108 protein-coding genes and 3 riboswitches (2 of these 111 only partly in view) are annotated in these 113,691 nt (G+C 65.6%); of the genes, 43 read left to right on the top strand and 65 right to left on the bottom strand.

The annotated features are described in order from the left end of the window. Positions 1–315: the final stretch of an omega-aminotransferase AptA gene (aptA, locus tag AC1RR3_RS20605; protein ID WP_492824944.1), read on the top strand. The gene continues 1,032 nt to the left of window position 1, outside the view; the window shows 315 of its 1,347 coding nt (coding positions 1,033–1,347); the start codon falls outside the window, past its left edge; the stop codon is at positions 313–315. Positions 316–330: 15 nt separating this feature from the next. Here aptA and AC1RR3_RS20610 read toward each other — a convergent pair whose 3' ends face one another. The 13 genes from AC1RR3_RS20610 to hydA (AC1RR3_RS20670) form a co-directional block, all read right to left on the bottom strand. Further along, positions 331–1,314, bottom strand: a complete 984-nt coding sequence (locus AC1RR3_RS20610) for an ABC transporter ATP-binding protein (protein WP_492824945.1) — start codon at positions 1,312–1,314, stop codon at positions 331–333. Continuing rightward, positions 1,311–2,300 (bottom strand): ABC transporter ATP-binding protein, encoded by a 990-nt coding sequence (locus AC1RR3_RS20615; RefSeq protein ID WP_492824946.1) that lies wholly within the window; start codon positions 2,298–2,300, stop codon positions 1,311–1,313. Before AC1RR3_RS20615 ends, AC1RR3_RS20610 begins: the two co-directional genes overlap by 4 nt. A 19-nt stretch (positions 2,301–2,319) precedes the next feature. Then, entirely contained in the window at positions 2,320–3,243 is a 924-nt protein-coding gene (locus AC1RR3_RS20620) for an ABC transporter permease (protein WP_492824947.1), read from the bottom strand. Continuing rightward, positions 3,240–4,181 (bottom strand): ABC transporter permease, encoded by a 942-nt coding sequence (locus AC1RR3_RS20625; protein ID WP_492824948.1) that lies wholly within the window; start codon positions 4,179–4,181, stop codon positions 3,240–3,242. Before AC1RR3_RS20625 ends, AC1RR3_RS20620 begins: the two co-directional genes overlap by 4 nt. Before the next feature lie 17 nt (positions 4,182–4,198). Continuing rightward, a complete protein-coding gene (locus AC1RR3_RS20630; RefSeq protein ID WP_492824949.1) occupies positions 4,199–5,803 on the bottom strand; it encodes an ABC transporter substrate-binding protein in 1,605 nt (534 codons plus the stop codon). Between the two features lie 143 nt (positions 5,804–5,946). Next, on the bottom strand, positions 5,947–7,617 hold the full coding sequence (nikE, locus tag AC1RR3_RS20635; RefSeq protein ID WP_492824950.1) for a nickel ABC transporter ATP-binding protein NikE: 1,671 nt from the start codon (positions 7,615–7,617) through the stop codon (positions 5,947–5,949). Further along, positions 7,614–8,462 (bottom strand): ABC transporter permease, encoded by an 849-nt coding sequence (locus tag AC1RR3_RS20640; protein WP_492824951.1) that lies wholly within the window; start codon positions 8,460–8,462, stop codon positions 7,614–7,616. Before AC1RR3_RS20640 ends, nikE begins: the two co-directional genes overlap by 4 nt. After that, positions 8,459–9,493 (bottom strand): ABC transporter permease, encoded by a 1,035-nt coding sequence (locus AC1RR3_RS20645; RefSeq protein ID WP_492824952.1) that lies wholly within the window; start codon positions 9,491–9,493, stop codon positions 8,459–8,461. The genes AC1RR3_RS20640 and AC1RR3_RS20645 overlap by 4 nt, the downstream gene beginning before the upstream one ends. A 28-nt stretch (positions 9,494–9,521) precedes the next feature. Then, the gene (locus tag AC1RR3_RS20650) at positions 9,522–11,141 is read right to left on the bottom strand and encodes an ABC transporter substrate-binding protein (protein ID WP_492824953.1); all 1,620 of its coding nucleotides are present in this window, start codon (positions 11,139–11,141) and stop codon (positions 9,522–9,524) included. A 118-nt stretch (positions 11,142–11,259) separates the two neighbouring features. Next, positions 11,260–12,696 carry an NAD(P)-binding domain-containing protein gene (locus tag AC1RR3_RS20655; protein WP_492824954.1) on the bottom strand — a complete coding sequence of 479 codons (1,437 nt, stop codon included), beginning with the start codon at positions 12,694–12,696 and terminating at the stop codon, positions 11,260–11,262. Further along, positions 12,693–13,442 (bottom strand): SDR family oxidoreductase, encoded by a 750-nt coding sequence (locus AC1RR3_RS20660; protein WP_492824955.1) that lies wholly within the window; start codon positions 13,440–13,442, stop codon positions 12,693–12,695. The genes AC1RR3_RS20655 and AC1RR3_RS20660 overlap by 4 nt, the downstream gene beginning before the upstream one ends. 1 nt (position 13,443) lies before the next feature. Further along, the gene (locus tag AC1RR3_RS20665) at positions 13,444–14,418 is read right to left on the bottom strand and encodes an NAD-dependent epimerase/dehydratase family protein (RefSeq protein WP_492824956.1); all 975 of its coding nucleotides are present in this window, start codon (positions 14,416–14,418) and stop codon (positions 13,444–13,446) included. Between the two features lie 16 nt (positions 14,419–14,434). Next, positions 14,435–15,904, bottom strand: coding sequence for a dihydropyrimidinase (gene hydA, locus AC1RR3_RS20670; protein WP_492824957.1), 1,470 nt, complete (start codon positions 15,902–15,904; stop codon positions 14,435–14,437). Between the two features lie 56 nt (positions 15,905–15,960). On the opposite strand from hydA (AC1RR3_RS20670), the gene AC1RR3_RS20675 reads away from it, so the two are divergent. Then, on the top strand, positions 15,961–16,623 hold the full coding sequence (locus AC1RR3_RS20675) for an aspartate/glutamate racemase family protein (protein ID WP_492824958.1): 663 nt from the start codon (positions 15,961–15,963) through the stop codon (positions 16,621–16,623). Here AC1RR3_RS20675 and AC1RR3_RS20680 read toward each other — a convergent pair. The 13 genes from AC1RR3_RS20680 to AC1RR3_RS20740 form a co-directional block, all read right to left on the bottom strand. After that, complete coding sequence (locus AC1RR3_RS20680; protein WP_492824959.1) at positions 16,620–17,288, bottom strand: flavin reductase family protein; 669 nt, start codon at positions 17,286–17,288, stop codon at positions 16,620–16,622. The two genes, AC1RR3_RS20675 and AC1RR3_RS20680, sit on opposite strands and share 4 nt — an antisense overlap. A 5-nt stretch (positions 17,289–17,293) precedes the next feature. Continuing rightward, the gene (locus AC1RR3_RS20685) at positions 17,294–18,226 is read right to left on the bottom strand and encodes an N-carbamoyl-D-amino-acid hydrolase (protein WP_492824960.1); all 933 of its coding nucleotides are present in this window, start codon (positions 18,224–18,226) and stop codon (positions 17,294–17,296) included. A 103-nt stretch (positions 18,227–18,329) separates the two neighbouring features. Then, the gene (locus AC1RR3_RS20690; protein ID WP_492824961.1) at positions 18,330–20,003 is read right to left on the bottom strand and encodes a long-chain-fatty-acid--CoA ligase; all 1,674 of its coding nucleotides are present in this window, start codon (positions 20,001–20,003) and stop codon (positions 18,330–18,332) included. Continuing rightward, the gene (locus tag AC1RR3_RS20695) at positions 20,000–21,295 is read right to left on the bottom strand and encodes an aminotransferase class III-fold pyridoxal phosphate-dependent enzyme (protein ID WP_492824962.1); all 1,296 of its coding nucleotides are present in this window, start codon (positions 21,293–21,295) and stop codon (positions 20,000–20,002) included. The genes AC1RR3_RS20690 and AC1RR3_RS20695 overlap by 4 nt, the downstream gene beginning before the upstream one ends. Before the next feature lie 11 nt (positions 21,296–21,306). Further along, positions 21,307–22,887 (bottom strand): hydantoinase B/oxoprolinase family protein, encoded by a 1,581-nt coding sequence (locus AC1RR3_RS20700; RefSeq protein WP_492824963.1) that lies wholly within the window; start codon positions 22,885–22,887, stop codon positions 21,307–21,309. Further along, positions 22,884–24,893, bottom strand: coding sequence for a hydantoinase/oxoprolinase family protein (locus tag AC1RR3_RS20705; RefSeq protein ID WP_492824964.1), 2,010 nt, complete (start codon positions 24,891–24,893; stop codon positions 22,884–22,886). The genes AC1RR3_RS20700 and AC1RR3_RS20705 overlap by 4 nt, the downstream gene beginning before the upstream one ends. Before the next feature lie 424 nt (positions 24,894–25,317). Then, complete coding sequence (gene pdxR / locus AC1RR3_RS20710; RefSeq protein WP_492824965.1) at positions 25,318–26,865, bottom strand: MocR-like pyridoxine biosynthesis transcription factor PdxR; 1,548 nt, start codon at positions 26,863–26,865, stop codon at positions 25,318–25,320. A 49-nt stretch (positions 26,866–26,914) separates the two neighbouring features. Next, on the bottom strand, positions 26,915–27,445 hold the full coding sequence (locus AC1RR3_RS20715) for a flavin reductase (protein WP_492825153.1): 531 nt from the start codon (positions 27,443–27,445) through the stop codon (positions 26,915–26,917). 8 nt (positions 27,446–27,453) lie between these two features. Next, complete coding sequence (locus tag AC1RR3_RS20720; protein ID WP_492824966.1) at positions 27,454–28,707, bottom strand: Zn-dependent hydrolase; 1,254 nt, start codon at positions 28,705–28,707, stop codon at positions 27,454–27,456. A gap of 3 nt (positions 28,708–28,710) precedes the next feature. After that, entirely contained in the window at positions 28,711–29,592 is an 882-nt protein-coding gene (locus AC1RR3_RS20725) for an alpha/beta fold hydrolase (protein WP_492824967.1), read from the bottom strand. Between the two features lie 11 nt (positions 29,593–29,603). Next, positions 29,604–30,749 (bottom strand): pyridoxal phosphate-dependent aminotransferase, encoded by a 1,146-nt coding sequence (locus AC1RR3_RS20730; protein ID WP_492824968.1) that lies wholly within the window; start codon positions 30,747–30,749, stop codon positions 29,604–29,606. Positions 30,750–30,756: 7 nt separating this feature from the next. Then, the gene (locus tag AC1RR3_RS20735) at positions 30,757–31,536 is read right to left on the bottom strand and encodes an SDR family oxidoreductase (protein ID WP_008132390.1); all 780 of its coding nucleotides are present in this window, start codon (positions 31,534–31,536) and stop codon (positions 30,757–30,759) included. 67 nt (positions 31,537–31,603) lie between these two features. Further along, entirely contained in the window at positions 31,604–32,281 is a 678-nt protein-coding gene (locus tag AC1RR3_RS20740; protein WP_492824969.1) for a GntR family transcriptional regulator, read from the bottom strand. A gap of 263 nt (positions 32,282–32,544) precedes the next feature. Here AC1RR3_RS20740 and AC1RR3_RS20745 point away from each other — a divergent pair, with 263 nt between their 5' ends. Genes AC1RR3_RS20745 through AC1RR3_RS20770 form a run of 6 tightly spaced genes read left to right on the top strand, consistent with a single transcriptional unit; the run spans position 32,545 to position 38,103 of the window. After that, positions 32,545–33,399 carry an ABC transporter ATP-binding protein gene (locus AC1RR3_RS20745; protein ID WP_492824970.1) on the top strand — a complete coding sequence of 285 codons (855 nt, stop codon included), beginning with the start codon at positions 32,545–32,547 and terminating at the stop codon, positions 33,397–33,399. After that, complete coding sequence (locus tag AC1RR3_RS20750; protein ID WP_492824971.1) at positions 33,396–34,175, top strand: class II aldolase/adducin family protein; 780 nt, start codon at positions 33,396–33,398, stop codon at positions 34,173–34,175. Before AC1RR3_RS20745 ends, AC1RR3_RS20750 begins: the two co-directional genes overlap by 4 nt. A 23-nt stretch (positions 34,176–34,198) precedes the next feature. Then, a complete protein-coding gene (locus tag AC1RR3_RS20755) occupies positions 34,199–35,215 on the top strand; it encodes an ABC transporter substrate-binding protein (protein ID WP_492824972.1) in 1,017 nt (338 codons plus the stop codon). Then, a complete protein-coding gene (locus AC1RR3_RS20760) occupies positions 35,212–36,027 on the top strand; it encodes an ABC transporter permease (RefSeq protein ID WP_492824973.1) in 816 nt (271 codons plus the stop codon). Before AC1RR3_RS20755 ends, AC1RR3_RS20760 begins: the two co-directional genes overlap by 4 nt. Next, positions 36,024–36,782, top strand: a complete 759-nt coding sequence (locus AC1RR3_RS20765) for an ABC transporter permease (RefSeq protein ID WP_492824974.1) — start codon at positions 36,024–36,026, stop codon at positions 36,780–36,782. The genes AC1RR3_RS20760 and AC1RR3_RS20765 overlap by 4 nt, the downstream gene beginning before the upstream one ends. A gap of 16 nt (positions 36,783–36,798) precedes the next feature. Continuing rightward, complete coding sequence (locus AC1RR3_RS20770; RefSeq protein WP_492824975.1) at positions 36,799–38,103, top strand: LLM class flavin-dependent oxidoreductase; 1,305 nt, start codon at positions 36,799–36,801, stop codon at positions 38,101–38,103. Between the two features lie 203 nt (positions 38,104–38,306). On the opposite strand, the gene AC1RR3_RS20775 is transcribed toward AC1RR3_RS20770, so the two are convergent. The 11 genes from AC1RR3_RS20775 to dapA all read right to left on the bottom strand — a co-directional run bounded on the left by AC1RR3_RS20775 (position 38,307) and on the right by dapA (position 47,141). Beyond that, complete coding sequence (locus AC1RR3_RS20775) at positions 38,307–39,236, bottom strand: dihydrodipicolinate synthase family protein (RefSeq protein WP_492824976.1); 930 nt, start codon at positions 39,234–39,236, stop codon at positions 38,307–38,309. 15 nt (positions 39,237–39,251) lie between these two features. After that, a complete protein-coding gene (locus tag AC1RR3_RS20780; RefSeq protein WP_492824977.1) occupies positions 39,252–40,052 on the bottom strand; it encodes an amino acid ABC transporter ATP-binding protein in 801 nt (266 codons plus the stop codon). Beyond that, positions 40,049–40,780: an amino acid ABC transporter permease gene (locus tag AC1RR3_RS20785; protein ID WP_492824978.1), complete on the bottom strand. Its 732-nt coding sequence runs from the start codon at positions 40,778–40,780 to the stop codon at positions 40,049–40,051. Before AC1RR3_RS20785 ends, AC1RR3_RS20780 begins: the two co-directional genes overlap by 4 nt. Positions 40,781–40,797: 17 nt before the next feature. Next, the gene (locus AC1RR3_RS20790) at positions 40,798–41,634 is read right to left on the bottom strand and encodes an ABC transporter substrate-binding protein (protein WP_492824979.1); all 837 of its coding nucleotides are present in this window, start codon (positions 41,632–41,634) and stop codon (positions 40,798–40,800) included. Between the two features lie 120 nt (positions 41,635–41,754). After that, entirely contained in the window at positions 41,755–42,057 is a 303-nt protein-coding gene (locus AC1RR3_RS20795; RefSeq protein ID WP_492824981.1) for a hypothetical protein, read from the bottom strand. A gap of 7 nt (positions 42,058–42,064) precedes the next feature. Beyond that, positions 42,065–43,018 (bottom strand): dihydrodipicolinate synthase family protein, encoded by a 954-nt coding sequence (locus tag AC1RR3_RS20800; RefSeq protein WP_492824982.1) that lies wholly within the window; start codon positions 43,016–43,018, stop codon positions 42,065–42,067. Continuing rightward, on the bottom strand, positions 43,015–43,446 hold the full coding sequence (locus AC1RR3_RS20805; RefSeq protein ID WP_492824983.1) for a MaoC family dehydratase: 432 nt from the start codon (positions 43,444–43,446) through the stop codon (positions 43,015–43,017). The genes AC1RR3_RS20800 and AC1RR3_RS20805 overlap by 4 nt, the downstream gene beginning before the upstream one ends. 3 nt (positions 43,447–43,449) lie before the next feature. After that, positions 43,450–43,857: a MaoC/PaaZ C-terminal domain-containing protein gene (locus AC1RR3_RS20810; RefSeq protein ID WP_492824984.1), complete on the bottom strand. Its 408-nt coding sequence runs from the start codon at positions 43,855–43,857 to the stop codon at positions 43,450–43,452. 10 nt (positions 43,858–43,867) lie between these two features. Beyond that, complete coding sequence (locus tag AC1RR3_RS20815) at positions 43,868–45,031, bottom strand: acyl-CoA dehydrogenase family protein (RefSeq protein WP_492824985.1); 1,164 nt, start codon at positions 45,029–45,031, stop codon at positions 43,868–43,870. Then, a complete protein-coding gene (locus tag AC1RR3_RS20820; protein WP_492824986.1) occupies positions 45,028–46,218 on the bottom strand; it encodes a CaiB/BaiF CoA transferase family protein in 1,191 nt (396 codons plus the stop codon). The genes AC1RR3_RS20815 and AC1RR3_RS20820 overlap by 4 nt, the downstream gene beginning before the upstream one ends. A 14-nt stretch (positions 46,219–46,232) precedes the next feature. Then, on the bottom strand, positions 46,233–47,141 hold the full coding sequence (gene dapA / locus AC1RR3_RS20825) for a 4-hydroxy-tetrahydrodipicolinate synthase (RefSeq protein WP_492825154.1): 909 nt from the start codon (positions 47,139–47,141) through the stop codon (positions 46,233–46,235). Positions 47,142–47,324: 183 nt separating this feature from the next. Here dapA and AC1RR3_RS20830 point away from each other — a divergent pair, with 183 nt between their 5' ends. The 6 genes from AC1RR3_RS20830 (at position 47,325) to AC1RR3_RS20855 (ending at position 52,953) form a co-directional block, all read left to right on the top strand. Beyond that, positions 47,325–48,431, top strand: coding sequence for a LacI family DNA-binding transcriptional regulator (locus AC1RR3_RS20830; protein WP_492824987.1), 1,107 nt, complete (start codon positions 47,325–47,327; stop codon positions 48,429–48,431). A gap of 3 nt (positions 48,432–48,434) precedes the next feature. After that, complete coding sequence (locus tag AC1RR3_RS20835; RefSeq protein ID WP_492824988.1) at positions 48,435–48,803, top strand: tautomerase family protein; 369 nt, start codon at positions 48,435–48,437, stop codon at positions 48,801–48,803. 12 nt (positions 48,804–48,815) lie between these two features. Then, positions 48,816–49,958 carry an acyl-CoA dehydrogenase family protein gene (locus AC1RR3_RS20840; RefSeq protein WP_492824989.1) on the top strand — a complete coding sequence of 381 codons (1,143 nt, stop codon included), beginning with the start codon at positions 48,816–48,818 and terminating at the stop codon, positions 49,956–49,958. A 16-nt stretch (positions 49,959–49,974) separates the two neighbouring features. Beyond that, positions 49,975–51,558, top strand: coding sequence for an acyl CoA:acetate/3-ketoacid CoA transferase (locus AC1RR3_RS20845; protein ID WP_492824990.1), 1,584 nt, complete (start codon positions 49,975–49,977; stop codon positions 51,556–51,558). 9 nt (positions 51,559–51,567) lie between these two features. Continuing rightward, on the top strand, positions 51,568–52,050 hold the full coding sequence (locus AC1RR3_RS20850; RefSeq protein ID WP_492824991.1) for a MaoC family dehydratase: 483 nt from the start codon (positions 51,568–51,570) through the stop codon (positions 52,048–52,050). A gap of 66 nt (positions 52,051–52,116) precedes the next feature. Continuing rightward, complete coding sequence (locus AC1RR3_RS20855; protein ID WP_492824992.1) at positions 52,117–52,953, top strand: ABC transporter substrate-binding protein; 837 nt, start codon at positions 52,117–52,119, stop codon at positions 52,951–52,953. A 213-nt stretch (positions 52,954–53,166) separates the two neighbouring features. On the opposite strand, the gene hydA (AC1RR3_RS20860) is transcribed toward AC1RR3_RS20855, so the two are convergent. Genes hydA (AC1RR3_RS20860) through AC1RR3_RS20880 form a run of 5 tightly spaced genes read right to left on the bottom strand, consistent with a single transcriptional unit; the run spans position 53,167 to position 57,944 of the window. Next, entirely contained in the window at positions 53,167–54,627 is a 1,461-nt protein-coding gene (gene hydA, locus AC1RR3_RS20860) for a dihydropyrimidinase (RefSeq protein ID WP_492824993.1), read from the bottom strand. After that, the gene (locus AC1RR3_RS20865) at positions 54,588–55,319 is read right to left on the bottom strand and encodes a maleate cis-trans isomerase family protein (protein WP_492824994.1); all 732 of its coding nucleotides are present in this window, start codon (positions 55,317–55,319) and stop codon (positions 54,588–54,590) included. The genes hydA (AC1RR3_RS20860) and AC1RR3_RS20865 overlap by 40 nt, the downstream gene beginning before the upstream one ends. Positions 55,320–55,328: 9 nt before the next feature. Then, complete coding sequence (locus tag AC1RR3_RS20870; protein WP_492824995.1) at positions 55,329–56,105, bottom strand: ABC transporter ATP-binding protein; 777 nt, start codon at positions 56,103–56,105, stop codon at positions 55,329–55,331. Beyond that, positions 56,105–56,956, bottom strand: coding sequence for an ABC transporter permease (locus AC1RR3_RS20875; protein ID WP_492824996.1), 852 nt, complete (start codon positions 56,954–56,956; stop codon positions 56,105–56,107). Before AC1RR3_RS20875 ends, AC1RR3_RS20870 begins: the two co-directional genes overlap by 1 nt. Further along, positions 56,940–57,944 carry an ABC transporter substrate-binding protein gene (locus AC1RR3_RS20880; protein WP_492824997.1) on the bottom strand — a complete coding sequence of 335 codons (1,005 nt, stop codon included), beginning with the start codon at positions 57,942–57,944 and terminating at the stop codon, positions 56,940–56,942. Before AC1RR3_RS20880 ends, AC1RR3_RS20875 begins: the two co-directional genes overlap by 17 nt. 198 nt (positions 57,945–58,142) lie before the next feature. On the opposite strand from AC1RR3_RS20880, the gene AC1RR3_RS20885 reads away from it, so the two are divergent. Beyond that, positions 58,143–58,850, top strand: coding sequence for a GntR family transcriptional regulator (locus AC1RR3_RS20885; protein ID WP_492824998.1), 708 nt, complete (start codon positions 58,143–58,145; stop codon positions 58,848–58,850). Positions 58,851–58,852: 2 nt separating this feature from the next. Continuing rightward, a complete protein-coding gene (locus tag AC1RR3_RS20890) occupies positions 58,853–59,602 on the top strand; it encodes an aspartate/glutamate racemase family protein (RefSeq protein ID WP_492824999.1) in 750 nt (249 codons plus the stop codon). On the opposite strand, the gene AC1RR3_RS20895 is transcribed toward AC1RR3_RS20890, so the two are convergent. Beyond that, positions 59,603–60,982 carry an amidase gene (locus AC1RR3_RS20895; RefSeq protein ID WP_492825000.1) on the bottom strand — a complete coding sequence of 460 codons (1,380 nt, stop codon included), beginning with the start codon at positions 60,980–60,982 and terminating at the stop codon, positions 59,603–59,605. It abuts the gene before it with no gap. An 88-nt stretch (positions 60,983–61,070) separates the two neighbouring features. Between AC1RR3_RS20895 and AC1RR3_RS20900 the strand changes: the two genes are divergently transcribed. Genes AC1RR3_RS20900 through AC1RR3_RS20915 form a run of 4 tightly spaced genes read left to right on the top strand, consistent with a single transcriptional unit; the run spans position 61,071 to position 64,945 of the window. After that, entirely contained in the window at positions 61,071–62,165 is a 1,095-nt protein-coding gene (locus AC1RR3_RS20900) for an ABC transporter ATP-binding protein (RefSeq protein WP_492825001.1), read from the top strand. Between the two features lie 45 nt (positions 62,166–62,210). Next, positions 62,211–63,257 carry an ABC transporter substrate-binding protein gene (locus AC1RR3_RS20905; protein ID WP_008138281.1) on the top strand — a complete coding sequence of 349 codons (1,047 nt, stop codon included), beginning with the start codon at positions 62,211–62,213 and terminating at the stop codon, positions 63,255–63,257. Between the two features lie 9 nt (positions 63,258–63,266). Beyond that, a complete protein-coding gene (locus tag AC1RR3_RS20910) occupies positions 63,267–64,130 on the top strand; it encodes an ABC transporter permease (protein ID WP_492825002.1) in 864 nt (287 codons plus the stop codon). After that, the gene (locus AC1RR3_RS20915) at positions 64,130–64,945 is read left to right on the top strand and encodes an ABC transporter permease (RefSeq protein WP_492825003.1); all 816 of its coding nucleotides are present in this window, start codon (positions 64,130–64,132) and stop codon (positions 64,943–64,945) included. Before AC1RR3_RS20910 ends, AC1RR3_RS20915 begins: the two co-directional genes overlap by 1 nt. A 302-nt stretch (positions 64,946–65,247) precedes the next feature. Here the strand turns inward: AC1RR3_RS20915 and AC1RR3_RS20920 are convergent, their stop codons facing one another. Next, positions 65,248–65,583, bottom strand: coding sequence for a hydroxyisourate hydrolase (locus AC1RR3_RS20920; RefSeq protein ID WP_492825004.1), 336 nt, complete (start codon positions 65,581–65,583; stop codon positions 65,248–65,250). 26 nt (positions 65,584–65,609) lie between these two features. Between AC1RR3_RS20920 and AC1RR3_RS20925 the strand changes: the two genes are divergently transcribed. Together AC1RR3_RS20925 and AC1RR3_RS20930 are read left to right on the top strand one after the other, a co-directional pair. Next, on the top strand, positions 65,610–66,806 hold the full coding sequence (locus tag AC1RR3_RS20925; protein WP_492825006.1) for an MFS transporter: 1,197 nt from the start codon (positions 65,610–65,612) through the stop codon (positions 66,804–66,806). After that, positions 66,787–68,157, top strand: coding sequence for an amidase (locus AC1RR3_RS20930; protein WP_492825007.1), 1,371 nt, complete (start codon positions 66,787–66,789; stop codon positions 68,155–68,157). The genes AC1RR3_RS20925 and AC1RR3_RS20930 overlap by 20 nt, the downstream gene beginning before the upstream one ends. Positions 68,158–68,288: 131 nt before the next feature. Here the strand turns inward: AC1RR3_RS20930 and AC1RR3_RS20935 are convergent, their stop codons facing one another. Both AC1RR3_RS20935 and AC1RR3_RS20940 read right to left on the bottom strand, forming a co-directional pair. Then, complete coding sequence (locus AC1RR3_RS20935) at positions 68,289–69,719, bottom strand: PepSY domain-containing protein (protein WP_492825008.1); 1,431 nt, start codon at positions 69,717–69,719, stop codon at positions 68,289–68,291. Positions 69,720–69,731: 12 nt separating this feature from the next. Beyond that, positions 69,732–72,089, bottom strand: coding sequence for a TonB-dependent receptor (locus AC1RR3_RS20940; RefSeq protein WP_492825010.1), 2,358 nt, complete (start codon positions 72,087–72,089; stop codon positions 69,732–69,734). Positions 72,090–72,205: 116 nt separating this feature from the next. After that, a riboswitch (cobalamin riboswitch) is annotated at positions 72,206–72,407 on the bottom strand. A gap of 72 nt (positions 72,408–72,479) precedes the next feature. On the opposite strand from AC1RR3_RS20940, the gene AC1RR3_RS20945 reads away from it, so the two are divergent. Next, positions 72,480–73,052, top strand: coding sequence for a histidine phosphatase family protein (locus tag AC1RR3_RS20945; RefSeq protein ID WP_492825011.1), 573 nt, complete (start codon positions 72,480–72,482; stop codon positions 73,050–73,052). A gap of 6 nt (positions 73,053–73,058) precedes the next feature. On the opposite strand, the gene cobT is transcribed toward AC1RR3_RS20945, so the two are convergent. The 8 genes from cobT to cbiE form a co-directional block, all read right to left on the bottom strand. Then, positions 73,059–74,111: a nicotinate-nucleotide--dimethylbenzimidazole phosphoribosyltransferase gene (cobT, locus tag AC1RR3_RS20950; protein WP_492825013.1), complete on the bottom strand. Its 1,053-nt coding sequence runs from the start codon at positions 74,109–74,111 to the stop codon at positions 73,059–73,061. A gap of 10 nt (positions 74,112–74,121) precedes the next feature. Beyond that, complete coding sequence (gene cobF / locus AC1RR3_RS20955; RefSeq protein ID WP_492825155.1) at positions 74,122–74,871, bottom strand: precorrin-6A synthase (deacetylating); 750 nt, start codon at positions 74,869–74,871, stop codon at positions 74,122–74,124. A 41-nt stretch (positions 74,872–74,912) separates the two neighbouring features. Continuing rightward, complete coding sequence (locus AC1RR3_RS20960) at positions 74,913–75,590, bottom strand: energy-coupling factor ABC transporter permease (RefSeq protein WP_492825014.1); 678 nt, start codon at positions 75,588–75,590, stop codon at positions 74,913–74,915. 37 nt (positions 75,591–75,627) lie between these two features. Beyond that, a riboswitch (cobalamin riboswitch) is annotated at positions 75,628–75,848 on the bottom strand. Between the two features lie 45 nt (positions 75,849–75,893). Next, positions 75,894–76,625 (bottom strand): uroporphyrinogen-III C-methyltransferase, encoded by a 732-nt coding sequence (gene cobA / locus AC1RR3_RS20965; RefSeq protein ID WP_492825015.1) that lies wholly within the window; start codon positions 76,623–76,625, stop codon positions 75,894–75,896. Continuing rightward, positions 76,622–77,932 carry a cobyrinic acid a,c-diamide synthase CobB gene (locus AC1RR3_RS20970; protein ID WP_492825016.1) on the bottom strand — a complete coding sequence of 437 codons (1,311 nt, stop codon included), beginning with the start codon at positions 77,930–77,932 and terminating at the stop codon, positions 76,622–76,624. The genes cobA and AC1RR3_RS20970 overlap by 4 nt, the downstream gene beginning before the upstream one ends. Further along, the gene (gene cobM / locus AC1RR3_RS20975; RefSeq protein WP_492825017.1) at positions 77,932–78,714 is read right to left on the bottom strand and encodes a precorrin-4 C(11)-methyltransferase; all 783 of its coding nucleotides are present in this window, start codon (positions 78,712–78,714) and stop codon (positions 77,932–77,934) included. Before cobM ends, AC1RR3_RS20970 begins: the two co-directional genes overlap by 1 nt. Beyond that, positions 78,711–79,079, bottom strand: a complete 369-nt coding sequence (locus tag AC1RR3_RS20980) for a cobalamin biosynthesis protein (RefSeq protein WP_492825018.1) — start codon at positions 79,077–79,079, stop codon at positions 78,711–78,713. Before AC1RR3_RS20980 ends, cobM begins: the two co-directional genes overlap by 4 nt. Beyond that, positions 79,076–80,257 carry a precorrin-6y C5,15-methyltransferase (decarboxylating) subunit CbiE gene (gene cbiE / locus AC1RR3_RS20985; protein WP_492825156.1) on the bottom strand — a complete coding sequence of 394 codons (1,182 nt, stop codon included), beginning with the start codon at positions 80,255–80,257 and terminating at the stop codon, positions 79,076–79,078. Before cbiE ends, AC1RR3_RS20980 begins: the two co-directional genes overlap by 4 nt. Positions 80,258–80,267: 10 nt before the next feature. Between cbiE and AC1RR3_RS20990 the strand changes: the two genes are divergently transcribed. Then, positions 80,268–81,014 carry a cobalt-precorrin-6A reductase gene (locus AC1RR3_RS20990; RefSeq protein ID WP_492825019.1) on the top strand — a complete coding sequence of 249 codons (747 nt, stop codon included), beginning with the start codon at positions 80,268–80,270 and terminating at the stop codon, positions 81,012–81,014. Here AC1RR3_RS20990 and cobJ read toward each other — a convergent pair. The 7 genes from cobJ to AC1RR3_RS21025 are packed head-to-tail and all read right to left on the bottom strand — an operon-like array spanning position 80,990 to position 88,897. Further along, entirely contained in the window at positions 80,990–81,724 is a 735-nt protein-coding gene (gene cobJ / locus AC1RR3_RS20995; protein ID WP_492825021.1) for a precorrin-3B C(17)-methyltransferase, read from the bottom strand. The genes AC1RR3_RS20990 and cobJ overlap by 25 nt on opposite strands. After that, positions 81,721–82,452: a precorrin-2 C(20)-methyltransferase gene (locus AC1RR3_RS21000; protein WP_492825022.1), complete on the bottom strand. Its 732-nt coding sequence runs from the start codon at positions 82,450–82,452 to the stop codon at positions 81,721–81,723. The genes cobJ and AC1RR3_RS21000 overlap by 4 nt, the downstream gene beginning before the upstream one ends. A gap of 2 nt (positions 82,453–82,454) precedes the next feature. Continuing rightward, positions 82,455–83,084 carry a precorrin-8X methylmutase gene (locus AC1RR3_RS21005; protein ID WP_492825023.1) on the bottom strand — a complete coding sequence of 210 codons (630 nt, stop codon included), beginning with the start codon at positions 83,082–83,084 and terminating at the stop codon, positions 82,455–82,457. After that, on the bottom strand, positions 83,084–84,247 hold the full coding sequence (gene cobG, locus AC1RR3_RS21010) for a precorrin-3B synthase (protein ID WP_492825024.1): 1,164 nt from the start codon (positions 84,245–84,247) through the stop codon (positions 83,084–83,086). Before cobG ends, AC1RR3_RS21005 begins: the two co-directional genes overlap by 1 nt. After that, complete coding sequence (gene cobN / locus AC1RR3_RS21015) at positions 84,244–87,492, bottom strand: cobaltochelatase subunit CobN (protein WP_492825026.1); 3,249 nt, start codon at positions 87,490–87,492, stop codon at positions 84,244–84,246. Before cobN ends, cobG begins: the two co-directional genes overlap by 4 nt. Beyond that, positions 87,492–88,526: a cobalamin biosynthesis protein CobW gene (gene cobW, locus AC1RR3_RS21020; RefSeq protein ID WP_492825027.1), complete on the bottom strand. Its 1,035-nt coding sequence runs from the start codon at positions 88,524–88,526 to the stop codon at positions 87,492–87,494. The genes cobN and cobW overlap by 1 nt, the downstream gene beginning before the upstream one ends. Next, on the bottom strand, positions 88,523–88,897 hold the full coding sequence (locus tag AC1RR3_RS21025) for a DUF1636 family protein (RefSeq protein WP_492825028.1): 375 nt from the start codon (positions 88,895–88,897) through the stop codon (positions 88,523–88,525). Before AC1RR3_RS21025 ends, cobW begins: the two co-directional genes overlap by 4 nt. A gap of 96 nt (positions 88,898–88,993) precedes the next feature. Beyond that, positions 88,994–89,214: riboswitch (cobalamin riboswitch) on the bottom strand. A gap of 40 nt (positions 89,215–89,254) precedes the next feature. Here AC1RR3_RS21025 and cobO point away from each other — a divergent pair. Both cobO and AC1RR3_RS21035 read left to right on the top strand, forming a co-directional pair. Next, on the top strand, positions 89,255–89,890 hold the full coding sequence (gene cobO / locus AC1RR3_RS21030) for a cob(I)yrinic acid a,c-diamide adenosyltransferase (RefSeq protein ID WP_492825030.1): 636 nt from the start codon (positions 89,255–89,257) through the stop codon (positions 89,888–89,890). A 10-nt stretch (positions 89,891–89,900) separates the two neighbouring features. Next, positions 89,901–91,349, top strand: a complete 1,449-nt coding sequence (locus AC1RR3_RS21035; protein ID WP_492825031.1) for a cobyric acid synthase — start codon at positions 89,901–89,903, stop codon at positions 91,347–91,349. Here AC1RR3_RS21035 and cobD read toward each other — a convergent pair. Together cobD and cbiB are read right to left on the bottom strand one after the other, a co-directional pair. Further along, on the bottom strand, positions 91,338–92,303 hold the full coding sequence (gene cobD, locus AC1RR3_RS21040) for a threonine-phosphate decarboxylase CobD (RefSeq protein WP_492825032.1): 966 nt from the start codon (positions 92,301–92,303) through the stop codon (positions 91,338–91,340). The two genes, AC1RR3_RS21035 and cobD, sit on opposite strands and share 12 nt — an antisense overlap. 11 nt (positions 92,304–92,314) lie before the next feature. Beyond that, positions 92,315–93,256, bottom strand: coding sequence for an adenosylcobinamide-phosphate synthase CbiB (cbiB, locus tag AC1RR3_RS21045; RefSeq protein WP_492825033.1), 942 nt, complete (start codon positions 93,254–93,256; stop codon positions 92,315–92,317). Positions 93,257–93,379: 123 nt separating this feature from the next. Here cbiB and cobU point away from each other — a divergent pair, with 123 nt between their 5' ends. The 7 genes from cobU to AC1RR3_RS21080 all read left to right on the top strand — a co-directional run bounded on the left by cobU (position 93,380) and on the right by AC1RR3_RS21080 (position 100,891). Then, the gene (gene cobU / locus AC1RR3_RS21050) at positions 93,380–93,883 is read left to right on the top strand and encodes a bifunctional adenosylcobinamide kinase/adenosylcobinamide-phosphate guanylyltransferase (RefSeq protein WP_492825035.1); all 504 of its coding nucleotides are present in this window, start codon (positions 93,380–93,382) and stop codon (positions 93,881–93,883) included. Beyond that, complete coding sequence (gene cobS, locus AC1RR3_RS21055) at positions 93,880–94,662, top strand: adenosylcobinamide-GDP ribazoletransferase (RefSeq protein WP_492825036.1); 783 nt, start codon at positions 93,880–93,882, stop codon at positions 94,660–94,662. Before cobU ends, cobS begins: the two co-directional genes overlap by 4 nt. A 4-nt stretch (positions 94,663–94,666) precedes the next feature. After that, the gene (gene bluB, locus AC1RR3_RS21060) at positions 94,667–95,299 is read left to right on the top strand and encodes a 5,6-dimethylbenzimidazole synthase (RefSeq protein WP_492825038.1); all 633 of its coding nucleotides are present in this window, start codon (positions 94,667–94,669) and stop codon (positions 95,297–95,299) included. Between the two features lie 249 nt (positions 95,300–95,548). Next, positions 95,549–96,595, top strand: coding sequence for an ABC transporter substrate-binding protein (locus AC1RR3_RS21065; RefSeq protein WP_492825039.1), 1,047 nt, complete (start codon positions 95,549–95,551; stop codon positions 96,593–96,595). Beyond that, positions 96,592–99,285 (top strand): hybrid sensor histidine kinase/response regulator, encoded by a 2,694-nt coding sequence (locus AC1RR3_RS21070; RefSeq protein WP_492825040.1) that lies wholly within the window; start codon positions 96,592–96,594, stop codon positions 99,283–99,285. The genes AC1RR3_RS21065 and AC1RR3_RS21070 overlap by 4 nt, the downstream gene beginning before the upstream one ends. A 50-nt stretch (positions 99,286–99,335) precedes the next feature. Beyond that, positions 99,336–100,217, top strand: a complete 882-nt coding sequence (locus AC1RR3_RS21075; RefSeq protein ID WP_492825157.1) for an alpha/beta fold hydrolase — start codon at positions 99,336–99,338, stop codon at positions 100,215–100,217. Between the two features lie 347 nt (positions 100,218–100,564). Further along, positions 100,565–100,891, top strand: coding sequence for a hypothetical protein (locus AC1RR3_RS21080; protein ID WP_492825158.1), 327 nt, complete (start codon positions 100,565–100,567; stop codon positions 100,889–100,891). An 84-nt stretch (positions 100,892–100,975) separates the two neighbouring features. Here AC1RR3_RS21080 and AC1RR3_RS21085 read toward each other — a convergent pair whose 3' ends face one another. Continuing rightward, complete coding sequence (locus AC1RR3_RS21085) at positions 100,976–101,887, bottom strand: LysR family transcriptional regulator (RefSeq protein ID WP_492825041.1); 912 nt, start codon at positions 101,885–101,887, stop codon at positions 100,976–100,978. 129 nt (positions 101,888–102,016) lie between these two features. Between AC1RR3_RS21085 and AC1RR3_RS21090 the strand changes: the two genes are divergently transcribed. The 10 genes from AC1RR3_RS21090 (at position 102,017) to AC1RR3_RS21135 (ending at position 111,793) form a co-directional block, all read left to right on the top strand. Next, a complete protein-coding gene (locus tag AC1RR3_RS21090; protein WP_492825042.1) occupies positions 102,017–102,955 on the top strand; it encodes a ring-cleaving dioxygenase in 939 nt (312 codons plus the stop codon). Next, positions 102,952–103,578, top strand: coding sequence for an alpha/beta hydrolase (locus AC1RR3_RS21095; protein ID WP_492825043.1), 627 nt, complete (start codon positions 102,952–102,954; stop codon positions 103,576–103,578). Before AC1RR3_RS21090 ends, AC1RR3_RS21095 begins: the two co-directional genes overlap by 4 nt. 184 nt (positions 103,579–103,762) lie before the next feature. Continuing rightward, the gene (locus tag AC1RR3_RS21100) at positions 103,763–104,545 is read left to right on the top strand and encodes an IclR family transcriptional regulator (protein ID WP_492825044.1); all 783 of its coding nucleotides are present in this window, start codon (positions 103,763–103,765) and stop codon (positions 104,543–104,545) included. After that, positions 104,542–105,417, top strand: coding sequence for an ABC transporter permease (locus tag AC1RR3_RS21105; protein WP_492825046.1), 876 nt, complete (start codon positions 104,542–104,544; stop codon positions 105,415–105,417). Before AC1RR3_RS21100 ends, AC1RR3_RS21105 begins: the two co-directional genes overlap by 4 nt. An 8-nt stretch (positions 105,418–105,425) precedes the next feature. Further along, complete coding sequence (locus AC1RR3_RS21110) at positions 105,426–106,277, top strand: ABC transporter permease (RefSeq protein ID WP_492825047.1); 852 nt, start codon at positions 105,426–105,428, stop codon at positions 106,275–106,277. A 29-nt stretch (positions 106,278–106,306) separates the two neighbouring features. Then, positions 106,307–107,371: an extracellular solute-binding protein gene (locus AC1RR3_RS21115; RefSeq protein WP_008132920.1), complete on the top strand. Its 1,065-nt coding sequence runs from the start codon at positions 106,307–106,309 to the stop codon at positions 107,369–107,371. After that, a complete protein-coding gene (locus tag AC1RR3_RS21120; RefSeq protein WP_492825048.1) occupies positions 107,368–108,438 on the top strand; it encodes an ABC transporter ATP-binding protein in 1,071 nt (356 codons plus the stop codon). Before AC1RR3_RS21115 ends, AC1RR3_RS21120 begins: the two co-directional genes overlap by 4 nt. A 5-nt stretch (positions 108,439–108,443) precedes the next feature. Then, positions 108,444–109,130 (top strand): AroM family protein, encoded by a 687-nt coding sequence (locus tag AC1RR3_RS21125; protein WP_492825049.1) that lies wholly within the window; start codon positions 108,444–108,446, stop codon positions 109,128–109,130. Further along, a complete protein-coding gene (locus tag AC1RR3_RS21130; RefSeq protein ID WP_492825050.1) occupies positions 109,127–110,233 on the top strand; it encodes an S-methyl thiohydantoin desulfurase family protein in 1,107 nt (368 codons plus the stop codon). The genes AC1RR3_RS21125 and AC1RR3_RS21130 overlap by 4 nt, the downstream gene beginning before the upstream one ends. Before the next feature lie 6 nt (positions 110,234–110,239). After that, a complete protein-coding gene (locus AC1RR3_RS21135; protein WP_492825051.1) occupies positions 110,240–111,793 on the top strand; it encodes a hydantoinase/oxoprolinase N-terminal domain-containing protein in 1,554 nt (517 codons plus the stop codon). Positions 111,794–112,273: 480 nt separating this feature from the next. Here AC1RR3_RS21135 and AC1RR3_RS21140 read toward each other — a convergent pair whose 3' ends face one another. Continuing rightward, a protein-coding gene (locus AC1RR3_RS21140) for an ABC transporter substrate-binding protein (RefSeq protein WP_492825052.1) crosses the window boundary here: on the bottom strand, positions 112,274–113,691 show its 3' portion. Its footprint extends 79 nt past the window's final position; only the last 1,418 of its 1,497 coding nucleotides appear in the window; its start codon lies off the right edge, out of view — the gene reads right to left on this strand; the stop codon is at positions 112,274–112,276.

Raw genomic sequence — 113,691 nt, forward strand, 5'->3', positions numbered from 1 at the left:
TATCAGGATCTCGGCCTGTTCGAGCGGGCGCGCCGCCTGGCGCCGGTGCTGGAAAACCATGCGCATGGCTTGCGCGACCTCCCCCATGTCGTCGACATCCGCAACATCGGGCTGTTGGCCGCGATCGACCTGAAGCCGCGCGAGGGTGCGCCGGGCGCACGCGGCAGCGAATGCGCCAGCCGCTGCTATGAGGACGGCATCCTGATCCGCGGCAGCGGCGACACGCTGTTGATCTCGCCGCCTTTGATCATCACCGAGCAACAGATCGCGGAGATCTTCGCTGCGATCCGCCGCGCCGTGATTGCCATCAGCTAACGGTGGCGCAGGGCCTCACATCGCCGGCAGTGCATCCAAATGGCAGGCCACCCATTGCTCGCCTTCGGTCGAACGGAGCTGCGGCTCTTCGGTGCGGCAACGATCGAACGCGAACGGGCAACGGGTGTGGAAGCGGCATCCGCTCGGCGGATTGATCGGGCTCGGCACGTCGCCGCTGAGAATGATCGGGTTGCGCTGGGCGCCCGGCTCGGGCAGCGGCACCGCCGAGAGCAACGCCTTGGTGTAGGGATGCCTTGGCGCAGCAAAGATCTCGTGGCGCGGCGCCACCTCGACGATCTTGCCGAGATACATCACCGCGACGCGGTGGGTCATGTGCTCGACGATGGCGAGGTCATGGCTGATGAACAGCAGCGCCAGGCCGAATTTCTGCTGGAGGTCCTGGAGCAGATTGACGATCTGCGCCTTGACCGAAACGTCGAGCGCGGAGACTGCTTCGTCGCAGACGATCAGCTCCGGCTCGGCCGCCAGTGCCCGCGCAATGCCGATGCGCTGGCGCTGGCCGCCTGAAAACTCGTGCGGCCGGCGGTTCAGCGCCTCGCGCGGCAGCCTCACCGTATCCATCAGCGACGTGACGCGGACTTCGAGATCCTCCTTGGATTTGGCGAGACCGAAATTACGGATCGGCTCGGCGAGGATGTCGCGCACGCGCATGCGCGGATTGAGGCTGGAGAACGGGTCCTGGAACACGACCTGCACGCGCCGGCGCATCTGGCGCATCGTGCTCGGATGGGCGTCGTCGATACGCTGGCCGTCGAGGATCACCTGCCCCGACGTGATGTCGAACAGGCGCAGGATGGCGCGGCCGACTGTCGACTTGCCGCAGCCGGACTCGCCGACCAGCGACAAGGTCTCGCCGCGCGCGATCTCAAAGGACACGCCGTCGACCGCATAGACCCATTCGGACTTTCGCCCGAACAGACCCTTGTTGACCGGAAAATGCTTCTTGAGGTCGTTGACCTGGAGCAGCGGAGGACTCATGCCGCAACGGCTCCCTTGGCCGCGTAGTGACAGGCGGCAATGTGGCGCGGGCCCTTTTCCTCGAGCCCGGGCGCATATTGGCGGCAGACATCGGTCGCAAGCGCGCAGCGGCCGGCGAAGACGCAGCCGACGATCGGCTTGCGCAGATCGGGCACCTGACCGGGAATCTCGGCGAGCCGCCGCGCGGTGCCGGTCAGCGACGAGCCGAGCCTCGGCACAGCGCCGAGCAGGCCTTGCGTATAGGGGTGGCGCGGCGAGCGGAACAGCTCGGCGACCGGCGCCTCCTCGACCTTGCGGCCGGCATACATCACCATGACGCGCTCGGCGATCTCGGCGACGACGCCGAGATCGTGCGTGATCAGGATGATCGCAGCACCGACCCGGCTCTTGAGGTCGAGCATCAGCTTGAGAATTTGCGCCTGGATGGTGACGTCGAGCGCGGTGGTCGGCTCGTCCGCGATCAGAAGTTTTGGATTGCAGGCCAGCGCAACCGCGATCATCACGCGCTGGCGCATGCCGCCGGAGAGCTGGTGCGGATATTCGCGCACGCGCCGGCTTGGCTCGGGAATGCCGACCAGGGTCAGCATCTCGACCGCATGGGCCTCGGCGGCTTGCTGGTCCAGGCCCTGATGGATCATCAGCGTCTCGCGGATCTGGCGGCCGACCGTCAGGACCGGATTGAGACTGGTCATCGGCTCCTGGAAGATCATGGAGATGTCGTTGCCGCGGATAGCGCGCATCTCGCGGTCGGACAGTTTCAGGAGATCCTTGCCTGCGAAGCGGATGCTGCCTGCGATCCTGCCGGGCGGCTCGGGGATCAACCGCATCAGCGACATCGAGGTCACCGACTTGCCGCAGCCGGACTCGCCGACGATGGCGAGTGTCTCGCCTTCCTTGACATGGAAGGACACGCCGTCGACCGCGCGGTTGATGCCGCTGGGCGTGCGAAAGTGGGTCTGAAGATTCTCGACTTCAAGCAGCGCCATCGTGATCAGCCCCTCGACATCACAGGCTCTTGGCCATGCGCGGATCGAGCGCATCGCGAAGGCCATCGCCGAGCAGATTCACGGCAAGCACGGTGACGGACAGGAAGGCCGCCGGAAAGAATACGATGTAGGGCTTGACCTGCCACAGCGCGCGGCCTTCGGCCATGATGTTGCCCCAGGATGGAATGGTGGGCGGCGTACCGGCGCCGATAAAGGACAGGATCGCCTCCGTGATCATGGCGCTGGCGCAGATATAGGTGGCCTGGACCAGCATCGGCGCGAGCGTGTTGGGCAGGATGTGGCGGAAGATGATCATCGGCGTGCGGGTGCCGCAGGCCACCGCTGCATCCACATAGGGCTGCTCGCGCAGCGACAGCACCACGCTGCGCACGAGGCGGGATACACGCGGGATCTCGGCAATGGTGATCGCCAGGATGACGTTGCCAACGCTGCCGCGCGTAAGAGCCATCAGCGCGATCGCCAGCAGGATCGGCGGGATCGACATCAGACCGTCCATGAAGCGCATCAGAATGCCGTCGGCCCAGCGGATGAAGCCGGAGACGATGCCGATGGCAAGCCCCGCCGCCGACGCAAGCATGGCAACCGACAGGCCGACCGTGAGCGAGACCCTCGCGCCAAACAGCACACGCGAATAGATGTCGCGGCCGAGCACGTCGGTGCCGAACCAGTAAAGCTCCGACGGTGCGCGCGTGCGCTTGGCCGGCGCCAGCGCGGTCGGATCGACCGTTCCGAGATAAGGCGCGAAGATCGCGATCAGCACGAGCGTCAGCAGCAGCGCACCGCCGATGGCGACCGTCGGATGGCCGCGCAACAGGCCGATGAAGCCGCGCCGGATCTTGACCGGCCGAAGGATATCCGGCAGCTGCGGCGCGAGGACGAAGCCGGCCGGAAGCGATTGCGGGTTGACGGTGGTGTCGGTCAATAGCGGATCCTCGGGTCAACGAGCGTATAGGTGACGTCGATCATCAGATTGACGAGGACGTAGACGAAGCTGAACAGCAGCACGATGCCCTGGATGACAGGATAATCGCGGCGCAGGATCGCGTCGATCGTGAGCCGGCCGAGCCCGGGGATCGCGAACACACTTTCAGTCACGACCGCGCCGCCGATCAGCAGCGCGATGCCGATCCCGATCACGGTCACGATCGGCACCGCCGCGTTCTTAAGCGCGTGAATGAACAGGATGCCGCCCTGCCCCATGCCCTTTGCGCGCGCGGTGCGGATATAATCCTGCTGCAAGACCTCGAGCATGGTGGCGCGCGTGATCCGCGCGACCAGCGCGATGTAGACACAGCCGAGCGCGATCGCCGGCAGAATCAGGTTTTGCAGCCACGGCCAGACGCCTTCCGTGAGCGGCGTGTAGCCCTGCACGGGAAGCCATTCGAGCTCGAGCGCAAAGATGTAGGCGAGCATGTAGCCGACCACAAAGACGGGCAGCGAGAAGCCGAACACGGCGAACGCCATGATGGCGCGGTCGATCAGGCTGCCGGCCTTCCATGCCGCCACCACGCCGAGCGGCACAGCGATGACGATCGTGAGCAGCAGCGTGATCATCATCAGCGACAGCGTCGGCCCCAGACGCTGCCCGATCATCGTCGAGACCGGCAGGTTGGTGAAGATCGAGGTGCCGAGATCGCCGTGCAGGATACGCCAGACCCAGCTGCCAAACTGGATCAGGAAGGGCCGGTCGAGGCCGAGGCTCTGGCGGATGCGCTCCACATCCTCCGGGCTTGCCTGGTCGCCCGCGATCACCACGGCGGGATCACCCGGCGCGATGTAGAGCAGGCTGAACACGAACAACGCGACAATCGCCATCACGGGCAAGGTCGCGGCAACACGCCGGAGGATGTAAGAGAGCATCTGGCCTTATCGCACCATCAAGCGGATTTGGATACGCCCCAGAAGAAGGGCAACGGTCCCTTGACAACGCCGGAGACGTTCTTGCGCCAGGCGGTGTAGCTCAGGAAGAAGCCGGTCGGCGCGTAGACGACGTCGTCCATGGCCGCCTTGTTGAGGCGACCGATCGTGGCCTTCTCCTCATCGAGGTTCTTGGCCTCGAACCAGGACGTGACCTCCTTCTCGGTGGCGGGGCTGCTCGGCCAGCCGAACCAGGCCTTGTCGCCGTTGGCGCGAATGCCGGTGTAGGGCGCCGGATTGATGCAGTCCGCCCCCGCATGCCAGGTATGGAACATGTTCCAGCCGCCCTGTCCCGGCGGCGTCTTCGCGGCGCGGCGGGAGCCGACCGTGCCCCAATCGGTCGCGACGAAGTCGACGTTCATGCCGAGCTTCTTGAGGAGATCCGCGGTCACGTCGCCCATGGCCTTGGTAATCGGCTGATCCTGCGCGACGAGGCAGGTCACCGGCTGGCCGGAATAGCCGCTCTCGGCGAGCAGCTTCTTGGCCGCGTCGAGATCGCGCTTGCCCTTCAGGATCTCGCCACCCACTTCGGTGTAGAGCGGCGTATCCGGCGTAAAGAAGCCGGGCAGCGGCTTCCACAGCGAATTGTCGTCGCCGACGATCGCGCGCATGTAGTCTTCCTGATTGAGCGCCATCAGCACCGCGCGCCGCGCCCGCACGTCGTTGAAGGGCGCGAACAGGTGGTTCATGCGGAACGAGCCGATATTGCCGAGGGGATCGCCGATATCGACGCTGATATTCTTGTTCTTCTTCAGGACCGGGACCAGATCCGCGATCGGATTCTCCCACCAGTCGATCTCGCCATTTTGCAACGCGGCCGCCGCGGTTGCCGGATCCGGCATGATCACCCACTCGACGCGATCGACCAGGATCTGCTTGCCGCCGGCGAGCCAGGATGATTTCTCCTGCCGCGGCACATAGTCGGCAAACTTCTCGAACACCGCCTTGGCGCCCGGGACCCACTCGCCCTTGGCGAATTTCATCGGGCCGGAGCCGACATACTCGGCGATCTGCTTGAACGGATCGGTCTGCGCGACGCGCTCCGGCATGATGAAGGCGCAAGGCGAGTTGCCCTTCGCGAGCGCGTAGAGCAGCTTCGGATAGGGCTGCTTCAGCACCCATTTGAAGGTGCGGTCATCGACGGCGGTGAGCTCCTGCTGGATCGCCTTGAGCATCAGGCCCATCGGATCGCGCGCCGACCAGCGCGTCAGGCTCGCGACGACGTCCTTGCTCAGCACCGGCTCGCCGTCATGGAATTTAAGCCCTGATCGGAGCTTGAACGTCCAGATGGTGCCGTCGTCGCTGACCTGCTCGGACTCGACCATCTGTCGCTGCGGCTGGAGCGAGGCGTCGACGCCGTAGAGCGTATCCCAGACCAGCGCCGCGGCATTGCGCACCACATATTGGGTGCCCCAGATCGGATCAAAATTGGCAAGATTGGCTTGCGGCACGAAACGCAGGGTGCGGGCCGAGGCGCCTTGCGCGATCGCCGGGGCGGAAAGGCCGCCCGACAATGCCAGACCGCCCGCGCCAGCCAGTCCCTTCAATACGGTCCTGCGATCCATGAAGTCCTCCCAGTAATGCCGTGATAGCGGCCAATCGTTGGCCAAAGGCAGGTGAAACCGAAGCTCATTGGCTTGCAAATGGTATGCCAGTAAATGCAGCTTCGCCAGCAGGATCTCATCGCGTTTTTCGCCAACTCACGGCCTCAAAGAGCGGCCGCGAGCACCTCGCCGGTCTCGATATGGGGGATCGCCTCGACCAGCTTGCGCGTGTAGTCGGTCTTCGGATTATCGAACAGCGCCCGGCTCTCCCCCTGCTCCACGATGCCGCCGTTGCGCAGCACGATGGTGCGGTCGCACAGCATCCGCACCACGTTGAGATCGTGGCTGACGAACAGCAGCGCGATGTCATTCTCGCGCCTGAGGCGATCGAGCAGTTGCAGCACAACCGCCTGCACCGAGACGTCGAGTGCGGCCGTCGGCTCGTCCAGCACCAGAAGCCGCGGCCGGCAGGCGATGGCGCGGGCAATGCCGACGCGGGCTTTCTGGCCGCCAGAGAGCTGGTGCGGAAAGCGCGGCAACAGATCGAGCGGCAGCCCGACGCGTTCTGCGCACTCCTCCACGCGTTGCCGCAACGCCTCGCCTGCACGCATGCCATCGAGCCGCAGCAAGGGATGCGCGATACAATCGAAAGCGGTGAAGCGCGGGTTGAGGCTCTCGTTCGGGTCCTGGAAGACCATCTGAATGTCTTTGCGGAAACGCGAGCGATGGAAATCGCGCGACGCGACGTGGCCGATCGACTGCCCGTCAAACACGATGTCGCCTTCGCTCGGATCGATCAGGCGGCAGATCATCCGCGACGTCGTGCTCTTGCCGGAGCCGGATTCGCCGACCAAGCCGACGCTCTCGCCGCCGGCCATCGTCATCGAGAAGTCGGCGACCGCCGCAGAGCCCTGATCAAAACGCTTGGCGAGCTTCCGCACTTCCAGCAGCGGCGGCGTCCCGTGCGCGGGCTCCAGCCTCGGCTTGCTGATGACTGCCGCGTAGCCTTCCCGCTCCTCTTCCGTCACGAGATCCTCGATCCGGGAGGTTGCGGTGGGCGATGCTGCAACAAGGCGCTTGGTATAGGCGTGCTGCGGGGTGCTGAAGAGCGTCCGGGGGCTCGCCTCCTCGACGATGCGGCCGCGTTCCATCACCGCGATGCGGCGGCAATAGCGCGCCGCAAGGCCGAGATCGTGCGTGATCAGGATCGTCGCCATGCCGCGCGCGGCAGCGATATCCGCAAGCAGGTCCATCACCACCTTCTGCGTGGTGACGTCGAGCCCGGTGGTCGGCTCGTCGGCGATCAGGAGCGCGGGATTGCAGGAGATCGCGATCGCGATCATCACGCGCTGGCACATGCCGCCGGAGAGCTCGTGCGGATAGGCGTTCATCCGCGTCTCGGGGTCGCGGATCTGGACCGCGCGGAGCAGTTCCAGCGCCTCGGCGCGCGCGGCGTCCTTGGAGATGCGCTTGTGGGTGAGGATCGCGTCCGCGATCTGCAAGCCGATCGTGCGGATGGGGTTCAGGGCAGCCCGCGGATTTTGGAAGATCATCGACATCGCAGCGCCCTGGAGCTGACGGAGGTCGTCTCCCCCAAGCTTCGTCACGTCCTGCCCGCGAAACAGGATTTTTCCACCAGTGACGCGACCGGCCGTATCGAGCAGCCGCGTTGTCGCAAAGCCGGTAACCGATTTGCCCGAGCCGCTCTCGCCGACGAGGCCGAGCATCTCGCCGGCCTCGACCGTGAGCGTGACACCGCGGACGGCTTCGACCAGTCCACGCCGTGTCGAGAACGAGACGTGGAGGTCGTCGATCCTGAGCAGCGTCTCGCTCATGTGCGCATGCGGGGATCGAGAATGTCCCGCATCCCGTCACCGAGGAGGTTGAAGCACAGCACGGCCATCATCAGCGCAAGGCCCGGAAAGGCCACCAGCCACCACCGCCCGGTCGAGATGAAGCGCGCGCCCTCCGCGACCATGATGCCCCATTCCGGCGTCGGCGGCTTGACGCCGAGGCCGATGAAGGAAAGACCCGCCGCATTGAGAATGGCCCAGCCGAGATTGAGCGAGATCTGCACCGCCATCGCCGGCAGGATGTTCGGCAGCAGGAAGCGCAGCACCACCGAGAAATGGCTCTCGCCGCAAGCGCGCGCGGCCTCGACCCAGCCGACATTGCGCCGGACGTTGACCTCGGCCCGCGCGAAGCGGATGTAGAACGGAAGATTGATGATCGCGGTTGCGATCACGATGTTCTCGATGCGGTTGCCGAGCGCTGCAACCATCGCCATCGCCAGCACGAACAGCGGAAACGCCATCATCACGTCGACGAAGCGGCCGACCCCACGATCGAGCTTGCCACCGGCATAGCCGCAGAACGAGCCGACGACGGCCCCGATTACGAAGGAGATGCCGACCGCGGCGACCGCAATCGCAAGGTCGAGCCGCGCGGCGATGACGAGGCGGCTGAACACGTCGCGCCCGAGCTGGTCGGTACCGGCCAGATGCGCTGCGCTCGGCGGCAAAAGAGCCTCCGAGACATTGGAGACCACGGGATCGTAAGGCACGATCCAGGGGCCGAAGATCGCGACCAGGACGAACAGCAGAACGCCGGTCGCCGCAACCGCCGTGAGCGGGTTGCCGCGCAAAATCCAGACCGAATGGCGGAGGGTGGCGCTGGTCATTCGATCGACACCCTGGGATCGGCGATGCCGTAGCAGACATCGACGACGAGATTGACCAGCACGAACAGGCTGGCCATCAGCAGCACAAAACCCTGCACCGGCGCATAGTCGGAGGACAGCAGCGCATCGAGTGCGTAGGAGGCGACGCCCGGCCAGGAGAACACCTTCTCCACCAGCACATTGGCGCCCAGCATGGTCGAGAACACGATGCCTGCGATGGTGATGACGGGCAGGATCGCATTCCGTAGCGCATAAGTGACGACCACCTTGCGCCAGGACAATCCGACCGAGCGCGCGGTACGGACAAAATCGCTGCCGAGCGAGACCAGCATCGAGGCGCGCGTGATCCGCGCCAGCGGCGCGATCACGAACAGCGCCATGCTCACCGCCGGCAGGATCAACTGCTTGCAGGCGGCCCACCAGCCCTCAAAATCGCCGGCGAGCAGGAAATCGATCGACAGGAAGCCGGTGCGCTGCGGCGGCAGCGAGGTGAACACGTCGATCCGCCCCGTTGGATCAGGCGCAAGCCCGAGCAGATAGTAGAAGACATAGATCAGCAGCAGGCCGGAGACGAAGGTCGGCACGCAGACACCGAGTGCGCAGAACAGCCGCACGCCGTGATCGACCACCGATCCCGGCCGCAGCGCCGCCATCACGCCGAGCGGAACCGCCGCGATCAGCGCGATCAGGAGCGCCGTGAAGGTGAGTTCCAGTGAAGCCGGCAGCCGCTCGCGCAGATCCTTCAGCACCGGCTGTCCCGTCATCATGGAGCGGCCGAGATTGCCGTGGCCGATGTCGGACAGATAGAACACGAGCTGTTCCGGCACCGATTTGTTGAGCCCCATCTGCTTGCGGATCTGCTCGATCTCCTCCTTGCCGGCGTTGGGCCCCGAGGCGAAGAACACCGCGGGATCGCCGGGAAGGACGCGCATCAGGAGAAAGGTGAAGACCAGCACACCGAACAGCGCCGGCAGCGACGACAGCAGCCGCCTGCCCGCCCGCACCATCGTCGTGCCAAGACCTGTCTTCACCTTTCAAAGCTCCTTTCGTTTGCCGATATCACTTGCGGCTGACGTCGCGATAGTCGACCTGGCGGTGGAATTCGTAGGTGTAACCTTCGATCGACGAGGCCATGACCGCATCCTGGTTGGGCTGCCAGAGCGGGATCTGCGGCATCTCGTTGAAGTGGATGGCGTTGAGCTTGCGGCCATCCTCCTCATACTTGGTCTTATCCGGCTCGAAGCGGGCTTCCTGCGCGATCGCGGAGAGCTCGGAATTGTTGATCGAGCTGTAATTCCAGCGCTGATTGCCGGTGTAGAAGTTGCGGTAGAAATAGTCGGTCGATGGCAACCAGGCAACGATGCCTTCGGTGAAGAACGGCAGCTTCTTCTCGTTGATCTGCGTCGACATCTGCGCATCCGGCAGTTTCTGAATGTCGACCTTGATGCCGATCTTCGCAAGCGATTCCTTCACCAGCGCCGCCATCGGTTCCGCCGTCGAAGCCTGACCGACATTGAAGCTGAAGGTGGTGGAGAAGCCCTCGGGAAGGCCGGCGGCCTTCAGATACTCACGCGCCTTGTCGAGGTCCATCTTCACCGGCGCCTGGAACGGGTAGATGCCGTTCGCCGGTTTTCCGTCCGCCCAGGTCGCACCGAACAGCGGCGCGCCGCGACCGAACAAGGCGGCCTTGAACATGTCGTCATAAGGCAGTGCGAAGGCGATGGCGCGGCGAACGTTGACGTTGTCGAACGGCGGCATCTGGTTGTTCATCGAGACGAAGGTGATCGCGTTGTATTGCGGCGTCGAGATCACCTTGAGCTTGCCCTTGGCTTCGAGCGACTGCACGTCGCTGGCCTGGAGGTCGACGACGATGTCGGCATCGCCGCGCTCGACCAGGTTGGCGCGCGTTGCCGGCTCCGGGACCGACTGAATGATCACACGCTTGAAGAAGGCCGGCTTGTTGGCTGAGCTACGATTCCAGCTCTCGTCGCGCTTGAGCATGACTTGCTCGCCGGGCTTGAAGGTCTCGACCACATAGGCGCCGCTGCCGGCGGTGTGCTCCTTCAGCCATGCCGTGGCCCAGGGATCGTCCGCGGTCGCGTGCTCTTTCGCCACTTTCGAGTTGATGATCATGGGATAGACGGTCGCAAGATTCGGCAGCGCAAGCTTGTCGGGCTTCGGCAGGGTCACCTCGATCGTGAGGGGATCGATCACCTTGAACTGGTCGGCCGAGGTCAGGGAGCCCGTCAACAACTGTGCTTTGCCGAGGATCGGCGCGGTGACGCAGCGATCGAGCGACCACTTCACGTCTTCCGCAGTGACAGGCGAGCCGTCCTGGAATTTTGCATCCTTGCGCAGGCGGAAGGTGAGCTTCAAGCCGTCGGGGCTGACGTCGTAGGATTCGGCGAGCTCGCCCGTGATCGTGTCGAGATCGAACACCCATTTGCCGTTGAGCTGCTTGCGGCCGAACGCCACCAGCCGGTCATACGTGCTCATGCTCAGGGCGAAGGACTCGCGCGTCGAGCCGGGGATGTTGGGATCGAGCGTGTTGACGGATGCGCCAGTGACGTACCGCAGCGTTTCCGCCCTGGTTTGGGCCTGTAAAGGCGCAGTCGCGATGAGCAACAGCGCAGTGGTGGCCAGGACGCAGGACGCCGGCCTGAAAGACACAAAACGCATTGGTTTTTCCCTGAATTTCGACAAGAACGCCAGCAAGGCAGGTTAAGAAAGAAGCAAGTTGCGCGCCAGTCTCATGGGGCGCGCCCGGGGACGCTGCGTCGCGGCGGCGCATGGATGATCATCGAAATTCCCCTATTTTTCGCGCTGGCCGCGTGACCACGGCCTGCGGCACGTCATAGGCGCTGAGCGAGGCCCAGTGACGCGCGATATCGGCCCGAAACAGGCCGCGCGTCAGGCCATGAACCAGTTTCGGCACAGCGGTCGTCATCGCGTTGATCGACGATCCTGATGCACCAAAGCTCATGGTGGAGGCGATCGCGAACAGATGGATGTCTTGGATCCACGGCGTCTCGCCCGGCACGCGCTCGGTGAAGGCGTAATCGTCGGCGAGATAGGGGAAGCGACCGAGCCGGGCGTTGCGCTCGTCCTCCGGCGGCTGATAGCGGTCGGCCCAGGTTGCGATGTTGCCGGCGAACCGGCTGAGCTCGCCGCGTCCGGCAAAGTTCATGTCGATGCCGGTGCCGCAGATGACGAAATCCGCCGCGATGGCACCGCGCGGCGTCCGCAATTCGATTGCCTCGCCGGTGTGCCTGACAGATTCGATTGGCGCGCCTTCATGCAATGTGAAATTGGCATGACGCGCGCAGCGGTCGAAAGTCGGCTGCGGAAATCCCTCCCGCATTTCGAGGATGGTGCGCATGAAGCGCCAGCGCCAGGCATCGTCAAGATCGCTGAGATGGCGCAGGAAGCCGCGGAAGGTCAGCCAGCGATAGGGCTGGATCAACTGGATCTGTGCGCGACGGCAGAGCAGATGCACGTCGGCAGCACCTGCCTCCAGTGCGGTCGCCGCGTTGTCGAAGGCGGATGCGCCGGCGCCAATCACGGCGACGCGCTTGCCGTGCAAGCTTTCGAAGTCGATGTCCTCAGCGACGGTCGCGACCGAGCCCGCCGGCAGATCGCGCAGCGGCTCGGGGATCATCCAGTCGCCCATGCCCTCCTGCCCCGTCGCCAGCACGATCTTGCGCGCATAGAGGGTCTCGACGGTGTCAGCACGCTTCACGCGGGCAGCGAGGAGGCCCTCGGTGGCTTGCGCAATCTCCAGAAGCTCGCAGCCGTTGCGTACGGGCAAGCCGATCGTACGGCGCAGCCAGAGCAGGTATTCAGCCCAATGCTCCCGGAGGATCAGGTTCAACGTCTGCCAGCTTTCCTTGCCAAAGCGGGCTTCGTGCCAGGATTGATAGGTCAAGCTGGGGATGTCGAGGTCCGGACCGGTGTAGTCCTTCGGGCTGCGCAGCGTCGGCATGCGGGCATAGGTGAGCCACGGGCCCTCCTTGCCCTCCTCGGCCTTGTCGAGCAGCAGGATGTTGCTGACGCGGGAACGCAACAAACCGAAGCCGATGGCGATGCCGGATTGGCCCGCGCCGACGACGAGAACATCGAGCGCGGGCTTACCATCCGGCCCCGTCTTCGGTTCGAGCCATGCGGCGTGGGGGTGCGCAATCATGGCGAGATCGGCGCGGACGCCCGCTTCCAGCTCTGTCAGCGCATCACTCATGCGGCGAGCCAGCCTCCGTCGACCACCATCACGGTACCGGTCGTGAAAGAGGAAGCATCGCTGGCGAGATGCAGCGCGGTTTGCGCGATCTCCTCCGCCTGGCCGAGCCGCTTCATGGCATGACGGTTGCGAGAGGTTTCGCGCGCTTCTTCCGGATTGGCGTTGCGGCCGAAGCTACGGCGCAACATCGGCGTATCGATCGCGCCCGGCGCGATCGCATTGACGCGAATGCCGTCGGTGGCGAAATCCACCGCCATCGTGCGGGTGAGACTGACGATCGCACCTTTGGCCGCGATATAGGCGCTGCTGTTCCTGCCGCCGGCCATCGCAAGCTGCGAGGCCAGCGTGATGATCGAACCGCTGTTCTGCTGCTGCATCTGCGGGATGGCGGCCCGCGCCCACAGCCAGGTGCCGCCGACATTGGCGCGGAACACCGCGTCCCAGTCTTCGAGGCTCGTGGTCAGCACCGTGCCGCCGCAGGAGAAGCCGGCCGCGGTCATCAAGATGTCGAGGCGACCGTGGCGCGCGATGACATCGCCGACGACGGCTTCGGCGAAACCGGCATCGCCGACGTCGCCGACATGATTCGTTGCCTCGCCAACAAGGCTGAGCGTTTCCTGAAGCCCCGCAGCATCGCGATCGACCAGGGCAAGACGCGCGCCCTCCTCCGCAAACAGCTTTGCACTGGCGCGGCCGATGCCGGAGCCTGCGCCCGTGATGATGGCCGCGCGTCCCTGAAGCCGCATCTCAGATCCACTCCTTGTGCTGCTTCAGCCAGACGTTCATTGCGGCAGCGGACTCGGCGCAGCCGGACTGCGCGTGCCAACCGAACTCATCCGCCATCCGTGCCACTGACAGCGGCGCGCGATAGGGCCCATGCAGCTTGATGGCCGTCGCTTCTCCGGGCGCCGCGAGCCGGCACTCCAGCCCGGGATTTAACGCAGCAAAGGCCTCGCCCCATTGCAGCGCAGGCCACAACCCTCCGCGGGAGATGTTGTAGAGCCGATGGCGCGGCCGCTCCGCTTCGATCAGAATCGCGACGGCCTCAGCAGCGTCTGGCGCATAAATCCAGTCCCGCATGCCGGGTTCAGGCATGATCGCCGGCTCGCCGCGGGCGAACGCGGCCAGGATCTGGAACTGGAGGCTCGGCGTATCACGCACCGAGCTGGGTTTCTCCCACGGACCGAACAACGCGCTCAGGCGCACACTCAGGAAATCGCCTCCAAAGAGTTCGGCGTGGCGCGCCACCGATCGCTCCGAGGTGAATTTGCTGATGGCGTAGAACGAGATGGGATCGCAGGGCGTCTCCTCGTCCAGCACCTCGACCCGCCCGCCCGCGGCGCCATAGGCCGATGCGGACGACAGATTGACGACGCGGCGCACGCCATGACGGATCGCGGAGAGCAGGATCGGGATCTGGGCCATCACGTTGATTTCGAGAACACGCGCGGTCGACACTCTCTCCAGCTCATCGCCGGCGGTGACCGCGGCGCCAAGCACGATCGCATCAACGCCCCTGGCGATAAGGGCGTCGATGGTGTCTGCGTCGGTGATATCGCCCTGCACGGCTTCGAGCCGTGCACCGTAGCCCGCAAGAGATCGCCGCGCGGACGGCGGCAACTCTGCGCGGTCATACAGCGTCACGTCATGGCCGCGCGCGAGCAGCGCCTCCGCAACATTGAGGCCGACAAAGCCCGTGCCGCCGAAGATGACGATCTTCATCGCGCGCGATCCGCCGTCACAGCAATTTTGCCCCGAAATTCCGCTCGGGATCCATGTCGGCGACGAGCCGCCCGGTCGGCTTGGCGGCCTCGCCGCCGCTGCGCGCGAGGAACTTGCCGCTGCCGGCGCTTGCAAGGCACTTGTCGCCGTCGATGATCACCCGGCCGCGCGACAGCACCGACACCGGCCAGCCCTTCAGCTTGCGGCCCGCAAACGGCGTGTAGCCGGTGAGGTCATGCATCATCTCGTCGGCGATGGTGACCTCGCGATTGGGATCCCAGATCGCGATATCGGCGTCGGCGCCGACCGCGATCGAGCCCTTGCGCGGATGCAGATTGTAGATCTTTGCCGGCGCCGTCGCGGTCAGCTCGACGAATTTTTCCAGGCCGAGCCGGCCCTTCGAGACCATCGCGTCGAACAGCAGCGGCAGACGCAGCTCCAGGCCCGGCAGGCCGTTGGCGACCTGCTTGAAGTTCGGATTGGGGCCGGCGCGCAGCTTGCCGGTCTCGTCATACCGATACGGCGCGTGGTCCGACGAGATGGTCTGGAGATCGCCGAGCGACAGCGCCTGCCACAGCGCCTCCTGGTCGGCATGCGTGCGCGGCGGCGGGCTGCACATCCATTTCGCGCCTTCCGCGCCGGGCTTGTCGAGATCGTCAGCGGTGAGGAACAGATATTGCGGACAGGTCTCCGCGAACACCTTGAGCCCCTGCCCGCGCGAGTCGCGGATCACCTTGGCACCTTCGGCGGTGGAGACATGGAAGATCATGATCGGCTGGTCGATCAGCGCCGCCATACCAATGAGGCGGGTGAAGGCTTCAGCTTCCGAGACGCGGGCGTGGCTGACGGCGTGGTATTTCGGCATGGTGTAGCCGCGTGCGAGCAGCCGCTTCACCATCCAGGCGATGATGCCGTGGTTCTCGGCGTGGGCGCACAGCATCGCGCCGGACTGGCGGGCGGCAAGAAGGATATCGAGCAGCGGCTCGTCGTCGACCTTGAGCCGGTCATAGGTCATGAAGATCTTGATCGAGGCATGACCCTGCTTCACCAGCGCGGGAATATGCTCCTCGACCGTCTCCTTGGTCGCATCCGCAATGATCATATGGAAGGCATAGTCGATCACGGCGCCCTTCTTTGCCAGCGCGTGATAGTCCTCCACTACCTGCGGCAGATTCATGCCGACATGCTGGGCCGCAAACGGGATCACCGTGGTGGTGCCGCCGAACGCAGCGGAGACCGTCGCGCTCTCGAACGTGTCGGCATTCATGATGCCGGCAGCGGACAGCTGCTCGATATGGGCATGGCTGTCAACGCCGCCCGGAAGCACCAGCTTGCCGCGCGCATCGATCTCGCGCTTGGCCGCCGGAAGCCCCTTCCCTATGGCTGCGATGGTCTCGCCGGAAATGGCGACATCGGCCTCGAACACATCGGTGGTGGTGGCGACGCGTCCGCCGCGAATGATCAGGTCATAGGTGGGTTCAGTCATGAGGCACTCCGTGATATGCCCGAAGCAAGTAGTCGTAATTTCAAGGGAAGGCCAGCATGTCCCGGCCGCGTATTCTCGTCATCAATCCGAACTCCAACCCTGCGGTCACGCAAGGGCTGGAAGATGCCTTGAAGCCGCTCGGCTTCGAGGGCGGCCCGGAACTGGTTTGCCAGTCGCTGGCCGAGGGTCCGTTCGGCATCGAAAGCCAGGCCGACGTCGACGGCGTCGCAATGCCGCTGCGGCGGCTGGTGGAAAGTGACAACAGCTCGGCCGCCTTTGTCATCGCCTGTTACAGCGATCCCGGGCTCCAGGCCTGCCGCGAAGGCACCGACCGCCCCGTTTTCGGCATCGCCGAGTGCGGCGTGCTGACGGCGCTGGCCCGCGCCGAGACCTTCGGCGTCATCGCGATTGCCCAGCGCTCGATCCCGCGCCACATGCGCTATCTCAGGCAGATGGGATTGACCGAACGCCTCGCCGGCGAGCGGCCGCTGAACATGAGCGTTGCAGAGACCGCGTCCGGCGAAGGCACGCTCGCCAGGATGATCGACATCGGCCGCGCGCTGCGCGACGAGGACGGCGCCCGCGCCATCGTGATGGGCTGCGCCGGCATGGCGCGCCATCGCCGCCCGCTGGAAGACGCGCTTCGTATTCCCGTGATCGACCCGACACAGGCGGCCGTCACCATGGCGCTGGGTACGGTGCAGTTCTCGGCTCACTAGGCGTCCTTCAGCTCTTTGGCGTCCTGCCGCGCGAGCCATTGCGCATGGCTCTCGCGCACCAGCGCGAACGTATTCCGCTGCGTCGTGTAGAGATTGCCGAACATGCGGCCGATCGGCCGGTAGGCGTCGAGATCGACATACATGTTGGCTTCGTCGACCAGCCCCTCGCGGGCGTGAATCCTGAGCACCTCGCCGACCAGCAGCTCGCGGTCGGGCGAAAAGTTCAGCACGACATGGCGGCGGCATTCCAGCGCGAACGGCGCCGCGGCGAGGCGCGGCACCTTCACATCAACGGAGGGAAGCGTCGCCAGCCCGGTCGCAGCGACCTCGCTGTCGCCGGAGGGGAAATCGACCGCACAGTCGTTCATCGCGCCCGACAGCGCCTCATCCACCATGTGCACCACGAATTCGCCGTCGCGATGGATGTTGCGGGTGGTGTCCTTCGGGCTGTGATCCGGCTTGTGCTGGAGGCCGAGCACGATCAGCGCCGGGCTTTCCGAGAACACGTTGAAGAAGCTGAACGGCGCGGCATTGACCGCTCCGTTCTGGTCCAGCGTCGTCACCAGCGCGATCGGCCGCGGCACCACCACGCCGCAAAGCAGCTTGTAGCGATCGCGGGGATCGAGCTCGCGCAGCGGAATGCCTGATGTGCCCTTGTCCGCCATCGGCGTCACTTCTCCGGCGGCGGCACCGCGCCGGTCTGGCTGGTGATCAGGCCGTAATGCTCGATGCGGCGATGCCGGGCGAAATCGAAGATCGTGGTTTTGCCGAAAGTGGTGGCATCGAGGTCACAGGCGTGAACCAGAACCTCGTCGTCCTCCGTCTTCGCTTCGGCCACGATCTCGCCATTGGGATCGACGATCAGGCTGCCGCCGAACAGCGGGTGGCCATCCTCATTGCCGGCCTTGCCGACTGCCACGACCCAGGTCGCATTCTGGTAGGCGCCGGCCTGCACCGAGAGGCGATTGTGGAACAGGCGCTTCTCGACGCCCTCTTCACTTTTCTCCGCGTTGACCGACGGCGTGTTGTAGCCGATCAGCACCATCTCGACGCCCTGCAAGCCCATGACGCGATAGGTCTCGGGCCAGCGGCGGTCATTGCAGATGGCCATGCCGATGATGCCGCCCAGCTCGCGCCAGACCTTGAAGCCGAGATCGCCCGGCTCGAAATAGCGCTTCTCCAGATGCTGGTGCGAGCGCTTGGTGTCGTATTCGACATGGCCCGGCAAATGGACCTTGCGATATTTGCCGACGATCTTGCCGGACTTGTCGGTCAGGATTGCGGTGTTGAAGTGATGGCCGTCGGGCGTGAGCTCGGCATAGCCGAAATTCATCGCCATCTGGTGCTGCGCCGCGCGCTCGAACAGCGGCTTTGTCGCCGCGTTCGGCATCTCGCGCTCGAACCAGTTGTCGAACTCGGCCCGGTCCTCCGCGTACCAGCGCGGAAAAAACGTCGTCAACGCGAGTTCCGGATAGACGATCAGGTCGGCGCCCTTCGCCTTGGCTTCGTCCATCAGCGCGATCATGCGCTTGACCACGACCTCACGGCTGTCGGCTTTCTGGATCGGGCCCATCTGGGCGGCGGCGACATTGACGATACGCATCAGAAAATTCCTGATTGATTGGCGAGGCTGGAGATCGCAGCTTCAAGGGGGTGGCGCGCGCAGCATACCGCGGTCTGGCGCCAGTTTTCCAGACAAGCAGTTTTCATGCCGTCCGCCCCCATTCGGCGTCCTGCAAAAGCCGCCAGTTGATCTTGTTGCTCGCAGTGCGCGGCAAGGAATCGACGAAGACGACGGCCCGCGGCGCCTTGTAGCTCGCCATCGCACCGCGGGCCCAGCCGACGATGTCGTCCGCCGAGATCGTCGCGCGCGCGGCGTCATCGAGCACCACCAGAGCCTTGACGGTCTCGCCGCGATAGCCGTCCGGCGCCGAGATGATGCAGCACTCCCGGATGGCCCGGTTCTGGTACATCGCCGCCTCGACCTCGGCCGGCCACACCTTGAAGCCGCTGACATTGATCATCCGCTTCAGGCGATCGACCGCGAAGAAATAGCCTTGGGCATCGCGATAGCCGAGATCGCCCGTGCGCAAAAACCGTTTTCCCGAGAGTTCGATGAAGGATTCGGTATTGGCCTGCGGCCTGTTCCAATAGCCTTGCAGCACCTGTGGCCCGTGCACGACGATCTCGCCGACGACATTGTCGTCGAGCTCAACCAGGCTCTCGGGATCGACGATCCGCGCGTCGGTCTCCTGTACAGCGATGCCGAGACACTGCCGCTTCGGCGCCGCCATCGGATTGAGGTGCGTCGGCGACATCGTCTCGGTCATGCCGTAACCCTCGACGAAATCGAGGCCGAAACGGCCCTTCAACCGTTCGGCCACAGCGGTCGGCATCGCCGCACCGCCGCCGGTCAACACTTTGAGCTTCGCAAAGCACCGGTCGCGGAAGCGGGCGCTGGCGAGCACGTCGACGATCATGGTCGGCGCCGCGTTCCAGAATGTGACGCCATAGGTCTCGAACAGGTCCGGCAGCAGATCCTTGTCCCAGCGCGCCATCAGCAGCAGCGTCGCGCCCGTGACAACAGCAGCATTCATCGAGCCCTGCATGCCCGCAACGTGGAACAGCGGCATGAAGCCGGTCATCACGTCGCCGCCGTCGAGCCCATACCAGCGCGCCTGGAGCACCGCGGTGAACAGCGCGCTGCGATGCGTATGCATACAGGCCTTGGGCTTGCCTGTGGTGCCCGACGTATAGGGCAGGATCATGAGATCGTGCGGCTCTGCGGTCATCGCACCGGGGCGCAGGTCCTGCGCGATCGCGGACAGCCACGAATGCCAGCCCGGCGACGGCGGCACCTCCGACGGCGCTTCGGTCACACAGGACGGCAGCGTGTAGGGCGTGGCGTCCGGAACCTCGTCGCGATATTGGGCAACGATCGCATGCGCGATCGCCTCGCCCACCAGCGGCGCAAAGACGTCGTTCAGCTCGCTGCCGATGATCGCGATCTTGGCGCCGCTGTCTTCGGCGAGATACGCGATCTCCGCGGTCTTGTTCATGGGATTGACGGGCACGATCACGGCGTCTGCCCGCATGATCGCATAATAGGCGATGACATATTGCGGCGAGTTCTGCAGCGCGATCATGACGCGGTCGCCGTGCTTGACGCCGCAAGCGCCTTGCAGGAAGCCGGCCAGGGCGTCGACCCGCTCGCGCAGCTCGGCATAGCTCAGGCTCGCGCCGTAAAACACCGTCGCCGGATGCGAGGGTCGATCTTGCGCGGCCCGTGCCAGCGCGTCGTACAGCGTCCCCTCGGGCATCGCGAGATACCAGGGCTCATCCGCCGGCCAGGCCGGTGATCGATGTGGCGCTGCGCTCACCCGTGCTCCTCGTCTGCGATATCGAGGCCGTGATCGAGCGCATCGAGCAGCAGCATGGCTTCGCGCTCGGAGATCACCAGCGGCGGTGCCAGGAACAGCGAGACCTGCTCGCCACTGGTGCCGATCACGGCGCCCGCCTCCAACGCCCGCTCCGCGACGCGCGAGGCGATCGGCACCTCCGTCGTGTCGGCGTGCCAGGTTCGCCAATCCGGGCCGTGCAGCTCCACCGTCCAGTGCAGCCCCTGCCCGGCCACGCGCTGCACGCTCGGATGCTTTTGCGCGATCTCGAGCAGTCGGCGGATGAACAGCTTTTCGAGCTTTTGGACGTGCTCCAGAATCTTGTCGTCGCTGACGACCTTGAGGTACGCGCTGACCGCGGCCATGCTGATGGGATGGCCGCGCAGCGTGCCGTAATTCTGCCAGCTCGAACCTTTGAGCCGCTCGACGATGTCCTTCGACACCACCACCGCAGCAACCGCCGCCGCGCCGCCGCCAAGGGACTTTCCGAGCGTGACGATGTCGGGGCGGCTCGTCGCTCCCTGGAACGCGAACCAGCGCCCCGCCCGTCCTGCGCCCGTGACGACTTCGTCGGCGATCCAGTATGAGCCGGCTTGCCGCGCACAGCGCGCGACTTCGTCCTGATAGGCGCCGTCGTAATAGATGCCGCCCTGCGTGTAGTCGATGATCGTCGCCGCCGTATCCGAGAGCAGGCGCGTGGCGTCCGCCAGATATTCGCTGGGCGGCGTGTTGTTGGCCGGCGCGCCATAGATCGCGCCATCGGGCGCCGGCAGGATCCGCACCGGGGCCATCGGCGCCGGCAGCTTCGAGCCGCCTGCGTGCACCGCGAGGCCGCCGTGCCATTGCGGCTGCACCGTCATGCTGCGCGACAGGCCGGTGATTCCGTGATAGGCGCGCTCGCGCGTTGCCAATGCAGAGCGCTGCGTCAGCGCCTGGCACAGCGACAGCGCCATGTCGTTGGCCTCGCTGCCGCTGATACAGAAGCGCACCGCGCCGACCCAATCCTCTTCGCCTTTGAACGCCGTGGCCATCAGATCATCGGCAGCCTGCTCGCGGCCGACCCAGGTCCACCCCTCGTTCACGACGGGTGTATCGGCCGCGCGGCGGATCGCCTCTACCATCGCAGGATGGCGATGGCCGAGCCCGCCGCCGGTGTTGCTGCCGTCGATCAGGCGGCGACCATCCGAAAGATGAAAGTAAACGCCCTCGCCCCCGACGACGGCCATCGGCGCGGCCTCGCCCGCATTCAGTCCGGTTCGCAACAATCTGCTCATCGCGGGTCCCCTCACTCTGCAGCCACGGCGCCATAGCCGCCGCCGCCGCACATCTCGATCGTGACGAGATCGTCTTGCTGCAACACCAGGTTCGATTTGCCGTCGATGGCGACGTTCGCGCCCCGCCTCATCAGCGAGATGCGGCAGGCCTTGCCGGCTTCGCCGCCCTGCATCCCGAACGGCGCAATCACCATGCGCTCGATGCAGGTGGTCAGATGCATCGAAGGCGCGAGGATGCGATAGGTGCGAACGGAGCCGTCACCGCCGCGATGCGCGCCCGCGCCGCCGGAATTCCAGCGAATGGCCTGCTGCTCAAGGCGGATCGCATAGCTCGCCTCGATCACCTCGACCGGCGTGTTGGAGGTGTTGGACAGATGCACCCGCGTCGCCGACATGCCGGCGCGATTATGCCGCGCGCCTTCGCCGCCGCCGTGAACCTCGTACAACATCTTCCATGACCCGTTCGGCCGCGGTTCGGCGAAGAACAGAACGCCCGCCGTGGTCGCCCCGCCGGCCGACAGCCGTTCGGGGATCGTGTGCTGCATCGCGCGAAAAATCGCATCGACGATACGCATCGAGGTTTCATGGTTGCCGGCGGCAACGGAGGCCATCCAGCCCGGCTCCAGGATCGAGCCCGGGCGCGTAATGATGGTCAAGGGCCGCAGCGCACCGGCGTTCTGGTTCATGTCGCGCCCGCTCATGATGCGCGCCGCATAGGCGACCGCCGAGCGCGCCATGAACGGCGTCGTGTTACAGAAGTTCGAGACGCGGTCGCAGCTCCCCGAGAGATCGAAGGTCGCCTCGTCGCCGCGAATCGTGATCTTGACGTGGATGCGCGCCGGCGCGTTGTCGACACTGCCGTCGTCGAGATAGTCCTCGCCCTCGTAGACGCCATCAGGCAGCGCGCGAAGCGCCTCGCGCATCTCGATTTCGGAGAGGTCGTGCAGGCGCGACTGCGTCGCCGTGAACACCGCCTTGCCGTGCTCGCGGCAAAGCTCGACGATGCGCTTCTCGCCAGCCTTGGTCGCCGCGATCTGGGCGAGCAGATCGCCCTCGCAGGATTCGGGGTCGCGAACGTTCGCTTTGAGCAACTGCACGATCGGCGCAATAACGCCGGCCTTGGTTGCGATCAGCACCGGCGGAATCCGCATTGCCTCCTGGAAGGTGTCGATCGCCTTGGCAAAATAGCTGCCGGGCCAGGTGCCGCCAATGTCGGGCCAGTGCGCAAGACTCACCGCGAAGGCCACGATCTCGCCCTCGAAGAAGACGGGCCGCACGACCTTGACGTCATTGAGGTGATTGCCGCCGAGCGCGCCGACATTGTAGATCACGACGTCGCCGTCGCTCAGGCTGTCGCGCGGCATCACCTTGAGCAACTCGGGAATGGTGTAGGCCATCGCGCCGAGATGGATCGGGATGTCGCGGCCCTGCCCCACCAGGCCGCCATGGCCATCGGTGATCGCCGACGACAGATCACCGGCCTCCCGCAGCAGCGGCGAGCGCGCCGAGCGCGTCATCACCAGGCTCATTTCCTCGGCCGCGGCGGACAGCCCGTGCCTGATGACCTCGACGACAAACGGATCGAGCTTCATGCCGCCCTCCGCGTCAGGAACAGGTTGCCGGAGGCGTCAGGTTTCGCTTGCCAGCCGGGCGGCACCACCACCGTAGACCAGGCGTCTTCGATGATGGCCGGGCCGCTGACGATGTCGATCAGCGAGGCGCGGTCGATGATCGCGGTCTCGACCTCGTGGAGGCCGTCGAACGAGCAGATGCGCTTGCCGGTGGACACCGCCCTTACCGCCGTCGCCGGCCTGCTGACGACGGTCGTCGACGGACGGCGCGCCTGGACCCGTACGGATTCGATGACGCAGGGCTCGCTGGTCGCATAACCGAACAGCTCGTGATGCCGCGCCAGAAAGTCCGTCTTGAGCTTGGCCACATCCAGCGGCAAAACGAACGGCACCGGAATGGCATCGTTCTGCGCGGCGTAGCGCATCAGCGCGACGAGTTCGATCTGGATCTCGGCCTGCGCAACACCGTTGGCGATCAGCGGCGCCGAGGCATCGTCGATCAGTATCCGAATGCGCTCCGATACGCGCGGAAGGTCGATCCCTTCGAGCGCGGCGCGCAAGGTCTGCTGCTGAAGGAAGCTGAAATCGGCAGTGAGGCAGCCCAGCGCCGAGAACGCGCTCGAAGCACTGGGCACGACGACCTCTGCGATGCCATAGAGATCGGCAAGTCCGGCCGCATGCATTGGGCCGCCGCCGCCAAAGGCGAGCAGCGTGCAGTCGCGGCCGTCGATGCCGCGCTCGACCGTGACCCGGCGGAGAGCGCGGGCCATCGTCGCGTTGGCGACCTTGATGATGCCGAGCGCTGTCTCGGTCAGACTCAGGCCCAAGGCATGCGCGATCGGCGCGATGACGCGCTTGGCGCTTTCGATGTCGATGCCGATGCGGTCGCCAAGTTTCGTCCCGGGATTGAGATAGCCGAGTACCGCATTGGCGTCGGTGATGGTCGGCTCAAGGCCGCCGCGGCCGTAGCAGGCCGGGCCCGGCTCGGAGCCCGCACTCTCCGGGCCGACCGTCAGGCCGCCCGGGCCATTGCGTACGATCGAGCCGCCGCCCGCGCCGATCGAATGAACCGCGAGCATCGGCTGACGCAGCGGCTTGTCGCCGAGCATGCGGCCATCGGTCATCTCGGCCTGGCCGTCGACGATCAGGCAGACGTCGGTCGTGGTGCCGCCCATATCGAAGGTCAGCATGCGCGATGTGCCGAGCTGGCGCGCGATGCTGACGGAGGCCGAGACACCGGCGGCCGGCCCCGACATCGCCATCACCAGCGGTCGCCGCTTGACTGCCGAGATCGGAATCATCGCACCGGCGGAATGAAACACCTGCAGGCCGGGGCCGATCGGCAGCCGCTGCTCCAGCTCGCTGAGATATTCCACCGCGATCGGCATCGCCGCCGCGTTGAACACGGTCGCCGAAGTCCGCTCGTATTCGCGCGCTTCGGGGTTGACCTCGTGCGACAGCGAGACATGGGCGACGACATCCTTGAGCCGCTCGCCGAGCATTTTCTCGTGGACGGGATTGGCATAGGCGTGAAGCAGCGCGACCGCGACGCTCTGGACGCCGGTCCCTTTCAGCCACGCCACCAGACGCTCGATCTCGGCGTCATCAAGAGCCTTCAGCACCCCGCCCTCGTGATCGAGGCGCTCGGCCAGCCCAAAGCATCGCTCCGGCGGCACCAGCGGCGGCGATTTCGGGGGAATGTCGAGGCGGTAGAGATCGCGGCGGCGATAGCGCGCGATCTCCAGCACATCGGCAAATCCTTCGGTCGCAACCAGCGCCACCTTCGGCAGCCGGCCTTCGACGATCGCATTGGTCACGCGCGTGGTGCCGTGGACGAAGCGCTTCACCTCGCTCTTGCGCAGGCCCACCGCCTCGATCGCCTCCAGCATCGCCTGAACCGGCGCGTCGGGGCGCGACGGGACTTTTGCGATCCGCGCCTCCGCGGAGTCGCGCCTGATCGCGATGATGTCGGTGAAAGTGCCACCAATATCGGTGCCGACTTCCCAATGATGTTCGGAAGAGCTCATGTGCAGTCAGCTACGCGTGACGCCCGAACCGGACGCCGGGTCCTTGCCGTTCATCGCAACGTCCAATGCCAAACCGAGAGCGCTCATCATGCATCCCTTGTCATGCCACCACCTGCGAGCGTGCGACAGAGCGACTGGCTCGGGATAGGGCCAGAATTGTCGCAAATCACTAGACCAGCGCGCGACCGCCGGCGCACGCCGCGCCACGCGCTGCACGTTTTGGTGCAATGATGCCTCCGCAGAGTGCAGATGAACGTCGAATCTTCCAAGCGAGAAACGTGCAGCGCACCACGGATTTCTCCGCGTAAACCGTGATGCCCGCTGCACTGCAATCGGGGCGCTCGAGATCGTCTGTCTAATTTGCAGGCGATCTGGCGGCGCTGCGGGATAGCGGAATGCCTACGAGCTATGCATGGCGGTCGGCTCAGCTTCTCTTTATTGTACGAACAGTACGAGAGGATATTGCAGGCCCGGATGGCGCGTTGCGGCGACGGCTGCCGATGCAATCGGCGATTCTCGCGAGCAGCGGCGCGGCATCCTCGACGTGCAGGCGCCCGTAGCCAAACACCAGCCCTTGCCGCGTCGGGGCTTCCAGAAAATTCTGCGACAATTGCTGCACGTGGATACCGGCCTGCTTCAGGCTTGCGGCCGCCTCGCGATCGCTCATCCGTGCCTGCATCGCCTCCGTGAACAGCGCGACGAGATGCAGCCCGGTGACGGCGGAGGACACGGAGAGATCATCGGGCATCAGCGTCGTAATCGCATCGATCAGCGCCTTCCGCCGCTCCGCATAGAGCCGCCGCATCCCGCGCAGATGCCGCAGCAGGTGCCCCTCCCGCATGAATTCGGCGAGCGCGAGCTGTCCGATGCCGGAGGTGTGCACGTCGATGCGCGCGCGGCCCTTCGAAAATCCGTCGATGAAATGCCTGTTGGCGACCATGTAGCCGAGCCGCAGGTTCGGCATCATGATCTTCGAAAAAGTGCCGAAATAGATCACCCGGCCCTCGCGGTCGAGCGAACGCAGGGACGCGATCATGCTGTCCTGATGCCTGAACTCCGAATTGTAATCGTCCTCGATCACCCAGACGTCGTTCCTGTTGGCCCAGTCGAGCAGCTCGAGCCGCCGCTCAAGCCCCATGCTGACGCCGAGGGGATATTGGTGCGACGGCGTGACCACGATCAGCTTCGCGCGCGGTGCGCGACGGATTCCTTCGGAGACGACGAGGCCCTTGTCATCGACAGGAATCGGAACGAGCTTCGCGCCCGCAGCCGTCAATGCCCAGCGCGCCTCAATGAAGCCGGGCTCCTCGACCCAGACCTCATCGCCGGGATCGAGGATCATCCGGCTACAGAAATCCAGCGCGCCAGACGTGCCGGAGGTGACCACGACCTCCTCCGGCGCGCAGACCAACCCCCGCACCGAGCCGAGAAAATTCGCGATCTCGCTCCGCAAGCGCAGATGGCCTTCAGGCGGAAGATCGAGGCACTCCTGCTCGCGCGGATTCTGCCAGCTCTGGCGCAGCAGCCGCGACCATTCCTTGAAGGGAAATGTCGAGATATCGGGGGCGCCGGGTGCGAACACGGACGGCCAATTGGTCTCGTACTCCAGGCCAAGCAGCGATTGCCAGCGCCTCGACATCTGGGCGGGCGCGGCCGCGGGCGGCGTGGCGGACAGCGGCTCCGCATGCGGGGCCGTAACGGACGCCACCATCACGCTGCCACGCGGGGTCGATTCAAGATAGCCCTCGGCGTAGAGCAGATCCCACGCGGTCAGCACCACCGTGCGCGAGCAGCCCAACTCCCGCGCGATCTCGCGCGAGCCCAGGAACTGCGTGCCGGCCGGAAACGCGCCACGCAGAATGCTGCCCCTGATGTGGGCCGCGATCTGCAGATGCAGCGGCACGGCCGAGGTCCGGTCGATATGCATCCCCGCAAGGGAGACGCGCTGGTGCGGTTGACGGCTCTTGTCCATCACATGGAGACGGTTGTTGGAATGGCCGGCGATATCAGCCAGCGTCGCCTCAGGATGCGTCAGGAGCGGATTCGGGTCCAGTCTCCGCTGGATCGGCCACCCCGACCGTGTGATAGGCGCGGCCGAAATAGATCAGATTGTCGGTGCAGCCGGATCGTTGCACGGCCACGACCCGGCAGAACAGCACATCATGCGTGCCGACATTGACGATATCGGCAATCCGGCAGTCGAACGCGGCGGAGCAGTCGGTCAGCACCGGCGCACCGGTTTCGAGTGTCGACCACGCGGCCGCGGCAAACCGTTCCTCGGCGGGCACCTTGCCGCCGAACAGGCGAGACAGCGGCTCGTGCCGGGCCGAGAGTACATTGACGCAGACCACCTTGTTGTGCGTCACGCTGGCATAGGCCGACGATGCGCGGTTGATGCAGACCAGCAGCGTCGGCGGATCGTCGGTGACGCTGCAAATCGCAGACGCGCTAAATCCGGCGCGGCCCGCGCTGCCGTCTGTCGTGACGATGCTGACGGCCGCGCCGAGACAGGCCATCGCGTCGCGGTAGTCCTGAGAGGCGACGTCCGGCATCGACATCCTCACACCTCGATCGCGGGCGCAAAGGCGAGCCCGCGAAGTACCTGCGCGAGCACGGAGGCGCCGGCGGACACATGATCGGGCTCGGCCCATTCGTGCTCGACATGGCTCGCCCCGTCGCGGCACGGGATGAAGATCATCGCCGCGGGGCAGATTTTTGCGAGATGACGGGCATCGTGCCCGGCCGCGGAAAGGATCGCCATGGCCAAATGCCCCTGCTGGCGCGCGGCCTCCGCGATGCTGGCCCGCAGGGCAGGATCGAAGGCGTTCGACGGCGCATCGACGAGTGGCGTCACCGTGACCGTGCACGGCGGGGCGTGCTCACGGCAAAGGTCAATGATGCGCGCACCGGCCGCATCGAGCACCGCATTGTCAGGGTGACGCAGATCGATGCTGAAGCTGACGCGCGACGGCACCACCGACGGCGCGTTCGGCATGACCGCGACGCGTCCGATGGTGAACTTGATGTCGGCATCGATGGTGCCGATCTCGGCATGCAGCGCGGTCGCCATCCGGGCAAAGGCCGCGAGTGCGTCCCGCCTCTCCGACTGCGCCAGCGTGCCGGCGTGGCCCTCGGCGCCCTCGACCACGATCTGAAACGTCTTCTTGCCCTGGATGCCCGTGACGATTCCGATGGTGCAACCGGCCGCCTCCAGCAGCGGTCCCTGCTCGATGTGCAATTCGAGATAGGCCCCGGCCGCAAAGCCGAGCGGCCGGTGCGGCACATCGGGAAAAGCCTGATGGAGGCGATCGAGCGCCTCACCGACGCTGATGCCGTCGGCATCACGCGCGGCGCGGATCGCGTCCATGTCACGCTCGCCGGTAAAGGCCTCGGAGCCCATCATGCCCGGGGCGAAGCGCGAGCCCTCCTCGTTCATCCAGGCGACGACGATGAGGTCGCGCGTGGGCGCGTCCCCTTGCTGCGCGAGTGAGACAACCGCCTCTAACGCCGCCATCACGCCGGCCGCGCCATCGAATTTGCCGCCGGTCGGCTGACTATCGAGATGACTGCCAAGGAGAAACGGCGGCGCGGCACGGTCGCGGCCGGCCAGCGTCAGGAACAGGTTTCCCGCCGCATCCGTCGACGGCGTCAAGCCCGCTTCAAGCGCCCAGCCGATCACGCGTCGCCATGCGGCGATCTCACCGTCACTCAGCGCCTGGCGGTTGACCCCGCCGGCCGGTGTCGCGCCGATCTCGGCGAGCGCCATCAGCCGCGTCCAGAGCCGATCGGCGTTGATCAAAAGCAGGCTTGTCATCGACTATTTCGTGCGCATGATCTGGCCCGGCAGCGCGCGCGGATCGCGCGGCAGCCAGCGTCCGGCCTCGACCTGGGCGATGAACTCGGCGAGCAGCGCGTTGAACGCCGCCGGCTCTTCGAGATTGAGCGTGTGACCGGTCTTGGGGAAGACCGAGAGGCCGCAGGCCGGAATCGTCTTCTTCAGGAAGATGCCGGGCTGGAGACAGTGATCGTCCTCGTCGCCGACGACGACCAGCGTCGGCACCATCATCTTTTTCAAGCCGTCTTCGAGATCATAGAAGGACGGCCGCCGCGCCTGGACGCCGCGCATGGTGTTGGCGGCGCCGCGATCGGAATGGGTGGCGAGGCGATCGGCGAATTCCTGCCAGCCGCGCGGATCCTTGTTCTGGAACTGCACCCGGCTCGCGCCGAGCGCGTAGATCTTCGAAAACTCTTTCGCGCCCTGCTTCTCGAAATTGTCCGCGACTTCGAGCGAGACGCCGCGAAAATAGTCCTCGAACTCCTTCTCGCAGCCATAGCCGGCGCCCGCGACCGTGAGCGACAGCGCGCGCTCCGGCGTGCGCAGGCCGAAATGCACCGTGCAGAAGCCGCCCATGGAGAGGCCGACGATGTGCGCCTTCTCGATCTTCAGTGCGTCGAGGACGGCAACCGCATCGTCCGCGGCAATCGCCTGCGAATAGGCCTCCACACTGTCAGGCACGTCCGAGGGCGGATAGCCGCGCGCGGCGTAAGTGATGCAGCGGTGACGCCGGCTGAAATAGCGCAGCTGCGGCTCCCAGCTTGCGTGATTGCCGCCGAATTCATGGATGAAGAGGATCGGTGTGCCCTCACCCGTTTCTTCCACGTAGAGCTTCACGCCGTCCTTCGTCGTGATCATCGTCATCGGCATCGTCCCTAGAATTGCGGCGGCAGGTCGTTGAGCGTGCGCGCCTGCGCGACCATCTCCGGCAGCAGCGTGCAAAACTTCTCGGCCCAGGCCTGCGGCACGGAGGTGCTGATCTTGACGAAACGGTCGCCGAAGCGCTGGGTGTGGTAGGTGCCCTGGCGGATCATGATGCCCTGCCGGCGATAGCACTCGACCAGCGCCTCGGGGCGGATGCCCGCCGCGATGGTTTCCAGCACCAGGAAGTTGCCGTGCGAGGGCATGATCGGCAGCGCCAATCCTTCGATTCCAGCCGCCGCCTCCTGGATCATCGCCTTGTTGCTCCGGTCGGTGCTGCGGACCTTCTTCATCCATTCGGCCTTGACCGACAACCCCGCCTGCGCCGCGCGCTGGGCGATGACGCTCGCGCCGAGCACGCTCGTGGAGGTCTGCGCGAACTCTTCGAACAGATCTGGCGCGGCAACGAGAGCGCCAATGCGCAGGCCAGCGAGCCCAAGCCATTTCGAAAAGCTGGTCGAGACCACCGAACCCTGCGGGGCCACGTGAAGCGCCGGCGTGTGACCATCGGCGAAATCGCGATAGGTGCAGTCGTGCACCAGCAGCGCGCCGCAATCGCGCGCGATCGCGGCAAAGCTCTCGATCTCCTCGCGGGTGTAGCGGATGCCGAGCGGATTGTTGGGATCGACCAGATAGATGATCGCGGTGCGCTCGTCGACATTCGCCTTCAACGCCTCGGGCGTCAGGCGGTAGTTGCAGGCGGGATCGTAGATCGGAATCTCGATCACCTCGGCACCCTGCTGGCGCGCGAACAGGCACGGCCATTTCCAGGTCGGATCGGTCGTCACCAGCGTGGTGCCCGGCTTGCAGCGCGCACGGCAAATCATAGCCAGCGCATTGACGCCGCCCTCGGTCACCAGCGCTTCCGCGCCCGGCGTGCCGAGATCGGCGACGATCGCCGCGCGCAGCGCCTCGAAGCCGAGCGGCGGCGCATAGGCATTGAACTCGCCCGCCTCGATCGAGCGCAGCATCGCCTCGCGCACGGCGGGATGGCTCTCGACATGGTTGGTGTTCTGGCCGAGCCAGAAGAGCCCCGGCGTCGCCGAGAGCTCGTCGAAATAGCGGTTGCGGACCAGCGCCGCGGATTCAGGCCTCGACATCGACGCCTCAGATTACCGAGCCGCGCGCGGCGATGCCGCCGTCGATCGTCACCACGGTGCCGGTGATGTAGCCGGACCGCGGCGAGGACAGGAAGGCGACGAGATCGGCGACCTCTTCCGACGTCGCCGGCCGCTTGCCCGGATATTTGTCGTACAGTTCCTCCCAGCGGCTTTCGTCGCCGAGCATGTCGATCGACTTGCGCTTCATGATCTTGAGCATGCGGTCGGTCGCAACCGGCCCCGGATTGACCGCGACGACGCGCACGCCGTGATCGAGGCTGCGGCCGCCGAGCGCCTTGGTGAAGGACATCAGCGCTGCATTGCCCGTCGAGCCCGCGATGTAGCTCGCGTCCCAGTTCTCACCGGAATTGCCGATGATGTTGATGATGACGCCGTCCTTGCCCTTCATGCGCGGATAATAGAGGCGCGACAGCGTGATGTAGCCGAACACCTTGAGATCGAAGCCGCGCCGCCAGGCGGCGTCGTCGAGAATCTCCAGCGAACCGGCCGGGATGTCGCCGGCATTGTTGATGAGGATGTCGATGTCGCCGACCTCGGCCGCGAGCTTCTCCATCGCGGCCGTGCTCGACAGGTCGAGCGCGTGGATCGTGATCTTCACGCCATGGCGCGCTTCGAGCTGCTTCTTGGCCTCGAGCATGGCTTCGCCATTGCGGGCAGCCAGATGCAGATGGCACCCCTCCGCGGCGAAGAGCTCGGCCACCGCCAGTCCAATTCCTTTCGACGCGCCGGTGATCAAGGCGGTCTTGTTCGTCAGCTTCAGGTCCACAGGGGTCTCCAGGATGCAAGCTAGATATACAAGGTCTAGCAATTTGCATACCAAGCGACATCAGGGGTCATTCGAAGGCGGCGAGGAAGTCCAGCAGGTTGTCACCGAGCAGGTTGACGTGGTCCCGCATGGTGCTGTGGGCCCGCTCCGGATCGTGGGCCAGGATCGCCTGCATGATCGCCTCGTGCTCGCGGACGGTGTCGGCGATCCGGTTCGGCATGCGCGTCACCCGGCGGCGATAGGCGGCCACCTGGTTGCGCAGCTTGCGGGTCTGGTCGGCCAGGAAGGTGTTGCGCGAGGCCTCGTAGATCGCTTCGTGGAATTCCTGGTTGATGTCGTAGAAAACGTCGATGTCGCCGGTTTCGCCTGCTGCCACAAGCCGCTGGTGAATCTCGCCTATTTCAGCGCCCCAGGCCTGCGAGACGCGCCTTGCGGCAAGCCGCGCGCAGAGCCCTTCCAGCTCCGCCATGACCTGAAACATCTCGATCAGCGCCTGCGCCTTGATGCTGCGGACCGTCGCCCCTTGCCGGCCGCGCAGCTCGACCAGATTGTTGGCGGCCATCAGGCGGAACGCCTCCCGCACCGGCGTGCGCGAGACACCGAAGCGCTGGGCGATCTCCTGCTCGTCGAGCCGGCTGCCCGGCTCCAGATGGCCGGCCGCAATCGCCCCTTCGAGCTTCTGGCGCAGGCTCTCGGCCAGCGTGATGCCGGGGCTTGGCGCCAGGGACCCCTGCCCGTTTTTCACGCGCTTGCCTCCAACATGTGCACCAATATCCGCCATCATGTTTCTCCGATACCAATATAAGTATACATATTGGCCCTGATATCCCAGCGAAATGACCCGTTCTCTCTCGGAGGCGCGCGCGACTCCGACCTATTCGCCGTCAGTCTCGCAAGTCTTATGCCTGATTTGCCCGGAAATCGCACTGGCACACGAGTTGCTAAGAGATTTCGACGCGGTCCGCTTTCGTATGCGAATGGCCGCCGCCATTATACAAGGACATGCTGGTGCAGGCCGCCCGCCTCCCCGACCCCGGACCGACCATCGAGGCGCAGCCAAAGCCTGAGCCGCTGCTCGAGCTGCGCGCGATCAACAAGACTTTTGGCGCGGTGGCGGCGCTGTCAGGGCTTCAGGCGAGCGTCGCCCCCGGCGAGTTCGTCACCGTCGTAGGTCCCAGCGGCTGCGGCAAGAGCACCCTCTTCAACATCGTCGCCGGGCTGGAAGAGCCCGACGCCGGCGGCATCCTGCGCTTCGAGGGCAAGAGCTGCCATGCCGCCGACTTGCTCGGCCGCGTCTCCTTCATGCCGCAGCGCGATTTGCTGTTTCCCTGGCGCAATGTGGTCGACAACGCCATCCTCGCGCTCGAGGTCGAGGGCATGAAGCGCGAGCACGCGCGCGCCAAGGCGCTGAAGATGCTGCCCGAGTTCGGGCTCGCCGGCTTCGAGAAGCAATATCCCAATCAATTGTCCGGCGGCATGCGCCAGCGCGTCGCCCTGATGCGCACCTTCCTGTTCGAGCGCGGCCTGATGCTGCTGGACGAGCCGTTCGGCGCGCTCGACGCGCTGACGCGCGCGATGATGCAGCGCTGGCTGCTCGATGTCTGGCAGAAATACCGCCGCACCATTCTCTTCATCACCCACGACGTCGACGAGGCCATCTTCCTCGGCGATCGCGTGCTGGTGATGACCGCCCGTCCCGGCTCGGTGAAGCTCGAACAAATCGTCGATCTTCCCCGCCCGCGCCGGCCCGAGATCGTCACATCCCCCGAATTCATCCGCCTCAAGCGCACGCTGCTCGATGCGATCGAGGAGGAAAGCATGAAATCGTTCCAGTCCTCGATCGCGCAGGAGAAGTCGCAGTGAACGCGATATCAGCGAAAGAACCGCGCGGCATCGATCCGGCCGAGTGGGACGCCCGCGTCAAGCTCGCCGCCTGCTACCGGATGGTCGCAAAACTCGGCATGGACGATCTGATCTACAATCACATCTCGCTGCGCGTGCCCGGCCATGACGATCAGTTCCTGATCAATCCCTATGGGCTGCTGTTCGACGAGATCACGGCGTCGAGCCTCGTCAAGATCGACACCAGGGGTAACAAGCTCGACGACACGCCGCAGGCCGTCAACGTCGCCGCCTTCGTGATTCATGCCGCGATCCACACCTCGAACCACGATGCAGCCTGCGTGCTGCACACCCATTCCGACGCAAGCGTCGCGGTCTCAGGGCAGGAGAAGGGCTTGCTGCCGCTGAGCCAGTTCGCGATGCGCTTCTACGACCGCCAGGCCTTTCACGACTACGAAGGCGTCGCCATCGACCTCGACGAGCAGGTCCGCCTCGTGCGCGATCTCGGGCCGCACAAGGTGATGCTGATGCGCAACCATGGCATCCTCACCGTCGGCCGCACGCCGGGCGAGGCCTTCATGCTGCTCTATTATTTCGAGCGTGCCGCGCGAATCCAGCTCCAGATGCAGGCCGCCGCCGCGGCCGGCGCCAAGCTGGTGATGCCGCCGCACGAGGTCTGCGAGAAGGCCGCCCGCCAGTTCTGGGAATTGCAGGGCGACATCCTCGTGCCCGGCGAACGCGAATGGCCGGCGCTGATGCGCCAGCTCGACCGCACCGATCCATCCTATCGCAATTGATTTTCATCCTCTGGAGTATGACCATGTTGAGCCGTCGCCACGCCTTCTCCGTCCTCTCCGCCATTGCACTGGCGACTGGCTCGCTGGTCACGGCCGCGCCCGCCGCCGAATTGCAGAAGGCGAGCCTGCGTCTGAAATGGCTGCCGCAGGCGCAGTTTGCCGGCTTCTACGTCGCGGCCGCCAAGGGCTATTACAAGGCCGAGGGCATCGACCTCACCATCAATCCCGGCGGGCCCAATCTGCTGACCGAAAACCTGGTCGCAACCGGCGCCGACACGTTCGGCCTGTCCGGCGGCACCGACAGCGTGTTCGCGGCCCGCGACAAGGGCCTGCCGATCGTCTGCATCGGCGTGTCGCACCAGATCACCCCCTTCATCTTCGTCACCCGCAAGGACGGGCCGGTGAAGACGATCCAGGACTTCAAGGGCAAGACCGTCACCACCTGGTTCACCGGCGCCAATCATGTGCTGAACGGCATGCTGGCCAAGGAAGGCATCAAGCCGGATGAACTGAAGATCCAGCCGCAGCAGGTTTCGGTGACGCCGTTCGTCGACGGCAACGTCGACGTCATCACGGCGACCTATTACAACGAGTTCTACACCATCCAGTCGCGCATGCCGAAGGATAGCCTGAAGACCTTCGTCGCCGAGGATTACGGCATCACCTTCCCGCGCGACACGCTGATCGTGGCCGAGGCGACCGCCAAGGAGAAGCCGGAGCTGGTCAAGGCGTTCCTGCGGGCGTCGCTCAAGGGCTGGAAGGATGCGTTCTCCGATCCCAAGGGCGCCGTCGACACCGTGATGGCCGCGGCTCCGACGCTCGACCGCGCGCAGCAGGAATTCATGCTCACCGAGGTGAAGCGCCTGATGACGGCAGGCGCAGCGGCGAAGAACGGCATGTTCTGGATCGATGCTGATGCGGTGAAGACCGCTCACGACTTCTTCCTGAAATACGGCGTCATCTCCAAGCCGGTCGATCTCGCCGCGGCCTATGACGCGAGCTTCATCCAGAGCATCCCGGCGGCGGACCGGCTGCCGTGAGCAGCCCTGCGGCGACATCGCTTGACGACGGCCGCGCAACTGCGCAGTCGATCGCGATGCCGGATTCGCTGCGCAAGCTGATCCGGCTGCTGCTCGGCCTCGCCATCGCGGCAGTGATCTGGGAAGGCGCGGTGCTGCTGTTCGGCATCCGGCCTTATTACCTGCCACGCCTCAGCACCATCCTGCTGGCGATGGCGGCCACACCTCGCGCCTATGTCGACGGTTTCCTGCGGACCCTTGCCGAGACGCTGATCGGCTTCGCCTCCGGCGGCGCGTTCGGCGTGCTGATGGGTGTCGTGTTCTTCCGCGTCCGCGCGCTGCGCGAGATGATCTTTCCGATCTTCGTGGTGTCGCAGACCATTCCGGTCATCGCCTTCGGCGCGCTGGTGGTGCTGTGGTTCGGAAACACCCTGCTCGCCAAGGCGATCATCGCATTCTATCTGACCTTCTTTCCGGTGACGGTGAACACGCTGCTGGGTCTCGAAACAGTGGACCCCAGGCAGGTTGACCTGATGCGCAGCTTCGGCGCCTCCAACCGTCAGCTCCTGCTCCGCTTGCAGCTTCCGACCGCGCTGCCGCAGATCTTCGTGGCGCTGCGGCTCGCCGCATCGCTGAGCCTCGTCGGTGCCATCGTCGGCGAATGGTTCGGCGACACCACCGGGCTCGGCGTGCTGCTGCTCCAGGCCATGTTCACCGAGAACGTCGTTGCGATCTGGGCCGCCCTGCTCGCCGCCGCCCTGCTCGGCACCGGCTTCTATGCCGTGGTTGCCGCGGTCGAGCGGCGCCTCGTGTTCTGGAACGCCGAGCAATGAGCCGCGTGATCGCCTCTCCCTCGCTCGCCGTCCAGCGCGGCATTCTGGGCGCCGTCCTCCTGGTCGCGTGCTGGGAAGGTGCGGCGCGCGGACTGCATCTGCCCGCTTATGTTCTTCCCGCGGTCAGCGACATCCTCGTCGGCCTATGGTCGAAACGTGCAACGCTCATTGACGCCGCCGGCTACACCCTGCTCGAAGCGCTGGTCGGTTTCGGGCTCGGCTGCCTGATCGGCATCGGCCTTGCCGTCGCCATCGCGCTGGTGCCGGCATTGCGGAGCGCGATCCTGCCGCTGGCCACCGCAATCAATTCGGTGCCCGTGGTCGGCTATTCACCGCTGATCCTGCTGTGGTTCGGCATCGGCGTCAGCTCGAAGATCGTGATGGTGGCAATGGCGGTGAGCTTCACCGTCCTGCTGTCGATGCTGGCAGGGCTCGATCGTGTCGATCGCCGCGCCGTCGACCTCATGAAGAGTTTTGGCGCCAGCCGCTTCGGCGTGCTGTGGCGCCTGCGGCTGCCGACCGCCCTGCCGCTGCTGCTCGCCGGTATGCGCGTCTCCACGGTGCGCAGCGTCATCGTCGCGATCGTCACCGAAATGCTCGGCGCGCATGGCGGCCTCGGCTGGGTGATCTACCAGGCCGTGCTCCAGATCGACTTCGTCCAGGTCTGGGCGGCGATCTTCGTCGCCTCGGCGGCGAGCCTCGCTTTCTTCGGCGTGATCGGCTTCCTCGAGCGAAAGATCCTGTTCTGGACGTGACGCCATGAAACACGCCATGAAACGACAGATGCATCTCGGCCTGTTCATCCTGGGCACCGGCAGCCATGTTGCCGGCTGGCGCTATCCCGGCGCGGTCGACAGCTTCCAGGATTTTTCAGCGATCCAGCAGATCGGCCGCATCGCCGAGCGCGGCAAGTTCGACCTGATCTTCATGGGCGACAATCTCTATGCCGATGCCGCCGCCCATCCCTCCTACACGCTGCGGCTGGAGCCGCTGACCATGCTGGCTGCGCTTGCAACCTCGACCAGCCATATCGGCCTCGGCGCCACCGTCTCCACCACCTACAGCGATCCGTTCTCGGTCGCGCGCGTCTTTGCTTCGCTGGATCACATCTCCAAGGGTCGCGCGGCGTGGAATGCAGTGACGACGGCCAATCCGGCCACGGCGGCGAATTTCGGCACCACCCATCCCGACCACGCCCGCCGCTACGAGATGGCCGGCGAATTTCTCGATGTCGTCAAGGGCCTGTGGGACGGCTGGGCTGACGATGCCATCGTCGCCGACCGCACTGGCGGCCTCTACATCGATCCGGCAAAGCTCCGCCCGATCGACCATGACGGCGCGTTCTTCAAGGTGAAGGGCCCGCTCAACATCGGCCGCAGCCCGCAAGGCCGCCCCATCGTGCTGCAAGCCGGCGGCTCCGAGGCCGGGCAAGCACTCGCCGCGCGCACCGCCGACATCGTATTCTCGGTGGTGCAGGACATCGAGGAGGCCAAGGCTGGTTACACGTCGCTGAAGACGCGGCTGCCGTCGTTCGGCCGCAAGGCCGAGGACGTCACGGTGCTGCCGGGCGTGATGCCCGTGGTCGGCCGCACCGACAAGGAGGCGTTCGAGAAGCTCAACGTGCTCCAGAGCTTCGTCAGCGGCAGCAATGCACTCGCAATCCTGTCGGACCGCTTCGGCCGCGACATGTCGGCCTACGATCTCGACGGGCCGATCCCTGACATCGCACCGTCCGACAGCTATCACAGCTTTGCCAGCGTCATGCTCGCCAAGGGCCGGCGCGAGAACATGACGCTGCGCGATCTCTACAATCTCACCGCCGCCGCCCGCGGCCATTGGGTGCTGTGCGGCTCGGCCGAGCGCATCGCCGACACGCTCCAGCTCTGGTTCGAGGAGCACGCCGCCGACGGCTTCAATGTCATGCCGCCCTACTTCCACGAAGGCTTCGAGGACTTCGTCCAACTCGTCGTGCCCATTTTGCAAGAGCGCGGGCTGTTCCGGGCCGAGTACGAGGGCACGACATTGCGCGATCACCTCGGCCTCGCGCGACCGGCCAATCCGTTCTTTGCGGCCTAAATTAGAGCGGAATGAACCAAGCGGCCGCGGGCTCGGTGCACCTCTTCCGCCTGCGGGAGAGGTCGGCGCAACGCGCCGGGTGAGGGTTCTCTCCTCTTGGGGGTTCTCGATTGCGGAGATACCCTCTCCCCAGCCCTCCCCCGCAAGCGGGGAAGAGAACACACCTCCATCGTTGCAGCATTCGAACCCAATCTCATCGCGTTCTAGAGCGCGCCGGCGATCCGTAGCGCCTGATCGAGCGCCTGCAACTCGCCTCGCGTTGCCGGCGGCTGCGGCGGCCGCGCCGCGTCGCATGAGAGACGCCCGAGCAATTTCAGGCAGGCCTTGAGCCGCACCGTCGCCCGTCCTCCCGGTGCATCGCGGTAGATCGCGACCGCGAGCGGATAAAGTTTCTCGTGCGCCGCGCGCGCCCGCTCCCAATCGCCGGCTTCCGCCGCGCTCCACAGGCTGACCACGAGCTCCGGCACGACGCAGGCAAGGCTGACCTGGCTGCCGGCCGAGCCAACGAGATAGCTCGTCAACAGGTGCTCGTCGCCGGAGCCGAGCACGACGAACTCCGGCCGCAGCTTGTGGATCAGCCGCAGATTCTGCTCGTAAGTCGCAACTTCCCAGCTGCCCTCCTTGATCGCGACGAAGCGAGGGTCGGCGACAAGCCGTTCCAGCAGAGACGGGGAGTAGGCCATTGCGCCCGCACCAACGGGCGCGGCGTAGAGCATCAGCGGCACGGCCGTGGCATCGCGGATATGACGATGATGTGCGATGACGCAGTCGTCGGCGTGGCCGAGCGCCCAGCTGTTGGGAGGAAATACCAGGAGCCCGTCCGCACCGGCTTGCTCCAGCGCGGCCGCCTCGCGCGCAGCCTCCAGGCTCGACTCGTGATTGACCCCGGAGATGATCAGGCAGTTCTTCGGCGCGTGCTCACGCGACAGCTCCACCACGCGCCGCTTCTCGGCGAGCGAGAGCACAAAATTCTCGCCGGCATGGCCGTTGACCAGGAGCCCGTTGATGCCCGGCGTGGATGCGACCGAAGCGAGATGCGCCGCCAGCTGACGCTCATCGACCCCATAGTCAGGCGTCATCGGCACGATCGTGGCCGCATGGATGCCGCGCAGGCGATCGCTGAATGTCCGCATCTCCGCCGACATCAGCTAGTGGATGATCTGATCGAGGAACGTCCTGGCACGCTCGGACTTCGGGTTCTTGAAGAACTCCTCCGGCGCGGCTTGCTCGACTACCTTCCCCTCGTTCATGAACACGATGCGGTCGGCGACCTCGCGGGCAAAGCCCATTTCATGCGTCACGCACAGCATGGTCATGCCCTCTTCCGCGAGCTTCTTCATGGTCTCCAACACTTCCTTGACCATTTCGGGGTCGAGCGCCGAGGTCGGCTCGTCGAACAGCATGATCTTCGGCCGCATGCACAGCGCGCGGGCGATGGCGACGCGCTGCTGCTGGCCGCCCGAGAGCTGCCCGGGATATTTTTCGGCCTGGTCGGGAATCCGGACCTTGGTGAGGAAATGCATGGCAAGGTCCTTTGCCTCAGCCTGCGACATGCCGCTCACGGTCATTGGCGCCAGGATGCAGTTCTCCAGCACCGTCATGTGCGGAAACAGATTAAAGCTCTGGAACACCATGCCGGTATCGCGCCTGACGGCATCGATGTTCCTGCGCTGGTGGTCGAGCTCGACGCCGTTGACGTAGATCAGGCCCTCGTCGTGCTTCTCGATGTGATTGATACAACGGATGAGCGTCGACTTGCCCGAGCCGGAGGGACCGCAGACCACGATCTTCTCGCCCTTGGCAACCTTGAGGTCGACCTCGTTCAACGCGGTGAAGTCGCCATAGTGCTTGTAGACGGCCTCCATGCGAACCGCAGGCACCTCGCGCAATTGCGGCTGCGCCGTTGCGCCTTCGACACCACTGGCCGTATTCATCGACATCTCGCTCATGCGCGGGCCTCCACGCTGGCTTGCACAACCGGCGCGCTCGCCGGGACGCGCCTGGATTTTGCGGCGGTCGACCGACCGAAATGCTTCTCCAGCCGGCGTTGAACAGCGTCCCACACCGAGGTGAGGATCAAATAATACGCCGTGGCAGCCGCATAGACTTCAAGGATCTGGAAGTGCTCCTGCATCAGCATGTCGCTGCGGCGCATCAGCTCCTCGACCGAGATCACCGAGGCGAGCGAGGTCGCCTTCAGCAGCGAATTGATGGAATTGCCGAGCGGCGGGATCATCAGCCGGAACGCCTGCGGCAGGGTCACGCGGCGGAACGTGACCCAGGGCGACAGGCTGAGCGCCCAGGCGGCCTCGCGCTGCCCCGCCGACACCGCCATGAAGCCGCTGCGCACGATCTCGGCGAGATAGGCCGCCTCGTTGAGAATGAGCCCGACCAGCGCGCAGGTGATCACGGAGAACTTGATGCCCAGCTGCGGCAAGCCGCTGTAGATCACCACGAGCTGGATCAGCAGCGGCGTGCCGCGGAAGAACCAGATGTAGAAGCGCGAGAAGCCTGAAAGTAGCGGATTGGACGACATGCGCATCAACGCGATGCCCATGCCGAGGATCAATCCGCCGATGACCGCCGCCACCGTCAAGCCGATGGTGACGAGCACACCCTTCATCAGGAAGTAGTTGAAGAAGTAGTTGACGGCGGCCGTCGGACTGAAATGGCTCATCGGCTCGTCTCCGTGTTTCAGGCTGGACCGGGACCGGCGATCGCGAGCGGCTGATCAGCCGGCATGGCCGTCAGGCCGAACTTGTCGAACAGCGCCTGATAGAAGCCGTCGGCCCGCATGGCGTTGAGCGCCTTGACGACGGTATCGGCCACCGTCTTGTTGCGGAAGCCGAGCGTGGTTCGCGCCGTGCCGAGCCCGCTCAAAACTTCCTTCACGCGGCCGCGGCCGACGAGATCGCGCGCGACGCTGTCCACCAGCAGTGCATTGTCCACTTGCCCGGCGAGCAGCGCGCTGACGACATTGGTCGCGGTCGGGAACGTGCGCATCTCGATGGCCGGGCCGCCCTTCGCCACGTTGGTATCGCTGAGCTTCTTGAGCCAGTTCATCTGGTAGGTGCTGACCTCGACGGCGGATGTTTTTCCGATCAGATCATTTTCGGTAGCAATTTTTGTGCCGCTGTCGGGTGCAACCACGACCGAAATGGCCTGGATGGCGTAAGGCACCATGTACATCAGCTTCGAGCGTTCCTCGGTCCAGAACATGCCGGTGTCGATGCCGTCGATGCGGCTTGCGTTCATGGCCGGGATCATCGCCGGAAAATCCATCCGGACGAGTTCGACCGGAAGACACAACCGCTTGCCGAGCTCGGCCGCGAGTTCCACGTTGAGCCCCTGCAACTGACCGTCCTTGTCGACGAATTGCTGCGGCGGATTGGTCGGGTTGATCGAGAGCTGCAATTTCCCCGGCGCAATCAGATCGCTGTCGGCGATCGCGGGCGTGCAGGCCGCATGCGCGGATGCGGATGCGAAAACGAGCGCGGCAGCAGCACTCAAGCGAAGCAGTGTCGAGACCATGTATTACCTCCAGTAAGACGCCAATGATCGATGCAGTCCCTTGCCCGGCTTTCCCCTCAACGTTCTTGGATGCGGCCGGCCGGATCTTGCGACACGACAGGCAGCATCGTCTTCATCCCCTCAAGCCGGTCCCGACATCGGCTTGAGCTGGATCCGCATGAAATTCTTCACCAGGGATTCGAACGGGCCGAATCCCTTCACTCTCAAAAACTCAGGCGTCTCGAACGCCCAGCGTCCCGCGACCTCGTACATGGCCGCGTATTTCGGGCCCTCGCCAACCGAGACGAAGCGCTTTGCCGACAGCCAGCCTGGACAGGCGAGCAGATCGGGAAAATGCTTTTGCTCGTACCAGGTGTTGAACGCAGCCTCGTGCTCGGGGTCGATATCGACCCGCACGATGTGAATGAAGGCTTCGTCGGCCATGGGCTCCTCACGCCAGACGAATATCGCCGGCCGCGCGCGCCGCGCCGACGGTCGTTGCGATGGCGTCGCACAGCGCAGGAAGGACCGGCAGCAGCGGCGGCCGCGGATCGGCGTTGCGGATCACGCCGAGCGCCTTGAGCCCCACTTTCATGCGCGTATGCATGTCCATGATCGGCGCCGGCCCGTAGATCGACCGCACGATCGGATAGAGCCGTTCGTTGACAGCGCGCATCGCCTTGAGGTCGTCGGCAAGCGAAGCCTGCCAGAGTGCGGCGAACAGATGCGGCGCGAGGCTGACGAGGCCCGAGAGAATGCCGTCGCCGCCGACGGCGAGTTGCGGCAGGAACCAGTTGAAATTCGACGGCAGGATCGCGACGGAGGCATCGGCCTGCTTCACCGCCCGGCGGTTCTCATCATAGGCCAACATGGTATCGCTGCCTTCCTTGATGGCGATGACGCTATCGAGGGCTGCGATTTTCGCCAGGGTCTCCGGCGAATAGCCGACGCCGGACGCCAGCGGATATTGGAAGATCGACACGGGAATGCCGATGGCTGAGCTGACCGCCTGCACGAAGGCCAGCGGCGCGCGCGAGGTCGCCGATGCACCGCCGCCGAGCGGTGCGGGCGGAAACAACACGGCGCAATCGGCGCCGGCAGCTTCCGCGAGCTGCGCCTGGTGGATCGCTTCCGCCGTGGAATGCGCGATGATGCCTGAGAGCAGCGGCTTGCCGCCGATCTGCCTGCGCGTCCGTTCGATCACGGCCTGCCGTTCGTCATCCGAGAGCGATCCGCCCTCGCCGGCATGTCCGTTGACGAACACCGCCGCGATCCCGTCCGGGCACGCGCAATAATCGAGCACGCGGGCATAGCCGTCCCAATCGATCGAGCTGTCATCCTTGAAGGGCAGCACGGTCGCGACCGTGACGCCGCGCAGATCAGGTTTTGTCATCGTCTTGCTCATGACGGTTTCCGCCGTGGAAATTTCAGGCTCGCCCGTGCCTTCAGCACTTCGAGGCCGCCCTCGTTGCGGGCGCTGGCCTCCCAGATGATGGTGCGGGTCTCGTCGTGCTGTTCGGCGATCCAGACGTCGAAGGTCAGCGTGTCGCCGTAGAACACCGGGCCGGTGAACCAGAACCGGTCCTCCACGGAGACGCCGATGGTGCCGACCAGCTCGCTGGTGAGGATGCTGGTGCAGAGCCCCGCGACCATGATCCCCGGCGCAAGCCGGCGGCCGAAGCGCGTCGCGCCCGCATAGACCTCGTCGACATGGACAGGGCCGAAATCGCCGGTCGCGGCGATATAGAGCGCGCCGTCCGCTTCGGTGATGGTCTTGCTCAGGCTGACCTTGTCATTCACCTTCAGATCGTCGAAGGATTTCGGCTCGTACATGGCTCAGCCCTTCGCGAACGGAACCAGCGTCGCGGTACCGTCCACCACAGTCGTCCCTGAGGGGGACAGCGTGCAGGTGATCCGGCACACCGCGTCGTCGCCCGCCACCGAGACGATCTCGGCTCTGGCTTCGACGGACTCGCCGACGATGACAGGCGCAGCAAAGTTCAGCGCGATGCTGCCGATCCGCCGCGTTGGTCCACCAAGCTGGCTGAGGCACGTCGTGGCGAGCCCGCCGACCGCGAGCTCGAACGCGACCATGTTAGAGGCGCCCGCCTTCTTGGCGCGGACGGCATCGACATAGAGACCGCCGAGATTGCCGCTGATGCCGGTGAACATCGCCTGCTCGGCGACCGTCATGGTCTTGCGGAAAGCGAAGGCGGCGCCGGGCTTGAGAAGTGCGTGAGACATGGAGCGTTCCCTAGAGCTGCAGGCCGTTCTTGATGGTGCTGCGTGCAACCAGCATGCGGTGGATTTCGGAGGTGCCATCATAGATGCGGGTGACGCGGGCATCGCGGTACATGCGCTCCAGCGGCAGGTCCTTGCTGAAGCCCATGCCGCCGAACACCTGGATGGCGCGGTCGACGACGCGGCCCTGCATCTCGGAGGCCGCGACCTTGATCATCGAGACCTTGTCGCGCGCATCCCTGCCCTGGTCGATGTCCCAGGCAGCGTTCATCACCATCATCTTGACGCCGAAGATTTCGGTGGCGGAATCGGCAATGAGTTTCTGCACCATCTGGAAGTCGCCGATCAGCTGGCCGAACTGGCGCCGCTCGCCGGCATGCTTGCGCATCATCTCGAGCGCACGCTGCGCCATGCCGACGGCGCGCGCGCCGATATGGGCAAGGCGGATCTGGAGCACGCTCTGCATGATCAGCTTGAAGCCGCCGCCGACCTCGCCGAGCACGGCCGCCTTGGGAATGCGGCAGTCCTCGAAGCTCAGCTCGGCATGGCCGTAGCCACGATGCCCCATCATCGGCTGCGTGCGCGCGACCTTGAAGCCGGGCGCGCCGCGATCCACCAGGAACAGCGTGATGCCGCCGCGCGCTCGCTTGTCCTTGTCGGTCAGCGCCATCAGGATCACGTAGTCGGCGATGTCGCCGTCGCTGATGAAATGCTTGGTGCCGTTGAGCACCCATTGATCGCCATCGAGCTGCGCGGTCGTGCTGATCGAGGCGGCGTCGGAGCCGGCACCCGGCTCGGTGATCGCCATGGCGCAGATCTTGTCGCCCTTCACCGTCGGCTTGAGATAGCGCTCGACCTGATCGCCCTTGCAGGCCATCAGCATCGGATAGACCTGGCCGAACACCCGGCGGATCAGCGCGTCGGAGGTCTTGCCGAATTCTTCCTCGACGAGGCAATGCTCGATGCAGGACAGGCCGCCCCCGCCGACATCCGCCGGCATGTTCATCGCATAAAGGCCGAGCTTCTGCGCCTTGGCCTTGGTGACCGCCAGCTTGTCGGCCGGCACCGTGGCCGTCTGCTCCACGATATCTTCGAGCGGCTGCACTTCCGTCTCGACAAAGCGGCGGACGGTATCGACCAGGAGGCGCGTCTCCTCAGGGATTGAGAAATCGATCATCGCGCCACTCCCACCGCCTTGCCGGCGATCATCGCGTCGATGTCCGCGGCGCCGTAGCCGATCTCGCCGAGCACCTCGCGCGTCTGCGCGCCCAGCCGCTGCGGCACCAGCCGCACCTCCGGCGACTGGCCGTCATAGCGCGCGGGATGGGCGACCATCCGGATCGGTGCACCGCCTGTGCTCTCAGCGGACTTGAACACGCCGAGATGGTTGAGCTGGGGATCGGAGACGAGGTCGCCATAGTCCTGCACCGGTGCGTGCCAGATCTTCGCGGCTTCAAGCGAGGGCAACCAATCCGCCGTGGATTTCTGCTTCAGCCTGCTAGCCACGATCCGCGTGATCTCCTCGCGCTTCGAAAAACTGTCGGCCTCGCCGAACTGCTTCAACTCCTCGCTGTCGAGCGCGGCCGCCAGCGCCTTGGGCGCGGCCATGGAAATCGCCATATGGCCGTCGGCCGTGGCGTGAATGCCGTAGGGCCCGGGGCTGAACCACGCTGCGATTCCGGCGGGGCCGCGCGATGTCGGCGACGGCGCGCCGTTCAGCCATGCCGTCAGCGGCTCGACCTGGAGATCGAGGGCGGCCTGGTAGAGGTTGACCTCGACGAGCTGTCCCTTGCCGGTCTTGGTCCTAGCGAACAACGCGGCAAGGATGCTCATGGCATAGAGCGACGCCGCGTGCTGGTCGACGATGACGGCACCGACCGCCGTCGGCTCGCCGTCAGCGCGTCCCGTCCGCATCGCGAGACCCGACATCGCCTGGAGCAACAGGTCCTGACCGGGACGATCCTTGTAGGGCCCGTCCGATCCAAAACCGGTTGCGACCGCGTAGATCAGGCCGGGGTTGATCGCCTTGAGCACGTCGTAGCCGAGACCGAGCTTGGCCATGGTACCCGGCCGGAAATTTTCCATCACGACATCGGAGGTCGCGACCAGCTTCTTCACGGCGGCGATGCCATCGGGATGCTTGAGATCGACCGCGATACTGCGCTTGTTGCGCCCGGTCGCCAGATGATTGACGCTGTCGCCGGCGACGAAATGATTGGCGACCGCCCAGTTGCGCTGAAACGCCCCCTCGATCGGCTCGACCGCGATGACGTCGGCGCCGAGATCGGCGAGCGTCTGCGCGGCCAGCGGCCCTGCGAGATAGTGGTTGAAGCTGAGAATCTTGACGCCGTCGAGCAGGTTCATCGGTTCACACCCAATTAAGCAGCAGCACCCGGCGCACCGCGCCACGCCAGATCGAACGTCTTGACCAAAGCGCGTGCAGCCGCATCCTGCGCCGCCGGAAGCGGCAATCGCGGCGAACGGGGATGGCCGACCGCAAGGCCCATATGACCGAGCAGCGCCTTGCTGCCGGCGACATAGGCCTGGCCGCCGACGAACTCGATCACCGGTAGATATTTCAGATAAAGCTCGCGCGCCTGCTTGATGTCACCGTCATCGGCGACCAGGCTGAAGATCCGCGCCATCTGCGACGGCACCACATTGGAGGCAACCGCGACCCAGCCTTGCGCGCCTTCGACGAAGGATTCGAAGCCGAGGATGCCGCCGAACACGGTCATCCTGTCGCCGCAGAGGCGGATGATGTCGCGCACCCGCGTCACCTCCAGTGTCGACTCCTTGATATAAAGGCAGTTGTCGATCTCGGCGATGCGCGCCACCAGAGGCGGCTTGAGATCGACATTGGCCGTCGCCGGATTGTTGTAGACCATGATCGGCAGCGAGATCGCATCCGCCACCGTCTTGTAGTGATGGACGAGCTCGTCGTCGGTCGGCGTTGAGTAGAACGGCGGAATGATCATCACGCCGTCCGCGCCCAGTTTTTCAGCACGGCGGCTGAGACGGACGACCTCGCGCGTATCCTCCGCACCGGTGCCGATCAGCACGGGCACGCGCCCGGCCGCCTGCTTGATGACAACCTCCGCCACCAGCGCCTTCTCGTCATCGTCCAGCGACAGGAACTCGCCGGTCGAGCCGAGCGGGATCAGCCCGTGAATGCCCTCCGCGATCTGCCAATCCACGAAAGCGCGCAGGGCCGCGACGTCGACCTCGCCTGCCGCTGTGAACGGGGTAATCATGACGGTGTAGGTGCCGCGAAACATCTTCATCAGGGAACCGCCGGACAATCGGGTGAATTCAGGGACCGGCGGCCACCTGCGGAATATCCGCATATTTCTTGCAAACGATTGCGCAACTGGCTCTGCATTGGGCAACACCATCCATTTTTTGAGCTTGATACGCGTAGAATAAGCTCATAGCTTTCTGCAATCGTTTGCAGTCTATCGGCAGGTTTGATGAGCGTCACGCTCAAAGATGTGGCACAGGCGGCCCGCGTTTCGGTCAGCACTGCTTCCCGTGCGCTCACCGGGACAGGCCTGACCAGCGAGCGCACGCAGCAGCGCCTGACGCGCATCGCGCGCGAGCTCGGCTACCGGCCGAACCCGATCGCGCGCGGACTGAAGACGGGACAATCGCGGCTCGTGGCGCTCCTCGTCCACAACCTCACCAACGCCTCGTTCCAGGTCATGGCCGAAGTGGTGCAGGCGCGCCTGAAGGCGCTGAGTTATCAGATGCTTTTGTGCATCGGCGGCGACGATCCGGAGCAGGAGAGCGACACGCTCACCACGCTGGTCGATCATCGCATCGACGGGTTGATCGTGGTGCCCACTGGCAAGAACGGCCCGCAGCTCAAAGCCTTGGCAAACGACGTTCCGATCGTCTGCCTGGTGCGGCGCGATGACGCGACCGATCTCGAGACCGTGCTCGCCGACGATCCGCAAGGTGCCTATCTCGGCACGCGCCATCTGATCGAGCTTGGGCACAAGCGCATCGGCCTGATCGTCGGCCGCCAGGACACCACGTCCGGCCGCGAGCGCCTGTCCGGTTATGTCCGCGCGTTGCGCGAGGCAGACATCGCCAAGGACGACACATTGATTCATGCCGGCCATTTCGAACCCGAGACCGGCGCGACCGGCGCGCGCAAGCTGCTCGACCTCTCCCGCCCGCCCAGCGCCATCTTCGTCGCCAACCATGAGGCGACGCTCGGCGTGCTCCGTGTCACCGCGGAACGGAACATCGCCATCCCCGATGACCTCTCGTTGCTCTGTTACGAGGACATGCCGTGGTTCGAATGGCATCGCCCGGCCATCAGCATCGTTGACAACGGCGCGCGCGATCTGGCCAATCTCGCCGTCGACCGGCTGCTGCAGCGCATGGACGCCAGGGGGAATGGCAACGGCAATGACGGCGTTCGCGAATATCGCGTCGGCGCCCGGCTGATCAAGCGTGATTCCTGCCGCCAGATCGACGCCCCGACGCCGGCGCGATCCGGCAAGCCCAAATCATCCCCATCCAAATCGTCTGCGGCCAGATCGCCTGCAACGAAGCCCGCGAAAGTCTGATCGATGCCCTATGTCGAAGTGCTCGCCCCGCAAGTCCCGTCGCAGCGCAAGGCCGCGCTGGCGAGGTCCGTGACCGACGGCCTGATGTCGGCGTTCGGCGTCACCGCTGATACGGTCACCCTTTATTTCCTGCCCATTGCCGCGGACGACTACGCGCATGCCGGCACGTTCGGCGCCCAGGCCAACGGCCAGCGCATCCTGCTCAAGGTGCACGCATTCCGGCGTAGCGAGGCCGAGCGCCGCGCCGCCGCCATCGCCCTGACCCGCGGTGTGTGCAGCGCCTATGGCGTGCCGGGCGACGATGTCGCGGTCTATTTCTGCGACCGCGACCGCAGCGAAGTCTCCCACGATTCCAAGCTCGCCAGCGACTGACGGGAGCACGCCATGGACCGCTTTTACACAGAGGATCAGAAGGCTCTCCGCGACACCGCCCGCCGCTTCGCGGAAGCGGAGATCCTGCCGCGCGCCGCCGCGATCGACCGCGAGGACCGTTTCGACCGCACGCTCTACAAGGGCATGGCCGATCTCGGCCTGTTCGGCATCTGCCTGCGGGAAGGCGCCGGTGGCGCCGGGCTCGACGCGGTGGCAGCCTGCATCGCGATGGAAGAGCTGGCGCGCTGCTCCGGCGCGGTCGCCAATGCCTTCGCGATCCCTGTCGAAGCCGTGCTGTTCTTCGACCATCACGGCACCGACGCGCACAAAGCATTGATCCCGCAGATCCTCAGCGGCGACATCATTCCCGCCACCGCCGTCTCCGAGCCCGATCACGGCTCGGATGTCGCGGGCATCCGCACCAACGCCGTGCGCGAGGGCAATGGCTGGCGGCTCAACGGCACCAAGGCCTGGGTGACACTCGGCGGCGTCGCCGACCGCATCATGGTGTTCGCGCGCACCGGCGCGGAAGCGGGCCACCGTTCCATTTCATGCCTGCTGGTCGACGGCGCCCTGCCCGGCATCGCCCGCGGCAAGAACGAGGAGCTGCTCGGCATGCACGGCCTCGACGACTGCCAGATCACCTTCTCCGACGTGCAGCTGCCGGCCGACAGCGTGATGGGGCCGGAGAACCAGGCCTTCAAGATGGCCATGAGCAATTTCAACTTCAGCCGGCTGATGATGGCTTCGATGGCGCTGGGCATGGCGCAGGCCGCGTTCGAGGACGCCACCGCCTATGCAAAGGACCGCAAGCAGTTCGGCCAGGCCATCATCGGCTTCCAGGCGGTGCAGTTCATGCTCGCGGACATGTCGACCGACATTGCGGCTTCGCGCCTGCTGATCCATCACGCTGCGCGGCTTCACGATGCCGGCGAGCCGATCGCCAAGGAGGCGGCGCAGGCAAAGCTGTTCACCACCGACATGGCGATGAAGCACGTCTCCAACGCGCTCCAGATCCACGGAGGCAACGGCTATTCGCGCGAATACCGCATCGAGCGGCTGTTCCGCGACGTGCGCCTCGCCCAGATCTACGAAGGCACCAACCAGATCCAGCGGCTGATCATCGCCCGCCAGGTCGAGAAGGAGGCCGCGTGATGCGGGGCGCGCGCGCATGCTGAGCATCATCACCGCGGCAGAGGCCGCAGGCCTGATCCGCGACGCCGACACGCTGATCGTCGGCGGCAATGGCGGCACGGGTGCAGCCGAAGCCATTCTGGATGCGCTGGAGCAGCGCTTCCTCGGCGGCCAGGGTCCGCACAATCTGACGCTGATCAACATCACCGGCGTTGGCGCGGTGACCGAGAAGGGCCTCTGCCATCTCGCCCATGAAGGCCTGATCGCGCGCGTGATCGGCGGCAATTTCGGCCTTCAAGTGCCGTTCATGCGGCTCGTCCGCGACGAGCTGATCGACGCCTATAATTTCCCGCAGGGCGTGATGAGCCAGCTCTGCCGCGCCATGGCCGCAAAGCATCCGGGCGTGCTCACCCATGTCGGCCTCAACACCTACATGGATCCGCGCCAGGACGGCGGCCGCATGAACAAGCGCACCACCGCGCCGCTGGTCGATCTGCTCGAGCTGCACGGCCAGTCGTACCTGCTCTACCGCGTCCCCACCCCACCCGATGTCGCCATCATCCGCGGCACCTCCGCCGATGAAGACGGCTATATCAGCATGGAGCACGAGGGCACGACGCGCGAGGATCTCTCGATCGCGCAGGCCGTGCACAATGCCGGCGGCACCGTGATCTGCCAAGTCAAGCGCATCGTGAAGCGCGGCTCAATCCATCCGCAGATGGTGAAGATCCCCGGCTTCCTGATCGACCATATCGTGCTCGAGCCCGATCAGATGCAGACTTACGGCACGGTCTATGACCCCGCACGCTGCGGCGAGACGCGTGTGCCCGAGGCGATGATCACGCCCGATCCGCTCACCGAGCGGCGCGTGATTGCCCGCCGCGCCGCCTTCGAGCTGCGCCCGCGCGACGTCGTCAATCTCGGCGTCGGCATCTCCGCGATGATCCCCAATGTCGCGGCCGAGGAAGGTATCTCCGACCTGATCACGCTGACGGTCGAATCCGGCGTGGTCGGCGGCGTGCCCGGCCATGCCCGCGAATTCGGCACCGCCATCAATCCGCGCGTCATCCTCGACCAGGCCTATCAGTTCGATTTCTACGATGGCGGCGGCCTCTCCTGCGCCTTCCTGTCCTTCGCTGAGGTCGATGAAACCGGCAACGTCAATGTCACCCGCTTCGGCGAACGCCGCGACGGCTCCGGCGGCTTCATCGACATCACGCAGAACGCCAAGCGGCTGATCTTCAGCGGCACCATGACCGGCGGCAAGTTCGACATCGGCGTCGAGAACGGCCGCCTCGCGATCCGGCGCGATGGCGCTTTCCGCAAATTCGTGCCCCAGGTCGGCCAGATCAGCTTCAGTGCTTCACTCGCCGGACAGCGCGGCCAGCACGTCAGCTACATCACCGAGCGCGCCGTGTTCGAGCTGGAGAACGGCAGCGTGACGCTGACCGAGATCGCGCCGGGCGTTCGCCTGGAGGAGGACATCCTCGCGCATATGGGCTTCAAGCCGCGCATCAGCCCGCAGCTGAAGGACATGGACCCGCGCATCTTTCGCTCCGGCCCGATGGGGATCGCGCAGAGTTTTATGGCCATGCCCGCGCGGCCTCGCAAGGTCGCCTGAGGGATCAGCATGGACACGAGCCCCCCGATCAATCTCCGTTATGAAGACATCGCGCTCGACGCGGAGTTCGAGACCGCTGCGCACACCGTGACGGAGGCCGATATCGCGGTCTTCGCCGACGTCACGCGCGACCACCATCCGCTTCATATCGACGCCGGCTATGCGAGGTCCCGCGGCTTTCCCGCCGTGATCGGCCACGGCCTGCTCGGCCTGTCGCTGATGGAAGGGCTGAAGTCGGAGCTGAAATTGTATGAGGAGACCTCGGTCGCCTCGCTCGGCTGGGACGAGGTGAAGTTCAAAGGCCCCATCGTCGCCGGCGACACCTTGCGCGTGCGCTTCCGCTTCGTCGAGAAGCGGCCAACCAAGAATCCCGAGCGCGGCATCGTCGTCGAGACGCTCGATCTTCTCAACCAGCGCGACGAGGTGGTGACGGCCGCCCGTCACATCTCGCTGATCCTGACCCGGCAAGCCGACGCGACGGCGGCCACGTGACAACGAAGAAGACGTCGGACCGGAGAACGGCTCCTCTGCCACCCACGATTTGATTGGAGTATTCAGATGCGATTTCCCAAGACCTTCTCCGCCCTCGCTTTGCTGCTCGGCCTGACCCAGGCGGCCAACGCCCAGACTTGTACGCCAAAGGTGCCGGCATCGAGCCTGATCGAGGCGCCGAAATGGCAGATGTCGATCAACCCGACGCTGCCGCCGCAGCAATTCGTCGACGACAAGGGCGAACTGCAAGGCCTCAATGTCGAGCTCGCCCGCGAGATCGCCAAGCGCATCTGCCTCGAGCCGGTGTTCCTGCGCATGGACTTCCCGCCGATGATCCCGGCGCTGCGTTCGGGCCGCTTCGATGCCATCAACACCGGCCTGTTCTGGACCGAGGAGCGCTCCAAGATGCTCTACCTCGTGCCTTACGCGCAGCAGGCGATCAGCATCTACACCGACCCCGCCTCCAGCCTGAAGCTGGAGAAATTCGAGGATCTCGCCGGCCGCGTGGTGGGCGTGGAATCGGCGACCTATACCGAGCGCAAGGCGCGCGAGTTCAACACCGAGATGGTTGCCAAGGGCCTCAAGCCGATCGAACTGCGCACCTTCACCACGGTCACGGCGACCTCGGCGGCGCTGCGCGCCGGCCAGCTCGAAGCAGCCCTCAACATCAACGAGACCGCCAACGCGCTGGAGCAGAAGGGCATCGCAAAAATCTGGGTCCGCGACATCGCGGGCACCGACATCACCTTCGCCTTCCGCGACAAGCTGCTCGCGCAAGCCTTCGCCGACGCGCTGACGGCGACCCGCGCCGACGGCACCTATGACAAACTGTTCGACAAGTTCGGCATGACCAAGCTGAAGGCCACGACGTTCGCGATCCGTGGCGAAGGGCCGACGAACTGAGCAAGTGGATTGCTTCGCTTCAAGCCGGTCGCAACAGCGACAGTACCAGTCCCGTCATCCTGAGGCGCGAGTGATGGGGCGCAGCGCGCCCCATCGGGAGCCTCGAAGGATGCACGGCCAAGCCGGTGCAGCTCGGCCGTCGCCCTTCGAGGGCCGCTGAAGAAGCGGCCACCTCAGGGTGACGGTCGCAGGATTGTGCGCCCGGCGGCCCCGTTACACCAGGCTCGACTTGCCGCGGCTGAGCACCTCGCCCGCGCCCTTGTCGCCGACGATCTTGCCCTGCTCGTAGACGACGCGGCCGCGCGCGATAGTGGTGACGGGCCAGCCGGTGACATCAAAGCCCTCCCACGGCGTGTAGTCCGCGCCGTGATGCAGATCGGCCTGTTGAATCCTCTTCTTCAGCTTCGGGTCCCACAGCACGATGTCGGCGTCGAACCCGACGCCAATCGAGCCCTTGCGCGGATAGAGACCGTAGATGCGCGCATGGTTGGTCGCGGTCAGCTCGACGAATTTTTGCAAGCTGATGCGCCCCTTCGAGACGCCCTCGGAGAACAGGATCGGCAGCCGCGTCTCGACGCCGGGGATGCCGTTCGGCACCCAGCGGAACGAGGTGCGGGAATTCGGCGTCAACTTGCCCTTGGGGTCGTCGTAACGGAACGGGCAGTGGTCGGACGAGAAGGTCTGGAACACGCCTGTGGTGATGCCCTCCCAGATCGCCTGCTGGCTCTCGGCATCGCGCGGCGGCGGCGAGCAGACATACTTCGCGCCCGTGATGTCCATGTTCAGGCCCTTCATGTCGTCGGCCGTGAGCGTGATGTATTGCGGACAGGTTTCCGCGTGCACCGGCAATCCGCGCTGCTGGGCCCAGCGCACCTGCTCCATCGCCTCACGGCCTGAGACGTGCACGATCATGATGGGAACGCCGATCACCTCGGCATGGCTGATGGCGCGATGCGTCGCCTCGCGCTCGACCGCCTGCGGCCGCGAGGTGCCGTGATAATAGGGCGCGATATGGCCTTCGCGCTCCAGCTTGCTGGTGAGAAAGCGGATGGCGTCATAGCCCTCACAATGGACCATCACCAGCGCCTCCTCGCGGCGCGCGACGTCGAACACTTCGAGCAGCTGCTTGTCGCTGAGCACGAGGTCGTCATAGGTCATGAACACCTTGAACGAGGTGTAGCCGTCCTTGACGAGGGCCGGCAACTCCTGCCCGAGCACGATTGCGGTCGGGTCGGAGATGATGAGGTGAAACGCGGTGTCGATGTAGCACTCGCCTTCGGCAAGCTTGCGGTAGTTCTCGACGCAGGTGCGCAGCGATGTGCCCTTCTCCTGCAGCGCGAAGGGCAGCACCATGGTGTTGCCGCCGGCGGCTGCCGAACGCGTCGCCGAGGCAAAGTCGTCGGCCATCACCACGTCGGGGCCCGAGGCCTGCGAGATGTGGACGTGGCTGTCGATGCCGCCCGGCAGCGCCAGCAGGCCTGTCGCGTCGATCTCGCGGGCAGCACCCTCAATGCTGTCGGCGATGCTGACGATGCGGCCGCCGCGAATGCCGATATCGGCGCGGAACTCGTCGCTGGCCGTCACGATGGTGCCGCCGCGAATGGCGAGATCGAGCTGCGTCACAGGAGTCTCCGTCACTTGATGACTGGCATTGTCTGGAATATCCGGCCCCATTCCGCAAGAGCCGCAATGTCGCCGCCGGCAAGGCTCAGGGTCCGCCACAGCGTGACCGCGACCGAGTCCAGCACGGCGATATCCAATTCCCGCTCCAGCGAAGCGGCCAGCGCCGCTCCGTCGAGATTGGTGCAGAGAATGACAATCGCGTCGGCGCCTTCTGCCGCCACCGCGCGGATCATGTCCGCAATGGTCGCAGGCGTGACCTCGCCAAAGGAAAAGTTGTCGCGGAGGCCGAGATGCCGCTCGGCATGCGGGGCGACGCCCTCCTCGGCCCAGACATCGCCGATCCGTCCCTGCACGTCGTCCGTATAGGGCGAGACCAGGCCAACACGCTTGGCGCCGAGCGCGCGGGCGGCGTCGATGCAGGCGAGCGTGGACGTCGTCGCGGGCACGCCGGTGCGCGCCGTAATCGCCTCGCACAAGCTTCTATCGCGGTCGATGCCGAGCCAGCTTGCGGATGTGCCGTTCCAGGCAATGGCGTCGACCTTGGCATCGGCGAGCAGGTCCGCCGCCGGCAGCATCACCGAGGCATCGAACTGGCTCAGCGCCGCGGCATCCAGCGCGATCTCGGTGACGCGGAAGCGCGAGAAATGCGCGGTGACGCCGGGGGCGCCCGCCAGCATCGCGCTGGTGACGGGCTCCAGCACCGAATTGGAGGACGGCGTGATCATGCCGAGACGTTTGCGCATGGCTCTACCTTACGACGCCTGCGCAAGGCGCGTCGACTCCTCCCGGATCAGGGACAGGATGCGGCGCTTGGCGTCGTTGAATTCGGGGCTGGTGATGTCGCGCGGGCGCGGCAGGTCGAAATTGACGGCCTCGCGGATCCGGCCCGGCCGCTTCGTCATCACCACGATCTTGTTGCCGAGCACCAGCGCCTCGTCGACGCTGTGGGTGACGAACACGATGGTGCAGCGGCGCTTCTGCCAGATCGCGACCAGTTCCTCCTGCATTTCGAGCTTGGTCTGGGCGTCCAGCGCCGCGAACGGCTCGTCCATCAGGATGACGCTCGGGTTCATCAGCAGCGCCCGGGCAATGCCGACCCGCTGGTTCATGCCGCCGGACATTTCGGAGGGATGATGATGCTCGAAACCGCGCAAGCCGACGAGATCGATGAACTCCATGGCGCGGTGATGGCGTTCGGCCTTGCCGACACCCTTGAGCTTGAGGTGGAAGGCGATGTTGTCGATCGCCGTCAGCCACGGCATCAGGGTGGGCTGCTGGAATACGACGCCGCGGTCGGAGCCCGGCCGCTCCACCTGCTTGCCGCCGACCAGCGTGCGGCCGGACGTTGCCTGTTCGAAGCCGGCGATGATGTTCAGGAGGGTCGACTTGCCGCAGCCGGACGGGCCGAGCAGGCAGACGAAATCATTGGCCTCGATGTCGAGATCGATGTTGTCCAGCGTCAGGAGGTCGCGGCCGCGCCGCTTGTCGGAGAACACCTTGACGATGTTGCGAAGCTCAATGGCCGCCATCAGCCCGCCCTGCCCTGCACGGTGGTGGTTTGCTGCCAGCGCAGCGTGCGCGCCATGATCGCCTTGATGCCGAGGTCGGAGAGATAGCCGAGCAGCCCGATCGAGATCATCGCAGCGAGCACGATGTCGTAGCGCAGGAAGTAGTAGGAATCCCACAAGACGTAGCCGAGGCCGCTCTTGACCGCGACCATCTCGGCCGTGACCGTCAGCATCCAGGCCGATCCGACCGCGATGCGTAAGCCGGCGAAGATCGAGGGCAGCGCCGCCGGCAGCACGATGTCGGTCAGCATCTGCCGCTGGCTCGCGCCCATCATCGCACCGGCGCGCACCAGATTGTGGTCCACGGTCTTGACGCCATGGATGGTGTTCATCAGCACGGGAAAGAACGCGCCGAGAAATACCAGGAAGATCGCCGGCTTGTCGGCGATGCCGAACCAGATGATGGCGAGCGGAATCCACGACACCGGCGGGATCGGCCGCAGCATCTGCAGCGTCGGCTCCAGCGTCTTCTCGAACAGGCGCGACCAGCCGATGGCGACACCGGCGAGGATGCCGAGCAGGCTTGCCAGCGCAAAGCCGCCGAACACGCGAAGAGCACTGGCGAGCGCATCGCGCAGCCAGTGCCCGGAATAGGTCTGCGTGGTCTCGTCGAAGCCGAACACCCAGTCGCCGAGCGCATGCAGCACCGCGCTCGGCGCCGGCAGCAACGCCGGCGGCAGCACGCCGCTGCGGGCAAAAGCCTCCCAGCCCGCGATCAGCAGCGCCGGCACGACGACGCGCTCGAGCCCCTGAAACGCCCGCGTCAGCCGAAACGCCGGCCTTGCGGGCGGGGCGTCAGTAACCGAGGTCATTCTTGGGCTTTCCCGTGGCTTTCTCCAGGAACGAATAATCCATGTTCTTCTCCGCCTCTGCGGAGACGTCCTTCGAGATGTATTTGAGGTCGCGCATCATCGCGGCGATCGCCAGCGTCTGCGACCGATGGATCGCCGGATCGGGCGAGGCATTCTTCAAGGCTTCCGTCGCCACATTCTTGTCGAGGCCGGTGAGCTTGTTGATGACGTCGATCCACAGCGTCTTGTCGGCGATCAGCTTGTTGTCGAGCTCGACCACGGCGGTGACGACGCCCTGCACACCCGCACGCTGGCTGGCGATCACGTCGGAGCGGGTGACGATCAGGTTGGTCAGATTTCCGGCGGCCTGGTCATACGGCAGCACAAAGTGCTTGCCGGCCCCGGCAAGCCTGATCTGCGAGGCAAACGGCTCGACCGAGCAGATCATGTCGACCTCGCCGCGCTGCAAGGCTGCGAGATGATCGGACGGATTGGGAATGTTGATGAACTGGATGTCCTTGTTGGGATCGACGCCCTGCTTGAGGAGGGCGCCGCGCATGTGAATGTCCTGCGCATTGCCGCGGGAGGCCGCGACCTTCAGCATCTGACCGTCGCTCTTGCCCTTGGCGACGATCGCCTTGAACGCCGTCCAGTCATCAGGCGGCAGGTTCAGCTTCGCGGAGGAGAGACATTCCGAGCCGCCGTTGATCTGGCCGGATACGGCGACGACATCAAAGCCCTTGTCGAGCGCCGTGATGTAATGGAGGTAGGTCACCTGCGCGACGTCGATGCTCTTCGAGATCAGCGCGGTCAGCACGTCGTTGCCGGAGTTGAAGCCGGTGGCGTCGACCTCGACGCTTTTCGCCATGCCTGGGATCAGCGACATCGGCAGGCAGTGCGCGCATTTGGCGTAGCCGAGCTTGATCTTCGCGGTCTGCGCAATGGCGAGATCGCCTCCGCCGAACATCGCCGCCATCGCCACGAGGCCCCATCGCAAACTCGTCCGCATCGCTCACTCCGTTTCGAAGGCGCGTGATCTCGCGCGTTGCGCAGGATCATCCGCCGCCCTTCGCCGTAGCGCAATCCGGTTTTTGCACACTGCATACAATTTGCGCGCTATGCCATTGTTTTCAGCGAGATACGTCGGTATTTTGGGCACGCCAAGGAGCCGGAAACGGCTAAGATCAATTTGAGAAGTGAGGCACGCGTGCAGCCAAAATCGGAAGCGCCGAAGGGACGAAAGTCGCCCAAACTCAAGCGGATGGGCCTGCATGAGCGTGCGGCTGCGCGGATGCGGACGATGATCATTCGCGGCGAGCTGCCGCCGGGATCGCAGACCCAGGAGACAAAACTGTCGAAGGAGCTCGGCGTGTCGCGCACGCCGCTCCGCGAGGCCATGAAAGTGCTCGCAGCGGAAGGATTGATCGAGCTCCGCCCCAACCGCAGCCCGCGCATCGCGGGCCTCGCGGTCGACGGCATCTGCGAATTGTTCGAGGCGCTGGCAGGCATCGAGCGGCTTGCCGCCGAGCTCGCCGCGGTGCGCGCCACTGACCGCGATCTTGCCCGCCTGCGCACGCTTCAGACCCGCATGGAAGGTCACCACCGCAACGGCAAGCTCGACGATTACTTCGCCATCAACGGCGAGATCCACAACACCATCGTCCGCATGGCCCGCAACACGCCGCTGCGGGAGGCGCACGAGACGTTGATCTCCCGCGCCGAACGCGCACGTTATCTCGCGCTTGGTGCCGACCGGCGCTGGAGCAATTCCGTCGACGAGCACGCCGGCATCCTCGCCGCCCTCGAGGCGCGCGACAGTGAAGCGGCCGGCCGCCTGCTCGGCGCCCACGTCCGCCAGACCGGCACCGCCCTGCTCGAAACGCTCGCGCCCAAACCCAAGCTGACGGCGGCGTAACCATGAAGCTGCTGCTGCTCAACCCCAACACCAGCACCGCAGTCACCGACCTGATGACGGATGTCGGGCAGCGCGCGGCCTCCTCCGGCACCGAGATCATCCCCTGCACCGCGACCCGCGGCGTGCCCTATATCTCGACCCGCACCGAAGCGCAGATCGGCGGCGCCATCGCGCTGGAGATGCTGGCCGAGCAGCACCGCAAGGTCGACGCCGCGATCATTGCCGCCTTCGGTGACCCCGGCCTGTTCGCCGCGCGCGAGACGTTTGACATTCCCGTGGTCGGCATGGCGGAAGCGGCGATGCTGACGGCCTGCATGGCCGGGCGCCGCTTTGCCATCGTCACCTTCGCCCAGGCGCTGGGGCCCTGGTACGAGGAATGCGTCCGCGACCACGGGCTGCGGGAGCGCTGCGCCGGTGTCCGCATGCTCGACACGCCGTTCCAGGCCATCTCCGAAGTCGGCACCGAGAAGGAGGATGTACTGGTCGAACTCGCCCAGCGCGCGATCGTCGAAGACAATGCCGATGTGCTGATCTTTGCGGGCGCGCCGCTCTCGGGACTCGCCGAGCGCGTCGCCGACCGGATCCCCGTTCCTGTCGTGGATCAGGTGGTCGCTGCCGTGAAGCAGGCCGAGGCACTTGTCGCGCTACGTCTGCGCAAGGCGACGGCGGGCACATTCCGCCGGCCCGCCGCCAAACCCACCATTGGTCTTGCCGACGCGCTCGCCGCCCGGCTCGAGCATCGCGACAGCTGATCAGAGGGGCGGCCGGCGATGCGAAAAACCCAATTCGTTTTCGATGGTACGGCCGAAGGCAAACAGGCGGGATTCGCATCCCGGTGGGGCAATGATCTGGATGCCGAACGGCAGCTCGTTCTCCCCTCGCCGCGCCGGCAGGGTCAGGACCGGGAAACCGACCAGCGACACGATGAAGGTGACGGCGAGATAATCGATCGGCGTCTCCAGCGCCGTGCCATCAATGGCTGTGACGTCGCTGATCTCGTTCGGCCAGGGAAAGACGGATGCCGCTGGCGCAACCAGGAAATCAGCGCGGGTGAACAGCTCGCGAAAGCTGCGGTAGATCGCGGTGCGGCGGCGCTCGGCGTTGAGATAATCCTCCGCGGAAAGTTTCGCGCCCGCCTCGATGTTCCAGATCACCGTGGATGTGAGCTCGGCGCGGCGCGTCCTCAGCAGCTCGCCATAGCTGTTGGCGATATGCGCGGCGCGCAGCGTGCGGAAGGTCTCGATCGCACCGCTACAATCGGGCGAGGACGGCACGACATCGGCAACGCTCGCGAGCGTCTCGCAGGCAGTGGCAAAACGCGCACGCACCTCGCGCGCAACGGGCGCGACACCGAAATCGGGCGTCACTGCGATCCGCGGACGTCCCGCAACCGGCCGATCGTCATCGACGACGCCGGTCGAGAGCGGGTCCTGCGCATCGCCTCCAGCACAAACCGACAGCGCCAGTTCGAGATCGTCGACACCGCGCGCGAGGAAGCCGTGGGTGGCCAGCATGTCCCAGCCGAGCGGACGGCGCGGCGACGGGATGCGGCCAGGTGTCGGCCGGATCGAGGCGATGTCGCAGAAGCTTGCGGGCGTGCGCACGGAGCCGCCGAAATCGGTGCCATGCGCGAGCGGCACCATGCCGGCCGCGACCGCAACGGCAGAGCCACCGGACGATCCGCCGGAGGTCAGCGCGGGATCGAAGGGATTGCGCGTCGGCCCGCGCAACCGGTTGGTGCAGACCGCACCGAAGCCGAATTCCGGCGTGTTGGTCTTTCCCAAAATGATCGCGCCGGCGCGCCGCAGCCGCGCGACCACGAGATCATCCTCGGCCGGGACGTGATCGCGGAACAGAGCCGATCCGTACGTGGTCGTAAGTCCTGCAGTGTCGGTGAGGTCCTTGATCCCTACGGGCACGCCATGCAGCGGGCCGGTTGGTGCGGATGCGGCATCGCAGATGTCCGCGGCGCGGCGGGCGCCCTCCGCATCGACCGTGACGAAGGCCGCCAATTGCACGTCACTGTGCGCAATCCGCATCAGATGCGCCTCGACGGCCTCACGCGAGGACAGCTCGCCGCGGGCAATCGCGCGCGCAAGGGTTGTGGCGGAGAGATCGCAAATCGATGTCATCGCCCCACAATGCCAAACCTCGCATCGAAAGGCGAGCGGGGCGGGCACGAGACTTGCTTTCTCCTCTGGGGTAACGGGAGGCAACACCATGGCTGAAATGCAAGGCGGCCGATCGCTGGTCGTCGACGCCGTCACCCACCGCTATCCGAGCGGCGCGCTCGCGGTCGAGAACATCAATCTCGACATCAAGGGTGGCGAGATCATCGCGCTGCTTGGACCCTCCGGCTGCGGCAAGACCACCCTGCTGCGCATCATCGCCGGCTTCATCGCGCAGACGCAGGGGCGGATCATCATCGGCGACGACATCGTCGACGCGCTGCCGCCGAACAAGCGCGCGGTCGGCATCGTGTTCCAGAACTACGCGCTGTTTCCGCATCTCACCGTCAGCGACAATGTCGGCTATGGACTGGCCGCTCGCGGCGTCGACAAGGCGACGCGCCAGCGCGAGGCGCAGCGGCTGCTGGAGCTGGTGCAGCTGCCGACCATGAGCGAGCGGTTGCCGCGGCAGCTCTCCGGCGGCCAGCAGCAGCGTGTGGCGCTGGCCCGCGCGCTGGCAATCAAGCCGTCGATCCTGCTGCTCGACGAGCCCTTTGCTGCGCTGGACAAGAATCTGCGGCTCGACATGCAGATCGAGATCAAGCGGCTGCAGCGCGTCTCCGGCATCACCACGCTGATCGTGACGCATGACCAGGAAGAAGCACTCTCGATGGCCGACCGCGTCGCGGTGCTGAGCCACGGCAAGCTCGAGCAGTTCGGATCGCCGTCCGACATCTACGACCGGCCGCAGACGCTGTTCGTGAACACTTTTGTCGGCTCCAGCAACCGCATGCCCGGTGTGGTGGTTTCGGCGGACCGCACAGCCGCCAAGGTCCGCCTCGATGCCGGCGCGGAGATCATCGCACGGCCCGCAGGCGGTACCCTCAGCGAAGGCGGTCGCGTCACCGTCTGCATCCGGCCCGAGCATCTGCAATTCGTCGGCGACGAGACCGGCTTTGCCGGCGTCGTCGGCATGTCGCTGCCGCTGGGTGCTACCGTCGTGCACGAGGTCACGACCGCCGACGGCTTCGGCGTCAAGGTCTCCCAGGCGCGCATCGGTGAGACGCGCGCACTGGAGAGCGGCGCCGCCGTGCGCCTCGCCCCGCTCGCCCCATCGCTCGCCAACGCCTTTCCTGCAACGCTTTAGATCCAGTCCAGAACGCTTTAGATCCAGTTCAAAGGGAGTTCGACCATGATCATGAACCGCCGAAGCCTGATGACGACCGCACTCACACTCGGCGCCATGAAGGCGTTTCCCGGGCTGAGCTACGCCCAGGCCCGACCGCTGGTGTTCGCGACCTTCACCGGAAGCTGGGAGGAAGCGCACAAGGCCGTGTTGGTGCCGGCTTTCCGCAAAGCCAACGCGGATGCCGCGATGGTGCTCGACCCCATGCTCTCGGTCGACCAGATCGCGAAGGTCAATGCCGCAAAAGCCAATCCGCCGATCGACGTCATGCTGCACGATCCCGGTCCGGCCCTCGTCGCCATCGGCCAGGACCTGGTCGAACCCTATCCGGTCGAGAAGAGCGCCTATTACAAGGACCTGATCGCCGAAGCGCAGGAGCCGATGGGTCCCGCCCCGTTCTTCCAGGTCGTCGGCCTCACCTACAATCCGGAAGCCGTCAAGACGCCGCCGACCTCCTGGGCCGATCTGTGGAAGCCCGAGTTCAAGGGCCGCGTCGGCATCACCAATCTCAACTCGACGCTCGGCACCGGCTGGCTGGTCGAGATCGCCAAGATGCGCGGCGGCTCGGAAGCCAATGTGGATCCCGGCTTCAAGGCGATCGAGGAGCTGAAGCCCAATCTCGCGGCCGTCGCCGCCAATCCCGGCGCGCTCGCAACCCTGTTCCAGCAGGGCCAGATCGATATCTCGCCCGGCAATTTCAACGCCATCCAGATCCTGAAAGCACGCGGCGTGCCGGTCGAGTTCGTGGCCCCGAAGGAAGGCGCCATCGCCTTCAAGACCACGATCCACATCGTCAAGAACTCGCCGAACCGCGAGCTTGCCTTCAAGCTGATCGAGGCGTCGCTGACGCCGGAGGTACAGACCACGCTGATGAACCCGCCCTATCTGATCGTTCCCACCAATTCCAAGGTGACGATGGGCGGCGAGATCGCGCGCGTGCTCGCCAAGGACACCGCCGAGCTGAAGCAGAAATTCGTGTTCCAGGATTGGAAGAAGATCAACGAGCAGCGCTCGGCCTGGATCGAACGCTTCAACCGCGAGATCAAGATCTAGGACCTCGTCATGGGCACAGCACCGGCCTCACGGGACGTCACCTCCTACGGGATGGGATTGGCAGCGCCGCTGGCGCTGTTCTTCCTGGTCTTCTTCGTGGCGCCGCTGCTGCAACTGCTCTGGCTCTCGCTGCACAACGACACGGCCGCGCTCCATTGGGGGCTCGGCCAATATCTGCACTTCCTCACCGATCCCTTCAGCCTCAGCGTGCTCGGCTCGACGCTGCTGCTGGGCGCCGAGGTGACGGCCGTCTGCCTCGTGCTCGGCTTTCCCATCGCCTGGCTCTACCAGCGGGTCGGACCAAAGTTTCAGACCATCATCATTCTGATCGTGCTGCTCCCGCTGCTGACCAGCGTCGTGGTCCGTACCTTCGCCTGGATCGTCATCCTGGGCCGCCAGGGCATCATCAACGCGACGCTGCAATCCCTTGGGATCATCGATACGCCCCTCAAACTGCTCTACACCCAGTTCGGCGTGGTGATCGCACTGGCGCAGGTGCAGATGCCGCTCATGACGCTGCCGCTGATCACCGCGCTCGGCCGCATCGATCCCAATCTCGACGATGCCTCCTGCTCGCTCGGCGCCGGGAGCTGGCGGACCTTCTTCAGGGTCGTGCTGCCGCTGTCCCTGCCCGGCGTGATCGCCGGCTGCACGTTGACCTATGCCGCGGCGATCACCGCCTTCATCACCCAGTCGCTGATCGGCGGCGGGCAGATGCTGTTCATGCCGATGTATCTCTATCAGCAGGCCTCGACGCTGCAGAACTGGCCCTTTGCCTCGGCGATCTCGATCATCTTCCTGCTCGCCGTGCTCGCCGTCGTCTCCGTCTTCACGACGCTCGGCCGCCTGTCGCGCGGCTATGGAGGTGCATGATGAGCGGACGCAAGCGCACCCTGGAAGCGTTCAGCTTCGAATTCGTGATGACCGTGATCGCGATCATCGCGCTGATCATCATCATCGCGCCTTCGCTGGTGGTGCTGATCGTCTCCTTCACCAGCGGCTTCTCGCTCCGCTTCCCGCCGCCGGGCTATTCGCTGCGCTGGTACGCCGAGCTGTGGGACGCCTGGCAGCTGCACTTCGCGGCCAAGAACAGCCTCATCGTCGCGCTGTGGGCAACGGGCCTGTCCGTCGTGCTCGGCGTCGCCGCAGCGCTCGCAATCTCGCGCTCGCCGAAACTGTCGGCGCGGCTGCTCGATTCCCTCTTCATGTCGCCACTGGTGCTGCCGGCGCTGGCCTTTGGTTTGGCTGCGCTGATGCTGTTCTCGCTGGTCGGCCTGCCGGTGTCGCCGCTGACGCTGGTGATCGGCCATACCGTGGTCTGCGTGCCCTATGTCGTGCGCAACACGGTTGCCGCGCTCGCCCAGCTGGAACCGACCCTGCTCGAAAGCTCGGCGGTACTGGGCGCGAGCCGCATCTACACCTTCCGCCGCATCGTGCTGCCACTGATCCGGCCCGGCATCATTGCGGGTGCCTTCATCGCCTTCATGTCGTCCTTCGACAACGTGCCGGTCTCGCTGTTCCTGCGCGATGCCGCCACCGACATGCTGCCGATCCGGATGTGGCAGGATCTCGAGGGCAAGCTCGACGTGACGATCGCCGCACTGTCGGGCGTGCTGATCATCGCGACCGTCGCGCTGGTCGCGGTGATGGAGCGCGTCACCGGCCTGTCGCGGCGGCTGACGAACTAAGGCTGATGGGATGAGCCTCGCCTGGCTCCGCAATGAAGCTGCGTTCCCTCTCCCTTGCTGGGCAGGGCTATCGCATATGGCGTGCACGTTGCGGCGGCATCGGCAGTGGGCTCCCTCCCCCGCTCGCGGGGGAGGGTTGGGGTGAGGGTACCTCCGCATCGGGATTGTCGAGAATTGCGGAGAATATCCCTGTGTGGAGAGAGCCCTCACCCGCCGCGCTCTGCGAGCGCGTCGGCCTCTCCCGCAAGCGGGAGAGGCGAAGCAAGCCCGCGCCGTCCTCGTGAAATCCAGATGCGAATGTCCTAGGCACCACGAAACAGCGAAAAACCCCACCGCGTGAATTTCAACGGCAGATGAAAATGCTCGTTGACATCCTTGATGCGAAAGCGGAACGGGGTCACCGTGAGGAAGCCCAAGCTGTCGCCAAAGAATTCGCCGAGATGAAACAGGACTTCGTATTCGCCCGCCGTCACATCAGCGCCTTGCGTGATGGGATGATCGAGCACGCCATTGGCACCAAGTCGTCCGTCTGCGATACGCGAAGAGTCCGGATCGATCCGCCAGATCTCGACGCGCAGCCCCTGCGCCGGCCGGCCGCTCGCCACGTCGACCGCGTGAATGGAAATACCGCCTGCCACCATGTTCCTCCCGTGAGCGCGCCGCCATGTTAGACGCAAACACGGCCATTCGGCCAGCGCCCGCGCTGCTGCCCGCCCTGGCGGCGATGACCTCGCTTCAGGCCATCGTCGCCCTCGCGATGTTCGCGCCCGGTGTGGTGGCGCCACGTGCCCATATCGAGGTCTGGCAGCTCTCGATGTTCTCCTGTGCGATATTCGCGGTCGGCATCCCCGCCTCGTTCTGGGGCGGCGGCCTCATCGCCCGGCTCGGCTCGCTGCGGATCGCAACTCTTTGCGCAGCGGCCATCGTCGTCGGCATGGCGCTGGCCTCGCTCGGATCGACCGCCGCGCTGCTCGCAGCGGGCCTCTGCCTCGGTCTTGCCATGGGGCCGGAGACGCCCGCGAGCGCGGCCCTGCTGGCGCGGCTCGTGACTGCCGAGCGGCGCGCCTTCGTCTTCTCGATGCGCCAGACCGGCAACCAGATCGGCGCGGTCTGCGGCTCGCTGGCCCTGCCCGCCATCGCCATCTGGCTCGGGCCGGCCTGGTGCTATGCGGCGGTCGGCGCCTGCGCGCTGCTCGCGATCGTGCTGTTCGAACGGCTGCGGCCGGCCTATGCAATCAAGATCGTGCCACCGCCGAAGCTCGATCTGCGTGCGCGGCTGGCGCTGGTGACCGCGGACCGGCGGATCGCGATGCTGGCGCTGGCCTCGATGCCGTTCAGCGCGATGCAGGTGTCGCTCAACACCGTCTTCGTCACGCTCGGCACCCGCGAACTCGGATTGACCCACATCGAGGCCGGCATGGCGCTCGCCTGCGCACAAGCCGGCGGCCTCGTCGGCCGGCTCGGCTGGGGCTATCTCGTCATGCGCCTCGACGCTTCCCGCGCCGTGCTCGTCATCATCGGCCTCGGCATGGCGTTCTGCGCGGCGCTGCTCGGCCTCGATGGCGCATCGCTCGGTCGCACCGGGCAATTCGTCGTTGCCGCATTGTTCGGCTTGACGGCCTCGGGTTGGAACGGCGTCTTCGTCGCCGAGATCGCCCGCCTCGCCCCGCAGGACCGGATCGGCGAGACCACGGGCGCGGTGCTGACGGCGTCCTATTTGGGCCTGCTCGCCGCACCGGCGCTGGTGTCGATCCTCGATGGCGCAGCCAGTCTCGGCGCGGCGTTCTTTACCCTGGCGTGTCTTGCGCTCGCAGGCACAATTGCACTGGCGTGGGGAGGCCATGACAAAGCGAAAAAATAGCGCACGCGAGATTGCGGCCGACGTCACGGCCGGGCGAACGAGCGCCGTCGAGACGGCGAAGGCCGCCCTCGACCGCATAGACGCCGCCAGGTCCTTGAACGCAGTGGTGACGGTCGATCCCGCACGCACGCTCGCCGATGCCGCCGCGGTCGACGATCGCCTGCGCTCCGGTGAGACACTGCCGCTCGCCGGTGTTCCCGTCATCGTCAAGGACAACATCTGGGTCGGTGGCTGGCGCATCACGCAAGGCTCACGATTGTTCAGGGATTTTGTCGCACCGCGCGATGCGATCGCGATCGAACGGTTACGCGATGCCGGCGCGGCCGTCGTCGGCATGGGCGCCACGTCCGAGTTCGCCAGCAAGGGCGTCACCACGTCTCAGCTGTATGGGCCCACGCGGCATCCGCTCGATCCCGCGCTGACGCCCGGCGGCTCATCCGGCGGGCCGGCCGCCGCCGTTGCAGCCGGCCTCGTGCCGCTCGCGATCGGCACCGATGCCGGCGGCTCCAGCCGCCGGCCACCGGCCCATGTCGGCGTTTCCGGCTTCAAGCCATCTTACGGCGCGATCCCCTATGGGCCCGGCTTCGCCGAGCCGTTCTTCGGCCTCTCCGTCATTGCACCGATCGCGACCGATGTCGCCGATATCGCGCTGGCCTTCGAGACGATGGCGGGCATCGATCCGCGCGATCCGGATTCCGCCGGCATAGCGCAAGAGGCCCAAGACATCGCGGATTTGCGCATCGCGTTCTCGCCGCGTCTCGGGCTCGACGTCGCCGTCGATGATGTCGTCGCCGATGGCATCGCTTCTGCCGTTGCGCGTCTCGCCGCCACGGGCCTGCGCATCACGCACCGCGATCCGGTCTGGCCGGCCGGCGCAACGGAAGACGCCATCATGCCGCTTCAGCATGCGGGCCTCGCCGCGCTGTATGGTGATGCCTTTCGCAAGGATCCAGCCGTCTTCGATCCTGATATCGCCAAGCAGATCGAGCGAGGACTGTCCTGGTCCGGCACCGACGTCGCCGGCGCGCTGGTGGCGAGCGCCGCGATAGCCAATGCATTCGCGGCCTTCTTCAGCGATACCGACCTGCTGCTGGCGCCAACAGTCCCCTGCGTCGCATGGCCGTTCACCCAACTCGGACCCGACATGATCGGCGGCCGCCCCGCCAGCCCGCGCGGGCATGCGGTGTTCACGCCCTTCGTCAATCACGCCCGCCTGCCGGCGATTTCGATTCCGTGCGGGCGTGACGCGCATGGCCTTCCCTTCGGTCTCCAGATCATCGCCCGGCGCGGCCAGGACCGCACGCTGCTGCGCGCCGCTCGGCAGATCGAGGCGCAGTTGCAGGCCTGGTGACGATTTCGGAATAGTAGCAATATAGCCCTGTTTTGCCCGACCGGTCAAGTCATCTCAAAGTCCCGCGTAAGCCGTTGATTCCATTATCGCCGGCTACTGTGCATGGGGTTGTTTTCGCAGTTTTTGTTTGATCAGGCGTGCTGGCTGCCGAAAGACAGACGCAACCGCCGCCAGCCGATGACGATGCCGGTGATCGAGAACACCAGCCCGAGCGCGCAGAGGCCCACGATCAGGACATCGCGCCAACGCGGATGCGCAATCAGGATTGGGAAATCGAGCGTGTGCAGCGCGCCGTAGACCCAGCGATAGGCCCGCCGCGACGCGTCCAGCCTTTGCAGCACGCTGCCGTCGGCACTGTCGATGTCGAACCAGAGGTCGCCGCAACGGGAACGGTAAACAGGTGCACCCGGGACGATGGGTAACGCCGGATAGTCATCGTTACCCGCGAGGATGGACGGCGCGTCGCAACCGGCCGCGAGGCGCCTCACCAAGCTCTCGACCTCTTGCACGCTGAGCACGCCTGCTTCTCGGCCGTCCGGCCGAACCAGGACCTGCTTGTCGAGACCAATCCGCTCGCGCCGATAGACCGCGCCGTTGAAGCCAAGCCATTCGACGTCGCGAGCCGAGGACGATATCGGCTTCCGATCGAGCGCGGCGGCTGTCTTCCAGTCCGGCATGGCGTTCGTCACGCCGACCTCAGCGGCGGTCAACTGCCCGCGCGAGAACAGCCGGCCGTGGTCCATCGAAAGCCAGCCGCTGAAGATCCAGGTCAGCACGAAAGTTGTCGCGACGAGACCGATGACGTGATGCAGCGCGTGCCAGCCCCGATAAGGCGATGAGATTTGCCGCCCGCGAATCCTGAGCCGCACGACACCGAGCACCGCGCCCAGCACCGCCGCGATCAGGCCCAGCAGCGACAATGTCCAGACCACGCCGTCCCACAGCGCCCAATTGCTCCTGAGGACCGTCGGGTAGATCCAGTGCAAAACACTGCCGGCGAGATTCCAGCCGCGTTCGCCCCGCGTCGTATCCAGCACGACCTCGCCGGTCCGCGACGCGACGTAGACCTCCGTTCCCGCGTCGTCGCCAAGGGCCACGCGAAACAGCGGCCGGTGGCGATCAAAGCCGTTCGACACGCTCCATTGGTCGTAGTCCGCCTCTGCAACGACAGCCGCATGCGCAGCATCGAGCCCGCGACGGCGCGCATGCGCCTGCGCGATGGCGAGTGCGACCTCGGGCGACCGCACCGATGCATCCTGCCCGTCAGCGGCGCGAACCGCGCGCAGGCGCGAGGGCCCCGACACGATGTAGACCGGCCCGTCGCCCCGCTGAACCAGTCGCACGCGCGTGGCATCGGTGATGCCGCTTGCCGCCACCGCGTCAGCAACCGCTATGGCGTTCCCTGCATGATCCACCGGCCCAAGGCCGGCAAATCGCTCCGCTTCCGTCAGCGACGGAAACGGAACGAAGTGCATCACGATCCCGGTCGCGAACCACATCGCGAACAGCAGGCAGAACACGATCCCGAGCCAGCGATGCAAGAGGACGATCGCGCCCATCATGTGGTCAGCGCCCTACCATTTGAACGCGGCCGAGAGCTCATAGGTTCTGGGCGCGCCGAGCAGGATCTGGTCGGGATAGAACGGATCGCCCCAGATCGCGTAACGCTTGTCCGCGATGTTGCGCACGCGGAAGGTCAGCCGGGCCTGGTCGACCGCGTTGAACACCGTCTTGGGAATGTCGACGAAGGCATAGACGTCCGCGACGGTGTAGGCCTTCAGCGTTACCGTGTTGGCGTCGGTGTTGTAGCGATCACCGACATGGCGGCCGGTGATGCCGAGTTCCACCGGCCAGGGCGTGAAGAACCGGTAGGACGCGCCGGCATTGGCGACGACGCGCGGCACGTTCGGCGGTGTGTTGCCGGAGAAGGAGCCGCCGACAAAATCGAAGTCGGCGTAGCGCGCATCGACATAGGCGATGTTGCCCCACAGACGCAGCGGCTCGATCGGGCGCACCGAGGCGGCAAGCTCCACGCCCTTCGACTCCTGCCGACCGGCAATATTGAGCGCCTGCCCGCCGGCTGCGGCGTAGACGTTCTTGCGCAGGATGTCGTAGGCCGAGAACGACCACTCCGCCCGGTTGTCCCAGAACAGATGCTTGACGCCGGTCTCATAAGTGCGCGCCGTCGTCAGGTCGAGCGGCTGGGTCGGCAGGAGCAGGAAGATGTTGTTGGCGGAGATATCAGCCCCAGTCGCGTACTGGCTGAAGAACGTCAGGCCCGGTACGGCCTCCCAGGTGTAACCGATACGGCCCGTCACCGGCGCCCAGTCCTTCGTGAACGGAAAACCCGCGTTCACAAGGCCGGCGGAGTCGGTCGAATTGCGGTCGAGCCCGATATGCTCGACCCGCAAGCCGCCGATCAGCGCGAAGGTCCGCGTCAGCTTCAGCCGGTCCTCGAACGACAGCGCCTCGTTGTCGATCCGAGCGGTCTGCTGCTTGGTCGTCAGCAGGCCGTAAAAGCCACGGTTGGGATCAACGAGATCAACGGAATCGCTGGGGGGTTTAGCGGCGCCGGGCCGAACAAAATCGAGATAGCTCGACGAGAGCGTCGTAACCAGGCGATTGTCGAAGCCTGCGATGTTGGCATCCCAAGTGAGGTCGGTGATGTTGCCGACAAGGCGCTGGCTGTGCGCAACATAGAAGCGGCTGCGGTCCACCGTATTCGTCGCGGTGTTGAATGCCTCGACCTCGTTGTTGAACCACGAGCGTTCCGCTCCATAAGCATAGGCTTGGCTCTTCAACGTCAGGTCGGGCGCCAGCTTCAGCTCGAAGCCGCCACGCAGCCAGACTTCCTGCGCCACGTTGCGATTGTCGAGAACGTTGTAGTTGGTGTTGAAGGTGCGATCATCGATCGTGATCGGCCCGAGATTCGACGGGTTGAAGCTCGAGACGTAAGTGCCCGAGACGATCCCCGTCGTCGCGTGCGAGCCGCTATAGGCGACCGGCACCAGCGGCGCGCCCCAATAGGCTTTTGAACGATCCTCGCGGTACTCGATCGCACCCCAGACCTTGAGGCTGTCGGAGATGCGGTAGTTGAGCTGGCCGGAGACATCGAGCGTCTTGGTATTGGTGTCGTCGGCAAAGCCATTGAGCGAAGAGCGGCTGATGTCGAACCGGTAGTCGAGGCCCTGCACATTGGTGCTGCCGCCCGAGCCGTAATGCGCCCGGAACGAGTTCAAGGAATCCCAGGAAAAGTCCGCCTCGTTGCGAACAGGCCCCGTGTGCGGCTGCTTGGTGACGAAGTTGATCGCGCCACCGGCGGCGCCCTCGCCTGATATCAGCGAGGCCGGGCCTTTCAGGAATTCCACTGCCTCCAGATTGGCGGTGTCCATGATCCGCGAGGTCATGTTCTGCGGGCCGATCTTGATGCCGTTGTAGAGCGTGTTGATCTGGCTGTTGGTGAAGCCGCGCATCGAGAAAGCCGAAGGCTCGGCCGGGTTGTCGCCAGCGGTGACGCCAACCGCGCCCTGCGCCACGTCGGAGACAGTGCGGTAGCCTTGCTCGCGCATGGTTTCGGCCGAGATCACTTCCACGGTCGCCGGCGTTTCGCGCACGGTCAGGCCAAGGCGTGAGGCGCTTTCGGCCACGGCATTGCTATTGAGCGGCGTCTGTGCTGCCGCGGTCGGCACGACCGGCTTGGGCGTTGCGGATGCGGCCGCTGGCCTGCGCGCTGCTGCGCGGCGTACACTCTGCCCTTCCCGGCCAGCCGGCTTGGCCTGCTTGCGCGATTGGGCGGGTGACACCTCCACGGGCGGCAACTGTTCACGCGCCTGCTGCGCCAGCGCGGCTGGGAGATCAAGAGCGGCAAAGGATGTGAGCGCGGCGGATGCGAGCAGGAATGCGCGCGGTCGTGCAATATGAATAGGAAACACGGTCGTGGACCTCGGTATGACGTCAGTGGCACGTCACCGCGAACCAAGGTCTCATCTTCGGCCTATCAAGCCTCCGATGAAGCCGAATGTCTGTACTCCCCGACCGACATCTTCGCGTGTGACCACGGCTGACGGCAGGTCTCCTGGCTCGCGGGTCGTTACCTTGCATCGCCTTCCCGGGACCGAGATACCCAGTGGCTCGTGATGCAAGATTCGCCGCTTACAGTTGCGGGGGCAGCCACGGCATTGGGGACAATGTCCCCGCACCGCATTCCCTTTTCATCCCCTCGCGGGGAAACCGTCGCGAGCATCTAGGATTACGATCAAGACAGAGTCAATGTACAAGCTGCGGCGTTATTGCCACAGCAACCAACTTCCTTGGAGATGAGCATGGAAGGCGAGACCTTCCTCTGGCTGATCCGACATGCACCCGTCGACGGCATCGCCGGGACGATCCACGCGCCCGACGCGCCCGCGGATCTGACCGACCGCGCGCAACTGGAAGCGCTGCTGCGGCAATTGCCGCGGGATTGCGCGAGCTATGCCAGCCCGTCGCGTCGCACGGTCGAGACGGCCCGCGCGCTCGAGCTCGATCCGGTGTTGGTCACCGAGTTCGGTGAGCAGGATTTCGGTGGCTGGACCGGCCGCAGGCATGACGAGCTTGCCGCAACGGGTGGCGACGCCTACGCGCAATTCTGGAGCGAGCCGGCTCATACACGACCACCGGGCGGCGAAAGTTTTGAGGATCAGGTCGCGCGCGTCCGGCTGGGACTCTCGAAGATCGAAGCTGGGCCGGCAACACTGATCGTGCATTCCGGCACGATCCGCGCTGCGCTGTGCATTGCACTGGACCTTGCGCCGCAAGCGGCCCTGCGCTTCGTGATCGATCCGCTGTCGCTCACCAGGATCGACCGGCTCGCGACCGGCTGGCGCGTCGGATCGGTCAATCGGCGCGTCGTGTGAGCCGGATCAGGCCGGACGATCCGGCACATTGGCCTGCGCGAAGGTCGCCATGCCGTTGTGAAGGCTGCACGCGAGCCGCACCAGCGGCAGCGCGATGGCGGCGCCAGATCCCTCGCCGAGCCTGAGATCGAGGCTGATCAGCGGCTGCACGTTCAGCGCGCGCAGCACCAGCCGGTGCCCCTGCTCCGCCGATTGATGTGAGGGGAGCAGGAACGGCTGGCAGGATGGATTGAGCCGCACGGCTGCGAGCGCCGCGACCGACACGATGAAGCCGTCGATCAGCACGGGGATGCGGGCTTGCGCAGCCGCAATGATGGCGCCGCAAATGGCCGCAATTTCGAGGCCGCCGACGGCGCACAGGATCTTTTCCGCCGCAGCGCCCGCAACGCCATGTCGTGCAATCGCGGCATCGATTACGTGCACCTTGTGTGCGCGGCCGGCCGCATCGACGCCGGTGCCGCTGCCCGCGATCTCCTCGGCGCTGATGCCGAGCAGGCCCGCGGCAATCGCCGCCGACGTCGTGGTGTTGCCGATGCCCATCTCGCCGAAGATCAGAAGATCGGGCTGGCTAGCCTCAGCGCGCGAGACCGCGCGCTGGCCAGCTTCGAAAGCAAACGCCAGCTCCGCAGGCGTAAGCGCAGCCTCGACGCTGAAATCGCGGGTGCCATTGCGCGGCTTGTCGGTGATGATGCCCGGCATCGCCTCCTGTGCCAGCGTGCCGGCATCGACGACTTCGAGCCTGGAGCCGAGCTCACGCGCCAACACCGAGATCGCGGCACCGCCGGAGGCAAAATTCGCCATCATCGCGATGGTCACTCCTTGCGGATAGGCCGACACGCCTTGCGCGACGACGCCGTGGTCGCCGGCGAAGATGATGATCGGCACGCGTGTGGCGCGAGGCTGCTCGGCCGCTTGCAGGCCCGCAAGCCCGATCGCGAGCTGCTCCAGCCTGCCAAGTGCGCCGGTCGGCTTCGTCAGTTGCGCCTGCCGCGTGATCGCCGCGTCGCGATGGACCGCGGATATCTCAGGGCACTTTTTGTAGACCCATTCGGGGAGCATGCTGCCTCGCTTACGGCCTGCGCTTGAGAATGTAGCTGTCCATGATCCAGCCGTGCCGCTCGCGCGCCTCCTGCCGCAAAGCGACGATGCGTGGGCCAGCCTCGGCCAGCGCGCCGGATAGGATGATCTGATCGGGCATGCCGAGATAGGCGCCCCACCAGATATGAAGCCCGGCCGGATCGAGCGACTGGAACGCGGTGCCGCCATCGAGCATCACCACGACAGTATCGACACCCTGCGGCCAACCGCCTTCGCGCAAACGTCGCCCTGTCGTGACCAGGAACGACTCGCCGATGTCATTGAGCGGCAGCGCATGCACCGCGCACAGCGCCTGGATCGAAGTGATGCCGGGGATGACTTCGATATCAGGCAAGGGATTGAGCCGACGCGCAATGCGCAGCGAAGAGTCGTAGAGCGAGGGATCGCCCCAAATCAGCAGCGCAACCTTGCCTTCACCGTCGAGATGGCCGGCGATCGTCTGCGACCAGGTCGCAGCAACCGCATCGTGCCAATCGTCAACGCCCTTGCGGTAATCCGCCTCGGCTGTATCCCGCACGGGGAGATCGAATTCGGCGATGCGCGTCGTGTTGTTGTTGAGCACATCCGCGCAGATCGTCCGCCTGAGATCGGCGAGATCGGACTTTGCGATTCCCTTGCGCGGGATCAGGACGAGATCAGCCGCGTTGATGGCAGTGATCGCAGCGCGCGTGAGCTGCTCGGGATCGCCGCAACCGATGCCTATCAGGGAGAGCGTGAGCATCGCGCGTGCTGGGGCGGCCATGACGGCCGCCCCTTTGTCTCTTAAGCCGCGTTGTGCAGGCGCGGCGTGACGAGGCCCGGCGCGGTGACGCCGCGCAGCGACTTCGCCAGCGCCAGCACACCGAGATCGGCCAGCGGCTCGATCACGATGACCAGCGCATAGGAGGCCGCGAAGGTCGCGATGTTGACGAGGTTGGTCGCGCCGAAGCCGGAGCCATAGAGCGCCCAGAACGCGACCCAGGCGATGACGCCGGCCTGATACGTGGTCGACAGCGCCAGCGCCTGGCGATAGCTGAGATCGACATAGGCGGTGTTGCGGGCAATGATCCGCGTGGCGATCGCCTGGATCCCGAACAGCGGCACCAGCAGCGTGGTGACGTTCATGCCGAATTGCGGCAGATCGGGCGGCTCAAAGAAGATGCCCTGGAACAACAGTCCGAACGCGAGGCCGAAGGCCGCAGGCGCAGCGCCGAACAGCAGGAACAGGGTCGAGCCGAGGATGAAGTGCACCTCGGAGACGCCGACCGGGAAGTGCGGCAGGATCTCGAAGAAGACGAACACAAGGCCCGTGGTGGCGAGCGTCCGCGCCGCGAACGACGTGATGCCCTGCTCGCGCACGGTCTCGACCGCGAGCTTCAGCGCAACGCCGCCGACGGCGATGCCTGTTGCGTAACTCAACACGAGCTTGGCGCCCGAGACGACTCCGGGTTCGATATGCATGGCTCAGTTCCTTCCTGCCGTCACACCCGACGGCGTTGGCCTCAATACGTGCACGGCCGGTCTCCTGGCTCGCGGTTCACTGGGGATCTCCCGCCTTCCCGGACCTTGCGGCCCAGTGGCTGATGGGAGTCCCCTCACCGCTTACAGTCGCGGGGGCGGCTGGGGTTTTGGGCGCCGCAATTTGGTCCGCCCATCCCCATTCCCGATTATGCTCCGGCGCTTTGCACCACCTCGAGCACCATGCCCGTCCTGTGTGCCCCTTTCGCCAGCCGGGCGTCAAGGGCTGAAGGGCGATTGAAGCCGTCATGACGGGTATTCGCCCGCCAGCGCGCCGAACAAGATGACGGCGGCCGTCGAGGCCGCTCCGCCCCGCGCAAGCTGCTCGGCAAGCTCGGCAATGGTCGTGCGAACCAGCCGCTCGTCAGGGCGCCCGAGGGATTCGGCGAACAGCGCCGGGGTGGTTGGCGCGAGGCCGTGCGCGATCAATTTTGCGGCAAGCGCCGGAAAGGTGCGCCGGCCCATATAGACCACGGTCGTCGCCTCCGGATCGGCCAGCGCCGCCCAATTCAGGTTCTGCGGCAGCTCGCCGGTGACATCGGCCCCGGTCACGAACTGCACCCGGCGCGAGGTGTGGCGCCGGGTCAGGGGAATGCCGGCTTGCGCGGCGGCCACGCAGGCCGAGGTGACGCCGGGAATGATCTCATAGCCGATGCCGGCTTCACGCAACGTCTCGAGCTCCTCCTCGAGCCGGCCGAAAATGCCGGCATCGCCGGACTTCAGCCGGACGACACGCGCACCTGTCGCGGCATAGTCGACCAGCAGGCGGTTGACGTGGTGCTGCTTGGTCGAGGGCCGCCCGGCCCGCTTCCCCACCGCGACGAGATTGGCGCCCGGACGGGCAAGATCGAGGATCGCGCCGGAAGCGAGGTCGTCATAGAGCACCACATCGGCCTCACGCAGGCGCGCGGCGCCTTTGAGCGTGAGAAGCTCGGGGTCGCCGGGGCCGGCGGAGACGAAGGAGACAAAACCGCTCACCGGTCCTCCGCGATCAGATGGAAGAAGGTGCCGGTGGCCTGCCCCCGCCGCGAACCGGTCTCGGCGATGACCGCGCCCGTCGCGTCGTGCACGACTGCCAGCGGCGTATCGGGCTGGGCAAGAATGGTCGAATAGTGGAATTCATGGCCGCGCAAGCGTGCACCGACCTGATGCCCCGGCATCGGTGCAGTGAGCGCGGCGAGACGATAGCCCAGATGCATACGGCGCTTGGCAAAGCTCGTCTCCAGCCCGAGCAGGCCCGTCATCTCGTGGCTGATGCCGTCGGCATCGGTCAAAGCGGTTCCCAACACCATATACCCCCCGCATTCGCCATGCACCGGCCGTGTCTCGGCGAAGGCACGCAGGCCGCCGCGAAAGCGCGCATTGGCCGCGATCTTGCTTGCGTGCAGCTCAGGATAACCACCGGGCAGCCAGCACACGTCGGCGCCCGCATCGGGGGCTTCATCAGCGAGCGGCGAGAACGGCAGGATTTCGGCGCCCGCCGCGCGCCAGGCTTCCAGCATATGCGGATAGACAAAGGAGAATGCGGCATCGCGGGCAAGCGCGACGCGCTGGCCTGGCGGTGTCACGTTGAGGCCGTTCGCAGCGGGCTGCGGTGACCAGCTGGCTGCCGATCGCAGCACCGCATCGAGATCGACATGCTCGGCAACGAAGCGTGCGGCCTCGTCGATCAGCTTGCCGATCTCGGCCTGCTCCTCGGCCTGCACGAGACCGAGATGCCGCTTCGGCAGGCTGATCTCGGCATGGCGCGGCAGCGCGCCAAACACGGCGATGCCGGCATCAACAAGCGCACGGCGTACGAGATCTTCATGGCGCGGGCTGGCGACGCGGTTGAGCACGACACCGGCAAGGCGCACGCCGGGGCGGTAGTCGCGCAAACCAGCAGCGATCGCCGCTGCGGTCTGTGCCTGCCCTGAGGGATCGATCACCAGAACCACCGGCCAGCCCAGCATCTCCGCAATATCGGCTGTCGCACCGGTGCCGGAGACGCCGCGCGCGGCGACACCGTCGAACAGGCCCATCGAGCCCTCGGCGAGCACGACATCGGCATCCGCGCCTCGGCTGACGAGATGGCCGATCGTCGCGCGATCCATCGCCCAGCTATCGACATTGACGGAGGCGCGCGCCGTCGCGGCAGCATGAAAGGCGGGATCGATATAATCGGGCCCGCTCTTGAGGCACTGCACCTGGAGACCGCGATTGCGCCAGGCGCGCGCGAGCGCCAGCGTCAGCGTGGTCTTGCCGACACCGGAGGCCGGCGCGGAGATGACGAGGCTTGCGGGCATCACGCTCCCTCCGGAAAGCGCGGCGCGGTGCCAACAGGCCGATAGCGGCGGTCATAGTCGGCGGCGTAGAGGCGACTCTCGTCGAAATCCGCAGCGCCGAGCGTCTTGCCAACCAGAATGAGTGCAGTGCGCTCCATCTCAGCTCCGACGGCGGCATCGAGCGTCGCCAGCGTGGCGCGGACGACGCGCTGGTCGGGCCAGCTCGCGCGCCAGACGATCGCGACCGGGCAATCCGCGCCGTAATGCGGTATGAGCTCGGTTATGACCTTGTCGAGCAGATGGATCGACAGATGAATCGCAAGCACTGCGCCGGTCGCAGCGAATGCGGCGAGCTTCTCGCCCTCGGGCATCGCGCTGGCGCGGCCGGGCGTGCGCGTCAGCACGACCGACTGAGCAAGGCCGGGTAACGTCAGCTCGGCCTCCAGCGCAGCCGCGGCCGCCGAGAAGGACGGAACGCCCGGCGTCACCGTATAGGGAATGCCGAGCGCGCGCAGGCGGCGGAGCTGCTCGCCCATCGCCGACCAGATCGAGAGATCGCCGGAATGCAGACGCGCGACGTCCTTGTCGTCCGCATGCGCGGCGGCGATCTCCGCGACGATCTCGTCGAGTGACAGCGGTGCCGTGTTGACGATCCGTGCACCGGGCGGGCAATGCGCCAGCACGCCTTCGGGCACCAGCGAGCCAGCGTAGAGGCAGACCGGACAGGCCGCGATCAGGTCGCGGCCGCGCAGCGTCAGCAGATCGGGAGCGCCCGGCCCGGCGCCGATGAAGTGCACCGTCATGCGCCGTCTCCTTCCGCGATCGCCGCGGTCGCGGTGCGATCCTGCGAGACCACCCGCGTCGCAATCAATCGTGCGCGAGGGCCAGCCGCAGCGAGCGCCGCGGCCTCTGCGACCGATCCCGTGCCGAACTTTTCAGCGACCAGATTCGACTGCGTTGGCGTGTCGATACCGGCCAGCATATCAGCCGGGACAGCCTTGATCGGCACGCCGCATTCGCGTGCGAGCTGCTTGAGCACTTCTGCGTCGGCCTTGTCGCTGACGGTCGCCACGGCCGCAAGGCCGGCAGGGCCGCCGGCCGCCACAAGCGCCTCACGCAGCGAGGCCAGCGTGACATCCCTCTTGAATCCGAGTCCGGCGACCTTCATCGGACCGTACTCCACTGCACCACCGGCCGCGCCGTCTCCCATGACCTGTAGCGGCCGAGTGGAGCGACGTGCGCGATCTCGACCCGCATCAACTCGCCGCCATGCTGCTGATGCAGTTCACCGAGCAGAGCTTCGGTCTCCAGCGTCACGGCATGCGCGACGAGCCGCGTACCGGGTGCGACGCGTGACCACACAGCATCGAACATTGCGATGTCGAGACCGCCGCCGATGAACACGGCATCCGGCGCTTCCAGAGCAGCAAGAGCTTCGGGCGCCTTCCCCGTAATGACGGTGATCCGATGCGCCAGCCCGAACGCCTCCGCATTGCTGCGGATATTGGCAGCCCGATCATCGCGCGCCTCGACGGCGATCACCGTCCCGCCGCACAGCGCCCATTCGACCGAGATCGAGCCCGAGCCGGCGCCGATATCCCACAAACTCAGGCCAGGACATGGCCACAGCGCCGACAGCGCCAGCGCGCGCACCGGCCGCTTGGTGATCTGGCCGTCGTGCGCGAAGAGAACATCCGGCAGCCCCGAGCCGCGAGACAGACCGTCCGCCCCCCTCGCCTCCAGCGCCACCGCAACCAGCTTTCCCGCGTCAGCGCGTGTATAGCTCTCAGCACGATACTCGCGAGCGCTTTCATGTGGCCCGCCGAGCGCGGCGAGAGTCCAGAATGCCGAAGCGCCCCATCCACGCTCCGTCAGCCATCTCGCGAGATCGCCGGCAGCTTTGCCGTCACGCACGAGACAGACGATCCGCGCGTCTCGCGCCAGATGCGGCACGAGGCGTTCGAACGGCGCGGCATGAAGCCCAAGACAGGTCATGGCTTCGAGGCGCCAGCCAAGCCGCGCGGCAACGAGTGAAAACGTCGAGGGCGCCGGATGCGCGGTCCACTCACTGGCGTCAAGTTTTTCGGCAAGGCCTGCACCGGCGCCATACCAGAACGGATCGCCGGAGGCGAGCACCGCCGTCGGCCGGCCGCGGCAACTCAGCACGATGTCTGCGTCGAACGGCACCGGCCATTGGCGGCCGCGACTACCCACATCAGCAAGCGCAAGATGACGCTCGCCGCCGAAGACAGTTTCTGCCTTGGCGAGCGCCTTTCGGCTTGCCTCCGACAGCCCGGCAAGGCCATCTTCGCCGATACCAATGATGGTCAGCCAGGGATCAGCCAAGGAATCAGCCATGAATCGCGCCCTCATTCTGGGCGGAACAGCCGACGCGAGCTTGCTCGCAGCGGCGATTGCGCGCGCAGGGCTTGAGGCCGTCTATTCCTATGGCGGTCGCACCCGCGCGCCTGCCGATCAGCCGCTGCCGACCCGCATCGGCGGATTCGGCGGCGTGAGCGGGCTTGCCGACTACATCCGCCAGGAGGGCATCACGCACGTGATCGACGCGACGCATCCCTTCGCCGCCGAGATGAGTCGCAACGCGGTCCGGGCGTGCAAGGAAACCGGTACGCCGCTGATCGCGCTCGAACGTGCGCCTTGGGACAAGATGCCCGGCGACGACTGGATCGAAGTCGCCGACGTCAACGCTGCGGCGACCGCGCTGCAGGAGACGCCGGCGAATGTGTTCCTCGCCATTGGTCGCCAGCATATCGCGCCGTTTGCGGCCAAACAGCAGCACGCCTACACATTGCGCTTCGTCGACCCGCCCGAAGCGCCGCTGCCCTTCCCGGCCGACGTGATCGTGTCGCGGGGACCATTCACGCTTGACGGCGAGCTTGAGATGCTTCGCGCGCGCGGCATCGCATGGATCGTCGCCCGCAATTCCGGCGGCGATGGCGCGCGCGCCAAGATCGATGCTGCGCGGGAACTTGGCCTGCCCGTGATCATGATCTCGCGGCCACAATTGCCTGAACGATTGCGAGTCGAGAGCGTCGCCGAGATCCTGCAATGGCTTGGTCATCGGACCTGCCTCGGCGCATAGACCCAGTGACCGACGCGACGCGTTTGAGAGTTGCCGACGATCACCAGCGTACGCATGTCGGCCATCTCGGGTATCGCATCGTTCAGCGTCACGATCTCGATCTTCTCGTCAGCCGCACTGACTGCGCGCGCAAAAATCACGAGACGCGCGCCGCAGCCGGCATCCTTCAGCACCGCGAGCGCGCGGCCAAACCCCTCCGGCCGGCTCACTGAGCGGGGATTGTACATCGCAATCGAAAAATCAGCTTCAGCAGCCAGCCGCAGCCGCTTCTCGATCACCGCCCAAGGCTTGAGATTGTCGGAGAGATTGATCGCGCAGAAATCATGGCCGAGCGGAGCGCCGGCGCGCGCGGCCGCGGCCAGCATCGCGGTGATACCAGGCAACACGCGGATCGGCAGCGCCTGATATTGCGGCGCCTGTTCCAGCGCCTCGAACACTGCGGACGCCATCGCGAAGACGCCGGGATCGCCGGAGGAGACGACGACGACCTGGCCGCCTTCGGCCGCAAGTCGCAGCGCCTCGCTCGCGCGTTGCACTTCCTCGCGGTTGTCCGATGGATGCAACTTGAGACCCGGTCGCGGCGGCACGCGCGAGACATAGGGCGCATAGCCCAGAATATGCGTCGCGGAGGCCAGCGCGGCGGACACCTCGGGCGTCACCATCGCCCCGCTGCCGGGGCCGAGGCCCGCGATGGTCAGCGTTCCCGTCATTCGGCCGCGTCCAGATGCCGGCCCCTGCCGTGCACGAGCACGATCGCAAAGTATGGACAATCGGCGGCATCGATCTCGGCAAGCCGCACCACGCGCTCGCCCGGCATGGTGCCGCGCTCGACCAGCCAGGCATCGTCCAGCCGCCCGGCGGTCGCGAGCGCGCGCCGCACCTTCTGGAGATTGCGGCCGGTCTTCATGACGACCAGTGCATCGGAATCGCGCATGCGGCGTTCGAGTTCGTCTTCCGGGAGCGTGCCCATCAACACCGTCGTCACGTCGTCACCGAGCGCGATCGGTCGTCCGACGCCATTCCAGCAGCCGACCATGCCGGGAATACCCGCGATCACCTCGATCTCGACACGGCCTTGCAGACGCGTGTGCAGATGCATGAAAGAGCCGTAGAAATAGGGATCGCCCTCGCAGAGCACGACCACATCGACCGCGCGCGAAAGCCGCGCCAGGCGCTCGGCCCATTCGTCGTAGAAGCCGGCGAGCAGCTGAACGTATTCAGGGCAGTCGAAGGCAATCTCGGTGGTCACAGGATATTCCATGGGATATTCGGTGACGTCGGCCGCCAGCATGCCCTCGACGATGCGCCGCGCCTGGCCCGGCCTGCCCTTCTTGCGGAAATAAGCGACGTGCTTCGCAGCCCGTACCGTGCGATCGGCGCGCACGCTCATCAGATCGGGATCACCGGGGCCGAGACCGCAGCAGATGATGCGTCCCATCGCTATTCGCTCCGGCTCGCCAGCGCGTTCACGGCGGCAACCGTGATCGCGGAGCCGCCGAGGCGGCCCTCGACCGTCAACGCCGGCACCGGCGGATCGGCCATCAGCGCGGCCTTGGATTCCGCCGCGCCGACAAAGCCAACGGGGCAGCCGATGATTGCCGCGGGCCGCGGGCAGTCGCGATCCTCCAGCATGTTGAGCAGGTGAAACAGCGCGGTCGGCGCGTTGCCGATCGCAACGATGGCGCCGTCGAGATGCGGCCGCCAGAGCTCGAGCGCCGCCGCCGAGCGCGTGTTGCACATGGCCTGCGCGAGAGCGGGAACCGCTTCGTCGCCGAGCGTGCAGATGACGGCGTTGGCTGCGGGAAGTCTCGCCCGCGTAATTCCCTCCGAGACCATGCGCGCGTCGCACAGGATCGGTGCGCCCCTCTGCAAGGCCGCGCGCGCAGCGGTCGCCATGCCTGATGTGAAGCGGATATGCGCCTCGAGGCCGACCATGCCGGCGGCGTGGATCATCCGCACCGCCACCTGCTCCTCGTCCGGCGTGAAGCGCGCCAGGTCCGCCTCGGCCCGGATGGTCGCAAAGGACTGCCGGTAGATCGCCGCGCCATCGGTCTCATAAAGATGCGGCATCAGTGTCCTCCGACCAGGATGGAGGGATCGCTGACGATGTCGGCGCCGTTCAACCCGCGCAAGGCCGGCTCATCGCGGGTCGAGCCGTCGCGGACGAGATCGAAGCCGGCGCTGGTCGCAACCAGCGTCACTGCGGATGCGCCGGAACTGGCGCAACCCTTGGCGCAGCCGGACACGTGCAGCCGCGTATCGAGTGCGATGCGCGGCGCCAGCGCCGCAGCCAGCGCACGCGTGTCGGCATGAGCTTCGCGGCAGCGCGGCGCGCCGCTGCAGGCGATGACGCGCAGCGCGGGATCGTAGGGCTCGGTGATGAGGCCCGCCCCGCTCGGCATCTCGCGCTTGCCTTCGCTCAGCACCATCCGCCACGGCGTCATGCGCAGCGCATGTCCGCAGCCGGAGAATTGATGGAGCGTTGAGTGCAGCATCTGCCCGAATGCGATACCGACCAGCGCGCCGTGCGGATAATGCCCTGGCCGCGACGCGGCCATCACGGGCGCAGGTTCGGTCTCGCCGCTCAACTGCTCAGGCAATACAGCGCCGGCCGCGATGTGGGCCGCCATGCGGCCTCGTCCGACTTTGATCCCGCCGGACGTGATGAACCAGTTCGCGAGCGCGAGCGCCGTGCTTACGGCCTCCCCACGTCCGACAGAGCGGCCGAGCCTCATCCCGTCGGCCCGCACCAGGAGCCTGCCTGCACGATCGCGCTCGATGCGTACATCGGCGGAATCGCCGGCGAGGACACGCGACTTTCCATCGTCGATGGCGAAGCCGAATTTTGTGGGGAGTTCGAGCGCACTGCTCGCGAGCGACTCTTCGAGCTCGGCAACCAGCGCCTGCGTCTCGTCATCGGGGTTCCAGAACGGCGTCACCAGAATGTTGCGCCGGGCTTCGATGTCGGTATCGGGGTCGAGCAGCCGCAGCAACGCAAGCCCATCGAGCAGCCGGCGATGGCTCTGTTCACTGACACCCCTGATCTGGAGGTTGGCGCGGCTGGTCACGTCGATGAGACCGTTGCCGTAGCGTTCAGCGAGCTCGGCAAGCCCGGCGACCTGCGCGGCTTCGAGCCGTCCGCCGAACGGACGAACGCGGACCACGAGCCCGTCGCCCGATTGCATCGGCCGCAGCGCGCCGGGACACCAGCCCTTGACCACCGACGCGCTCATGACGCCTCCCGCAGCGCAGCCGCGATCGAATTGCGGCGCGTTCGCCAGAGCGAGGCCTCATGCAGGCGGGTGAAGCAGGCCTCCATCGCACCCAACGCCGCCGGATTTTCATGGGCCATGAAGGCGCGGACGTCGTCATTGCCAATCGTCGCATCATAATAGAGATCGAACAGGTGCGGCGGCACGGCGCCCGCCAGATGCGCGAATGCGGCCATATGCTCCAGCGTCGCGGTGATCTCGGCAGCGCCGCGAAAACCGTGGCGCATCATGCCGGCGATCCAGGCCGGATTGGCCGCGCGCGCACGGACGACGCGGGAAATCTCCTCGGTCAGCGTGCGCGCATGCGGCAGCTCGGGCCGCGTCGTATCGAGATGATAGATCGACGGTCCTGCCGCGCCGAGATGCGCGGCCGCCGCCACAACGCCGGCTTCATGCGCGGCATAGTCGGCTGCAAGCAGCAGATCAGTTTCCGGCAGATCCTGGACGTGGACGAAAGCATCGGCGGATACGAGCCGCGCCTCGATGCCGGCGCGATCCTGCTTGATCTCGCCGTCGGCGGAAAATGCCCAGGACGATGCCGACAGCCAGGCTTCGCCGGCGGCATCGCGCGTCTCGGGCGTGAAGGCATCCGGGATCGCCGAGAGGCCGACGCCGTATTGTCCGGGGCGCGGCGCGAACACACGGGAGGTGCGATGGCGATACGGATTCTCGTCGCCCTCCTCCTCGCGCGCCGCAAGTGCTTCGGCGGCGGCCTCGAACAATTGCGCGAGGCCCGAGAAGACATCACGGAACAGGCCCGACACGCGCAGCGTGACGTCGATGCGGGGACGACCGAGTTCAGCCGGCGCGATGATGTCGTAGCCGGTGACGCGGCCGGAGGCGTGATCCCAGCGCGGCGCGAGGCCGGCCAGATGCAGAGCCATCGCGAATTCCTCGCCTGCCGTGCGCATCGTCGCCGAGCCCCAGAGATCGACAACGAGTCCCTTCGGCCAGTCGCCGTGATCCTGCAAATGGCGACGAAGCAGCTCTTCGGCGAGCTTGATACCTTGCGCATGGGCCGACGGCGTCGGCACCGCGCGCGGATCGACGGTGAAGAGATTGCGTCCCGTGGGCAGCACGTCCTGGCGCCCGCGATAGGGCGAGCCCGACGGTCCCGGAGCGACGCGCAGCCCCGCAAGAGCAGCCCGCAACGCATCCCGTTCCGCTTCGCCGCAGGCGCCGCGAGCGAACACGTGCAGGCCGTCGCCGAACTGGCTCTCCTTGAGATCGCAGACGAAGCGATCGATCCGCGGGATGGCTTCCGCCGGCGCAGCCGATGCATCGAGACCAAGATCGTCTTCGAGGCCCGCCACACGCGCCTCGTCGCGAATCGCGGCGATCAGGCGCTGGCGTCGGGCGGGATCGAGACCGTCGGCGGTCGAATATTCGTCGAGGAATTGTTCGAGCCGGCGCAGGCCCTCCGGTACGGCCGACGCCGCAAGCGGCGGCGGCAGATGGCCGATGGTGACGGCGCCGATGCGCCGCTTGGCCTGCGCGGCCTCGCCGGGATCATTGACGATGAAGGGATAGATAACAGGCAGATCGCCGATCAGGGCTTCAGGCCAGCACGCGGACGAAAGCGCCACGGATTTCCCAGGCAGCCACTCCAGCGTGCCATGTGCGCCCATATGCACGATGGCATCACAGCTCTGTTGCCGAAGCCAGAGATAGAACGCGACATAGGCATGGCGCGGCATGCGGGCGAGATCGTGATAGTCGGCATCGCGCGTGGTTGCATCGCCGCGCTCCGGCTGGACCGCGATAATCGACTGGCCGCACGTGATGGCCGCGAAATGAAACGCGCCGTCGCGGCAGCCGGGATCGCTCTCCGGCCCGGCCCAGGCTTGCGCGAGATCATCCTGCAGGACTTGCGGAAGGCCTGAGAGCGCCGCGCGGTAGTCGTCGACGCTCCAGGTCAAGTGCTGCATCAGCAGCGTTTCGCCGAGTGCATGAACCGGCGCAACATCGAAGCCCGCCTCCGCAAGATCGGACACCAAGGCCTCGACCGAGGCCAGCGCATCAAGACCAACCGCATGCGCGATCTGGTGCGGACGACCCGGATAGTTCGAAAGCACGATCGCTATCCGCTTCTCAACGACGGGCTTCTCCGCAAGGCGCCGCCAAGCCACGACGCGCGCGGCGATGGCCTTCACGCGCTCCTGATCCGGGTGATGGGCCAGATGCGAGAATTGCAGATCGGGATCGCGCATCCCAGCCGACTTGAAACTCACGACGCCCGCAAACAGGCGGCCGTCGACCTCAGGCAGCACCACATGCATCGCGAGGTCGCCGGGCGACAGGCCACGCAGCGATTCCGCCCAATCCTCGCGCCGCGCCGTGGAGAGAGCGACCTGGAACACGGGACACGGTGCGGCATCGAACGGTGCCGTGCCGTCGTCGCCCATCGCGGAGAACGCGGTCGCATTGACGATCGCCACTGGAGGATTTTTCGCGAGATAATCCCGCAGCCAATCAGCAACGCCCGCAGCCTTCAGCGAAGTGACGAACACGCCGTGCGCGTCAAATCCCCTCTCGCGCAGTGCAGCAATCAGCCCGTCGACCGGGCCGGTATCCGCAGCGGTGAGATAGGAGCGATAGAAAGTCACAAGCGCGAGCGGCTTCCCCTCGCCACCTGTCGGTGCAGCAATGACGCCGTGTGCTGGATCGTAAAAGCCCATCTCGGGCACGGTCATCTCGCCGACGACCGGGCCGGCATAGAGGCCAGAGGCCAGCCCGAGCTGCGCGATCGCGGCCTGGGCTGCGACGGGGCCGCCGGTGTCGCAGAGCACCTTGAGCCGCCGTAGTGTCGAGACCGGCAATGTCGAATACGCATCGAGCCGTGTGTCGTCGCGACCATCGGCTGGCAGCACGGCCAGCGCAATACCGCGCGCCTTCGCGAGTTGCTGGAGCGCCGCGAGCCCGTAGGCCCAATAGGACTCACCGCCGATCAGGCGGACCAGAATGCCACGCGCCTGCGCAAGCGTACGCTCGAGGTAAGTGTCGACCGAAAGCGGATGGCGGAGTTCCGCGAGATTGGCGAGCCGCAGCGACGGCAGGCTGTTGCGGCCGCGTCGCCAGCCGGCCGCGAACGCGGCAAGGTCCGAATCCGAATACGAGAGCACCACGAGATCGGCCGGGTCCTGGCCGATGTCCCTTGGCGTCGCGGTCTCCTCGAGACCGCGGCTCTCGCGGAAGACGACGTGCATCAGATGCCAAGTCCCACCCTGATAGCGGCTTCGTCGATATCGCCGTGCTCGCCGATCACGACGAGCTTTGACCGCCTGATACCCGCGCCCCAGGGCTGGTCGAACTGGTGGCGCACGCGCTCGCCGACGGCTTGCAGCAAGAGGCGCATCGGTTTGCCTTCCACCGCGATATAGCCCTTGACGCGCAGCACGTTCTGCTCGCGCGAAAGACGTTGCACCGATGCGACCAGTGCGTCGATGTCGGTGACCTCAGGAAGATCGATCACGACGGAAGCAAAATCGTCGTGCTCGTGGTCCTCCTCGCCATCATGGTGCGAGGGGCGCGCGGCAAGATCGTTCTCCGCGGCAGCGCCGAGGCCGAGGATGACACGCGCATCGATCGCGCCGTCGGTGATGGATAGCATCGGCACGCGGCGCGGCATCTCGGCGGTGATGGCAGCTTTGGCGGCTTCGATCCCTGCGGTACCCGCAAGATCAGCCTTGGTCAGCAGCACAATGTCGGCGCACGCAATCTGGTCCTCGAACACTTCCGACAGCGGCGTCTCGTGATCGAGATTCTCGTCCGCCGCGCGCTGCGCTTCCACCGCAGCCGGGTCGGGCGCAAAACGGCCAGCGGCGACAGCCTCGGCGTCGGCGAGCGCGATCACGCCATCGACCGTGATGCGCGAACGAATCTCCGGCCAGTCGAACGCCTTCAGCAGCGGCTTTGGCAGCGCCAGACCCGAGGTCTCGATCAGGATGTGATCGGGTCGCACCGGCCGCGCCAGCAGCTTCTCAATGGTCGGGATGAAATCATCGGCAACCGTGCAGCAGATGCAGCCATTGGCCAACTCGACGATGTTCTCTTCCGGGCAGTTCGCATCGGCGCAGGACTTCAGGATCTCGCCGTCGACACCCTCGCTGCCGAACTCGTTGACGAGCACCGCGAGCTTCTTGCCGTTGGGGTTGGCGAGCAGATGCTGGATCAGCGTCGTCTTGCCGGAGCCGAGGAAACCCGTGACCACCGTCACCGGGACTTTAGCGAGCGAGTTCATTCGGCGGCCTCTGGCACAATGGTAAGGGGAGGAATGCGGGCAAGCGACTGCTTGCGGAAGATCTCGGGACGGCTGCGCCAGGGCACGAGACCATCAGGCGCGGCCGCATAGGCCGCAGCGCCCGCGACCACGTCCTGCGCATTCGCATCCGACAGGCGGCCGTAGACGTACGACCAGCGGCCCGGCGCGCTGAGCGCGACCGAGCAGCCCTGGCTGCACGCAGAGAGGCATTCGACGGGAACCACACTGACGCCCTCGGGCACGCCGGCCTCGAGGATCGCCCCATGCAAGCGCTTGCCCGGCGTGACCTCGCCCTCGCCAGGCGTCTCGCCAGCACGGCAGGTGATACAGACGTGAAGTGTGACGGTCATCGCCTCTTCCAGAATAAACAGCGGAGGCGAAGAGGCCCACGAACCGTTCTTGCGAGGGTCCGTTTTCCCCGTCGCGGAACACCCCGTCCGCCGGTCCAAAACTCGTCCGCGCTGGCAGGTCTCCCGGCTTGCGGAGCAGGGTTTTAGCCCTTCGATCCCCGCCTTCCCGATCCCTTGCGGGATCAGTGGCTTCGGGCATCTCTCCGGTCACGGTCGCGGGGGCGGCTGCATTTTGGGCCCAAATCTTGCCGATTCGGACCCTATCGCATTCCCTCTTCGCCTGTCATAGGACAGGAACCAACGCCGGGCCACCATTTGCCCCCGGCCGCCTCTTGTCAAGCCGAAGGACCGGGACCGATGACACCTGAACCGGATACCCAAACAGCTGAGGAAACCGACGCCCGGCACGCCCAGAAAATGGCGAAGAAGAAGGTCGCCCGCGACAAGATCATGGCGACCAAGAGCGGCGAAAAGGGCCTCATCATCGTCCACACCGGCGCCGGCAAGGGCAAGTCCTCCTCCGCCTTCGGCATGATCGTCCGCTGCGTCGCCCATGGCTTCCCCTGCGCGGTCGTGCAGTTCATCAAGGGCGCCTGGGACACCGGCGAGCGGCGCCTGCTCACCAGCCATTTCGGCGACCTCTGCCAGTTCCATGCGATGGGCGAAGGCTTTACCTGGGAGACTCAGGACCGTGCCCGCGATATCGCCGCCGCACGCGCCGGCTGGGAGAAGGCCAAGGAGCTGATCCTCGATCCCGATCTGCGCATGGTCGTGCTCGACGAGATCAACATCGCGCTACGCTACGACTATCTCGATATCGCCGAGGTCGTCGAATTCCTGACGACGCAGAAGCCGCCGATGACTCACGTCGTGCTCACTGGGCGCAACGCCAAGGACGAGCTGATCGAGATCGCCGATCTCGTCACCGAGATGACGCTGGTCAAGCATCCCTTCCGCTCCGGCATCAAGGCGCAAGCCGGCGTCGAGTTCTGAGCAGGACTCGATGGCACGCGCATTGATGATCCAGGGAGCCGGCTCGGACGTGGGCAAGTCGCTCATCGTCGCCGGCCTCGCGCGTGCCTTCACGCGGCGCGGCCTTCGCGTGCTTCCCTTCAAGCCGCAGAACATGTCGAACAATGCCGCGGTCACCGTCGACGGTGGCGAGATCGGCCGCGCCCAGGCGCTGCAAGCGCTCGCCGCCGGCGTCGAGCCGCACACCGACATGAACCCGGTGCTGCTCAAGCCCGAGACCGATGTCGGCGCACAAGTGATCGTGCAGGGAAAGCGCATCGCCACCGCGCGTGCGCGCGAATACGCGGCAATGAAGCCCTCGCTGATGGGCGCCGTGCTGGAGAGTTTTGGGCGACTGAAGGCCCGCGCCGATCTCGTGCTGGTCGAAGGCGCCGGTAGTCCGGCCGAGGTGAACCTGCGCAAGGCCGACATCGCCAATATGGGTTTTGCCCGCAAGGCCGACGTGCCGGTCGTGCTGATCGGCGACATCGACCGCGGCGGCGTCATCGCCCAGCTCGTCGGCATCAAGACGGTGATCGACCCTGATGATGCCGCGATGATCCAGGGTTTTGTCATCAACAAGTTCCGCGGCGATCCCGCGCTGTTCGATGATGGCTACAAGCTGATCGAGGAGAAAACATCCTGGCACGGCCTCGGCGTGCTGCCCTGGTTCGCACGCGCCGGCGAGCTGCCGGCCGAAGACGCGCTCGGCCTGAGTGATGCGCGCAAACCCGGGCAATGCAAGATCGCCTGCCTCGCGCTGTCGCGGATCGCCAATTTCGATGATCTCGACCCGCTGAAACTGGAGCCCGGTGTCGATCTCGTGATGGTGCGACCGGGCGAAGCGATCCCCGGCGACGTAAAGCTCGTCATCATCCCCGGCTCGAAATCCACCCGCGGCGATCTCGCCTTCCTGCGTGCGCAGGGCTGGGATATTGATCTCTTCGCACATTATCGCAGGGGCGGCCATGTGCTCGGCCTCTGCGGCGGCTATCAGATGCTCGGGCGCAGCGTCGCCGACCCCGATGGCATCGAAGGCCCCGCAGGCGACACGCCGGGCCTCGGGCTTCTGGATGTTGAAACGGTGATGAGCCCGCAGAAGACGCTGACGCGCGTCGCCGCCGTGCACGCCGCCACGAAGCAGCCGATCGAGGCCTACGAAATCCACATCGGCCGGACCGACGGGCCCGATCGCGTCCGCCCGTTTGCGAAATTGAACGGCGAGCCGGAAGGTGCTGTCTCCCGCGATGGGCGCGTGCAAGGCAGTTATCTGCACGGTCTGTTCACGTCGGATGATTTTCGCAAGGCGTATCTCGCAAGGCTCGACATTCCCGCCGGTGACGAGCCCTATCACGCGAGGGTCGAGAGCGCGCTCGACGCGCTCGCCGATCACATCGAAAAGCATCTGGACGTCGAAGGCCTGCTCGCGCTAGCGCGTTAGGACCTCGGCAAGGCGCGTCCATTCGGCTTCGCTGCCGGGAAGCCCGAGACGCAGCCATCTCGGCTTTTGCGCAAAGACGCGCGACCAGATTTGGCTGCGCGCGAGCGTCTCCTGTGCGGCAAGCCCGTCAGGTGTTTCGTAAAGACGAAACAGCGGCGTGCCGCCAACCAGCGTCCAGCCCTGCACGCGTGCCATGTCGTCGAGACGGATACAGTCGCGCGCAAGCCGGGCCGAGGTTGCCGTTGCCCAGGCATCATCACGCAATGCACGACAGCCGATCGCGATCGCCGCTCCCGAGACCGGCCATGGCCCCGACGCAGCCGCAAGCTTGGCAATATCGGTCGCATTGCCAAGCGCAAATCCAAGCCGCAGGCCAGCCAGACCATAAAACTTTCCGAAGGAGCGCAGGATCAGGAGTCCCGCCCGATCTGCTTTCGATGCAAGCGACAGCTGCGGGACGGCATCGGCAAAGCTCTCGTCGATGACGAGACGGCCGACACGCGCCAGCAACGGCAGCAGCTCATTCGGCGTGCGGCACCGGCCATCGGGATTGTTGGGATTGACGACAACAGCGAGATCCGCGCCCGCCAGCGCGTCAAGGTCCCCGGCCTCCTCGACATCCCACCCCGCAGCCGACAGCACCCCGGCATATTCATTATAGGTTGGCGCGAGGATGCGGGCGCGGCCACGAGCGCCGAGTTGCGGCAACAGTTGAATGGCCGCCTGTGCACCGCCCATCGCGACAATCGGCGCGCGCGTGCCGTAAGCCTGCTGCGCGGCCTGATGCAGCGCCTCAATCTCCGCACGCGAAGGCAGTGCGCTCCATGCGCGCGTGCTCACCTCCCCTACCGGATAAGGCAGCCGGTTGATCCCGGTCGACAGATCAATCCAGTCTTCCGCGCGCCCGCCAAAACGCTGCTGGGCCAGATCGAGATTTCCACCGTGCTCACGCATGCCCTGTTCTTTCACGCGAAGCTGAGGATCGCAAGGAGGCCTGCGAGCAGCAGCATGGCGCGGCGGTAGACCGTCAGTCCCGCGCCGATATCGGCGGCGAGCGGATCGCGCGCACCTTCGTTGAGCCAAGGCTCGTTGGTGATGCTGCCGTGATAGATGCGTGGGCCGCTGAGACGCATGCCGAGCGCACCCGCCATCGCCGCTTCCGGCCAGCCGGCATTGGGCGAACGATGACGGCGCGCATCCCGCCTCATGCAAGACAATGCCTCCGATCGCCGCGGTGCCAGCAGCACAAAGAGGAATCCGGTCAGCCGCGCCGGAATGAAGTTTGCGACATCGTCGATGCGGGCGGCCGCCCAGCCGAAGGCTTCGTGCCGTTCGCTGCGATGGCCGATCATGGAATCCAGCGTGTTGATCGCCTTGTAGCCCAAAATGCCGGGCAAGCCGAACAGCGCGCCCCAGAACACCGGCGCGACGATGCCGTCGGAGGCGTTTTCCGCAAGACTCTCGATCGCCGCGCGCGCGATGCCGGCCTCATCGAGCACCGCTGGATCGCGGCCGACGATGCGCGACACCGCGTCGCGCGCGGCGGCAATGTCGCCGCCCAATAAAGGCGTCGCGACGGCCGCGACGTGATCATGCAGTGAGCGCAGCGCGACCAGCGGCCAGGCGAGGATGCCGACCAGCACGATCTGCACCCATCCCCATGGGAGCAAGGACTGAAGCACCCAGCCGAGAGCGACGGAGATCGCGATCACCAGGAGCGCCCCGGCAATGCCAGCGACGCGGCGGAAAGCCGGCGTATCGGACGAACGATTCCAGCCGCTGTCGATGGCGCTGATCAGCCAGCCCAGCCAGGTCACGGGATGGCCAATCCGCGCGAACAGCCATGACGGCCAGCCCAGCAGGGCATCCACCGCCATCGCCACCACCATCGCACCCGCAAAACCCACACATGTCTCCCGTCTCGCCTCCTGTTGCGCAAAGCCCGGGCCGAGCGCAAGTCCCTCCGCGGCGGATTTCGGCTTTGTCTTTGGCGGCGTTTGGTGATTAGTGCTGGCCGATAGGAGACTTTCATGGCCGTCATCTTGATCACGGGCGGAGCGCGATCGGGCAAAAGCAAGCGTGCGGAAATGCGCACGCGCGCCTTCCCGGGCCAGCCCGTCTATGTCGCGACGGCCGAGGCGCTCGATACGGAAATGGAAGATCGCATCGCAAGGCATCGCGCGCGACGCGGAACAGGCTGGACCGAGCGCGAAGTGCCGCTCGATCTCGTGCAGGCGCTGGCTGCGACCGATGGCCTCGGCGCGCGGCTGGTCGACTGCCTGACGCTGTGGCTCTCCAACCTGATGCATGCCGAGCGCGACTGGGAGCACGACGTGAAAGAGCTCGCTGGCGCCCTGCCCCACCTGAAAAGCCCGGTCGTGCTCGTGACCAACGAGGTCGGCCTCGGCATCGTGCCCGACAACGCGCTGGCGCGCAGCTTTCGCGACGCCGCCGGGATCATGAACCAGACCATCGCTGATGTCGCCGACGAGGTCGAGTTCGTCGTCGCCGGCTTGCCGATGAAACTGAAATGATGCCGCGCGCCGAATTTTTGAAAGACGTCATTGCCGATCTCAGGATGGCGGCATCGTTCGTGACGATCCTTCCTGTGGCATCGTCGAAGCCCGCGGGCGACGGCGCCATGGCACGAGCGGCCTGGGCGTTGCCGGTTGCCGGACTGATGGTCGGCCTCGCGGGCGCTGTGGCCTACAAGATCTCCAGCCGGTTGGGGTTGACGCCGAACCTTGCCGCCCTGCTCGCACTGGCCACGACCGCGCTCATCACCGGCGCGCTGCACGAGGACGGGCTTGCCGATACCGCCGACGGGCTCGGCGGCGGCCGGACACGCGAGCGCAAGCTGGAGATCATGCGCGACAGCCGCATTGGGACCTATGGTGTCTGCGCACTGATCCTGTCCTTCGGACTGCGGTGGAGCGCGCTCGCCGCACTCGCCAGTCCGTGGGCCGTCACGCTCGCACTATGCGCCGCGCACGCGGCTGCCCGCGCGGGCGTGCCGGCTTTCATGTCTCTGGTCCCACCGGCACGGCCTGACGGTCTGTCGGCGGGTGCAGGCACGCCGCCGGGCCGCAGCGTCGCCGTCGCCTTCGCTGTTGGGACATTTGCCCTCGCGTTTGCGCTCGGCCCGGGCAAGGCCCTGGCCGGCCTGATCCTGCTGTCGCTCGCCGGGCTGCTGCTGGCGCGACTTGCCATCCGCCAGATCGGCGGACAAACCGGCGACATCCTTGGGGCCTTCGAGCAGCTCGGCGAGATCCTGATCCTGCTGGTTGCCGCGGCCTTCCAGATGGGACACTGACCCCATGGTCGAGTTCGACGACACCTTCCGCCAGCGCTTGCGCGAGCTGTTCGTGTGGCGCCGTGACGTGCGGCGCTTCCGCAGCGATGCGCTGCCGGTGGGCGCAATCGATCGCCTGATCGAAACCGCCTGTCTCTCACCCTCGGTCGGCCTCAGCCAGCCCTGGCGCTTCGTCATCGTCGATGACGCTGCAAGGCGCCACGCCGTGATCGACGATTTCAAAGCCTGCAACGCGGACGCGCTGAATTGCTATTCCGGCGAACGCGCCGCGCGCTATGCCACGCTGAAGCTGTCGGGCCTCGAACAGGCCCCCGGCCACCTCGCCGTGTTCGCCGACAAGACCGGCGACATCGGCCACGGCCTCGGCCGCGCGACGATGCCGGAAACGACGGAATATTCTGTGGTCGCGGCGATCACCGCGATGTGGCTCGCCGCGCGCGCGGAAGGCGTCGGGCTCGGCTGGGTCTCGATCCTGAACCCGGATCGCATTCACGCCATTCTCGACGTACCCGATACCTGGAAGTTCATCGCCTATCTCTGCATCGGCTATCCGGAAGTCGAATGCGACCAGCCTGAGCTCGAGCAGGCGAAATGGGAGCACCGGCGCCGCGCGGGGGAATTTACGCTGCGGCGCTAGCAGGCTGCGAAGCCACTCACCCTCTTGCCTTCGAGTTCGGCGGCATTGAACTGCGCCAGCCGGATTCTGCGTTACCTGGACCGGCTGACTGAAGTTAACGGTGAACTGCGCCTCCTTTGCCGCGTCGGGACACGGTATCGGGCTGCCCGTGGCTGCGAATGAACATTCACACGCGCATTTTTCATCAATTGTGGTCGTTAGCCTTTCGCGATATGCACAGGCCCAGGGACAACTTTTGCGAAACATTTCATGACCGAGCGGTCCGCTCCTGCCCGCGTTGTGCCGGCGGTCGCCCGCCGCGATTTCCTTCGGCTCGCGGGCACAGCCGCCGCGAGCTTCATTGCGCTCGGCGCAACGCCGGATCGCATGCGCATCGTCGCCTCGCTGACGAGCTTGTCGCTCGACGACGAGTTGACCAGAAGGAACATGTCCGACGGCAACGTCACCTCTCGCCTCGGCGGTCTCATTGCAGGCTTGAAGCAGCGAGGCTGGGTCGAAGGGGTCAATTTCCGTTTCGAGATTCGTTCGACGTTCGGCGGGCCGGACAAGATGAAGACCGCGGTCCGCGAGCTCATCGAGCTCAAGCCGGACGTCATCCTGACCGGCTCGACGGTCGAAACCGCGGCCGTCATGGCCGTCACCAAGACGATCCCGATCGTCTTTGCGACCGCGAACGACCCGGTCGGCAACGGCTTCGTCGAAAGTCTCGCCCATCCCGGCGGCAACGTCACCGGCTTCACCAGCAGCACCGCCGAGATGGGCGGCAAATGGCTTCAGCTCATCCGCGAGGCCGTGCCTGACATCGCGCGCGTGGGTGTCCTGTACAATCCGGCGACAACGCCGCGCGGCGGACGTTTCTACCTCGACTCCGTCGAGCAGGAAGCTTCGGCAGCAGGCGTGGGCGTGGTCCTCGCCCCGGTCGGCGCGCCAGCGGACATCGAGGGAGCAATCAGCCGCTTTGCCGAACCGCCGAGGGCGGCGATGATCTCGCTCGTCGACAGCTTCCTGGTCATCAACCGGCAGGCGGTCATCGCGGCAACGGCGAAATATCGCGTCCCCATGATCTATCCGTTTCATTACTTCATGGATGCGGGCGGGTTGATGAGCTACGGGCCGACGCTGGAGGTGCGCTCGGCCGACTATGTCGATCTCATCCTGCGCGGCACCAAGGCCGGTGATCTGCCGGTGCAATCGCCGCGCAAATACGAGCTCCTGATCAACCGCACGGTCGCCCGCTCGCTTGGACTGACGATACCGTTCACGCTGCTCGCGCGCGCCGACGAGATCCGCGAGTGAACGAGACGATCGACCAGGGACATTTGCGGACGCCTCCCGGCCGGCTGTTCCGCAAATATCTCTACTCGATCGTCGCCCTCGCCTTTGCCGCGCTCGCCATCAGCACCGGCTTCGACGTCTGGTTCTCCTATCGCGAGCAGAAGCAGCTCCTCGCGGCCACCCAGCGCGAGCAGGCAGCGTCCGCGGCCATCCAGATCGGCCAGTTCATCGGCCAGATCGAAAACCAGATCAGGTGGCTCTCGCGCCTGCCCCCGGAGCTGTCGACCAACGAAGACGATCGCCTGAACGCCATCCGCCTGCTGCGTCTTTCGCCTGCGATCGCGGAAATCACCGAGCTCGATGCGCAGGGCCGCGAACAGGTGCGCGTGTCGCGCCGCGTCGCGGACAGGGTCGGCAGCAAGATCGACCTCTCCGCCTCGGCCGCCTTCCGCGGCGCGAATGAAAGCCGGGCCCATTACGGGCCGGTCTACTTCTTCGGCGATACCGAGCCGTTCATGACGATCGCCACGCGAGGGACCGGTCCTGCGCCCAATGTGGTCGTCGCCGAAGTCAATCTGCGCTTCATCTGGGACCTCGTCGCGGGGATCAGGGTCGGCAACACCGGCAAGGCCTATGTGGTCGATCGCATGGGGGTCCTGATCGCGCATCCCGATTTGTGGCCGGCGCTTCGCCGCAGCGATCTGTCCGGCCACGCTGACGTGCGGGCCGCGCTCGACGGAGTCGGCCCGCCCTCGGGCGGCCTCGTCAAGGAGGACCTGTCAGGCCAACGCGTGCTGTCGACCTATGCGACGGTGCCCTCGCTCGGCTGGCTGGTGTTCGTCGAGCTTCCGCTCACCGAGGCTTATGCGCCGATCTACGCGTCGATCGGCCGATCGACATTTCTTCTGGTCGTTCTGCTGGCCTGCGCGGTGCTGGTCTCCCTCGTTCTCAGCCGGCGCATGACGGTGCCGATCCAGATCCTGACGCAAGGCGCGCGGCGGATCGGCAGCGGCGATCTCGGACTGCGCCTCGCGATCAAGACCGGCGACGAGCTGGAGGCGCTCGGCGACCAGTTCAACCGGATGGCCGCTCACTTGCGCGAATCCTACGCAACGCTCGAGCGCAAGGTCGTCGAGCGGACCTCCGAGCTCGAGAAGGCGCGCGATCACGCCCTTGCCGAGCATGACGCCGCCGAGCGCGCGCGCAGCGTTGCCGTACAGGCCAACGAAACCAAGTCGCGCTTCCTCGCCGTCGTCAGCCACGAACTGCGCACACCGCTCAACGGCGTCATGGGCGTGCTGCAATTGCTGGATGACGGCAGCCTCGGCGAAGCGCAACGCCGCCACCTCGCCACCGCCGCCGCCTCGGGCGAAACGCTGATCGCGCTGGTCGATGCCATCCTCGAATATGCCCGCCTCGAGGCCAGCGCTGAAACGCTGGAGACGCGCGACTTCCGTCTCGACCAGCTGATCGAGACCGCCGCCGATCTGATGCGCCCGCAAGCCTTCGGCAAGGGCCTGACCTTCGACCTCGCCTGCGATGCGACGGTCAATACCTCCGTGCACGGCGATCCTGTCAGGCTCAATCGCATCCTGCTCAATCTGATCGGCAATGCCATCAAGTTCACACCGAGCGGCGGGATCGGCCTGACCGCGTCGGCGGAGCAGCATGACGACAACACCCTGCTGCACGTCACGATCCGCGATACCGGCATCGGCATCGCAGCCGACATGCACGAGCGCATCTTCGAGGATTTCGTCCAGGCGGACGACAGCATCGCGCGGCGGTTCGGCGGCACCGGCCTTGGTCTTGCGATCGCCCGGCGGCTGACGCGCCTGATGCGCGGCGAGCTGACGGTTGCGAGCACGCCGGGAGCCGGCAGCACATTCACGCTTGAAGTGCCGCTTGGCCGCGCCGCGAGCGGTATCGCGCAAGGTGCGATCCCGCCGCCGTCGCGGCAGCTCCGCGTGCTGCTGGTCGACGACGATCCCGTCAATTGCGAGGTCGGCGAAGCGATCCTGAACCGGCTCGGCCACCGTCCCACGATCGCCACGAACGGCGCATCGGCCGTCGCGCTCGCCCGCGATCAGGCATTCGACATCATCCTGATGGATCTGCACATGCCCGACATGGACGGCGTCGAGGCGGCGTCGCGGATCGGCAAGCTCGATCTGCCACAGATGCCGCGCATCATCGCTGTGACCGCCGACGTGTCCGCCAGCGCCCGCGAACGGCTCGCAGGCGCCGGCATCGCCAGGATCGTCAGCAAGCCGATCCTGATCAACGCGCTGCGCGAGGCGATCGAGGACACCCCGGACGAGCCGGCCGCAGCACAGCTCGCGGCCGGCGCATTGATCGACCGTCATTTCCTCGACGACCAGCGGGAGCTGCTCGGCCCCGCGCAAATCGAAAAGCTGCATCAGCTGCTGGGGGCGACCAGCGACAAGCTGATCAAGGACATCGCCAAAGCCGCCTCGGATGGAGATCACAAGCAGCTCGCGCGATTCACCCACCAGCTCGGCAGCGCGGCGAGCGCGCTCGGCCTTGTCCGTCTGTTCGAGCACTGCCGCGAGGTGGAGCTGACGGTTGGCTCGATGTCTCCCCACGAGAGCGAGAGCGCCGCGCGAGAACTCGCTGCGATTCTGGATGCCTCGATGAATGCGCTGGACAATTTGCTGCGGCCTGACGAACAGCGTACGGTCATCCACTGAAATACAGGATGGAGTCGCCCGTGCGCGCAAGATACCTCGCTATTCTTCTCATGCTGCTCGCTCCGGCCGCGCGCGCCGAGATCGAACAATTCCCTTCCACCTTTAAAACCAGAACAATCGCGGCCAACGGCACGCAGCTTCATGTGCGCATCGGCGGCCAGGGGCCTGCTGTAATCCTGATCCACGGCTTTGGCGATACCGGCGACATGTGGGGAAAGCTCGGCGCGGATCTTGCGCGCGATCACACCGTGATCGTGCCTGATCTGCGTGGCATGGGCCTCTCGAGCAAGCCCGATAATGGCTACGACAAATGGACCCAGGCAGCCGATCTGCGAGCGGTTCTGGCTGCGCTCGGCATCGGAAAAGCCGCCGTCGTCGGCCACGACATCGGAACCATGGTGGCCTATGCCTATGCAGCCCGATACCGCGACCTGACCGAGAAGCTGGTTGTCATGGATGCGCCGGTGCCCGGGGTGCCACCGTGGGATGAGGTCGTTCGCAGTCCGCAGCTCTGGCACTTTGATTTCGGCGGCCCCGACATGGAGCGGCTGGTCAAGGGCCGCGAGCGCGTCTACCTCGACCGCTTCTGGAATGAATTTGCGGGTACACCCTCCAAGGTCGCGGAAGCGACGCGCCGGCACTACGCAGAACTCTATGCGCGGCCGGGCGCGATGCACGCGGCATTCGCGCAGTTCAGGGCGATCCGCACCGATGCCGAGGACAACAAGAAGGCGATCGCAACCAAGCTGACCATTCCCGTGCTCGCCGTCGGCGGCGAAAAGTCCTTCGGCGCGATGGAGGCCGTCGTGATGCGGAATGCGGCGACTGACGTCACCGAGGTCGTGATTCCGGGCGCCGGACACTGGCTGATGGAAGAGGATCCGCAGGCGACCATCAAGGCGGTACGCCAGTTCCTTGAGGGCAGGAAATAGGACGCAGAGCCGGGCTGACGTGTCTCGGCTCGGCTTTTCCCTGAGCGGACCGTCAGGACCCGAGCGCGGCTTCCGCTAGTGCCCCATTGCGGTCATCGCGCTTCATGGCGCCTGCATTGCCAAACGTGGAAAGCAGTCGGAACACCTGATACCGTGGTGTGATGTTTACTGACGCAGACATGGATCGCGCCGATTGGATTCTCCTGCAAAACGGAGCTGTCACACTATTCTAGGACCCGACCGTTCTTTGCGCCGCAAAGGAAGATCTGAAGCAACTGGGTTATGAGATCTCTGAGGTAACGTGCAACAACGATAAGCAGAGCTTTCAAACGCAGCTGTCGGAGATCCTGCATTGGGAGGAGCAATTCGGATACGGTCCGTGGCGAGGCAATTTAGACGCGCTGAACGATGGCTTCCGGGAGTATCCATTCGCCAACACTGGTCGAAGTGCTTTGATCCTGAAAGGCTTTCACCGACTTGTCGCGGCGGACAGCGACTTTGCGCACGCTGTTTTGGATATCATTGAGTATCAGGCGAGAAATTCTCTGCTCTTGGGCAAAGCCCTGATCTGTCTGGTTCAAACGGACGATAATCGATACAATTGCGCTACAATCGGCTGTCGCAGCGCCAATTGGAACCGCCGGGAGTGGCTGCATAGGGATCGTGGTCTCTGAATCGATGTCCGCAAAGGCGCCTCAGGCTGCCCTCCGATCTTTTCGCACTTGTGCCGGGCTTACCGCGTGACGCGTCTCCCAGCCTCAACGCGTCCTCGCGCCCGCCTCCTCCTCGCGGCCAAACCGTTCGACCAGGAAATCGATGAACAGCCGCACCTTCACCGACAGATGCCGGGTCGGCGGATAGACCGCATAAAGCGCGAGCGGCGGCGCCAGGTAGTTGTCCAGCACTGTCCGCAGCTCGCCTTTCCGCAAAGCGTCGGCAGCGATGAACTCCGGCAGCAGCGCCAGGCCTCTGCCCTTGATCGCGACATCGCGCAGCACCTCGGCATTGTTGACGCAGAGCGACCAGGCCGGCTGGATCCAGTGATCGCCGTCGGCGCCGGTGAGCTTCCACTGATTGCCGGTGAGCAGGAAGCCGTAGGTCAGCGAGGCGTGCTCGCGCAGATCCTGCGGATGTTTGGGCGTGCCGTGACGCGCGAGATAATCCGGCGAAGCGCAGATCATGCGCGCCACAGGCATAATCTTGCGCGCGATCAGGCTGGATGATTCCAGCTCCGCAATCCGCAACGTCACATCAAAACCGTCCTGGACGGGATCGAGCAAATCGTCGCTGAGCACGATCTGGAGCTGAAGCTCCGGGTATCGCGCCATGAAATCGGCCAGCACCGGCCCCAGCCGCATCGTGCCGAACGACATCGGCGCATTGACGCGCAACAGTCCCCGTGGCGCCGACTGTGCCTGCGTCACCGCCTGGTCGGCGGCCTCGATTTCCGAGAGGATCACGACCGCACGCTCGAAATAGCGCTGGCCGTTCTCGGTCGGGCTGGCATGGCGGGTGGTCCGGTTCAGCAGTTGCACCCCGAGGCTCTCCTCGAGGTCGGCGATGTATTTGCTGATCGCCGAACGCGAGAGCCGCAATTGGCGGCCGGCTTCCGCAAAGCTGCCGCTCTCGACCACCTTCACGAAGGCCCGAAGGCTGGCGACCTTATCCAAAGGCCATCTCCAGCGATTGTTTCCAAATCGTAGACATAGACGTCATATTTGCATGGATTGTCTCCAATCCAAAGCGGAACGATATTTCCGGGCAGAGCAAGACCGCTCCCCGAATTCAGGAGGACGACAATGTCTGGACTGCACCATGTCACTGCGATCGCCGGCGATCCCATCCGCAATTTTGGCTTCTACACCCGGGATCTCGGCCTGCGCTTCGTCAAGAAGACGGTCAATTTCGACGATCCCGGCACCTATCATTTCTATTATGGCGACGAGACCGGCCGTCCCGGCACCATCCTGACCTTCTTCCCCTGGGCCGGCGCGCCGGCCGGGCGTCGCGGTGTCGGCGAGACCCATCAGACCGCCTTCCGCGTGCCGCAGCGCTCACTCGGCTACTGGACGCAGCGCTTCATCGAGAAGGGCATTGCTTACGAGGCGCTGGAGAAGCGTTTTGGAGAATCCGTGCTGCCGTTCACCGATCCTGATGGCATGGCGCTCGCGCTGGTCGGGGTACCAGGCGCCGAGAACGAGCCCGGCTGGAGCAATGGCGACGTGCCGGCCGAGCACGCCATCCGCGGCTTCCACGGCGTGACCTTACTGCTCGACAGCGCGGCGAAGACGGCGGCCGTGCTCACCGACGTGTTCGGCTTCAAGGAGACCGGACGCGAGGGATCGGTGATCCGCTTCAAGGCACCTGATAATGTCGAAGGCAGCGTCGTCGACATCTACGAGGCCAAGGGCTTTTTGCGCGGGCATCAGGGCGGCGGCTCGGTGCACCACATTGCCTTCCGAGCGGCTGACGATGCCGAACAGGGCCGGATGGCGCAGAAGCTTGTCAGCAATCACGGCCTGCGTCCGACCGAGCAGAAGGACCGCAACTACTTCCGCTCGATCTATTTCCGTGAGCCCGGCGGCGTGCTGTTCGAGATCGCGACCGACATCCCCGGCTTCGCCGTCGACGAGCCAGTCGCGACGCTCGGGCGCGACCTGAAGCTGCCCGGCTTCCTCGAACCCCACCGCAAGCAGATCGAAGACGTGCTGCCGAATTTGGAAGAGACCGCGTCATGACCGAGAGTGCATTCATCCATCGTTTCGAGCCCGCGACAAGCGCGGGCTCTCCTCCACTGCTGCTGCTGCACGGCACTGGCGGCGACGAGAACGACCTCCTCGGGCTCGGCAAGATGATCTCGCCCGGCTCCGCCCTGCTCTCGCCGCGCGGCCGCGTGCTCGAACACGGCATGCCGCGCTTCTTCCGTCGTCTGGCCGAGGGCGTATTCGACGAGGAGGACGTGCGCCGGCGCGCGCTCGAACTCGGCGACTTTGTTAGCGAGGCGCGGCAGCGCTACGGAATCGTCGCGCCCGTTGCTGTCGGCTTCTCGAACGGCGCCAACATCGCAGCCGCGCTGTTGCTGCTGAAGCCGAACATACTGGCGGGCGCGATCCTGCTGCGCGCCATGGTGCCGCTGTCGGATCCGCCCAAGGCCGAGCTTCGCAGCAAGCCCGTCCTCCTCCTGTCCGGCCAAACTGATCCAATTGTGCCGGCCAACAACTCGGCACACCTCGCAGCGCTGCTGTCGCAGGCGGGCGCCAGCGTAACTCACAAGGTCCTACCGGCGGGCCATCAATTGTCGCAAGCCGACGTGACGCTCGCCCGCGACTGGATCGGCAACGTCGCCGCCGAAGCGGCCTGATCCGAAAGGAACGGCGCACCGCCAAATTGCGGTGCGCCGTTTTTGAAATCCCAACAAGCGACCTTCCGCCACAGCTGCGCAATCGGGCGCCAGCCTGCGCGAAATTTCCGCTTGCCCGTTTTCGCGTCAGGCTTAGAATTTGGGACAAGGTTCCGCATTTTGGAACTACCTTGGACCACCGCCCATGAGTGCCTTGACGAACGCGATTGAGATTCTCCGCTGCTTCTCCAGCGCGCGGCCAGATCTGTCGTTCGCGGACGTGATGGCGCTGACCGGCAAGCCGAAGAGCTCGACCTCGCGGCTGCTGCGCTCCTTGCGCGATTGCGGCCTGCTCGAACAGGACCCGCACACCCGCCGCTATCGGCCGGGTCTGCTCACCTTCGAACTTGGCCGGCTGCACCGCGCCCATGACGACCTCATCAGCATGGCCGAACGCGAGCTGCGCGAGGTCTGCGCCCGCACCGGACACACCGGCTACATCGCCGTGCTCGACGGCTACGAGCAGGTCGTGCTGAGAATCGTGCCAGGTTCGAATCCCCTGCGCGTCGTCAATCCGCCGGGCCAGCGCACGCCGGCGCTTGCGACCTCGAACGGCCGCGCCATGCTGGCGCGCCTCTCCGACGAGGACATCCGCGCGCGGGTGCCCGCGACCTATCCAAAGCTGCCGCGCAACTCGCCGCAGAACTTCAAGCAGTTGATGGCGCGCCTGAACGAGATCCGCGGTACCGGCGTATCCGAGGCCGGGGACGAATCAATCGAAGGCGTCGGCTCGCAAGGCTTTGCGTTGAAGAGCGGCGAGACCGGCGAGATGATCGGAATCGCGGTGTCCTATTCGGTGCAGGCGACCACCGCCGCCGAGCGCGCCAATGTTCGCCGTGAGCTCGCGGCCATGGCCGCAAAGCTGCGGCGCATGACCGGCGACCCGCTCGATCAAGACGCCGCGCGCGTAAAGACGGGAACGCGATGAGCAGCACCGCCGCCCAACGCCCCAACGGCCTTGCGCTCTTCATTCTGCCGAGCGCGCTGCTGTTTGCCTTGTTCTTCTTCCTGCCGATCGGGCTGATGGCGACCATGAGCGTGCTCACCGGCAATCCGGTGGTGATGCCGAAGGTCGCCTTCACCACGCGTCACTACGCCCGCATGATCGACGATCCCTTTTATCTCGAGGTGATCTGGACCACGATCCGCATCGGGCTTGTCACCACCCTGGTCGCGCTTGCGATCGGCTATCCGCTGGCGCACTGGATGGCGCGCATCAAGAGCCGCACCGGGCATGCGCTGCTGCTGATGGCGGTGCTGGCGCCGATGCTGACCGGCATCGTGGTGCGCACCTTCGCCTGGATGACGCTGCTGTCCGACAAGGGCGTGGTCAACCAGACCCTGATGTCGCTCGGCCTCATCGCCCAGCCGCTGAAGCTGATGTACACCGAAACAGGCATCGTGGTCGGCCTCGTCCACATCTATGTGCCCTTCATGGTGCTGACGCTGACCGGTGTGATCGGCCGCATCGACGAGCGGCTGGAGCAGGCCGCCGAAAATCTCGGCGCAAGCCCGTTGCGCGCCTTCATCGAGGTGACGTTGCCGCTCAGCCTGCCCGGCATCCTCGCCGGCTCGCTGCTGGTGTTCGCACTGGCGATCAGCGCTTATGTCACGCCGATCCTGCTCGGCGGCTTCCAGATCATGACGCTGCCGATCCTGATCTACCAGCAGATCTCGGCGAATTTCAATGTCGGCTTCGCGGCCGCTCTGGGTATCGTGCTGCTCGTGATCTCGCTTCTGCTCGTCATTGCCTATAACCGCGCGCTCGGCCTCGTCTCCGGCCAGCGCGAATTGCAGTGAGGCCGGCGATGAGCAGCTCCACCTCAATCGCGGCAGCCGAGCGAGCAGCGCCCGTGCGGACGGCCGCCCCCCGGCGTTACGGTCGTTACCTTTATCTCGCGATCAACATCGCCATCCTGATTTTCCTGCTGGCGCCGATCGCGATCGTCGTCGTGTTCGCGCTGAACCCGACGCCGTTCATCCAGTTTCCGCCGGTCGGCGTATCCTTGCGCTGGTTCGAAAAGTTCTTCGCCTCACGCGACTTCATGCACGCGCTCTGGTTCAGCCTTGAGGTCGCCGTGCTGACCACTTTGTCCGCGACGATCCTCGGCGCCTCTGCTGCGCTGGCGCTCGCGCGCGGTAATCTGCCGGGCACGCGGCTGATCGTGGCGACCATGCTTTCGCCGCTGATGCTGCCGGCGATCCTGACAGGCCTCGCGCTGTTCCAGACCTATGTGCTGCTCGACGTGGGACGGCCGACCTGGGGCCTCGTTGCCGGCCACACGCTGGTGACGCTGCCTTATGTGGTCCGCACCACGCTCGCCGTTCTGCACAACTTCGATACGCGCCTGGAGGAGGCCGCACAAAATCTCGGTGCAAGTCCCCTGCGCACCTTCTTCGAGGTGACGCTGCCGCTGATCAAGCCGGGCGTGCTCGCGGGCGCGATCTTCGCCTTCATCGTCTCATTCGACCAGTTTCCGGTGTCGCTGTTCCTGGTCTCACCGGGCAACGAGACGCTGCCGGTCACGCTGTTCAACTATCTCAAATTCGATCTGGACGGCACCATCGGCGCGGCCTCGGTGGTCTCGATCGTGCTGGCCTTTGTCGTCGTCATCGGGCTCGACCGCACGGTCGGCCTGCGCTCCTACGTCAAATTGTAACCGCTCATTGCATCCGAAGGAATCGACACATGATGAAAGCTCTGGGATCGTCACGGTTCAGCCGCCGCCGCTTTCTGACCGCAAGCGCCTCGCTCGGCATCGGCACCATTGCTGCTCCTTACGTCGCGCGCGCCGACGATCCGACGCTGCGCATCACCGGCTGGGGCGGCAAGTGGGGCGAGATCATGAAGGCCGAGATCGGCCCCGCCTTCGAGAGCGAGTTCAAGTGCAAGCTCCAGATCGATTCCGCCTTCCCCTATCTGCCGAAGCTTCAGGCGAGCTCGCGCTCGGCGCCGATCTATGACGTCATGCACACCAATTCCAACGAGCAGTGGGCTGCCGCTGAAATGGGCCTGGTCGAGCCGAAGATCGATCCCAAGCTGGTGCCGAACCTCGCCGACGTCTATCCCTATGCCATCAGCGACAAGATCGTCGGTGTCTCGATCTTCACCAGCGCCATCGGCCTCGGCATGCGCACCGACAAGGGCTATGGCAGCATCACCTCCTGGAAGGAGCTGTGGGACGCGAAATACAACGGCGTCCGCGGCGGCTATGTGATTCCCGTCAACAGCCTCGGCCAGGCTTTCCTGATGATGTGCGGCACACTGTTCGGCAAGGGCCAGCTCGATCTCGACGCCGCCTACACGGCGCTGGAGAAGCTGAAGCCGATCAAGATCGTCGATTTCACCGGCGCGATGGAGAAGATGCTGCTGTCGGGCGAGGTCGGCCTCTGCGTCATCCACGATTCCGGCATCTACCGCTATGACGGGCAGAACCAGCCAACCGACTTCGTCTCGCCGAGCGAAGGCGTGCTGTCACTGGAGCAGGTTCTGACCATCACGCCCGGCAGCAAGATGAAGGAGCTCGCCAACGCCTATGTGAACTATATGCTCCGTCCGGAGGTGCAGAAGCGCCTTGCCGAGACCGTGTGGTACTCGCCGGCCAACAAGAAGGTGAAGCTCGACGCCAAATACGACGCCAAGCTGCTCACGACGCCGGAGAAGGTCTCGAAGCTGATCCAGGTCGACTGGAAGTGGTACAACGAGCGCAAGGACGAGATCGACCAGCGCGTCAACCGGATCTTCCGCGCATGAGCGCGTCGATCGAAATCGCCGGCGTCAGCAAGATCTATGACGGCGGCGTGCGCGCGGTGGACGCGGTCGCGATGGACATCCGGCAGGGCGAGTTCTTCTCTCTGCTCGGCCCGTCCGGCTGCGGCAAGACCACGACGCTGCGCATGATCGCCGGCTTCGAGACGCCGAGCGCGGGCGCGATCCGTGTCGACGGTGCCGACATCACCCATGTGCCCGCGCACAAGCGCGACATGGGCATGGTGTTCCAGAACTACGCCCTGTTCCCGCATCGGACCGTCGCCGAGAACGTCGCCTTCGGCCTGCGCATGCGTGGGCTCGACAAGGCGACCATTGCGGCCAAGGTGAAGGCGGCGCTGGCCATGGTCGAGCTGTCGGGCCTCGAAGACCGCCGCCCCGCCCAGCTCTCCGGCGGCCAGCAGCAGCGCGTCGCGCTTGCGCGCGCCATCGTGATCGCACCGCGCGTCCTGCTCTGCGACGAGCCGCTCGGCGCACTCGACAAGAAGCTGCGCCAGCAGATGCAGTTCGAGCTCAAGCAGCTCCAGAAGAAGCTCGGCCTGACGCTGGTCTTCGTCACCCACGACCAGGAAGAGGCGCTGGCGATGTCCGATCGCATCGCCGTGATGAACGGCGGCCGTGTCGAGCAGGTCGGCACGCCGACCGAGATCTACAATCAGCCGACCACGCGCTTCGTCGCCGACTTCATCGGCGACACCAACATCTTTCGCGGCGAGCGCGTCGGACCGAACCTGGACGTCGGCAAGGGCCTGCTCCTGGCCCTGCCGCCCACCGAGATGCTCGGCACCGGCGTGCTCTCGGTCGCGCTGCGCCCCGAGAAGATTCGTCTGATCCCGCGCGCTGACGCCGCCCCCGCAGCTGGCAGCTCCGCGCACGGCATCGTCGAGAACACCAACTTCCTCGGCGGTGCGGTGCTCTATCGCATCACGCTCGAGGGCGGCCATCGCGTCCTCGTGCAGCAGCCCAATGCAGGCACGAGCCGCCTGTTCGTTCCCGGCAACGGTGTCACGCTCGACTGGACGCCGGCCGATCTCGTCGTCTTGAAGGACTAGACCACATGAACATGCCATTGAAGCACCAGCGCATCGGGGTGGTCGTGATCGGCCAGAGCCCGCGCCCCACCGTCGCCTCCGAAATCGCCGCCGTGCTGACGCCGGGCATCGAGATCGAGCTGCGCGGCGCGCTCGACGGCATGAGCCGCGCCGAGATCGACGCCATCCCGCCGATGGACGGCTACGACACGCTGTTCACCCTGCTTCCGAACGGCGACGGCGTCACCATCAGCAAGAAGGAGGTGGAACGGCGCGCCAGCCAGCAGATCACCCGCTTCAAGCACGAAGGCGTCGGCGTCACGCTGATGGCCTGCACCGGCAAATTTCCCAATCTCGCGGCCGACGGCCTCGTCATCCTGCCCTCGGCCATCCTGCACAACCTCGTCGAGGCCGTGCTGCCGAACGGCCGGCTCGGCGTGTTCTCGCCGCTCCCCGAGCAGACCGCGCTGATCGACAAGAAATGGCAGCGCGACGGCGTCGAGGTCGTCGGCATCACGCTGCGTCCCGGCTCGGACGATGCCACGGTCGACGAAGCCGCGCGCACGATGGCGGACCTCGAGCCCGATCTCGTGGTGATGGATTGCATCAGCTACACCAGTGCCAACAAGGCACGCGTGCGCACATCCTATCCCGGCCCCGTGATCCTCGGCATTGCCGCCGCGGCCCGTATCGTCGAGGAGTTGGTCTCGTGAGCAAAGCCGAGTTGAAGACGATCAGCCTCGATGAGATCGAGTCGCTCGCGGTCGGCGCCTGGATCCTCGGCACCGGCGGCGGCGGCAGCCCCTATCTCGGCCTGCTCAATCTGCGCCGGCTCTATGCCGAGGGCACCCGCGTGCAATTGATGTCGCCGCTCGACCTCGACGACGACGATTGGGTCGCCGTGGTCTCCAACATGGGCGCGCCGCTGGTCGGGCAGGAACGCCTCGCCGACAGCCGCAATATCGCGCGCGCCGTGCGGATGCAGGAGGAGATCAATAACATCAAGTTCCGCGCCGTGATGTCAGTCGAGATCGGCGGCGGCAACGGCGTGCAGGCGCTGATGGCGGCCGCACATCTCGGCATCCCCGTCGTGGACGCCGACTGCATGGGCCGCGCCTTCCCGGAAGCGCAAATGACGTCGGTCGCGATCGGCGACCTGCGTCCCTATCCCTGCACGCTTTACGATCCCCGCGGCATCGAAGCAGTCGTGACCAAGGTGCCGACCTGGAAGTGGATGGAACGGGCAAGCCGCAAGATCTGCGTCGAGATGGGCTCGATCGCCTCGACCAGCAAGGCGCCGCGCACCGGGCGCGAGGTGAAAGACTGGGGCATCCATTTCACCACCACCAAGGCGATCCGCATCGGCCGCGCCGTGCAGGATGCGAATCGCCGTCACGAGGATCCGATCACGGCGCTGCTCGAAACCGAAGGCGGCAAGAAGCTGTTCACCGGCAAGATCGTCGACGTCGCCCGGCGCACCACCGAAGGGTTCTTGCGCGGCACGGCGATGGTCGACGGCAGCGATGCCGATCGTGGCGCCCGGCTCAAGCTCTCGTTCCAGAACGAATGGATCGTGGCCTGGCGCGGCGAAGAGGCGATCGCGACGTCGCCCGACCTGATCTGCGTGCTCGACAGTGTCAACGGCCACGGCATCGGCACCGAGACCATCCGCTACGGCCAGCGCGTCACCGTCGTCGCCCTGCCCGCACCGCCGGTGCTGACGAGCACCCGGGGTCTCGAATTCGTCGGCCCGCGCGCCTTCGGCTACGACCTCGATTTCCGTTCCCTCTTCGCGCCCGCTGCGGCTGGAGCTTAAGCTATCATGAAGCGTATTGGCATCGATGTCGGCGGCACCAACACGGACGCCGTGCTGATCGTCGACGAGAAGGTCGTTCATTCCGTCAAGCGCCCGACCACGGCTGACGTCACCTCGGGCATCCTCGACGCGTTGAAAGCGCTGCGCGCCGAGCCGACCGCTGCGGTGAAGGTCGATGCGGTCGTGATTGGCACCACGCATTTCATCAACGCCGTGGTGCAGCGCCGCCATGTGCAGAAGATCGGCGCGATCCGCATCGGCATGCCCGCGAGCGCCTCGCTGCCGCCGTTCTGCGACTGGCCCACCGATCTCGCATCCCTCGTCAATGGCGAGATTTTCATGCTGGAGGGCGGCCACGATTACGACGGCCGCCCGTTCATGCCGCTCGACATCGCCGGCCTCAAGGCTGCCGCGCGAAAGATCAAGGATGCGGGCCTGCGCTCCGTTGCGGTGTGCTCGAGCTTCTCGCCGCTCGATCCCTCCTGCGAAACGACGGCGCGCGAAATCCTCGCCGATATCTGCCCTGACGTCGCGGTGACGCTATCGCACGATCTCGGCCGCATCGGACTTCTGGAACGCGAGAATGCCGCGCTGCTCAATGCCTCCCTGCACGACCTCGCCATCACCACTGTCGCGGCCTTCCGCAAGGCGATCGCCGACAGCGGCATCGATGCGCCGCTGTTCCTGACCCAGAACGACGGCACCGTGATGCAGGCCGAGATCGCCACTGCGTTCCCGGTGATGAGCTTTGCCTCGGGCGCCACCAATTCGATGCGCGGCGCCGCGCATCTCTCCGGCCTCGACGATGCCATGGTTGTGGACGTCGGCGGCACCACCAGCGACATCGGCCAGCTCCGACACGGCTTCCCGCGCGAGGCCAATGCCGTCGTCGAAGTCGGCGGCGTGCGCACGCTGTTCCGCATGCCCGACCTGTTGTCGATCGGGCTCGGCGGCGGCAGCCATGTCGACGAGGATCCGGTTCGCGTCGGCCCGCTCAGCGTCGGCTACCGCCTGACCTCGGACGCGCTGGTGTTCGGCGGCTCGCGCCTCACCGCCACCGACATCGCGGTGGCCGCCGGCCTCATCGACATCGGCGACCGCTCCCGCGTCGCCAATCTGCCGAAACGGCTGATCGAGGCCGCAATGCGCGATGCCTGGCGCAAGCTCGAGGAAGACATCGACCGCATGAAGACCGAAGCCGGCGACGTGCCGCTGCTCGCGGTCGGCGGCGGCGCCTTCCTGGTGCCGGATCGCCTGCCCGGCATTTCCGAGATCGTGCGCGTGCCGCATGGCGACTGCGCCAATGCGGTGGGCGCTGCGATCGCGCAGGTCTCCGGCGAAGCCGATCAGGTGTTCCGCGACCTCAGCCGCGAGGACGCGATTGCGGCCGCCCGCGATATCGCAGCCGACCGGGCCGTTCAGGCCGGCGCAGCGCGCGACAGCCTCAAGACCGTCGACGTCGAGGACATGCCGATCGCCTATTTGCCCGGCAACGCGCTGCGCGTGCGCGTCCGTGTTGCCGGCGCGATCGCGGATCCGGACCTGCCTGCGGCGGCGTGACGGGGGCGGCCAGGCAAAAAGTGCGAAAACAACCCCATGCACAGTAGCCGGGGATAGGAAAATCAACGGCTTACGCGGGCAGGCCGCGAGGTAGAGACAGGCCCCTCACCCGACGTCGCTGCCCTCGCCACAAGGGGAGAGAGTGCAGCAACGGGCATCCCCGCCATTTGACTCGTCGGGCAAAACAGGGGTATGATGCTAATATTCCGAAATCGTCGCGCACGGCCAAGAACGCTCCCTGCTTCGCCATCGAGCGGGGGATAGATTAGCGTTCGCAGGAAGCAGTGGGCAAAGCGAAGCGTGCCCACGCTCCTGCTTCGATGTTGGATCGATGGTGGGCACGGCGCAAGTGCGCCTTTGCCCAACCTACAATTCCAGACTCGCGGAGAGATACCTCTCACCCTGGTGAGTCCGTGTCTACCGGTGTCGCTGCCCTCTCCCACAAGCGGAGAGGGCACAACAACGGGCTACGCGCCGCCCCTACTCCCAATGCCAGGTGGAGAAATCGTTCTCGTATTGTGGCACGTCCTTCCAGACGCCCTTCAGCTTCTTGGCTGTGATGGTGATCAGCTGCGGCTGGAACATGTAGGCGGAGACGGCGTCGGTGGCCAGCATGCGCTGGGCGTCGCCGAGAAGCTTGGCGCGGGCGGTCTCATCCGGCGTCGACACGATCTGCTTGTAGAGCGCGTTGTACGCCGCGTTGTTGTAGCCGAGATAGTAGTCCGGCTCGGTGATCTTGACGAGGTCGAACGGCTCGACATGGCTGATGATGGTGAGGTCGAAATTGTGCGGGCCAGTGCCGGCGAACACCTGAGACAGCCATTGCGCCCATTCGACGTTTTCGATCTTGGCGACGATGCCGATCTTGGCAAGCTGGGCCGCGACGATCTCGCCGCCCTGCCGCGCATAGGGCGGCGGCGGCAGCTTCAGCGACAGCTCGAGCGGCGTGGTGACGCCAGCCTCGGCGAGGAGCTTCTTGGCCTTCGCGGGATCGTAGGGATTGATGCCGGTGGTGTCGACGAAACCGAGGGCGCCCGGCACGTAGAAGCTGCCGATCGGCCTGCCGAACCCGTCCACCGCGCCGTCGATCATCGCCTCGCGATCGATCGCGGCGAGGATGGCCCGGCGCACGCGGACGTCATCGAGCGGTTTCTTGCGGTGATTGATGGCGACGATGGTCTTGGCGCGGGAGCCGCCAACCAGCACGGTGAAGCGCGGATCGGCCTTGAACTGTGCGATGGTGCGCTGGGCCGACACGCGCGGGAAGGCGTCAACGTCGCCCGACAGCAGCGCAGCGGTCTGCGCGGACGGATCGGAGATGAAGCGGATCGTCACCTTCGAGAGCTTGATCGCGGCGGCGTTACGGTAGTCAGCCCATTTGGTCAGGGTCATCGAGGAACCCTTGGCCCAGGCGCCGAGCTGATACGGCCCGGTGCCGACGGGCTGCGTGACGTTCGTCGGCGCGCTCTTCGGCTCGACGATCGAGGCACTCGCCTGTCCCATCAGGAACGGCAGGTTCGGCTCGGAATTTTTCAGGGTGAGCACGACCGTGTCGGCGTCGGGCGCGGCAACGGACTCGAAGCTCTGGAACAGGCTCCTGTCCTTATTGGTGCTGGTCGGCGCCGCATTGCGCTCGAACGAGAACTTCACGGCGGCAGAGTCGAACGGCTCGCCATTGTGGAATTTGACGCCCTTGCGCAGCTTGAAAGTGTAGGTCTTCAGGTCGGGCGACGCGGTCCAGCTCTCGGCCAGCAGGGGCGAGACGGAGCCGTCCTCGCTGATCTTGGTCAGCGTCTCGTAGATGTTGTAGAGCGTGACCTCGGCGATCGCGGCAGCGGCCGCGTTGGTCGGATCAAGCCCCGGCGGCTCCAGCGTCATCGCCATGACGACGCTGTCCT

It is taken from the genome of Bradyrhizobium sp. GW821-FHT13H05 (assembly GCF_058804065.1).

Bases quoted from the DNA above. Each gene is read 5' to 3' on its own strand.
- AC1RR3_RS20665 (WP_492824956.1), bottom strand. From the start codon at position 14,418: ATGAAGATCGTCATCTTCGGCGGCACGGGCTTTGTCGGCCTCAATGTT.
- AC1RR3_RS20845 (WP_492824990.1), top strand. From the start codon at position 49,975: ATGCTGAGCATCATCACCGCGGCAGAGGCCGCAGGCCTGATCCGCGAC.
- AC1RR3_RS20785 (WP_492824978.1), bottom strand. From the start codon at position 40,780: ATGAGCCATTTCAGTCCGACGGCCGCCGTCAACTACTTCTTCAACTAC.
- AC1RR3_RS21095 (WP_492825043.1), top strand. From the start codon at position 102,952: ATGACCGAGAGTGCATTCATCCATCGTTTCGAGCCCGCGACAAGCGCG.
- AC1RR3_RS20910 (WP_492825002.1), top strand. From the start codon at position 63,267: ATGGGCACAGCACCGGCCTCACGGGACGTCACCTCCTACGGGATGGGA.
- cobF (WP_492825155.1), bottom strand. From the start codon at position 74,871: ATGCTCACGCTCTCCCTGATAGGCATCGGTTGCGGCGATCCCGAGCAG.
- AC1RR3_RS20870 (WP_492824995.1), bottom strand. From the start codon at position 56,105: ATGGCGGCCATTGAGCTTCGCAACATCGTCAAGGTGTTCTCCGACAAG.
- AC1RR3_RS20770 (WP_492824975.1), top strand. From the start codon at position 36,799: ATGAAACGACAGATGCATCTCGGCCTGTTCATCCTGGGCACCGGCAGC.
- pdxR (WP_492824965.1), bottom strand. From the start codon at position 26,865: ATGGACAAGAGCCGTCAACCGCACCAGCGCGTCTCCCTTGCGGGGATG.
- AC1RR3_RS20625 (WP_492824948.1), bottom strand. From the start codon at position 4,181: ATGCTCTCTTACATCCTCCGGCGTGTTGCCGCGACCTTGCCCGTGATG.
- AC1RR3_RS20935 (WP_492825008.1), bottom strand. From the start codon at position 69,719: ATGATGGGCGCGATCGTCCTCTTGCATCGCTGGCTCGGGATCGTGTTC.
- AC1RR3_RS20660 (WP_492824955.1), bottom strand. From the start codon at position 13,442: ATGCGGCTTCAGGGACGCGCGGCCATCATCACGGGCGCAGGCTCCGGC.
- AC1RR3_RS20855 (WP_492824992.1), top strand. From the start codon at position 52,117: ATGCGATTTCCCAAGACCTTCTCCGCCCTCGCTTTGCTGCTCGGCCTG.
- AC1RR3_RS20990 (WP_492825019.1), top strand. From the start codon at position 80,268: ATGAATCGCGCCCTCATTCTGGGCGGAACAGCCGACGCGAGCTTGCTC.
- AC1RR3_RS20930 (WP_492825007.1), top strand. From the start codon at position 66,787: ATGACAAAGCGAAAAAATAGCGCACGCGAGATTGCGGCCGACGTCACG.
- AC1RR3_RS20880 (WP_492824997.1), bottom strand. From the start codon at position 57,944: ATGCGGACGAGTTTGCGATGGGGCCTCGTGGCGATGGCGGCGATGTTC.
- AC1RR3_RS20610 (WP_492824945.1), bottom strand. From the start codon at position 1,314: ATGAGTCCTCCGCTGCTCCAGGTCAACGACCTCAAGAAGCATTTTCCG.
- AC1RR3_RS20775 (WP_492824976.1), bottom strand. From the start codon at position 39,236: ATGCGGACATTCAGCGATCGCCTGCGCGGCATCCATGCGGCCACGATC.
- cobD (WP_492825032.1), bottom strand. From the start codon at position 92,303: ATGCGTGAGCACGGTGGAAATCTCGATCTGGCCCAGCAGCGTTTTGGC.
- AC1RR3_RS20805 (WP_492824983.1), bottom strand. From the start codon at position 43,446: ATGTACGAGCCGAAATCCTTCGACGATCTGAAGGTGAATGACAAGGTC.
- AC1RR3_RS20615 (WP_492824946.1), bottom strand. From the start codon at position 2,300: ATGGCGCTGCTTGAAGTCGAGAATCTTCAGACCCACTTTCGCACGCCC.
- AC1RR3_RS20680 (WP_492824959.1), bottom strand. From the start codon at position 17,288: ATGGCGGACAAGGGCACATCAGGCATTCCGCTGCGCGAGCTCGATCCC.
- AC1RR3_RS20800 (WP_492824982.1), bottom strand. From the start codon at position 43,018: ATGAGCAAGACGATGACAAAACCTGATCTGCGCGGCGTCACGGTCGCG.
- AC1RR3_RS21120 (WP_492825048.1), top strand. From the start codon at position 107,368: ATGAGCGCGTCGATCGAAATCGCCGGCGTCAGCAAGATCTATGACGGC.
- AC1RR3_RS20895 (WP_492825000.1), bottom strand. From the start codon at position 60,982: ATGACATCGATTTGCGATCTCTCCGCCACAACCCTTGCGCGCGCGATT.
- AC1RR3_RS20925 (WP_492825006.1), top strand. From the start codon at position 65,610: ATGTTAGACGCAAACACGGCCATTCGGCCAGCGCCCGCGCTGCTGCCC.
- AC1RR3_RS20640 (WP_492824951.1), bottom strand. From the start codon at position 8,462: ATGACCAGCGCCACCCTCCGCCATTCGGTCTGGATTTTGCGCGGCAAC.
- AC1RR3_RS20715 (WP_492825153.1), bottom strand. From the start codon at position 27,445: ATGCCGGACGTCGCCTCTCAGGACTACCGCGACGCGATGGCCTGTCTC.
- AC1RR3_RS20650 (WP_492824953.1), bottom strand. From the start codon at position 11,141: ATGCGTTTTGTGTCTTTCAGGCCGGCGTCCTGCGTCCTGGCCACCACT.
- AC1RR3_RS21100 (WP_492825044.1), top strand. From the start codon at position 103,763: ATGAGTGCCTTGACGAACGCGATTGAGATTCTCCGCTGCTTCTCCAGC.
- AC1RR3_RS20720 (WP_492824966.1), bottom strand. From the start codon at position 28,707: ATGACAAGCCTGCTTTTGATCAACGCCGATCGGCTCTGGACGCGGCTG.
- AC1RR3_RS20780 (WP_492824977.1), bottom strand. From the start codon at position 40,052: ATGAGCGAGATGTCGATGAATACGGCCAGTGGTGTCGAAGGCGCAACG.
- AC1RR3_RS21135 (WP_492825051.1), top strand. From the start codon at position 110,240: ATGAAGCGTATTGGCATCGATGTCGGCGGCACCAACACGGACGCCGTG.
- AC1RR3_RS20970 (WP_492825016.1), bottom strand. From the start codon at position 77,932: ATGCCCGCAAGCCTCGTCATCTCCGCGCCGGCCTCCGGTGTCGGCAAG.
- AC1RR3_RS20630 (WP_492824949.1), bottom strand. From the start codon at position 5,803: ATGGATCGCAGGACCGTATTGAAGGGACTGGCTGGCGCGGGCGGTCTG.
- AC1RR3_RS21125 (WP_492825049.1), top strand. From the start codon at position 108,444: ATGAACATGCCATTGAAGCACCAGCGCATCGGGGTGGTCGTGATCGGC.
- hydA (WP_492824957.1), bottom strand. From the start codon at position 15,904: ATGACTGAACCCACCTATGACCTGATCATTCGCGGCGGACGCGTCGCC.
- AC1RR3_RS20765 (WP_492824974.1), top strand. From the start codon at position 36,024: ATGAGCCGCGTGATCGCCTCTCCCTCGCTCGCCGTCCAGCGCGGCATT.
- AC1RR3_RS21000 (WP_492825022.1), bottom strand. From the start codon at position 82,452: ATGGGACGCATCATCTGCTGCGGTCTCGGCCCCGGTGATCCCGATCTG.
- hydA (WP_492824993.1), bottom strand. From the start codon at position 54,627: ATGGGGCCGGATATTCCAGACAATGCCAGTCATCAAGTGACGGAGACT.
- AC1RR3_RS21005 (WP_492825023.1), bottom strand. From the start codon at position 83,084: ATGCCGCATCTTTATGAGACCGATGGCGCGGCGATCTACCGGCAGTCC.
- AC1RR3_RS21105 (WP_492825046.1), top strand. From the start codon at position 104,542: ATGAGCAGCACCGCCGCCCAACGCCCCAACGGCCTTGCGCTCTTCATT.
- AC1RR3_RS20835 (WP_492824988.1), top strand. From the start codon at position 48,435: ATGCCCTATGTCGAAGTGCTCGCCCCGCAAGTCCCGTCGCAGCGCAAG.
- nikE (WP_492824950.1), bottom strand. From the start codon at position 7,617: ATGAGCGAGACGCTGCTCAGGATCGACGACCTCCACGTCTCGTTCTCG.
- AC1RR3_RS20815 (WP_492824985.1), bottom strand. From the start codon at position 45,031: ATGATCGATTTCTCAATCCCTGAGGAGACGCGCCTCCTGGTCGATACC.
- AC1RR3_RS20865 (WP_492824994.1), bottom strand. From the start codon at position 55,319: ATGCGCAAACGTCTCGGCATGATCACGCCGTCCTCCAATTCGGTGCTG.
- AC1RR3_RS20980 (WP_492825018.1), bottom strand. From the start codon at position 79,079: ATGAAGGTCGCCGGACTCGGATTCAAGAGGGATGTCACGCTGGCCTCG.
- cobT (WP_492825013.1), bottom strand. From the start codon at position 74,111: ATGCTCCCCGAATGGGTCTACAAAAAGTGCCCTGAGATATCCGCGGTC.
- AC1RR3_RS20685 (WP_492824960.1), bottom strand. From the start codon at position 18,226: ATGCGTATCGTCAATGTCGCCGCCGCCCAGATGGGCCCGATCCAGAAA.
- AC1RR3_RS20915 (WP_492825003.1), top strand. From the start codon at position 64,130: ATGAGCGGACGCAAGCGCACCCTGGAAGCGTTCAGCTTCGAATTCGTG.
- AC1RR3_RS20820 (WP_492824986.1), bottom strand. From the start codon at position 46,218: ATGAACCTGCTCGACGGCGTCAAGATTCTCAGCTTCAACCACTATCTC.
- cobS (WP_492825036.1), top strand. From the start codon at position 93,880: ATGATGCCGCGCGCCGAATTTTTGAAAGACGTCATTGCCGATCTCAGG.
- AC1RR3_RS20655 (WP_492824954.1), bottom strand. From the start codon at position 12,696: ATGAGTGATGCGCTGACAGAGCTGGAAGCGGGCGTCCGCGCCGATCTC.
- AC1RR3_RS20795 (WP_492824981.1), bottom strand. From the start codon at position 42,057: ATGGCCGACGAAGCCTTCATTCACATCGTGCGGGTCGATATCGACCCC.
- AC1RR3_RS20695 (WP_492824962.1), bottom strand. From the start codon at position 21,295: ATGAGCAGATTGTTGCGAACCGGACTGAATGCGGGCGAGGCCGCGCCG.
- AC1RR3_RS20875 (WP_492824996.1), bottom strand. From the start codon at position 56,956: ATGACCTCGGTTACTGACGCCCCGCCCGCAAGGCCGGCGTTTCGGCTG.
- AC1RR3_RS20960 (WP_492825014.1), bottom strand. From the start codon at position 75,590: ATGCATATCGAACCCGGAGTCGTCTCGGGCGCCAAGCTCGTGTTGAGT.
- cobM (WP_492825017.1), bottom strand. From the start codon at position 78,714: ATGACGGTGCACTTCATCGGCGCCGGGCCGGGCGCTCCCGATCTGCTG.
- AC1RR3_RS20705 (WP_492824964.1), bottom strand. From the start codon at position 24,893: ATGAGCTCTTCCGAACATCATTGGGAAGTCGGCACCGATATTGGTGGC.
- AC1RR3_RS20810 (WP_492824984.1), bottom strand. From the start codon at position 43,857: ATGTCTCACGCACTTCTCAAGCCCGGCGCCGCCTTCGCTTTCCGCAAG.
- AC1RR3_RS20900 (WP_492825001.1), top strand. From the start codon at position 61,071: ATGGCTGAAATGCAAGGCGGCCGATCGCTGGTCGTCGACGCCGTCACC.
- cobN (WP_492825026.1), bottom strand. From the start codon at position 87,492: ATGCACGTCGTCTTCCGCGAGAGCCGCGGTCTCGAGGAGACCGCGACG.
- AC1RR3_RS20890 (WP_492824999.1), top strand. From the start codon at position 58,853: ATGAAGCTGCTGCTGCTCAACCCCAACACCAGCACCGCAGTCACCGAC.
- cobJ (WP_492825021.1), bottom strand. From the start codon at position 81,724: ATGACGGGAACGCTGACCATCGCGGGCCTCGGCCCCGGCAGCGGGGCG.
- cobG (WP_492825024.1), bottom strand. From the start codon at position 84,247: ATGAGCGCGTCGGTGGTCAAGGGCTGGTGTCCCGGCGCGCTGCGGCCG.
- AC1RR3_RS20730 (WP_492824968.1), bottom strand. From the start codon at position 30,749: ATGTCGAGGCCTGAATCCGCGGCGCTGGTCCGCAACCGCTATTTCGAC.
- bluB (WP_492825038.1), top strand. From the start codon at position 94,667: ATGGTCGAGTTCGACGACACCTTCCGCCAGCGCTTGCGCGAGCTGTTC.
- AC1RR3_RS21090 (WP_492825042.1), top strand. From the start codon at position 102,017: ATGTCTGGACTGCACCATGTCACTGCGATCGCCGGCGATCCCATCCGC.
- AC1RR3_RS21075 (WP_492825157.1), top strand. From the start codon at position 99,336: ATGCTGCTCGCTCCGGCCGCGCGCGCCGAGATCGAACAATTCCCTTCC.
- AC1RR3_RS20850 (WP_492824991.1), top strand. From the start codon at position 51,568: ATGGACACGAGCCCCCCGATCAATCTCCGTTATGAAGACATCGCGCTC.
- AC1RR3_RS20830 (WP_492824987.1), top strand. From the start codon at position 47,325: ATGAGCGTCACGCTCAAAGATGTGGCACAGGCGGCCCGCGTTTCGGTC.
- AC1RR3_RS20675 (WP_492824958.1), top strand. From the start codon at position 15,961: ATGTCCCGGCCGCGTATTCTCGTCATCAATCCGAACTCCAACCCTGCG.
- cobU (WP_492825035.1), top strand. From the start codon at position 93,380: ATGGCCGTCATCTTGATCACGGGCGGAGCGCGATCGGGCAAAAGCAAG.
- AC1RR3_RS20840 (WP_492824989.1), top strand. From the start codon at position 48,816: ATGGACCGCTTTTACACAGAGGATCAGAAGGCTCTCCGCGACACCGCC.
- AC1RR3_RS21110 (WP_492825047.1), top strand. From the start codon at position 105,426: ATGAGCAGCTCCACCTCAATCGCGGCAGCCGAGCGAGCAGCGCCCGTG.
- AC1RR3_RS21065 (WP_492825039.1), top strand. From the start codon at position 95,549: ATGACCGAGCGGTCCGCTCCTGCCCGCGTTGTGCCGGCGGTCGCCCGC.
- AC1RR3_RS21025 (WP_492825028.1), bottom strand. From the start codon at position 88,897: ATGACCGTCACACTTCACGTCTGTATCACCTGCCGTGCTGGCGAGACG.
- AC1RR3_RS21115 (WP_008132920.1), top strand. From the start codon at position 106,307: ATGATGAAAGCTCTGGGATCGTCACGGTTCAGCCGCCGCCGCTTTCTG.
- AC1RR3_RS20790 (WP_492824979.1), bottom strand. From the start codon at position 41,634: ATGGTCTCGACACTGCTTCGCTTGAGTGCTGCTGCCGCGCTCGTTTTC.
- AC1RR3_RS20755 (WP_492824972.1), top strand. From the start codon at position 34,199: ATGTTGAGCCGTCGCCACGCCTTCTCCGTCCTCTCCGCCATTGCACTG.
- AC1RR3_RS20725 (WP_492824967.1), bottom strand. From the start codon at position 29,592: ATGACGATGATCACGACGAAGGACGGCGTGAAGCTCTACGTGGAAGAA.
- AC1RR3_RS21035 (WP_492825031.1), top strand. From the start codon at position 89,901: ATGGCACGCGCATTGATGATCCAGGGAGCCGGCTCGGACGTGGGCAAG.
- cobO (WP_492825030.1), top strand. From the start codon at position 89,255: ATGACACCTGAACCGGATACCCAAACAGCTGAGGAAACCGACGCCCGG.
- AC1RR3_RS20700 (WP_492824963.1), bottom strand. From the start codon at position 22,887: ATGAAGCTCGATCCGTTTGTCGTCGAGGTCATCAGGCACGGGCTGTCC.
- AC1RR3_RS20945 (WP_492825011.1), top strand. From the start codon at position 72,480: ATGGAAGGCGAGACCTTCCTCTGGCTGATCCGACATGCACCCGTCGAC.
- AC1RR3_RS20905 (WP_008138281.1), top strand. From the start codon at position 62,211: ATGATCATGAACCGCCGAAGCCTGATGACGACCGCACTCACACTCGGC.
- cobW (WP_492825027.1), bottom strand. From the start codon at position 88,526: ATGAACTCGCTCGCTAAAGTCCCGGTGACGGTGGTCACGGGTTTCCTC.